This is a genomic window from Nocardioides piscis, assembly GCF_011300215.1.
Taxonomy (GTDB): Bacteria; Actinomycetota; Actinomycetes; order Propionibacteriales; family Nocardioidaceae; genus Nocardioides; species Nocardioides piscis.
The window spans coordinates 2,828,150-2,912,500 of sequence record NZ_CP049866.1 but is presented as its reverse complement, the minus strand read 5'-3'; the positions used below and the strand labels follow the sequence as shown (position 1 = coordinate 2,912,500).

The 84,351-nt window shown below is 70.7% G+C and carries 87 protein-coding genes, 2 pseudogenes and 1 riboswitch (1 of these 90 running past the window's edge); of the genes and pseudogenes, 16 read left to right on the top strand and 73 right to left on the bottom strand.

Features of this window, described 5'->3' with window-relative positions; genetic code table 11:
• Window positions 1-258: 258 nt before the first annotated feature.
• From G7071_RS14280 to argC, 10 genes are read right to left on the bottom strand one after another with little or no spacing between them, the layout of a single operon-like run.
• Window positions 259-882 carry a DNA-3-methyladenine glycosylase gene (locus G7071_RS14280; RefSeq protein WP_166319849.1) on the bottom strand — a complete coding sequence of 208 codons (624 nt, stop codon included), beginning with the start codon at window positions 880-882 and terminating at the stop codon, window positions 259-261.
• The gene (gene argH / locus G7071_RS14275) at window positions 866-2,290 is read right to left on the bottom strand and encodes an argininosuccinate lyase (RefSeq protein WP_166319847.1); all 1,425 of its coding nucleotides are present in this window, start codon (window positions 2,288-2,290) and stop codon (window positions 866-868) included. Before argH ends, G7071_RS14280 begins: the two co-directional genes overlap by 17 nt.
• Window positions 2,290-3,726, bottom strand: a complete 1,437-nt coding sequence (argG, locus tag G7071_RS14270) for an argininosuccinate synthase (RefSeq protein WP_166319845.1) — start codon at window positions 3,724-3,726, stop codon at window positions 2,290-2,292. The genes argH and argG overlap by 1 nt, the downstream gene beginning before the upstream one ends.
• Window positions 3,727-4,233 carry an arginine repressor gene (locus G7071_RS14265; protein ID WP_166321159.1) on the bottom strand — a complete coding sequence of 169 codons (507 nt, stop codon included), beginning with the start codon at window positions 4,231-4,233 and terminating at the stop codon, window positions 3,727-3,729. It abuts the gene before it with no gap.
• Window positions 4,234-4,253: 20 nt separating this feature from the next.
• Window positions 4,254-5,189, bottom strand: coding sequence for an ornithine carbamoyltransferase (argF, locus tag G7071_RS14260; protein ID WP_166319843.1), 936 nt, complete (start codon window positions 5,187-5,189; stop codon window positions 4,254-4,256).
• Complete coding sequence (locus G7071_RS14255) at window positions 5,186-6,355, bottom strand: acetylornithine transaminase (RefSeq protein WP_166319841.1); 1,170 nt, start codon at window positions 6,353-6,355, stop codon at window positions 5,186-5,188. Before G7071_RS14255 ends, argF begins: the two co-directional genes overlap by 4 nt.
• On the bottom strand, window positions 6,352-7,263 hold the full coding sequence (gene argB / locus G7071_RS14250; RefSeq protein ID WP_166319839.1) for an acetylglutamate kinase: 912 nt from the start codon (window positions 7,261-7,263) through the stop codon (window positions 6,352-6,354). The genes G7071_RS14255 and argB overlap by 4 nt, the downstream gene beginning before the upstream one ends.
• Window positions 7,260-8,411 (bottom strand): bifunctional glutamate N-acetyltransferase/amino-acid acetyltransferase ArgJ, encoded by a 1,152-nt coding sequence (gene argJ, locus G7071_RS14245; protein ID WP_166319837.1) that lies wholly within the window; start codon window positions 8,409-8,411, stop codon window positions 7,260-7,262. Before argJ ends, argB begins: the two co-directional genes overlap by 4 nt.
• Window positions 8,408-8,833: an ACT domain-containing protein gene (locus G7071_RS14240; protein ID WP_166319835.1), complete on the bottom strand. Its 426-nt coding sequence runs from the start codon at window positions 8,831-8,833 to the stop codon at window positions 8,408-8,410. The genes argJ and G7071_RS14240 overlap by 4 nt, the downstream gene beginning before the upstream one ends.
• Window positions 8,830-9,870, bottom strand: a complete 1,041-nt coding sequence (gene argC / locus G7071_RS14235) for an N-acetyl-gamma-glutamyl-phosphate reductase (protein ID WP_166319833.1) — start codon at window positions 9,868-9,870, stop codon at window positions 8,830-8,832. Before argC ends, G7071_RS14240 begins: the two co-directional genes overlap by 4 nt.
• Before the next feature lie 68 nt (window positions 9,871-9,938).
• Between argC and G7071_RS14230 the strand changes: the two genes are divergently transcribed.
• The gene (locus tag G7071_RS14230; RefSeq protein WP_246210035.1) at window positions 9,939-10,625 is read left to right on the top strand and encodes a maleylpyruvate isomerase family mycothiol-dependent enzyme; all 687 of its coding nucleotides are present in this window, start codon (window positions 9,939-9,941) and stop codon (window positions 10,623-10,625) included.
• Window positions 10,622-10,753 carry a hypothetical protein gene (locus G7071_RS19705; protein WP_281351676.1) on the top strand — a complete coding sequence of 44 codons (132 nt, stop codon included), beginning with the start codon at window positions 10,622-10,624 and terminating at the stop codon, window positions 10,751-10,753. Before G7071_RS14230 ends, G7071_RS19705 begins: the two co-directional genes overlap by 4 nt.
• 10 nt (window positions 10,754-10,763) lie before the next feature.
• Here G7071_RS19705 and pheT read toward each other — a convergent pair.
• From pheT to G7071_RS14170, 12 genes and pseudogenes are all read right to left on the bottom strand, one after another.
• Window positions 10,764-13,246 (bottom strand): annotated as a pseudogene (gene pheT / locus G7071_RS14225) (phenylalanine--tRNA ligase subunit beta).
• 3 nt (window positions 13,247-13,249) lie between these two features.
• On the bottom strand, window positions 13,250-14,347 hold the full coding sequence (pheS, locus tag G7071_RS14220; RefSeq protein ID WP_166319831.1) for a phenylalanine--tRNA ligase subunit alpha: 1,098 nt from the start codon (window positions 14,345-14,347) through the stop codon (window positions 13,250-13,252).
• A gap of 192 nt (window positions 14,348-14,539) precedes the next feature.
• A complete protein-coding gene (locus tag G7071_RS14215; protein WP_166319829.1) occupies window positions 14,540-17,152 on the bottom strand; it encodes a DUF4153 domain-containing protein in 2,613 nt (870 codons plus the stop codon).
• Window positions 17,149-17,850, bottom strand: a complete 702-nt coding sequence (locus tag G7071_RS14210) for a response regulator transcription factor (RefSeq protein ID WP_166319827.1) — start codon at window positions 17,848-17,850, stop codon at window positions 17,149-17,151. The genes G7071_RS14215 and G7071_RS14210 overlap by 4 nt, the downstream gene beginning before the upstream one ends.
• Window positions 17,851-17,942: 92 nt before the next feature.
• A complete protein-coding gene (locus G7071_RS14205; RefSeq protein WP_246210033.1) occupies window positions 17,943-19,013 on the bottom strand; it encodes a sensor histidine kinase in 1,071 nt (356 codons plus the stop codon).
• Window positions 19,014-19,022: 9 nt separating this feature from the next.
• The gene (locus G7071_RS14200; RefSeq protein ID WP_246210032.1) at window positions 19,023-19,349 is read right to left on the bottom strand and encodes a DUF4031 domain-containing protein; all 327 of its coding nucleotides are present in this window, start codon (window positions 19,347-19,349) and stop codon (window positions 19,023-19,025) included.
• On the bottom strand, window positions 19,291-20,826 hold the full coding sequence (locus G7071_RS14195) for a sensor histidine kinase (protein WP_166319825.1): 1,536 nt from the start codon (window positions 20,824-20,826) through the stop codon (window positions 19,291-19,293). Before G7071_RS14195 ends, G7071_RS14200 begins: the two co-directional genes overlap by 59 nt.
• A 46-nt stretch (window positions 20,827-20,872) precedes the next feature.
• On the bottom strand, window positions 20,873-21,655 hold the full coding sequence (locus tag G7071_RS14190) for a TrmH family RNA methyltransferase (protein ID WP_166319823.1): 783 nt from the start codon (window positions 21,653-21,655) through the stop codon (window positions 20,873-20,875).
• 16 nt (window positions 21,656-21,671) lie between these two features.
• Window positions 21,672-22,058: a 50S ribosomal protein L20 gene (gene rplT / locus G7071_RS14185; protein ID WP_166319821.1), complete on the bottom strand. Its 387-nt coding sequence runs from the start codon at window positions 22,056-22,058 to the stop codon at window positions 21,672-21,674.
• A 60-nt stretch (window positions 22,059-22,118) separates the two neighbouring features.
• Window positions 22,119-22,313 carry a 50S ribosomal protein L35 gene (rpmI, locus tag G7071_RS14180; RefSeq protein ID WP_166319819.1) on the bottom strand — a complete coding sequence of 65 codons (195 nt, stop codon included), beginning with the start codon at window positions 22,311-22,313 and terminating at the stop codon, window positions 22,119-22,121.
• Between the two features lie 62 nt (window positions 22,314-22,375).
• Window positions 22,376-23,119, bottom strand: a complete 744-nt coding sequence (gene infC / locus G7071_RS14175; protein WP_215727626.1) for a translation initiation factor IF-3 — start codon at window positions 23,117-23,119, stop codon at window positions 22,376-22,378.
• Between the two features lie 195 nt (window positions 23,120-23,314).
• The gene (locus G7071_RS14170) at window positions 23,315-23,815 is read right to left on the bottom strand and encodes an SseB family protein (RefSeq protein ID WP_246210031.1); all 501 of its coding nucleotides are present in this window, start codon (window positions 23,813-23,815) and stop codon (window positions 23,315-23,317) included.
• Window positions 23,816-23,847: 32 nt separating this feature from the next.
• On the opposite strand from G7071_RS14170, the gene G7071_RS14165 reads away from it, so the two are divergent.
• From G7071_RS14165 to G7071_RS14150, 4 genes are read left to right on the top strand one after another with little or no spacing between them, the layout of a single operon-like run.
• Window positions 23,848-24,246: a hypothetical protein gene (locus tag G7071_RS14165; RefSeq protein WP_166319815.1), complete on the top strand. Its 399-nt coding sequence runs from the start codon at window positions 23,848-23,850 to the stop codon at window positions 24,244-24,246.
• The gene (locus tag G7071_RS14160) at window positions 24,243-25,460 is read left to right on the top strand and encodes an amino acid deaminase/aldolase (protein ID WP_166319813.1); all 1,218 of its coding nucleotides are present in this window, start codon (window positions 24,243-24,245) and stop codon (window positions 25,458-25,460) included. Before G7071_RS14165 ends, G7071_RS14160 begins: the two co-directional genes overlap by 4 nt.
• Window positions 25,450-26,004 (top strand): nucleoside/nucleotide kinase family protein, encoded by a 555-nt coding sequence (locus G7071_RS14155; protein WP_166319811.1) that lies wholly within the window; start codon window positions 25,450-25,452, stop codon window positions 26,002-26,004. The genes G7071_RS14160 and G7071_RS14155 overlap by 11 nt, the downstream gene beginning before the upstream one ends.
• Before the next feature lie 36 nt (window positions 26,005-26,040).
• Window positions 26,041-26,988 carry an aldose 1-epimerase family protein gene (locus tag G7071_RS14150; protein WP_166319809.1) on the top strand — a complete coding sequence of 316 codons (948 nt, stop codon included), beginning with the start codon at window positions 26,041-26,043 and terminating at the stop codon, window positions 26,986-26,988.
• Here G7071_RS14150 and G7071_RS14145 read toward each other — a convergent pair.
• The 30 genes from G7071_RS14145 to carA form a co-directional block, all read right to left on the bottom strand.
• Window positions 26,978-27,418, bottom strand: a complete 441-nt coding sequence (locus tag G7071_RS14145; RefSeq protein ID WP_166319807.1) for a PH domain-containing protein — start codon at window positions 27,416-27,418, stop codon at window positions 26,978-26,980. The genes G7071_RS14150 and G7071_RS14145 overlap by 11 nt on opposite strands.
• A gap of 8 nt (window positions 27,419-27,426) precedes the next feature.
• Window positions 27,427-28,272: an ATP phosphoribosyltransferase gene (gene hisG / locus G7071_RS14140; protein WP_166319805.1), complete on the bottom strand. Its 846-nt coding sequence runs from the start codon at window positions 28,270-28,272 to the stop codon at window positions 27,427-27,429.
• Window positions 28,273-28,289: 17 nt separating this feature from the next.
• Window positions 28,290-28,553, bottom strand: coding sequence for a phosphoribosyl-ATP diphosphatase (locus tag G7071_RS14135; protein WP_166319803.1), 264 nt, complete (start codon window positions 28,551-28,553; stop codon window positions 28,290-28,292).
• 11 nt (window positions 28,554-28,564) lie between these two features.
• Window positions 28,565-29,050, bottom strand: coding sequence for a 6,7-dimethyl-8-ribityllumazine synthase (ribH, locus tag G7071_RS14130; protein WP_166319801.1), 486 nt, complete (start codon window positions 29,048-29,050; stop codon window positions 28,565-28,567).
• Window positions 29,047-30,294 carry a bifunctional 3,4-dihydroxy-2-butanone-4-phosphate synthase/GTP cyclohydrolase II gene (locus G7071_RS14125; RefSeq protein WP_166319799.1) on the bottom strand — a complete coding sequence of 416 codons (1,248 nt, stop codon included), beginning with the start codon at window positions 30,292-30,294 and terminating at the stop codon, window positions 29,047-29,049. The genes ribH and G7071_RS14125 overlap by 4 nt, the downstream gene beginning before the upstream one ends.
• Before the next feature lie 67 nt (window positions 30,295-30,361).
• Window positions 30,362-30,988, bottom strand: a complete 627-nt coding sequence (locus G7071_RS14120) for a riboflavin synthase (RefSeq protein WP_166319797.1) — start codon at window positions 30,986-30,988, stop codon at window positions 30,362-30,364.
• Complete coding sequence (gene ribD, locus G7071_RS14115) at window positions 30,988-32,025, bottom strand: bifunctional diaminohydroxyphosphoribosylaminopyrimidine deaminase/5-amino-6-(5-phosphoribosylamino)uracil reductase RibD (protein ID WP_166319795.1); 1,038 nt, start codon at window positions 32,023-32,025, stop codon at window positions 30,988-30,990. Before ribD ends, G7071_RS14120 begins: the two co-directional genes overlap by 1 nt.
• 74 nt (window positions 32,026-32,099) lie before the next feature.
• A riboswitch (FMN riboswitch) is annotated at window positions 32,100-32,245 on the bottom strand.
• 143 nt (window positions 32,246-32,388) lie between these two features.
• Window positions 32,389-32,808: an MmcQ/YjbR family DNA-binding protein gene (locus G7071_RS14110; protein WP_246210030.1), complete on the bottom strand. Its 420-nt coding sequence runs from the start codon at window positions 32,806-32,808 to the stop codon at window positions 32,389-32,391.
• On the bottom strand, window positions 32,805-33,467 hold the full coding sequence (gene rpe / locus G7071_RS14105) for a ribulose-phosphate 3-epimerase (protein WP_166319793.1): 663 nt from the start codon (window positions 33,465-33,467) through the stop codon (window positions 32,805-32,807). Before rpe ends, G7071_RS14110 begins: the two co-directional genes overlap by 4 nt.
• Window positions 33,468-33,476: 9 nt before the next feature.
• A complete protein-coding gene (ligD, locus tag G7071_RS14100) occupies window positions 33,477-34,445 on the bottom strand; it encodes a non-homologous end-joining DNA ligase (protein WP_166319791.1) in 969 nt (322 codons plus the stop codon).
• A gap of 9 nt (window positions 34,446-34,454) precedes the next feature.
• Window positions 34,455-35,408, bottom strand: coding sequence for a hypothetical protein (locus tag G7071_RS14095; protein WP_166319789.1), 954 nt, complete (start codon window positions 35,406-35,408; stop codon window positions 34,455-34,457).
• A 70-nt stretch (window positions 35,409-35,478) separates the two neighbouring features.
• Window positions 35,479-36,798, bottom strand: coding sequence for a transcription antitermination factor NusB (locus G7071_RS14090; RefSeq protein ID WP_166319787.1), 1,320 nt, complete (start codon window positions 36,796-36,798; stop codon window positions 35,479-35,481).
• Window positions 36,791-37,207: an MmcQ/YjbR family DNA-binding protein gene (locus tag G7071_RS14085; RefSeq protein ID WP_166319785.1), complete on the bottom strand. Its 417-nt coding sequence runs from the start codon at window positions 37,205-37,207 to the stop codon at window positions 36,791-36,793. Before G7071_RS14085 ends, G7071_RS14090 begins: the two co-directional genes overlap by 8 nt.
• Window positions 37,208-37,223: 16 nt before the next feature.
• Window positions 37,224-38,048 (bottom strand): LamG domain-containing protein, encoded by an 825-nt coding sequence (locus G7071_RS14080; protein ID WP_166319783.1) that lies wholly within the window; start codon window positions 38,046-38,048, stop codon window positions 37,224-37,226.
• Window positions 38,049-38,083: 35 nt separating this feature from the next.
• Window positions 38,084-39,013, bottom strand: coding sequence for a methionyl-tRNA formyltransferase (fmt, locus tag G7071_RS14075; protein ID WP_166319781.1), 930 nt, complete (start codon window positions 39,011-39,013; stop codon window positions 38,084-38,086).
• The gene (def, locus tag G7071_RS14070) at window positions 39,013-39,558 is read right to left on the bottom strand and encodes a peptide deformylase (protein WP_166319779.1); all 546 of its coding nucleotides are present in this window, start codon (window positions 39,556-39,558) and stop codon (window positions 39,013-39,015) included. The genes fmt and def overlap by 1 nt, the downstream gene beginning before the upstream one ends.
• A 121-nt stretch (window positions 39,559-39,679) precedes the next feature.
• Window positions 39,680-40,117 (bottom strand): hypothetical protein, encoded by a 438-nt coding sequence (locus G7071_RS14065; RefSeq protein WP_166319777.1) that lies wholly within the window; start codon window positions 40,115-40,117, stop codon window positions 39,680-39,682.
• A 37-nt stretch (window positions 40,118-40,154) separates the two neighbouring features.
• Window positions 40,155-42,167, bottom strand: coding sequence for a primosomal protein N' (locus tag G7071_RS14060; protein WP_166319775.1), 2,013 nt, complete (start codon window positions 42,165-42,167; stop codon window positions 40,155-40,157).
• Window positions 42,168-42,237: 70 nt separating this feature from the next.
• Window positions 42,238-43,440, bottom strand: coding sequence for a methionine adenosyltransferase (gene metK / locus G7071_RS14055; protein ID WP_166319773.1), 1,203 nt, complete (start codon window positions 43,438-43,440; stop codon window positions 42,238-42,240).
• 93 nt (window positions 43,441-43,533) lie between these two features.
• Entirely contained in the window at window positions 43,534-44,745 is a 1,212-nt protein-coding gene (coaBC, locus tag G7071_RS14050) for a bifunctional phosphopantothenoylcysteine decarboxylase/phosphopantothenate--cysteine ligase CoaBC (RefSeq protein ID WP_166319771.1), read from the bottom strand.
• Complete coding sequence (gene rpoZ, locus G7071_RS14045) at window positions 44,742-45,080, bottom strand: DNA-directed RNA polymerase subunit omega (RefSeq protein ID WP_166319769.1); 339 nt, start codon at window positions 45,078-45,080, stop codon at window positions 44,742-44,744. Before rpoZ ends, coaBC begins: the two co-directional genes overlap by 4 nt.
• Before the next feature lie 58 nt (window positions 45,081-45,138).
• Window positions 45,139-45,693, bottom strand: a complete 555-nt coding sequence (gmk, locus tag G7071_RS14040) for a guanylate kinase (protein WP_166321149.1) — start codon at window positions 45,691-45,693, stop codon at window positions 45,139-45,141.
• A 23-nt stretch (window positions 45,694-45,716) separates the two neighbouring features.
• Window positions 45,717-46,043 (bottom strand): integration host factor, actinobacterial type, encoded by a 327-nt coding sequence (gene mihF / locus G7071_RS14035; RefSeq protein ID WP_166319767.1) that lies wholly within the window; start codon window positions 46,041-46,043, stop codon window positions 45,717-45,719.
• A 93-nt stretch (window positions 46,044-46,136) separates the two neighbouring features.
• Window positions 46,137-46,580, bottom strand: coding sequence for a hypothetical protein (locus G7071_RS14030; RefSeq protein WP_166319765.1), 444 nt, complete (start codon window positions 46,578-46,580; stop codon window positions 46,137-46,139).
• Entirely contained in the window at window positions 46,577-47,401 is an 825-nt protein-coding gene (gene pyrF, locus G7071_RS14025) for an orotidine-5'-phosphate decarboxylase (protein ID WP_166319763.1), read from the bottom strand. The genes G7071_RS14030 and pyrF overlap by 4 nt, the downstream gene beginning before the upstream one ends.
• Window positions 47,398-48,234 (bottom strand): tRNA-dihydrouridine synthase, encoded by an 837-nt coding sequence (locus G7071_RS14020; RefSeq protein ID WP_166319761.1) that lies wholly within the window; start codon window positions 48,232-48,234, stop codon window positions 47,398-47,400. The genes pyrF and G7071_RS14020 overlap by 4 nt, the downstream gene beginning before the upstream one ends.
• The gene (locus G7071_RS14015) at window positions 48,231-49,046 is read right to left on the bottom strand and encodes an iron-sulfur cluster-binding protein (protein WP_166319759.1); all 816 of its coding nucleotides are present in this window, start codon (window positions 49,044-49,046) and stop codon (window positions 48,231-48,233) included. The genes G7071_RS14020 and G7071_RS14015 overlap by 4 nt, the downstream gene beginning before the upstream one ends.
• Window positions 49,039-50,061 (bottom strand): quinone-dependent dihydroorotate dehydrogenase, encoded by a 1,023-nt coding sequence (locus tag G7071_RS14010; protein WP_166319757.1) that lies wholly within the window; start codon window positions 50,059-50,061, stop codon window positions 49,039-49,041. Before G7071_RS14010 ends, G7071_RS14015 begins: the two co-directional genes overlap by 8 nt.
• The gene (gene carB / locus G7071_RS14005; RefSeq protein ID WP_166319755.1) at window positions 50,058-53,342 is read right to left on the bottom strand and encodes a carbamoyl-phosphate synthase large subunit; all 3,285 of its coding nucleotides are present in this window, start codon (window positions 53,340-53,342) and stop codon (window positions 50,058-50,060) included. The genes G7071_RS14010 and carB overlap by 4 nt, the downstream gene beginning before the upstream one ends.
• Window positions 53,342-54,469 carry a glutamine-hydrolyzing carbamoyl-phosphate synthase small subunit gene (gene carA / locus G7071_RS14000; RefSeq protein ID WP_166319753.1) on the bottom strand — a complete coding sequence of 376 codons (1,128 nt, stop codon included), beginning with the start codon at window positions 54,467-54,469 and terminating at the stop codon, window positions 53,342-53,344. Before carA ends, carB begins: the two co-directional genes overlap by 1 nt.
• A gap of 205 nt (window positions 54,470-54,674) precedes the next feature.
• Between carA and G7071_RS13995 the strand changes: the two genes are divergently transcribed.
• Entirely contained in the window at window positions 54,675-55,304 is a 630-nt protein-coding gene (locus G7071_RS13995) for a DUF3060 domain-containing protein (protein WP_166319751.1), read from the top strand.
• An 84-nt stretch (window positions 55,305-55,388) separates the two neighbouring features.
• Complete coding sequence (locus tag G7071_RS13990; RefSeq protein ID WP_166319749.1) at window positions 55,389-56,618, top strand: acetyl-CoA hydrolase/transferase family protein; 1,230 nt, start codon at window positions 55,389-55,391, stop codon at window positions 56,616-56,618.
• Window positions 56,619-56,624: 6 nt separating this feature from the next.
• Here G7071_RS13990 and G7071_RS13985 read toward each other — a convergent pair whose 3' ends face one another.
• The 6 genes from G7071_RS13985 to G7071_RS13960 all read right to left on the bottom strand — a co-directional run bounded on the left by G7071_RS13985 (window position 56,625) and on the right by G7071_RS13960 (window position 62,642).
• Window positions 56,625-57,068, bottom strand: a complete 444-nt coding sequence (locus G7071_RS13985; RefSeq protein ID WP_166319747.1) for a hypothetical protein — start codon at window positions 57,066-57,068, stop codon at window positions 56,625-56,627.
• 9 nt (window positions 57,069-57,077) lie between these two features.
• On the bottom strand, window positions 57,078-58,349 hold the full coding sequence (locus G7071_RS13980) for a dihydroorotase (RefSeq protein ID WP_166319745.1): 1,272 nt from the start codon (window positions 58,347-58,349) through the stop codon (window positions 57,078-57,080).
• Window positions 58,349-59,275 (bottom strand): aspartate carbamoyltransferase catalytic subunit, encoded by a 927-nt coding sequence (locus G7071_RS13975; protein ID WP_166319743.1) that lies wholly within the window; start codon window positions 59,273-59,275, stop codon window positions 58,349-58,351. The genes G7071_RS13980 and G7071_RS13975 overlap by 1 nt, the downstream gene beginning before the upstream one ends.
• Entirely contained in the window at window positions 59,272-59,814 is a 543-nt protein-coding gene (gene pyrR / locus G7071_RS13970; protein WP_425489396.1) for a bifunctional pyr operon transcriptional regulator/uracil phosphoribosyltransferase PyrR, read from the bottom strand. Before pyrR ends, G7071_RS13975 begins: the two co-directional genes overlap by 4 nt.
• A 77-nt stretch (window positions 59,815-59,891) precedes the next feature.
• Complete coding sequence (locus G7071_RS13965) at window positions 59,892-61,292, bottom strand: protein kinase domain-containing protein (protein ID WP_166319739.1); 1,401 nt, start codon at window positions 61,290-61,292, stop codon at window positions 59,892-59,894.
• 69 nt (window positions 61,293-61,361) lie between these two features.
• Window positions 61,362-62,642: an acetyl-CoA C-acetyltransferase gene (locus tag G7071_RS13960; RefSeq protein WP_166319737.1), complete on the bottom strand. Its 1,281-nt coding sequence runs from the start codon at window positions 62,640-62,642 to the stop codon at window positions 61,362-61,364.
• A 164-nt stretch (window positions 62,643-62,806) separates the two neighbouring features.
• Between G7071_RS13960 and G7071_RS13955 the strand changes: the two genes are divergently transcribed.
• Complete coding sequence (locus G7071_RS13955; protein WP_166319735.1) at window positions 62,807-64,138, top strand: 3-oxoacyl-ACP reductase; 1,332 nt, start codon at window positions 62,807-62,809, stop codon at window positions 64,136-64,138.
• On the top strand, window positions 64,138-65,016 hold the full coding sequence (locus G7071_RS13950) for a MaoC family dehydratase (RefSeq protein WP_166319733.1): 879 nt from the start codon (window positions 64,138-64,140) through the stop codon (window positions 65,014-65,016). Before G7071_RS13955 ends, G7071_RS13950 begins: the two co-directional genes overlap by 1 nt.
• Window positions 65,017-65,024: 8 nt before the next feature.
• Here the strand turns inward: G7071_RS13950 and G7071_RS13945 are convergent, their stop codons facing one another.
• The 4 genes and pseudogenes from G7071_RS13945 to G7071_RS13930 form a co-directional block, all read right to left on the bottom strand.
• Complete coding sequence (locus G7071_RS13945) at window positions 65,025-65,267, bottom strand: hypothetical protein (RefSeq protein ID WP_166313531.1); 243 nt, start codon at window positions 65,265-65,267, stop codon at window positions 65,025-65,027.
• 587 nt (window positions 65,268-65,854) lie between these two features.
• Window positions 65,855-66,247 (bottom strand): annotated as a pseudogene (locus G7071_RS20050) (murein hydrolase activator EnvC family protein); the annotation flags it as partial.
• A gap of 151 nt (window positions 66,248-66,398) precedes the next feature.
• Window positions 66,399-67,256, bottom strand: a complete 858-nt coding sequence (locus G7071_RS13935) for an acyl-CoA thioesterase (RefSeq protein ID WP_166319731.1) — start codon at window positions 67,254-67,256, stop codon at window positions 66,399-66,401.
• Window positions 67,256-68,188 (bottom strand): PAC2 family protein, encoded by a 933-nt coding sequence (locus G7071_RS13930; protein ID WP_166319729.1) that lies wholly within the window; start codon window positions 68,186-68,188, stop codon window positions 67,256-67,258. The genes G7071_RS13935 and G7071_RS13930 overlap by 1 nt, the downstream gene beginning before the upstream one ends.
• A gap of 84 nt (window positions 68,189-68,272) precedes the next feature.
• Here G7071_RS13930 and G7071_RS13925 point away from each other — a divergent pair, with 84 nt between their 5' ends.
• The 6 genes from G7071_RS13925 (at window position 68,273) to G7071_RS13900 (ending at window position 75,091) form a co-directional block, all read left to right on the top strand.
• Entirely contained in the window at window positions 68,273-69,472 is a 1,200-nt protein-coding gene (locus G7071_RS13925) for a thiolase family protein (RefSeq protein ID WP_166319727.1), read from the top strand.
• Complete coding sequence (locus tag G7071_RS13920) at window positions 69,469-71,553, top strand: 3-hydroxyacyl-CoA dehydrogenase NAD-binding domain-containing protein (RefSeq protein WP_206062818.1); 2,085 nt, start codon at window positions 69,469-69,471, stop codon at window positions 71,551-71,553. The genes G7071_RS13925 and G7071_RS13920 overlap by 4 nt, the downstream gene beginning before the upstream one ends.
• 130 nt (window positions 71,554-71,683) lie before the next feature.
• Window positions 71,684-72,229, top strand: coding sequence for a SigE family RNA polymerase sigma factor (locus G7071_RS13915; protein ID WP_166319725.1), 546 nt, complete (start codon window positions 71,684-71,686; stop codon window positions 72,227-72,229).
• Window positions 72,226-73,347 (top strand): hypothetical protein, encoded by a 1,122-nt coding sequence (locus G7071_RS13910; RefSeq protein WP_166319723.1) that lies wholly within the window; start codon window positions 72,226-72,228, stop codon window positions 73,345-73,347. Before G7071_RS13915 ends, G7071_RS13910 begins: the two co-directional genes overlap by 4 nt.
• Before the next feature lie 68 nt (window positions 73,348-73,415).
• A complete protein-coding gene (locus tag G7071_RS13905) occupies window positions 73,416-74,963 on the top strand; it encodes a sodium-dependent transporter (RefSeq protein WP_166319721.1) in 1,548 nt (515 codons plus the stop codon).
• Window positions 74,963-75,091 carry a methionine/alanine import family NSS transporter small subunit gene (locus G7071_RS13900; RefSeq protein ID WP_166319719.1) on the top strand — a complete coding sequence of 43 codons (129 nt, stop codon included), beginning with the start codon at window positions 74,963-74,965 and terminating at the stop codon, window positions 75,089-75,091. Before G7071_RS13905 ends, G7071_RS13900 begins: the two co-directional genes overlap by 1 nt.
• Before the next feature lie 4 nt (window positions 75,092-75,095).
• Here G7071_RS13900 and G7071_RS13895 read toward each other — a convergent pair whose 3' ends face one another.
• From G7071_RS13895 to G7071_RS13845, 11 genes are all read right to left on the bottom strand, one after another.
• Window positions 75,096-76,364: a hypothetical protein gene (locus G7071_RS13895; protein ID WP_166319717.1), complete on the bottom strand. Its 1,269-nt coding sequence runs from the start codon at window positions 76,362-76,364 to the stop codon at window positions 75,096-75,098.
• On the bottom strand, window positions 76,345-78,249 hold the full coding sequence (gene dxs / locus G7071_RS13890) for a 1-deoxy-D-xylulose-5-phosphate synthase (protein ID WP_166319715.1): 1,905 nt from the start codon (window positions 78,247-78,249) through the stop codon (window positions 76,345-76,347). The genes G7071_RS13895 and dxs overlap by 20 nt, the downstream gene beginning before the upstream one ends.
• 35 nt (window positions 78,250-78,284) lie before the next feature.
• Complete coding sequence (locus G7071_RS13885; protein WP_166319713.1) at window positions 78,285-79,199, bottom strand: SMP-30/gluconolactonase/LRE family protein; 915 nt, start codon at window positions 79,197-79,199, stop codon at window positions 78,285-78,287.
• On the bottom strand, window positions 79,196-79,636 hold the full coding sequence (locus G7071_RS13880; protein ID WP_166319711.1) for an NUDIX domain-containing protein: 441 nt from the start codon (window positions 79,634-79,636) through the stop codon (window positions 79,196-79,198). Before G7071_RS13880 ends, G7071_RS13885 begins: the two co-directional genes overlap by 4 nt.
• A 20-nt stretch (window positions 79,637-79,656) precedes the next feature.
• The gene (locus G7071_RS13875) at window positions 79,657-80,025 is read right to left on the bottom strand and encodes a hypothetical protein (protein WP_166319709.1); all 369 of its coding nucleotides are present in this window, start codon (window positions 80,023-80,025) and stop codon (window positions 79,657-79,659) included.
• Window positions 80,022-81,512: a hypothetical protein gene (locus G7071_RS13870; protein WP_166319707.1), complete on the bottom strand. Its 1,491-nt coding sequence runs from the start codon at window positions 81,510-81,512 to the stop codon at window positions 80,022-80,024. Before G7071_RS13870 ends, G7071_RS13875 begins: the two co-directional genes overlap by 4 nt.
• A gap of 65 nt (window positions 81,513-81,577) precedes the next feature.
• Window positions 81,578-82,363: a methyltransferase domain-containing protein gene (locus G7071_RS13865; RefSeq protein ID WP_166319705.1), complete on the bottom strand. Its 786-nt coding sequence runs from the start codon at window positions 82,361-82,363 to the stop codon at window positions 81,578-81,580.
• 8 nt (window positions 82,364-82,371) lie between these two features.
• Entirely contained in the window at window positions 82,372-83,067 is a 696-nt protein-coding gene (locus G7071_RS13860; protein WP_166319703.1) for a GNAT family N-acetyltransferase, read from the bottom strand.
• A 33-nt stretch (window positions 83,068-83,100) separates the two neighbouring features.
• A complete protein-coding gene (locus tag G7071_RS13855; RefSeq protein ID WP_166319701.1) occupies window positions 83,101-83,505 on the bottom strand; it encodes a YjbQ family protein in 405 nt (134 codons plus the stop codon).
• Between the two features lie 15 nt (window positions 83,506-83,520).
• Window positions 83,521-84,105 carry a thioredoxin-like domain-containing protein gene (locus G7071_RS13850; protein ID WP_166319699.1) on the bottom strand — a complete coding sequence of 195 codons (585 nt, stop codon included), beginning with the start codon at window positions 84,103-84,105 and terminating at the stop codon, window positions 83,521-83,523.
• Window positions 84,102-84,351 carry the 3' portion of a thiamine-binding protein gene (locus G7071_RS13845; RefSeq protein WP_166319697.1) on the bottom strand. 50 nt of this gene lie beyond the right edge of the window, so the window shows 250 of its 300 coding nt (coding positions 51-300); its start codon lies beyond the right edge, outside the window — the gene reads right to left on this strand; the stop codon is at window positions 84,102-84,104. Before G7071_RS13845 ends, G7071_RS13850 begins: the two co-directional genes overlap by 4 nt.

The following is an 84,351-nucleotide window of genomic DNA, read 5'->3' as shown; positions in this document are numbered from 1 at the left end:
TCGACTATGACACACTGTTGAGTTCTCAAACATCACACGCACCCAAGCGCCTCCAGCAGGGCTGGACTTGTCTTGGGACAACCTGCAAAAACTTACCCGTCTCGGCTCAGCGAGTCAAACTCGCTGCTCCGCAGTGGGTCAAGCTGGCCGTGCGCCGCCCGGTGGTTCGACCTGACGGCCAGAAGTGGGCGATCGCGTTTCGGCGACAGTGAGAACACTAGACCCTGCACGCCGAGCGCGCCAACTCGGGGTGAAGTTCTAGCGTTTGCGCAGGTCAGAGCCCTGTCGCCGGCGCAATGGTGCGGCCGGACGATAGATCGAGACCGTGGGCTCCCCGGTCAACCAGAAGCGCCACGGGAAGTCTGCCGCCGCGCGCAGGCCGACCCGCGGCCCGCTCGAGATGGCCGAGGCGTCGAGCGGCGCGCCCAGGTCGAGCCGGACACGCCCCTGCGAGAGGTCGGTGCCGTCGTCGTCGAGATCGATCCCGAGGGTCGAGCAGAGGCGCGCCGGCCCGCGGGCCAGGTCCCGATCCTGTGAGCGCGGCCTCCTGGCCCGCGCGGTCTCGAGCCCGCCGACGACCTCGCCGGCGCGGAGCAGGATCCCGGACGAGGTCCCCTCCGGTCCGCAGACCACGTTGGCGCAGTGGTGCATGCCGTAGGTGAAGTAGACGTACAGGTGGCCGGGCGGGCCGAACATCGTTGCGTTGCGCGGCGTACGACCTCGGTGGGAGTGCGAGCCGGGGTCCTCGGACCCGGCGTACGCCTCGACCTCGGTGATCCGGAGCGTGATGTCCCCACAGCGCAGCGTCGACCCCAGCAGGGTGGGAGCGACGTCGACCACCGGGCCGGACAGCCGAGCCGCGAGGTCAGCCGAGGCGGTCACGGGTGGCGGCCACCATCCGCCTGAGCTCGTCGAGCTGCTCGCGGACCCGCTCGGGCGCCGTACCACCGCGTCCTGAGCGCGACTCGACGGAGCCTGCGGCCGTGAGGACGAGACGAACCTGAGGCGTGAGCAGGGGTGAGATCCGGGCGAACTCGTCGTCGGTGAGCCCGTCGAGGTCGGTGCCTTTTGCCTCGGCCGCGCGCACGCACGCGCCGGCCAGCTCGTGGGCGACGCGGAACGGAGTGCCCTCCCGCACCAGCCACTCGGCGATGTCGGTCGCCAACGAGAACCCCTGCGGCGCCAGCTCGGCCATGCGCTCGGTGTTGTAGGTCAGGGTCGCCACCTGTCCGGTGAAGGCGGGCAGCAGCACCTCGAGGGTGTCGATCGAGTCGAAGACCGGCTCCTTGTCCTCCTGGAGGTCGCGGTTGTAGGCCAGCGGCAGCGCCTTGAGGGTCGTGAGCAGGCCTGCAAGGTTGCCGACCAGTCGGCCGGACTTGCCACGAGCCAGCTCCGCGATGTCGGGGTTCTTCTTCTGCGGCATGATGCTCGACCCGGTCGACCACGAGTCGTGGAGCGTCACGAAGTCGAACTCCTTGGTGGCCCACAGGATGATCTCCTCCGCCAGCCGCGAGATGTCGATGCCGACCTGGGCGCACACGAAGGCGAACTCGGAGACGAAGTCGCGCGAGGCTGTGCCGTCGATCGAGTTGGCCGTCGAGCCGGTGAAGCCGAGCTCGCTCGCGACCAGCTCCGGGTCGAGCCCCAGGCTCTGGCCGGCGAGTGCACCCGATCCGTAGGGCGAGTCCGAACGGACCCTCGCCTGCCAGTCCCCCAGCCTGTCGACGTCGCGCAGCAGCGGCCAGGCATGCGCCAGGAGGTGGTGGGACAGCAGCACCGGCTGTGCGTGCTGGAGGTGCGTGCGACCCGGCATGATCGCGCCGAGGTGGTCGTCGGCCTGCCCGGCGAGGGCCTCGACGAGATCGAGGACGAGACCGGCCACGACCCGTCCGTGGTCGAGGAGGTAGCACCGGAAGAGGGTGGCGATCTGGTCGTTGCGCGACCGGCCCGCCCGGAGCTTGCCTCCGATGTCGGGCCCCACTTCCTCGATGAGCAGGCGCTCGAGGGCGCCGTGGACGTCCTCGTCGGCCGGCGAGGGCAGCAGACGGCCGGACGTGTAGGACTCGGCGAGCACATCGAGACCCCGGTGCAGCTCGGCCTCCTCGTCGGCGGTCAGCAGGCCCGCCGCTCCCAGCGCCTTGGCGTGGGCGTGGGACCCGGCGATGTCATAGAGCGCGAGGCGCCAGTCGAAGTGGGTGGATCGAGAGAGCGCCTCCAGCTCCGGGGACGGGCCACCCTCGAACCGGCCGCCCCACAGCTTGCCCTCGTTGGTCGCGCTGAGCTCGCCCATCAGTCGGTCCCGAACTCCATTGCGGCGTGGTCGAGGGCCCGGTCCAGGTCGGCCTCCGCCTCGGCTGCGGGGTTGTCGGTGATCTTGTCGTAGCCGCCGGCCTCGATCTCGCCGAACAGGGTGCCGTTCTCCACCAACACCTGCCCCTGGTCGAGCGGCTGGGCGGCATACGCCTCGAGCTTCGCTCGACTGTCGGCGATGTCGAGGTTGCGCATGGTGAGCTGCCCGATCCGATCGGTCGGACCGAACGCGGCGTTGTCCGTGCGCTCCATCGAGAGCTTGTCGGGGTGGTAGGAGAACGCGGGCCCATCTGTCCGCAGGACGGTGTAGTCCTCGCCGCGGCGGAGCCGGATCGTCACCTCGCCGGTCACCAGGGAGGCGATCCAGCGCTGGATCGACTCGCGCAGCATCAGCGCCTGGGGGTCGAGCCAGCGGCCCTGGTAGAGGAGGACGCCGAGACGACGGCCCTCGGCGTGGTAGTTGGCGATCGTGTCCTCGTTGTGGATGGCGTTGAGGAGCCGCTCGTAGGCGATCCAGAGCAGCGCCATCGCCGGCGCCTCATAGATCCCGCGCGACTTCGCCTCGATGATCCGGTTCTCGATCTGGTCGGACATGCCCAGGCCGTGCCGCCCACCGATGACGTTGGCCTCGTGGACCAGCGCCACTGCGTCGGGGAAGGTGCGGCCGTTGATCGCGACCGGGCGACCGGCCTCGAAGCGGACCGTCACGTCCTCGGTCTCGATGGCGACAGCCGGGTCCCAGAACTTCACGCCCATGATCGGCTCGACCGTCTCGAGCGAGACGTCGAGGTGCTCGAGGGTCTTGGCCTCGTGGGTGGCGCCCCAGATGTTGGCGTCGGTGGAGTAGGCCTTCTCCGCGGAGTCGCGATAGGGCAGTCCGTGCTCGACGAGCCACTCGCTCATCTCGTGCCGGCCGCCGAGCTCGTGCACGAACTGGGCGTCCAGCCACGGCTTGTAGATGCGCAGGTCGGGGTTGGCCAGCAGGCCGTAGCGGTAGAACCGCTCGATGTCGTTGCCCTTGAACGTCGAGCCGTCGCCCCAGATGTTGACGTCGTCCTCGTGCATCGCCCGGACCAGCATCGTGCCGGTGACGGCCCGCCCGAGCGGGGTGGTGTTGAAGTAGGCACGGCCACCCGAGCGGATGTGGAAGGCACCGCACGCCAGGGCGGCGAGGCCCTCCTCGACCAGGGGTGTCCGGCAGTCGATCGCACGGGCGATCTCGGCGCCGTACTGCTTGGCGCGGCCCGGGACGCCGGAGACATCGGGCTCGTCGTACTGACCGATGTCGGCCGTGTAGGCGCACGGGATCGCGCCCTTGTCCCGCATCCACGCGACCGCGACGGAGGTGTCGAGCCCCCCGGAGAAGGCGATGCCGACGCGTTCGCCGACGGGGAGTGAGGTGAGGACCTTGCTCACTTAGTGGTCATCCTTTGCAGTCTGGTGGTTCGCGAACTCGAGAAACCTGGTGGCGAGGGCGTCGCCGCCCTGGGGGTCACGTCCGATGACGAGCACGGTGTCATCACCGGCGATGGTGCCGAGCACGTCACCGAGATCGGCGCGGTCGAAGGCGCTCGCCAGGAACTGGGCGGCCCCCGGTGGGGTGCGCAGCACGACGAGGTTGGCGCTCGCGTCGGCACTGACGAGCAGCTCCGAGCACAGGCGCGCGAGACGTTCGCGCGCGCCGGCTGACTCGCGTGGGCCGGTGAGCCCCCGGTCGCCGCCCTCGGCGGGCACTGCGTAGACCAGCGGGCCGCGCGGGCTCCTGACCTTCACCGCGTCGAGCTCGACGAGGTCGCGGCTCAGCGTGGCCTGGGTGACGTGGACACCGTGCTCCCCCAGCAGCTCGGCCAGCTCGGCCTGCGACCTCACGGAGTGGTGGGTGATCAGGTCGATGATCCGCTGGTGGCGGGCGTTCTTCGTCATGGGGCTGACCGCCGAGCCGTTCACGACGGGTCCCGATCCTGCTCGAGCAGCCAGGTCAGCACGGCCTTCTGGGCGTGGCGGCGGTTCTCCGCCTCGTCCCAGACCGCGCTCTGGGGCCCCTCGAGCACCTCGGCGCTGATCTCCTTGCCGCGATAGGCCGGGAGGCAGTGGAGCACGACGGCACCGGGGTCAGCATGAGCGAGGAGGTCCGAGGTGAGGGCGTAGGGCGCGAACAGCTGCTCGCGCTCGGCCGCCTCCTGCTCGCGACCCATCGAGATCCAGGTGTCGGTCACCACGACCTCGGCACCGGCCGCCGCAGCGCGTGGGTCGGTCGTGACCGCGACGCTGCCACCGGTGGAGTCGGCGATCGCCCGCGCCCGCTCCAGGACCTGCTCGTGCGGCGCATAGCCGTCGGGCGAGGCCACGACCACGTGCATCCCCGCCGTGGCACCGGCCAGCACCCACGAGTTGCCCATGTTGCAGGACCCGTCACCGACGAAGACCACACGGGTGCCGGCGAGCGCACCGCGCCGCTCCGCCACGGTCATCAGGTCGGCCAGGAGCTGGCAGGGGTGGAAGTCGTCGGTCAACGCGTTGACGACAGGCACACCGGCACGGGCCGCCATGGTGGCGAGGTCTGCCTGGTGGGCGGTTCGCCACACGATCGCGGAGGCCTGACGTCCCAGCACCCGGGCGACGTCCTCGACCGACTCGCGCGAACCCATGGCCGCGAGACCGCCGTCGACGGTCATCGGGTTGCCGCCGAGCTCGGCGATGCCGGCGGTGAAGGAGACCTGGGTGCGCAGGGTGGGCCGGTCGAAGACCAGCGCGACGGTCAGCGGGCCGGCCAGCGGCTTCGCGGCGTATGGCGACGCCTTGAGCTCGGCGGCCAGCGCGAGCACCTCTGCCTGCTCGGCAGGGCTGAGGTCGTCGTCGGCCAGGAGGTGGCGGGTCACGAGGACCGCTCCGCCGCGTCGAGGATGCGCGGCCATGCGTCGATGAGCGCCGTCGCGTCGGCGTCGGTCAGCACGAGCGGTGGCAGGAGCCGGATGGTGCTCGGACCGGTCGCGTTGATCACGAAGCCCTGGTCGAGCGCGGCGCTCACGGTGCGTGGCGCATCGACGCTGAGCTCGAGACCGATCATCAGGCCCTCGCCGCGAATCTCAACGACGCGGGGGTCCGGCAGCCCGTCACGCAGGGTCTTCCCGAGCGCTGACGCCGAGTCGAGGAGGCCGTCCTTCTCGATCGTCTCGAGCACGGCCAGCGCAGCCGCGCACGCCACCGGGTTGCCACCGAACGTCGTGCCGTGGTTCCCCGGCTCGAACAGTGCGCCAGTGGCTCCCACGCCGATGGTGACGCCGATCGGGAAGCCACCGCCCAGGCCCTTGGCCAGGGTCATGATGTCGGGTGTCACGCCCTGCCCGCTCGCCAGCTGGTGGGCGAACCAGGTGCCGGTCCGTCCGATTCCCGTCTGCACCTCGTCGAGCCAGAGCAGGGCCCCGTGGTCGTCGCAGACCCGGCGGGCCGCGGACAGGTAGCCGTCGGGCGGGACGCGGACACCGGCCTCGCCCTGCACGGGCTCGAGCAGCACGGCCGCCGTCTCGTCGGTCACCGCTGCTGCCAGGGCAGCGGCGTCGCCGTACGGCACGAAGGTGACGGTGCCGGGCAACGGCTCGAACGGCTCGCGGTAGGCGGCCTTGGAGGTCAGCGCCAGGGCACCCATCGTCCGGCCGTGGAAGCCGCCCTCGGCGGCGACGACGTGGGTGCGCCCGGTCCGTCGGGTGAGCTTGAACGCGGCCTCGTTGGCCTCGGCGCCGGAGTTGGAGACGAAGACCCTGCCGTCGGCGCCGAGCAGCGCGAGCAACCGCTCGGCCAGCGCGATCTGCGGTTCGGAGGTGAAGAGGTTGGAGACGTGTCCGAGTGTCTGGAGCTGGGTCGTCACGGCGGCGACGACCGCGGGGTGCGCGTGACCGAGCGAGTTGACGGCGATGCCACCGAGGAAGTCGACGTATTCGCGACCGTCGGAGTCCCACACGTGGCAGCCCTCGCCGCGGGCGAGGAGGAGCTTCGGGGTGCCGAAGGTGTTCATCAACGAGGACTCGTAGCGCTGCTGCCAGGTCATGCGTCACCTCCGGTGGTGGGCGTCTGGGCATTCTTGAGCTTGGTCTCGACGCCGGGCAGCACCTGGGTGCCGACGCCCTCGTCGGTGAAGATCTCCAGGAGGACTGCGTGCGGCTCGCGTCCGTCGACCACGGTGGCACGCGGGACGCCGTTGGTCACGGCCTGGTGGCACGCCTTCATCTTGGGGACCATGCCTGCATCCAGGGTCGGCAGCATCCCGGCGAGCGCCTCGGGGCTGATCTCCTGGATGACGTCCTCGGAGTTGCCGTAGTCGCGGTAGAGGCCCTCGACGTCGGTGAGGACGAGGAGCTTCTCGGCGCCGAGCGCGATGGCGAGGGCGGCGGCGGCCGTGTCGGCGTTGACGTTGTGCACGGTGCCGTCGACATCGGGGGCCACGCTGGAGATGACGGGGATCCGGCCGGCATCCATCAGGTCGAGCACCGACTCGGGGCGCACGTGCGCCACCTCTCCCACCAGTCCGAGATCGACCTCCTCACCGTCGACGACGGTGTTGGTCGCCTCAGCCGTGAACAGGCCGGCATCCTCGCCCGAGAGACCGACTGCGAGCGGACCGTGCTGGTTGATCAGTCCGACCAGCTCGCGCTGGACCTTGCCCACCAGCACCATCCGGACGACGTCCATCGCCTCGGGCGTGGTGACGCGCAGCCCGCCGCGGAACTCCGAGGCGATGTTGAGCTTGTCGAGCATCGCCGAGATCTGGGGCCCGCCACCGTGGACGACGACCGGGCGGAAGCCGGCGAAGCGCAGGAAGGCGATGTCCTCGGCGAAGGCAGTCTTGAGCGACTCGTCGGTCATGGCGTTGCCGCCGTACTTCACCACGATCGTCTTGCCGTGGTAGCGCTTGAGCCACGGAAGCGCCGCGGCCAGGGTCTTCGCGTCGGTCTTCATGAGCTGTAGGCGCTGTTCTCGTGGACGTAGGCGTGGGTCAGGTCGTTGGTCCAGACCGTGGCCCGGGCATCGCCCGCCTTGAGGTCGATCGTGACCGAGACCTCGCGCGCGCTCAGGTCGACCTTGGAGGGGTCCTCGGCGGGCACGGAGCTGCGGCAGACCCACACCCCGTTCATGGCGACGTCGAGGTCGGCCGGGTCGAAGGCGGCCTGGGTCGTGCCGATGCTGGCGAGCACGCGGCCCCAGTTGGGGTCCTGGCCGAAGACGGCAGCCTTGAAGAGGTTGGACCGGGCCACGCTCCGGCTGACCTCGACGGCCTCGTCCTCGCTCGCGGCGTTGAGCGTCGTGATGGCGATCTCGTGGTCGGCGCCCTCGGCGTCCTTGAGCAGCTGCATCGCGAGGTCGCTGCAGGCCTGGGTCAGCGCCTCGGTGAAGTCAGCGAGTGGCGGGGTGATCCCGCTGGCTCCGCTGGCCATCACCGTCACGGTGTCGTTGGTCGACATGCACCCGTCGGAGTCGAGCCGGTCGAAGGAGACCCTGGTCGCGGCTCGCAGCGCAGCGTCGAGGTCGGAGGCCGACACGACGGCGTCGGTGGTGATCACGACCAGCATCGTGGCCAGCGCGGGCGCAAGCATGCCGGCACCCTTGGCCATCCCACCGATCGTCCAGCCCGCGCCCTCGACGACGACCTGCTTGGCGACCGAGTCGGTGGTCATGATCGCCTCGGCGGCCTCGGCTCCCCCGTCAGTCGACTGGGCGGCATGGACCGCGTCGACGCCGTCGAGGAGGTCCTCGCGGGAGTTGGCCAGCCCGATCAGGCCGGTGGAGCACACGACGACGTCGATCGATCCGATGCCGAGGTGCTCGGCGACGCGCTCGGCGACGGCGTGGGTGGTCTGGAACCCCTCCGGGCCGGTGTAGCAGTTGGCGCCCCCCGAGTTGAGGAAGACGGCCTTCACCGTGCCGTCCTTGACGACCTCCCGGCTCCACAGCACGGGATTGGCCTTGCAGCGGTTGGCGGTGAAGACGGTGGCCGAGTCGAAGCGCGGACCGTGGTTGACGACGAGCGCGACATCCTTGGCGCCAGTCGACTTGAGGCCTGCGGCGACGCCGGCTGCGGTGAAGCCGGCGGGATGGGTGACGGTCATTTCCTGGACTTTCGCGGAGGGGTGGCGGGGACGGCTGCGGTCACGGTGTGACCTCGTCGTCGCCAGGCCTCGGACGCCTTCTCGCCGTCCACGAGCCGCACCAGGATCCAGTCGGTGTCGAAGGTGGACAGCGTGTAGACGGGAATCTCCGCCTCGGCGAGCGGCACCAGGAGCGCTGCCAGGATGCCGACCGCGTCGGGGTCCAGGGGGCCCCGGACCTGGAAGGCGGTCAGCGGCTTGATGCTCGGCGTCTTGGTCGGCACCGAACGGGTCGCGCACACCAGGCTCGTCTCGGTGGCCGTGGCCGTGACCGAGAAGAGGCTGGCCGACTCCGCCCACTTCGGGACCTCCGCGCCCGGACCGAGCCGCACGATGGCGAGCTTCTCGGGGAACTGGAGCAGGGTGAGGACGTGGTCGTTCATGGCGCGAGTCCGATCGTGGTGAGGCCCGTGGTCTCGTCGAGACCGAGGGCGATGTTCATGCACTGCACGGCGGCGCCCGCCGTGCCCTTGGTGAGATTGTCGATGGCGGCCACGGCGACCAGTCGCCCGGCAGCCTCGTCGATGGTGACCTGGACGTGCACCGCGTTGGACCCGACGACGGCCTTGGTCTGGGGCCACTGTCCGGCGGGAAGCAGGTGGATGAAGGGCTCGTGGTCGTAGGCGGCGGCGTAGGCGGCGCGAGCCTCGTCCTGCGTCACGTCGCGGGCCAGCGGTGCCGACGCCGTCGCCAGGATGCCGCGCGACATCGGCACCAGCATGGGCGTGAAGCTGACCCGGACGTCGCCGTCGTGGACCAGACCGAGGTTCTGGATGATCTCGGGTGTGTGCCGGTGCACGCCTCCGACGCCGTAGGCGCTCGCGTTGCCCATCGCCTCACTGCCCAGGAGGTGGGGCTTGAGGGACTTCCCGGCTCCGCTGAGCCCGCTGGCCGCGACGACGCTCACCTCGGGCTCCACCAGGCCCGCGGCGACGGCCGGCGCGATCGCGAGCGTCGACACGGTGGGATAGCACCCCGGGACCGCAACGCGACGAGCCGCCGCCAGGGCACTGCGCTGGTCGGCGAGCTCCGGCAGCCCGTAGGGCCAGGAGCCTGCGTGCGGGCCACCGTAGAACTCCTCCCACGCCGCCGCGTCGGTGAGCCGGAAGTCTGCCCCGCAGTCGACCACGAGCGTGTCGTCACCGAGTGAAGCGGCGATCTCGGCCGACTTGCCGTGCGGCAGGCCGAGGAAGACCACGTCATGGCCGCCCAGCGTCTCGACGGACGTCGGTTCCAGGACCCGGTCAGCCAGTGGGACCAGGTGGGGCTGCAGGGAGCCGAGCCGTTCACCGGCGTTGCCACCGGCCGTCAGCGACCCGATCCGGACGCCGGGGTGGCCGAGCAGCAGGCGCAGCACCTCACCACCGGCATAGCCGCTGGCGCCGGCGACGGCGACCGAGAAGAGGGAAGACATGTGCATGACTATACACAGAATTGCATGACCATCCGGGCCGGGTCGCCCACCGCCGTACAGCATAGGTTGGCGCCATGACGCGTCTTGACCCTGATCTGTATGTCGAGCACATCCGGAACGAATCTGCGCGGTTCCGCGAGGTGCTGGCCGAGTGCGACCCCGCGGCGCGGGTGCCGTCGTGCCCCGACTGGTCTGCTGCCGACCTGCTGTGGCACCTCACCACGGTGCAGTGGTTCTGGACCACGGTCGTGGTGGACCGGCCGTCGGAGGTCGACCTGGCCGGGGAGCCTTCACGGCCCGGCACCCACGACGAAGCGTTGAAGATGTACGAGCACTGGTCGCACGCCCTGACGGCGGCACTCGACGGGGTGCCCCCCGACGACGAGGCCTGGACGTGGTCGAGCGACCCCGACGACCACACGGTCGGCTTCATCATGCGTCGTCAGGCGCATGAGGCCCTGATCCACCGGATCGACGCCGAGCTGGCGGCCGGCACCGAGTCAGAGCTGGACGCGAACCTGGCAGCGGACGGTGTCGAGGAGGTCCTCGGCGTCATGTATGGAGCCTGTCCCCGTGGGGCTCGTGGGAGCCCCTTCCCCATGTCCTGCGCCTCGACTGCACCGACACGGGCGACCAGATCTGGGTGCAGCTCGGACTCTTCAGCGGGACCGACCCGGAGAGCGGCAAGGTCTACGTCGACGACGAGGACTGCCACGTCATCGACGCGCCCACCGGCCCTGACGTCGAACCTGATGTGGTGATCGACGGCCCCGCCGGCGTGCTGGACGCATGGCTGTGGCGCCGACGGGACTCCGAGGGCATCTCCATCGCCGGGGACCGGGCGGTCCACGAGCGCTTCCTCGCGATCGTGGACAACCCGATCAACTAGCCGGTCGGCCTCACGTGCGCTGGACTGCCCCTGTCCGCTCGGCAGCGAGGGCCACTGCTGCGTCACGCGCCGCGGCGGCCTCCCCCTCCTTGAGCGTGCGGTCGGGCGCCCTGAACCGGAGCGCGTAGGCCAGCGACTTCTTGCCGTCGCCCACCTGGTCGCCGGTGTAGACGTCGAAGAGCCGGACCGACTCCAGCAGCTCGCCTGCACCCTCTCGCAGGGCGGCCTCCACGTCGGCTGCCGGGACACCGGCGTCGACGACCAGCGCCACGTCCTCCTTGGCGACCGGATAGGAGGAGAACCTCGGAGCGGCGGTGATGGCCGCAGCGTGCTCGAGCAGCGCGTCGAGGTCGATCTCGGCCACGGCCGAGCGCTCGGGCAGGGCGTAGGCCTTGCACACCCGCGGGTGCAGCTCGCCGGCGTGGCCGATGACCCGGTCACCGATGCGCAGCTCCGCGCAGCGACCCGGGTGCCACGGCGCCCTGGCCGCGGCCACCACGTCGAGCTCGACCCCAGCTCGACAGCGAGGGTGCGCAGCGTCGCGATGGCATCCGACCAGGAGGCCGCACGACCGGCACCCCACCAGCCGCCGAGCTCGACGTGGCCGGTCAGCGCGAGGGCGAGATGCATCGGCTGGCGCGGCACGGCCTTCTCGATGCTGGCCCACTCCTCGGCCGTCGGTCGTCGCTCGACACCCAGGATCGGGGCGTGCTCGTCGCCGGTGGGCGCGAACACCAGGCTGGTCTCGAACAGCGCCGCGTCTGCGTTGCCGCGGCCGACGTTGCGGGCCAGCGCCTTGAGCAGTCCCGGCAGCAGCGTCGTGGTGAGGAGCGGCTCCTCGTTGTTGAGGGGGTTGACCACACGCAGCGCCGTACGGCGGTCGTCGTCCTCCGGCAGCCCGAGCCGGTCCCAGTCGTCCTCCCCCACGAAGGGATAGCTGATCGTCTCGACCAGGCCGGCACCCGCGAGCGTGAGCCCGACACGGCGGCGCAGGCGCTGGGCCTCGCTGCGGCCCCGACCGGCCGGGGCCGGCGGGAGCACCGAGGGCACCTTGTCGTAGCCGACGATCCGGACGACCTCCTCGACGAGGTCGTAGGGGTCGGTCAGGTCGGGGCGCCAGGGCGGCACGACCGCGGTCAGGCTCTCGCCCTCGACGATGACCTCGCAACCGACAGCTGTGAGGTGCGCGACGGTCGTCTCGGTGGTGATGTCGATGCCGCTGACCCGCGCCGGCAGGTCGATCGGGATGGTGACCGACACCGGTGACGGCTCGGTGCCGACGACGGTCACGCCCGCGTCGGCCGTCGCGCCGCCGAGCTCGACGAGCAGCTCGACCACACGGTCTGCCGCTGCCGGGGGCAGTGTCGGGTCGACGCCCCGCTCGAAGCGCTTGGAGGCCTCGGAGTGGAGCTTGTGCCGCTTGCCGGCCCGGAAGATCGTGACCGGGTCGAAGTGGGCGGCCTCGACGACGATGTCGGTGGTGGAGGAGGAGAGCTCGGTGGCCTCCCCGCCCATGAGGCCGGCGATGCCGATCGGTCCGCTGTCGTCGGCGATCAGGAGGTCGGCCTCGGTGAGCGGGCGAACGACTCCGTCGAGGGTGGTGATCCGCTCTCCTGCGCGCGCACGACGGACCTGCAGCGCGCCGGACAGCGTGGCGCGGTCGTAGCAGTGGTTGGGCTGACCCAGCTCGAGCATGACGTAGTTGGAGATGTCGACACCGAGGCTGATCGGTCGCATGCCGGCCTGCTCGAGACGGGTCGCCATCCACGACGGTGTCGGCGCACCGGGGTCGAAGCCACTGACCGTGCGAGCGACGAAGACCGGGCAGCCGTCACTGTCATCGACCACGACCGGGTGGCCGGCGCCGTCGGCAGCGGGGGTCGAGCGCTCGGCCGGATCCGTGAACGGCAGGCCGAGACCGAGAGCCGTCTCGCGGGCGATCCCCCGCAGCGACAGGGCGTAGGCACGGTCGGGGTTGATCTCGAACTCGACCACCGGGTCGTCCATGCCGAGCACGTCGAAGGCGTCGTCGCCGGGGGCACCGGCGTCCGGGGGCAGGACGATGATGCCGTCGTGGTCGGTGCCCAGACCCAGCTCGGCGGCCGAGCAGATCATCCCCGCGGAGAGGTGACCGTAGGTCTTGCGGGCACTGATCTCGAAGTTGCCCGGCAGCACGGCCCCGGGCAGGCAGACGACGACGAGGTCACCCTCGACGAAGTTGTGGGCACCGCAGACGATGCCCTGGGGCTCGCCTGTGCCGTTGGCAGGACCGACGTCGACGGTGCACCAGTTGATCGTCTTGCCGTTCTTCTGCGGCTCCTTGTCGAGGGTGAGGACCCGGCCCACCACGAGCGGGCCGGTGATGGCGTCCGCGGGGTTGGTCACCGCCTCGAGCTTGAGGCCGAGCATGGTCAGCCGGTCGGTGAGTGCACCCAGGGTGACGTCGGCCGGCAGGTCGACGTAGTCACGGATCCAGGACAGTGGCGCCTTCATCGTTCAGATCTCCGTTCCGAAGGCGCTGGCGAAGCGGACGTCGCCCTCGAAGACGTCGCGCAGGTCCTCGACGTTGTGACGGAACATCAGCATGCGGTCGATGCCGAAGCCGAAGGCGATCCCGGAGTAGACCTCGGGATCGATGCCGCAGGCGGTCAGGACGCGGGGATTGACCACGCCGCAGCCACCGAGCTCGATCCAGCCCTCGCCGCGACAGGTGCGGCACGCGTCAGGATCGACGCCACGGCACACGAAGCAGACCATGTCCATCTCCGCCGACGGCTCGGTGAAGGGGAAGTACGAGGGGCGGAACCGGGTGGTGATCCCCGAGCCGAAGAGCGCGGTCGTCATGTGGTCGAGGGTGCCCTTGAGGTGGGCCATGGTGATGCCCTTGTCGACGACCAGGCCCTCGATCTGGTGGAACACCGGCGAATGGGTCGCGTCGACCTCGTCGGTGCGATAGACCCGGCCCGGGCAGACGACGTAGATCGGCGGCTGCTGGGTGAGCATCGTGCGCGCCTGGACCGGGGACGTGTGGGTGCGCAGCACCAGCGCAGCCTCGGCCGGCTCGAGCCAGAACGTGTCCTGCATGGTCCGGGCCGGGTGGTCAGGGCCCATGTTGAGGGCGTCGAAGTTGAGCCACTCCGCTTCCACCCAGGGTCCGTCGGCGACCTCCCAGCCCATGGCCAGGAACACGTCGGCGAGACGCTCGGAGAAGGTGGTGATCGGGTGGCGTGCGCCGCGGGGCCGCCGCTGCGTCGCGAGCGTGACGTCAACGGTCTCCTCGACCAGCATCCGCTCCTCGTGCTCGGCCTCGAGCACGAGGGTGCGCTCCCCCAGCGCCTTGTTGACGGCGCCGCGCGCCTGACCGACGCGTGCTCCGGCCTCCTTGCGGGCCTGCGGGGGCAGCGCGCCGATCTCGCGGTTGGCCAGGGCCAGTGGCGACCGGTCGCCGGCGTGGTCGAGACGCACCTGCTTGAGCTCGGCGAGGTCCTTCGCGCCGGCGATCGCGGCGATCGCCTCGTCGCGCATCCGCTCGACCTCCTCGGCCTTGAGCGGGGTGACCTCGACAGGGTCGTAGTCGGTGTTGGGGCCGGACATGGCTCCCTTTCTTGCGTCGCACGATGGACGACGCGATTGTTCCAGAGGGTCGTCGGGCGGGTCTCCCCGGACCCGGCGACGAACAGGAGCTCCTGCCAGCGAAGCAGCGTCGATCAGAAAGGTCGACCGGCCCCCGGACACCGCACGGGTCCGGGGCACAGAAATCGCTGGCGGAGGCTCACGCGGCCCAGTCTAACGCGCACCGCCCTCGCTGTAGGCGTCGATGACCGGGCCACACGGGTCCCCGGCGCTGGTCGGCCGCGCCGCGTCGGTATCCAGGTCGGCGACCGCGTCCTGCGCCCGGGACCTGCCCAGGTTCCAGTCGAGGACCGAGTCCCTGGCCTCGCCCGCCTCCCCCGAATCAGCGGGCCGTCGCGGTCGCAGGGCGCAGACCGCGACGTCGGCCGGGAGCCGCTCGGCGATGACGGGCGCCGCGTCGGCGGACAGGCTCTGGAGGTAGGCGATGTCGAGCTTGCCGGTCGCCTCGTAGCGGTCGATGTTGCGACCGGCGACCCAGGCATCCGGGTTGATCGCAGCCAGGCCGAGGAACGCGATGGCTCCGCTCAGCAGCGCCAGGCGCGGCAGCCAGCGTCCGTGACCGGCACCGCCCACGACCATGACGAGCAGGACGACGACGCCCAGCCAGCCCTCGAAGACGTCGACCGTCACCCGCAGCGTGGTGAAGCCGTAGGCCTCCTGGTAGAGGTGCATGCGATAGAGCGCGGAGGCCACGACGACGAGCGTGAACGAGCAGAGCAGGCCGAGCGAGATCCTCATCCAGAGCCGGTCGGTCGGTTCGTCCTTGACCTTGCGGGCCGCAGCCCACACCACGAAGAGGGTCAGTGCGGTGGCGAAGGTCAGCTGCCCGAAGCCCTGGTGGACGTAGTCGGCATACGTCAGGCCTGTCGTGCTCTCCAGATAGCTGCGTCCGCCGAAGAACGCCGTCGCCTGCGCCAGCAGGAACACCGCGAACACCGCATCGACCAGGAGCACGGGGATCAACCACTCGAACCGGTTGCCGAGCGCCTCGACGGGCCGACGGACCGGCTCGACCTGGGAGGGGTTGAGCGCGAGGTAGGCCGCGGCCAGGGTCAGCCCGAAGACCACGCAGCCGACGAAGATCCTGGTCACCAGGTCGTTGAAGCTCAGGCTCGGCACGATCGCGTCCACCCAGGTGGCGAACAGCGCGTCGGCCGAGGCGAAGAGCCCCCCGAACACCGCCAGGGCGACGAACGAGATGACGGCCGTCCGCACCACCGCCGGAGCGCGACCGCCGGTGCCGACCACCCGCAGGCTGCGGCCGAACCACGGCAGGCCGCGCATGGACGACAACGGCCAGGAGAAGCCGGCCAGCAGGAAGCCGAGCGGGGTCCGTGCGTCGGTCACGCCGATCAGGAAGACCCCCGCCGCCACCAGGACGCCGAGCAGCACGACGCCCTCGTTGTCGAGGAGGGTCAGCGGCAGGACGAGAAGAGCCGCCAGCACCACGCAGGTGATCGTGAACGCACTGCGACGGTGGTGTGCGGTGACGTATGCCGACGCGCCGGCCGCCAACAGGACGAGGGTCCAGGCCAGGCCCGGCCCGTGGAAGGTCATGACGGCTCCGGCAAGCACGCCGACGAGCGCGCAGGCCACCACCACCCGCAGGCCCACCAGACCGGGACGTTCTGGCCAGAAGGCGCCGAAGACCGAGTCCATGCCCGGGGAGGCCGCGTCGGCGGCCGGCAGGACCAGCGGGGGGATCGCGCGCGCCGCGACTGCGGTGGGGACCGGGCTCACCTGACTCGGGCTCACCGGGGCCGCAGCGGAGGTGGTCGGAACCTCACCCGGCAGCTCGAGACGCAGGAGGGCGCCGTCGTTCCCGGGCTCCGGGTCGACGAAGCGCAGGGTCCCGCCGTGCAGCTGCGCGACCCAGCGCGCGACCGCGAGGCCGAGCCCCGTGCCGCCGCCGGCAGGGTCGGTGCCGAACCGCTGGAAGACGCGCTCCCGGTCGTCCGCCGCGACGCCCGGGCCGCTGTCGGCAACAGCCAGCCACCAGCCGGCCCCCGCCCGGCCGGCGGTCACCCGCACCGGGGTGCCCGGCGGGGCGTGCCGGGCGGCGTTGTCGAGCACGTTGACCAACAGCTGACGCAACCGGGCCTCGTCGGCCACCACGACCAGCCCCGCCTCGATGTCGACGTCGAAGTCTCCGGCCCTCCCGGCCGCCGCCACCTCCCGCACACAGTCGCCGACCAGCTCGTCCACGGTCACGTCACCGGGCTGCAGCCGGGTCACGCCCGCCTCGAGGCGCGACAGGTCGAGGAGGTCCGTGACGAGCCGGCGCAGGCGCTCCGCCTGCGCGAGGGCCCCCTCGAGGTGCTCGGAGTCAGCGGGCACGACACCGTCGGCAAGGTTCTCCAGGACGGCAGTCATCGCAGCCAACGGCGTCCTCAGCTCGTGCGAGACCGTCGCGATCAGGTCGCGCCGCTCGGTCTCCACCTGCTCCAGGTCCGCCGCCATCCGGTTGAACACGGCCGCAAGCCGACCCACCTCGTCGCTGGACGTGGCCCGCACCCGGCCTGAGTAGTCGCCGCGCGCCATCCGCTGCGCCACCTGTGTCATCTGGCGCAACGGCGCCACCATCCCGGCGGCGAGGAGCTGGGTCACACCGAGCGCCAGGGCGACGGCGACCGGGAGGGTGAGCCACACCGGCACGCCGGACGCCGAGCCCAGCGTCGCCAGCAGCGCGGCGACGACGACCGAGACGGCGACGAGGACCCCCAGCTTGGTCTTGATGCTCGAGGCCGCGTCGAGGAGTGCTTTCACGCGGGCACCTCCAAGGCATAGCCGACACCGTGGACGGTGCGGATCCACCCTGCCCCGAGCTTGTGGCGCAGTGCCTTGACGTGGCTGTCGACCGTGCGGGAGGCCACGCCGTTGACGGCCGCCTCACCCCAGCCCCACACCTCGCTGAGCAGCCGCTCGCGGGTGAGCACCTGGCCGGGCTCGCGGGCCAGGCACACGAGCAGGTCGAACTCGGTGGGGGTCAGGTGGATCTGTGTCCCACCCATCGCCGTACGGCGACGTCCGGGGTCCACGACCAGGCGACCGACGCTGATGGGTGACCGTTCGGTCGTGGCCGCCAGCTCTGCAGCACGGTCCACCCTGCGCATCAGGGCGGCCACCCGGGCGACGACCTCGCGCATCCGGAACGGCTTGGTGAGGTAGTCGTCCGCGCCGACACCGAGGCCGACGAGGATGTCGGACTCGTCGTCGCGGGCCGTGAGCATCAGGACGGGGACGGGCCGCTCGGACTGGATCCGGCGGCACACCTCGTGGCCGTCGAGGCCCGGCAGCATGACGTCGAGGAGCACCACGTCGGGACGGGTCTCGGCGACCGCGGTGACGGCCGTCGGGCCGTCGAAGACCTGGTCGACCGCATAGCCCTCGGCGCGGAGACGCTCGGCGAGCTGGTCGTTGATGACTCTGTCGTCCTCGACCACCAAGACTCTTCGGTCGCTCATGTCGGAAGCCTAGGAGCGGAGGCGCGCAGGAGCCGGGGACGACTCGTGGAGGTTGTGTGGAGATGTGGTCGGCTGGACGCGCCCGGGCGCGGTCACTCCGGCCGCAGGTCCTCGCACGGCCAGTCGACGATGACCCGGGCGCCGCCTCCGGGCGCATCGTCGACGAGCACGTGGCCGCCGTGGGCCCGGGCGAGGCCCCCGACGATGTACATCCCCAAACCGGAGCCACCGCTGGACCCGTGCTTCCAGAACTTGGTGAAGACGCGGTTGCGCATCTCCTTGGGAATGCCCTCGCCCTGGTCGTCCACGCACACGCGCACACCGACGGGCGTGGCGTCCTGCGGCGACCGGTCCAGGGAGACCAGGACGCGACCCTGCCCGTGGCGCACGGCGTTCTCGACGAGGTTGGTGACGACCTGGGTGTACTTGTCGGGATCGGCGAAGATCTCCGGGAGGTCGTCGGCGGCCTCGAGCTCGATGGTCCGGCTGGTGCCCGCGCTGACCGAGTCGACCACCCGCTGCGTGAGGACGACCGCGTTGCAGTCGCGGGGATAGAGCGACAACCGCCCGGTGTCGATGCGCGCGACGTCGAGGAGCTCTGCGATCAACCGGACCAGGCGGTCGGCATCTGCGTTGACGGTCTCGAGCATCATCTTGCGCTGGTCGTCGTTGAGCTTGTCCCAGCGGTTCAACAGCGCCTGGACGAAGCCCTTCACGCCGGTCAGCGGCGACCTCAGCTCGTGGGCCACGGTGGCGACCAGGTCTGACCTCTCGCGGTCGAGACGGGCGCGCCCCCGCCCGCTGCGGATCCCGATGGCGATGGCCTGGACAGGCGCCAGCGGGCGCTCGCGGACCAGGCGCGCGGTGGTGAGCACCTCTTCGCCGCGGGAGTTCAACCAGGACTGCTCCGGGATCCCGGTGCGGGTGGACAGGCTGTTGGCGGGGTCGTTGAACTGCCACCAGTTGTTGCCGTCCTGGTCCTGGAGCCTCAGCACGTCCTCGACCCGGCCGCCGATCACGTGCTCGTCGGACAGGCAGAGCAACCGGGCGGCCTGGCGGTTGATCAGGCTGACCTCGCCCTCGACGGTGACTCCGACCGTTCCGTCAGGATGGTGGTCGCTGAGCGACCTCAAGCGGGATGGCTTCGAGTCGACCCAGGTCACCGGTCCACCCTAGTCCCCGCGTCGGGAGTCGCCCTTGGGCCGGCGCAGGCCGGCGTCGCGCAGTCTCGACACGAGCTCGCGGGAGCTGACCGGCACGGCACCGGCGGCCAGCACATCGGCATACCTCTCCGACGGCACGTCGTAGTGGTCCCGGTCGAAGCCTCGGGCCGGGATCCCGTTGCTGCGCGCGAAGTCGTGGAGCTCGTCGAACGAGACGTCACTGGCCAGGTGGGACCAGCTCCGGCCCCAGCGCTCGACCGCGGGGGATCCACCAGGATCATCGAGACACCGTGACCGGATGCAGGGGCAGGTCGACCGAGAACGTCGAGCCGACACCCACGACGGAGTCGACGCGGATCTCGCCCCCGTGCGCAGCGACGATCGAGCGGACGATGCTCAGGCCCAGGCCGGTGCCGGGCACGACGTGCTGCTTGGCCGTGGAGGTGCGATAGAAGCGCTCGAAGAGGTGCCGCTGGTCCTCGCGGGCGATGCCCATGCCGTCGTCGGCCACCGAGATTCGAGCGGCGAACTCGCTCGTCGTCAGGCGGACGTGCACGCTCCCCGGGCCGGGGGTGTACTTGATCGCGTTGGAGAGCAGGTTGAAGACCACTCGCTCGATGGCGCGGCAGTCCGCCACGACCGGCACCGGCTCGTCGGGGACGTCGAAGTGCACGCGCAGGTCGGACACACGCTCGGCGGGTACGGCGACGGCCTCCCGAGCCGCGAGCACGCACTCGCGCAGGTCGGTCAGCCGCCTGTCCGGCGTCCACTCCCGCTGGTCCATCGCCGCCAGGGTGAGCATGTTGTCGGCCATCGACAGCAGCCGCTCGGCGTTGCGCGAGACCCGGGACTGGAGGTCGGAACGCTCGTCCGCCGCCATGTCCATGTCCCCGGTGAGCAGCTCGACGGACCCGACGATGCTGGTCAGGGGGGTCCGGAGCTCGTGACTGAGCGTGTTGATGAGCGCGTCCTTCGCGCGGTGCGTGGAGAGGGCTCGTTGGCGCTCCAGGCCGAGGCTGGTCGCCACGGCGAGCGCGATGACCACGCTGACGACCAGGAAGCTCTGCATTCCGGTCATCACCAGGACAGGGCTCGACTGCAGGTCGAGGGACGAGAAGGGGCCGACTCCGCGGCTCGCCTGCCAGGACATGAAGATCGCGAGCACCGCGAGCTCGAGGATGCCCAGTCGCTTGGGGAACCTGGACGCGGCCCACACGACGACCGCCGTCAGGAGGAAGACGCCGGACGTGCCTGAGCCCGGACCGTAGTTGAGGGTGAGCGCGACGCCCACGAGGGCTGCATGGGCAGCCGCCTCCACCCACGAGATCCGAGGCGCCCGCAGGCGTTCGGTGACCAGCTGGAGCAGGACGAGGTTGCACGCCGCGTGGTTGAAGAAGACCCACGTGGCCGCGTCGGCATAGCGGCCGTCCCCGAGCGCCGCCGCGCCCACGAACGCCAGGACGGCGGGCACCGCACTGCCGGCCGTGACGGCGACGAGGTAGCGACGCAGGTCGTTCCACGAGCGGAGTCGCGGCGCACGGAACCAGTTGCGGGTCATCAACCGAGCGATGACATAGGCCTCGAGCCCGTAGGCGACTCCCCTGCTCACCCCGATCGCGACGTCGTCATCGACCAGCGAGCCCCCGACGGCCGCCGCCACGGCGGTGCCGAGCACCAGCCAGGGCACCTCGCGCCTCGGAGAGATGACCAGCAGGCAGGCAGCGATCCCGGGGGCGGCCAGCCAGTCGTAGGCGCCGATCATGCCGGAGGAGAACGCGCCGCTGCCGTAGGTGGCGGCCAGGATCAGGAGCAAGCCAACGGCTTGACGCACACGCAGGCCCACGACTGTCGACCCGGTCTCAGCGCCGCTGCGATGCGGCGCTGGTGTAGAGACACACGGCGGCGGCCGTGGCGAGGTTGAGGCTCTCGGCCCGCCCGTGGATCGGGATCGACACCCGATGGTCGGCGAGCGAGGCCAGGTGGCCCGGCAGCCCCCACGCCTCGTTGCCGAAGAGCCAGCCCGTCGGGCCGCGCAGGTCGGCCTCGAACAGGTCGACCTCACCAGCCCCGTCGGCAGCCAGGACCGCACACCCGGCGTCGCGCACAGCAGCCACCGCAGCAGCAGGGTCGGGCACGAGGGCGAGGGGCATGTGGAAGACGCTACCCACGCTCGCGCGCACCGTCTTGGGGTTGTAGATATCCACCGAGCGGCCAGCCAGGATCACCGCGTCCGCGCCGGCCGCATCGGCCGTCCGGATGACGTTGCCTGCATTGCCCGGATCGCGGATGTCAGCGCAGATCACCAGCAGCTGGGGCCGTCCGGCGGTGACCGTCTCGAGCGGGACGTCGAGGTGTCGGCACACCGCGACGAGACCCGCGGGGCTCACCGAGTCCGAGAGGGACGCCATCGCACGGTCGTCGACGACGGTGACCTGTTCCACTGCGACCAGCACATCGGCGTACGCCGCGCGCGCGGTGGGAGTGACGAAGACCTCGACCACGCAGCCGGGCAGCCGGGCGGCGCCCTCGACGGCCTTGGGCCCATCAGCGAGGAAGAGCCGCCGTTCGGTGCGAACCGAACGGCGGCTCAACTTGCGAGCTTCCTTGACGCGAGTGTTGCCCGCGGTGAGGGGCACGCTCATCGTCGGACCCTGCGGATCAGGCGCTGACCTTGGGGGCGTTGACGTCCTCGGGAAGCGCAGCCTTGGCGGTCTCCACCAGCACGGCGAACGCCGGGGCGTCGTTGACGGCGAGCTCGGCCAGGATCTTGCGGTCGACCTCGACACCGGCCAGGTTGAGGCCCTGGATGAAGCGGTTGTAGGTCATCCCGTTGGCGCGGGCAGCGGCGTTGATGCGCTGGATCCACAGCTTGCGGAAGTTGCCCTTGTTCTTGCGGCGGTCGTTGTAGCTGTAGACCAGCGAGTGGGTGACCTGCTCCTTGGCCTTGCGGTAGAGGCGCGAGCGCTGACCGCGGTAGCCGGAGGCCCGCTCGAGGACGACCCGGCGCTTCTTCTGGGCGTTTACTGCCCGCTTGACGCGTGCCATTTCTTTACTCCTTGCTCAAAAACTCAGTGTGGGTGCAGTGAAGGGTCGAGTCGGAAGGACTCAGAGACCCAGCATCTTCTTGGCACGTGCGGTGTCGTTCTTGGCGACCTCGACGGTGCCGCTGAGACGACGAGTGACCTTCGAGGGCTTCTTCTCGAGGTTGTGGCGCTTGCCAGCCTTCTCGCGAAGGATCTTGCCCGAGCCGGTCACGCGGAAGCGCTTGCTGGCACCCGAGTGGGTCTTGTTCTTGGGCATGTCTGCCTCTACTTCCTGATCAGTGGTTCGAAAACTTGGGGGGGTCGAGCGGTGGGGGACCCTCAGGCCTCGATCTCCGGATCGAGGTTCTCGGAGCGGCCGCGCTCCTTCTTGGCTGCCACGGGACCGGCCGCGTGGGCGGCCTCGCGCTCGGCGCGCTCGGCATCGACGACCGCTGCACGCTCGGCCATCTTCTCCTCCTTGGCCGCGGCGGCATCGATCTTGGCGTCGGCCTTCTTCTTGTGCGGGCCGAGCACCATGATCATGTTGCGACCGTCCTGCTTGGGAGTCGACTCGACGAAGCCCAGCTCGCTCACGTCCTCGGCCAGGCGCTGCAGCAACCTGAACCCGAGCTCGGGGCGGTGCTGCTCGCGGCCACGGAACATGATCGTGATCTTGACCTTGTCGCCGGCCTTGAGGAAGCGCACGACGTGACCCTTCTTGGTCTCGTAGTCGTGCGCGTCGATCTTGGGACGAAGCTTCATCTCCTTGATGATGACGTTCGTCTGGTTCCGTCGAGCCTCACGGGCCTTCTGGGCGTTCTCGTACTTGAACTTGCCGAAGTCCATGAGCTTGCAGACAGGCGGCCGGCCCTGGGGCGCGATCTCGACCAGGTCGAGGTCTGCCTCTTGGGCAAGCTTCAGCGCCTGGTCGGTCGGCACGATGCCGACCGTCTCGCCGTTTGGCCCGACAAGCCGGACCTCGGGAACGCGGATCCGCTCGTTGATGCGCAGCTCGGTGCTGATGTGTCCTCCAGTGACTGTGGGTTGTGGTCTGACCCGGGGAGGACAATGGCCTAGAAACACCAATGGCTCCCGCTCTGCCCAAGCGGAAGCCAGCGTCAGGGAGTCGGAGAAATCCTGGTGGAAATCCTCAACGCCTGATCCGGACCGGAACCCGACGACCAGGCGGTCGGTGCGGGTGGGAGACGAACTGCTGTCTCCGCTTGGTGGATCTGCCCCGCAAGCGGGACTGATCGGTCAACACCGAAGGTTAGCCGATCATTCCTGTCCCCGGCCAATCCAGGCGATGTCCTCCCCCACCTTGGCTGCACGCCACCCCGCGGCCAGCGCCACGAGGTCATCCCCTTCGACCACCAGTCGTACGGGCCCGGCGATGTCGATCACCAGTGCGGCTGCACCGTCCTGGACGGCCGACTGGGCTGCCAGTCGCGCGTGGACCGGCACCGGCCTGGCCTCGGGGTTCCACCGGGCCAGGGTCTGCGTCGAGGTGAACGACAGCAGGGCGAGCCGGCCGTCGGCACCCCTCATCAGGACGGCGGCCATGTCACTGGTCTTGTCGTGGGCGAGCCCGTGCTCGTCGATCTCGACCTCCCCCAGGGTGGCGACCACGGGGACGAGCAGCCTGGCCCCCTGGAGCTCGAGCAGCACGTCGGCGTGGGTCAGCTCGTCGCGGGCGTAGCCGGCGAGTGCACGCTCCAGGCCTGCGTCGGCGCTGCCGTCGTCGCCGGCGAAGCCAGGATCGGGGATGAGTCTGTCCACGCCGCCATTGTCCACTGTGGAAGTCTGGCCACGTGGACGAGGCAACGTGGGCGGCATTCGCCGCCACCCTGACCCTGCTGGGACTCGCCTGGACCTGGGTGTCCTATCGCCGGCGCGGCCTGCCCAGCGGCATACGCACACTCGGATTCTCCATGCTCCCGGCCGCAGCCTGGCTCACGGGCACCCTCGAGCTCGTCACCCGCACGGCCACCGCAGTCGCCGACTGGGCCGCTGGCCTGGTCCTCAGCCCGATCACCTGGGCCGGGATCGTGCTCGGCGCCACGGGGGTGCTCCTCATCATCACGGGCGGGTTCCTGCGCGACCGGCAGCTGGGGATCGCAGCATCGAGCCGAGACCGGGTGACTCCCGCGCCGATCGACCGCGACCTGGCGGACATCGAGGCCCTGCTGAAGAAGCGGGGAGACAGATGACGGCGGACTTCATCGCGCGAAACCGCCTCACGGCCCGGCTCAACGCTGCGGTCGCAGGCCATCGCGACCCCCTGTCCACGCCGATCGCCATCGTGGACCTCGACGCCTTCGACGCGAATGCTGCGGACCTGGCGCGCCGTGCCGGGGGCAAGCCGATCCGCGTCGCGTCGAAGTCGCTGCGGGTGCCCGCCCTGATCGAGCGCGCCCTGGCCCTGCCGGGCTTCCACGGCGTCCTGGCCTACACGCTTCGAGAAGCGCTCGTGCTCCACGACCTGGGCGTCACCGATGACGTGGTGGTCGCCTATCCGACGGTCGACCGCGGCGCGATCGCTGACCTGGTCGCCTCCCCCTCGTCTGCCGCCGCCATCACGGTGATGATCGACGACCGGGCTCACCTGGAGCTCATCGACTCGGTCCGCACGTCCAAGGCGGTGCAGGTCAGGGTTGCGCTCGACATCGACGCCGGACTGCGTCTGGGCAGCCAGCACGTCGGCCCGAAGCGGTCACCCCTCCACGACAAGGCACCGATCCTCGAGCTGGCGCGCGCTGTGCAGGCACGTGAGGGTTTCCGCCTCGTCGGGGTGATGACCTACGAGGGCCAGGTCGCGGGCGTGCCCGACGACGTGCCCGGCCAGCGGGCGAAGTCCCTCGTCGTGCGCCGGCTCAAGCGCGCGTCGATGGCGCAGCTGGAGGAGCGACGGCGGGTCCTTGCCCAGGAGCTCCGACAGCTCGTCGACCTGGAGTTCTGGAACGGCGGTGGATCAGGTTCGGTCGAGGCCACGGCCGCCGACGCGGCAGTCACCGAGATCGCTGCCGGGTCCGGCCTCCTCGTCCCCGGCCTGTTCGACCACTACCAGTCCTTCACCCCCCGCCCGGCGGCCTTCTTCGGCCTGCGCGTCAGCCGCAAGCCCGCCCCCGGGCTGGCGACGGTCCACGGCGGCGGCCTGATCGCCTCCGGACCAGTGGGAGACGACCGCGCTCCCATCCCGTGGGCACCGGCCGGGCTGCACCTGACGGGCCTCGAGGGGGCGGGCGAGGTCCAGACCCCGTTGACCGGTCACCCGGCCGCATCCCTGCAGATCGGCGACCTGGTCTGGTTCCGTCACGCCAAGTCGGGCGAGCTGTTCGAGCACGTCAACACCGCCCACCTGGTCAGCGGGTCCGACATCGTGACGTCGGTGCCGACGTATCGCGGCCTCGGGCATGCGTTCTGACCCCGCCTCGATCGCCGCTCGGGTCCTGGCGTCGGCACTGGCTCGACCCGCGACCCTCGGCCAGGGCCGGCTGATCTGCATCGACGGTCTCGCCGGCTCGGGCAAGACGACGCTCGCTGCCGCTGTGCGCGCACAGGCTAGGTGCCGCGTCCTGCACCTGGACGACTTCTATCCGGGTTGGCGAGGACTGGACCGGGTGGCCGACCAGGTGGGTCCGCTGCTGCACGAGCTCGCGTCCGGTCGTCCGGGCACCTACCGCCGGTGGGACTGGGATCAGGACGCGTTCGTCGAGGAGGTCACCGTCGACCCCTCCCCCCTGCTGGTGATCGAGGGAGTGGGGGCCGGGCACCGTTCCTGGAGCGACCTGATCACGCTCCTCGTGTGGCTGGACTCCACCCAGGCCACGCGCCTGGAGCGCGGTCTCGATCGCGACGGCGCAGCGGTGCGTGACCAGTGGATCCAGTGGCAGGACGACGAGCAGGCGATGCTGGCCAAGGAGGGCACCGACCGTCGCGCCGACCTCGTGGTCGACACCAACGACTGACCTGGTCGGCTCCGCACGACCGTGCAGACTGGGTGCATGGAGCACCCGTCGGGGAAGCAGTTCGAGATCGCAGCAGCCGGCTACCGCGCCGTCATCACCGAGAGCGGTGCGGCCCTGCGGCTCCTGACACACGCCGATCGCCAGCTTGTCGACGGATTCGACGTCGACGAGATGTCGCACGGCGGACGCGGCCAGCTGCTGATGCCGTGGCCGAACAGGATCCGCGACGGCAAGTACACCTTCGCCGGTCGCGACCTGCAGCTGGCGCTCACGGAGCCGAAACGGTCGAACGCCTCTCACGGGCTGGCTCGCTGGGCGGGGTGGGGACTCCAGGAGCACACGGCCCACTCGGTGTCGCTGCGCCACCGCCTGATGGCCCAGACCGGCTATCCGTGGACGCTCGAGCTGCGCGTCGACTACCACCTCGACGGAGACGGGCTGACCGTGGTGCAGACCGCGAGGAACCTCAGCGGTCAGCCCGCGCCGTACGCCTGCGGCGCCCATCCCTACCTGAGCCTCGACACCCCGACCAACGGTGCCATCGACCAGCTGGAGCTCACGCTGCCCGCTGCGACCCGCACCGTCAACGACGAGCGCCTGATCCCGGTCGAGACCGTGGGCGTCGATGACGAGCACGACTTCCGCAGGGCCAGGATCATCGGCGCCGCGCAGTTCAACGAGGCGTACGGCGACCTGGACCGGGTCGACGGCGTCGCCACCGTCACCCTCCGCTCGGCTCGCGGCGGTCCCGGGACTGCGCTGTGGGTCGACGAGCAGATCCGGTGGCTGCAGATCTACAGCGCTGACGACGTGCCGGGCAAGGAGCGCCGATCGCTCGCCGTTGAGCCGATGACGGCCCCACCCGACGCCTTCAGGTCGGGCACCGACCTGCGCACCCTCTCGCCGAGCGGCCAGGACGGGGACGAGATGTCCGTGACGTGGGGGATCCGCGCGATTCCCGCCGACCGTGCTCTCAGCGGTTGATCAGGCCACGCAGCTGACGCACAGCCAGGCGGGCGCGCTCGCCGTCAGAGCCCTGGAGGGCCAGGATCGAGGCGGTGGTCCCGTCCGCGAGGTCGATGGTGGCCCACGGGCTGCCGGCCGTCAGGTGGATGGCGACGACCTCGGCCCATTCGTAGTCGCGCGACTTGTAGCCGTTGACGACGTGCAGCCCCTGCTGGGACGCCTCGACCCGCGACCGGGCCAGCGCGTGACCCACGGCGGCATAGAGCAGCCCGAGGCCGAGCAGCGTGGAGCGCTGGAAGACCGTGAACTTGGCGCGGATCTCGGGGTCGAACCCGAGCCACGCGAAGGCGCACACCAAGACCAGCATGCTGCCGAAGAACACCACGGCCACTCGCACGCCCAGCGGGCGCCAGGTGTGCGGCAGGGTGACTGGCTCGACGCTGCTCATCAGCGCCCTCAGAGCCGGCAGGCGTGGATGTCGGTGAGCAGGATCGCACGAGCGCCGACCTCGTAGAGGTCGTCCATCAGCCGCTGCGAGCCCGCCCTCGGGACCATGACGCGCACTGCCACCCAGCCCTCCTTGCCGAGGGGCGAGATGGTGGGACCCTCCAGACCGGGTGCGAGCCCGGCCGCGCGCTCGAGGCTGGTCTGCTCGATGTCGTAGTCCATCATCACGAAGCTGCGCGCGACGAGGACCCCCTCGACCCGCCTCCGGAAGATCTCGAAGCCCTCGATGTCGGAGTCGCCACGCGCGATCATGACGGCCTCGGAGTCGAGGATCACCTCTCCGAACGTCGCCAGGCCGGCCGCCCGCAGGGTCGAACCCGTCTCGACGACATCAGCGATCACGTCGGCGACGCCGAGCTTGATGCTCGTCTCGACCGCCCCGTCGAGGCGCGTCACCGAGGCATCGATCCCCCGCGCGGCCAGGAACGCCTCGACGACGCCGACATAGGACGTGGCGATGCGCTTGCCGGAGAGCTGCTCGAGGGTGGTGAACTCCCCCGCCGGCCCCGCGAAGTGGAAGCGCGACCGGCCGAACCCCAGCTGCATGACCTCGGTGGCGGTGGCGCCGGAGTCGAGGAGCAGGTCACGGCCGGTGATGCCGACGTCGAGCGTCCCCTCACCGACATACAGGGCGATGTCGCGGGGGCGGAGGTAGAAGAACTCGACACCGTTCTCGGCGTCGATCAGGGCGAGCTCCTTGTTGTCGCTGCGCTGGCGGTAGCCGGCCTCGCGCAGGATCTCGCTCGCGGCCACGGACAGCGCACCCTTGTTGGGTACGGCGATGCGGAGGGTCATCAGTGGGGCACCGGTTCTCAGAGGTGGGCGTAGACGTCGTCGAGGGTGAGTCCGCTGGCGAGCATCAGCACCTGGGCGTGGTAGAGCAGCTGGCTGATCTCGAGCGCGGTCGCGTCCTTGCCCTCGTGCTCGGCCGCCATCCACGATTCCGCGGCCTCCTCGATCAGCTTCTTGCCGATCGCATGCACCCCGGCGTCGAGCTGCTGGACAGTGCCTGAGCCCTCGGGACGGGTGGCGGCCTTCTCGCTCAGCTCGGCCCAGAGCTCCTCAAACGTCTTCACAGGTCGCAAGCCTACGGCGCGCCCGCGCGCAGCTCCGCCAGGGTCCGGGCGGTGGCCAGGGCGGCGGTCGTCGCCTCCCAGCCCTTGTCCTCCTTCGACCCCGCAAGCCCAGCACGGTCGAGCGCCTGCTCGTCGTTGTCGCAGGTCAGCACGCCGAAGCCGACAGGCACCCCGGTGTCGAGGGTGACGCGGGTCAGACCCTCGGTCGCGGCGTCGCACACGAAGTCGAAGTGCGGGGTGCCGCCACGGATCACGACGCCGAGGGCGACGACCGCGTCATAACCCTGCCGGGCGAGCGCGAGTGCCACCACGGGGAGCTCGAAGGTTCCGGGCACCCGCACGATGCGCGCGTCCTCAACCTGGTAGGCGTCCAGCGCGCGCTGGGTGCCGGCCAGCAGGCCGTCCATCACCTCCGTGTGCCAGCTCGCGGCCACCACCGCGACCCTGAGGCCGGAGGCGTCGAAGGGGGTCTGGTCCGGTGCGCCGGCTCCGCTCATTGGTGCAGCTCCTCGGTCATGGCTTCCGGCAGGTCGGGCAGGACATGGCCCATCCGGTCGCGCTTGGTGCGCAGGTAGTCGATGTTGTCGTCGTTGGGGTGGATGGCCAGCGGCACCCGTTCGGCCACCCGGATCCCGAAGTCCTCCAGGCTCGCGGTCTTGCCCGGGTTGTTGGTCAGCAGCCGCACCGACCCGATGCCCAGGTCACGCAGGATCTGGGTGGCGGTGCCGTAGTGGCGTCCGTCGGCGGGCAGCCCCAAGTCGAGGTTGGCGTCGACCGTGTCGCGGCCCTCGTCCTGCAGGGCATACGCCTGCAGCTTGGCGACGAGGCCGATGCCTCGGCCCTCGTGGCCTCGCAGATAGACCACGACGCCACGACCCTCGGCGACGATGTTGGCCATGGCCTCGCGCAGCTGGGGTCCGCAGTCGCAGCGGTGGCTGCCGAAGACGTCGCCGGTCAGGCACTCCGAGTGCACGCGGGTCAGCACCGGCTCGGGGCCACTGACGTCGCCATACACCAAGGCGACGTGCTCGCCGTCGTCGATGGTGATCCGATAGCCGTACGCCGTGAAGTCACCGTGGGCGGTCGGCAGCCGGGTCACGGCGACCCGCTGGACGTGGCGCTCGTGCCGACGGCGGTAGCGCACCAGGTCCTCGATCGAGATCATCGCCAGGCCGTGCTCGTCGGCGAAGGCTCGCAGCTCGGGGCCGCGCTTCATCGTGCCGTCGTCGTTGACCACCTCGACCAGCACGCCGGCAGGGGTGAGACCGGCGAGCTTGGCGAGGTCCACCGCGGCCTCGGTGTGGCCGCGCCGGACGAGCACGCCGCCCTCGCGATAGCGGAGCGGGAAGACGTGTCCGGGCCGGGTGATCTCCCACGGCTCGGTCGCGGAGTCGGCCAGCGTCCGCGCGGTGTGTGCCCGATCAGCGGCACTGATGCCGGTGCTGACGCCGTCGCGGGCGTCGACCGAGATCGTGTAGGCGGTGCGGAGCTTGTCCTTGTTGTGCGGCGTCATCAGCGGGATCTCGAGCCGGTCGAGCATCTGTGCCGGCATCGGCACGCAGATCACGCCGCTGGAGTGCCGGATGGTGAACGCCATCAGCTCCGGGGTCGCCCGGGCCGCGGCGAAGATGATGTCGCCCTCGTTCTCACGGTCCTCGTCGTCAACCACGATGACGGCCTTGCCGGCAGCGATGTCAGCGATGGCACGCTCGACGCTGTCGAGCTTGATGGGCTCGCTCATGCGGAAGCTCCTTGCAGTTCGGGGGTGGGTAGAGAGGTCCTGGAGGCACGTGACCGGACGACGAGGCTCACGTGTCGTGCCTCGACTTCTCCGTCGGGTCCAGGTATCCACTGGCCAGCAGCTTCTCGACATGCTTGGCGATGACGTCCACCTCGAGGTTGACGCGGTCGCCGGGCTGCCGAGCCCCGAGCGTGGTGCGCGCGAGGGTCTCGGGGATCAGGCTGACGGTGAAGCTGGTGTCCTTGGCCTCGACGACGGTGAGGCTGACGCCGTCCACGGTGATGGAGCCCTTGTCCACGAGGTAGCGCCCGAGCTCGGACGGCATCGCGACCTCGACCAGCTCCCAGTGCTCGCTGGGCTCGCGGCGCAGCACCTCTCCGACGCCGTCGACGTGGCCCTGCACGATGTGTCCGCCGAGTCGTTTCTCGACCGTCACGGCCCGTTCGAGGTTGACCCGGTCACCGGGCGCGACACCGGCCAGGGACGTCTTGTCGAGAGTCTCCTGCATGACGTCGGCGGTCCAGGTGTCCGCGTCGCGCACTGCGACAGTCAGACAACATCCGTTGACTGCGATGGAGTCTCCCAGGACCGTGCCCTGGAGGACCACGTCGGCGCGGACGGTCAGGCGCAGCGCATCACCCTGCTGTTCGACCGTCTCGACGGTGCCGAGCTCTTCGACGATGCCTGTGAACATCAGCTGTCTCCTGTCGGGGTGAGGGTGAGGCGGACGGTCGCGTCGGCGCCAGTGCCGATCACGGCCGCCCGCTTGAGGTGCCAGCGCAGCTGGTCACCGATGGTGGTGATGCCGAGGTCGCCGACGGCACTGGCACCCGCGCCGAGGAAGGTCGGCGCGACGTAGGCGATGACCTCGTCCACGAGATCAGCCCTGAGGAATGCCGCAGCCAGTGTCGGACCACCCTCGAGCCAGACGTGGCGACGTCCGTCCTCGTGGAGCTGCGCCAGCGCCCGGGCCGGGTCGCGCGTCGTCAGGTGCCTGGCCTCGCCGGGGCCCTCGAAGATCCGGCTCGCCGCCGGGACCTCCCGCTCCCCCATGACCACGCGCAGTGGCTGGTGGGCGACGGGGTGGTCGACCTCGTCACGCACGGTGAGCTGGGGGTCGTCGACGAGCACGGTGCCGGTGCCGACCATCAGCACGTCGCACTCGGCGCGCAGCGCGTGGGTGTCACGGCGGGCGTCGGTGCCGCTGATCCACCGGCTCGTCCCGTCAGCGGCTGCGCTGCGGCCGTCGAGGGTGGTGGCGAACTTCCAGGTGACGAAGGGACGCTCGTGCTCGACGGCGAAGGTCCAGGCACGGTTGACCCCGCGGGCGACGGAGGCCATGACCCCGGCCTCGACCTCGACTCCTGCGGCACGCAGCGCCTCGGCGCCGCCGGCGGCGACCGGGTTGGGGTCGCGCTGGGCGAACACCACCCGCCGTACGCCTGCCTCGATGAGGGCCTCGACGCACGGGCCGGTGCGGCCGGTGTGGTTGCACGGTTCCAGGCTCACGACGGCGGTCGCGCCTCGTGCGGCCTCGCCTGCCTCGGTCAGCGCCGCCACCTCGGCGTGCGGGGTCCCGGCACCTCGATGGAAGCCCTCAGCGATCTCTGCGCCATCGGCGTCGAGCAGCACGCAACCCACGCGTGGGTTGGGGCCGAGCGGCACGCCAGGAGTCGCGGCGAGCTTCAGGGCTCGCCGCATCGCAGCCTGCTCGGCTGGTGTGGTCGTCATCGCTGCCCTCGTGTGTCCTTCGAAAAATGGACTCCGGGGGCGCGGTCGCAGACATCAGGAGGACGTCTGGCGATGTGCGTGTTCTTCTCATCCGGACTTTGACCGTCGGTCCAGGAATCCCACCTGGTCAACCGGCCACTGGCTGTGGCCGGGTCGCGGACTTCCGGACTTTCACCCAGTCACCGCCGGTGCGGAGTTTCACCGCCCCCAGAGCACGCTCTTTGCTGGGTCGAACTCTGCCATACGGCTCGACGTCTTCGTGCGCCTGTCCGCTGTGACGTCGGCAACGCCGGCGCGCGCCCGGCCGCGGCCGCCGCTCCGGCGGCCACGCGACGTGCCGCCGGGGGGCATCTTCGCCGCCTGTCAACTGGTGTCGGGTAGGGCGTGCTCCCGCAGCCAGGTCTCGGCGCGGCGACGTGAGGCCTGCGCCAGCCAGGCGTCCTGGACCAGCTCCACGATCTCGTCCCGGTCCACCTCGGAGACCCGCGACCCCCGCAGCAGCACGGAGGGGTGGCCGTCGAAGTGCGGTGTCGAGAAGAACGGCGAGGCCTCGTCCTGGACCAGTGCGAGCTTGTCGCCCACGGAGGCGACCCACAGGACGATCACGTCGTCGTAGCGCTCCCCCGTCTCCGGATCGAACGCGTCGGGGCGAGGTGTCCGGAAGAAGACGAACGACTTGCCGCCGACCTGGTAGACGGGGAGCGTGCCCGCTCGAGCCACGGTGACGTGCGGCATCGCCAGCGCCGTGGCGTGGATGTCGTCGAGCGTGGCCGGCCGCTTCACGGGACGGCGGCCTCGGCCTTCGCCCTGAGCTCGCGCACCATCGCGTCAGGGTCGGCGGCGGAATAGACCGCGCTACCGGCGACGAAGACGTCAGCGCCCGCCTCCGCGCAGCGCTCGATCGTCTCCAGGCTCACGCCACCGTCGACCTGCAGCCAGGTCTCCACCCCATGCTTGCGCATCAGCGCGCGGGCTGTGCGGATCTTCGGCAGGCACAGGTCCAGGAACTTCTGGCCCCCGAAGCCGGGCTCCACCGTCATGATCAGCACCATGTCGAGCTCGGGCAGCAGCGCCTCGTAGGGCTCGATGGGGGTGGCCGGCTTCAGCGCCATGCTGGCCCGGGCGCCCTGGTTGCGCAGCTCGCGGGCCAGCCGGATCGGTGCCTTGGTCGACTCGACGTGGAAGGTGACGCTGCTGGCACCGGCCTCGGCGTAGAGAGGGGCCTGGGTGTCGCAGTCCTCGATCATCAGGTGCGCGTCGAGCGGGATGTCGGTCGCCGTGCTGAGCGCCTCGATCATCGTCGGGCCGAAGGTCAGGTTGGGCACGAAGTGGTTGTCCATGACGTCGACGTGCACCCAGTCGGCGCTCCCGATCCGCCCGATCTCCTCACCCAGCTTGGCGAAGTCGGCGTTGAGGATGGACGGCGTGATCTGGATTCCCACAGGGTCAGCCTAGGGTTTGGGCGACTCCGGGTCGGCGGGAGGCTCGGCACCCTCGGCCTCGTCACGCTCCGCCCACTCCAGCAACGGCGCGATGTCGAAGACCTCGTCGTCGATGCCCGCATGCAGGTCGCCGATCCCGGCGAAGCGGGCGGGCATGGTGAACATCGTGAAGTCGTCGGGCTCGCAGGAGTCGATCTCGTCCCAGTGCACCGGGGCGGAGACGCGCGCGTTGGGGACACCGCGCACGGAGTATGCCGCTGCGATGGTGTGGTCGCGCGCGTTCTGGTTGTAGTCGACGAAGAGCTGGTCGGGTGAGCGGTCCTTGCGCCACCACGCCGTCGTCACGTCGCCGTCGGCACGCCGCTCGACCTCGCGGGCGAAGGCGAGGGCGCCTCGGCGTACGTCACCGAAGCCGTGGTCGGGCCTGATCCGGACGTAGATGTGGAGCCCGGACCCGCCGCTCGTCTTCGGGAAGCCCACCGCCCCCAGCTCGTCGAGCACCCCGTGGGCGATGTGGGCGACCCGCTGCACGGTCTCCCACTCACACTCGGGGCCGGGATCGAGGTCGATGCGCCACTCATCGGGCGACTCGGTGTCCGCTCGCCGGCTGTTCCACGGGTGGAACTCGACCGTCGACATCTGCACCGCCCAGATCACGCTGGCCAGCTCGGTCACGCAGAGCTCGTCGGCGGTGCGGTTCCATCTCGGGAAGTGCAGGCGCACCGTCTCCACCCACGGCGGGGCGCCGGCCGGGATCCGCTTCTGGTGCACCTTGTCGCCCGCCAGCCCCTTGGGGAACCGGTGCAGCATGCACGGCCGCTCGCGCAGCGCGTTGACGATGCCGTCGCCGACGGCGAGGTAGTACTCCACCAGGTCGAGCTTGGTGGCCCCCGACTCGGGGAAGTAGACGCGGTCGGGGTTGCTCACACGCACGACGTGCGCGCCGACCTCGATCTCGATGCCGGGTGACTTCGCCATGGGGCGACCCTAGTCAGTGACTGTCACCAGGATCGGCTCAGAGGCACCGGCATCGGCGTATTCGCTCGTCGGGCGCAGCCAGCGGAGCTCCTGCGTGTGATCGATCGTGACGCTCACCCGGGAGGCGCCCTCGACCGTGTAGGTCAGCGGAGAGGCGTCCTTCCAGTGCTCCGTGCCGGGGACCCGGGTCTGCAGGACCAGCGGGTCGCCGGTGACCCGCTGGGACGCATCGGTGACCACGCCCTCGACCGACACCTCGGCACCCCGCGCCACGTCGGGGGCGGAGGTCCGGATCGAGGTGGTGAGGGCAAGTCCCTCGAAGTCCCAGATGTGACCCCCCGCGGTCACGGCGTCGAGGTTGAAGGCATGCCCGTCGCAGCCGAACCCGGTGACTGCCATCCCGGGGCCGTCACCGTGCAGGGCCGCGAACTCTGCGGGGGTCGCGCTCTCGGACGCCATGACCTGGCCTGTGGCGAGGTCGACGAGCGACCACTGGTGCACCAGTGCGGCAGTGTCGACGTGCTGCCAGGTGCCGGGCGGGACGGACAGTGCAGCGCTCCCGCGCCAGGCGTGTCCGGTCGCGGCGTCGGGGGTGCTCAGCCAGACGTGCGACACCCCGGCGGTGCCCGCCTCGGACCGGACGTGAAGCCCCATGTCGAGGCCGGCCAGCGAGTCGAAGGACACCGTGGGACCTGAGGCGGTGGCCTGGCCCCGGGGGACGATCCCCAGGGTGCGGGTGCCCATCGGCGCCGCTCCGGGCCCGAGGTTGAGCCGCGAGATCGGCGCCGTGGCAGCCCCGTCGATCGCTGCGCACCCCACGTAGGTGACGAACATGGCGTCACCCGCCGCGCCCGGGCCGGTCATGGTCGTGACGGCCCCGTCTGCCTGCGCCGGGGCCGCGGCGAGCAGCGGCGACGAGGCCATCAGCATGGCCGCGACCGTGGCGGTGAGACGTCGAGACACCAGGACCCGTTCCCCTTCGGCCCGGCCGAGCTGCCGGACCCATGCATCACACCACCGCCAGGTGAACGGTTCAAGACCCAAGGTGGGTACGCCGGATCGTCGCGATGAACATCGCGTCCGTTCCGTCACGGTGGGGCCAGAGCTGACGCACCGCTTCGAGCTGGGCGTCCTCGCGCTCGGCAAGGACGGCGTCCACGACCCCGGACGTCTCGGCCAGCACGGGAGAGCAGGTCGCATAGACGACGACACCACCCGGTCGGACCGCGTCGATCGCCCGCGTCAGCAGGCGCCGCTGCAGTGGGACGAGGTCGTCGAGGTCTGCAGGCGTACGGCGCCAGCGTGACTCGGGCCGGCGACGGAGGGCGCCGAGACCCGAGCATGGCGCGTCGACGAGGACCCGGTCGAACGACTCCTCGCGCCACGGCGGTCTGGTGCCGTCGCCGGTCACCACCCCGAGCAGACCGGCTGAGGACGCGCGGACGCCGCGCACGACCAGTCGCGCCCGGTGGTGCTGTCGCTCGTTGGCCAGCACCAGGGCTCCGCGCTCGGCCGCGAGGGCCGCCAGCAACGCGGCCTTGCCCCCGGGTCCGGCGCAGACGTCGAGCCAGCGAGCATCGCGACCGACCACGTCGGCCTGCGCGAGCGTCAGGGCGACCAGCTGGGACCCCTCGTCCTGGATGCCTGCCCGCCCGTCGGCCACCGCGGGGATGGCCGACGGGTCGCCGCCCACCAGCGTGACGGCGTATGGCGACAGCCTCCCCGGCTCCCCGCCGGCAGCGAGCAGCTCGGCGACCTCGGCCTGGCCGGGACGTGCGACCAGGGTGACCCGGGGAGCGGCGTTGTCCGCCGCCAGCAGGGCAGCGAGCTCGTCGGCGCCGCCGAGCGCCTCGGTGAACGCCTCGACCACCCACCGCGGGTGGGAGTGCGCGACGGAGGCGAACCCCACCGGATCGGTCGACGGGTCGGGCGCCACCCGGCGGATCCAGCCGTCGAGGTCGTGACCGCTCACCTTGCGCAGGACGGCGTTGGTCAGCCCCGCCGGGCCGACGCCGACGCGGGCCCTGATCAGCTCGACGCTGCTGCTGATCGCGGCGTGGTCGGGCACCCGCATCGCAAGCAGCTGGTGCACCCCCAGGCGCAGCGCGTCGCGCACCTTCGCCTCGAGACGTGGCTTGGTCAGGCAGGCGTCGATGATCGCGTCATAGGTGCCCTGCCAACGGATCGTCCCCGAGACCAGCTCGGTGGTGAAAGCAGCATCGCGCCCGGAGAGACCGTGCTCGGCGATGACGTGGGGCAGCGCCAGGTTGGCGTAGGCGTCGTCCACCCGCACGGCCTTGAGGACGTCGTAGGCCGCCAGCCGGGAGGCGTCGACCCGCTGTCGGCTAGCCATCTGCGAGGAACTCCTTGGCCAGGCGCTTGGGCGCGACCGCCAGCCACGCCTCGTGGATGACCTCGGTCAGCTCCGCCAGGCTCAGCTCGCCGAGCCTGGACTGCTGGACGAGGACGGCGTTGAAGGACCGGAAGTGGTCGATGGTGAAGAACGGCGTGGAGTCGTCCTCCACCAGCGCGGCCTTGTCACCCGCGTCGGCGGTGCGGATGACCAGCAGGTCGTCGTACTCCTCACCGGTCGCCGGATCGACGGCGGACGGGTGTGGGTGGCGATAGAGCACGAAACCCCTGCCCTTCTCCCCCGTCGGCACCTTCCAGGTGGGGACGTCGCCCCAGGACGTGCCGAGCTCCGTGTGCGGCAGCGCCGCACAGATCGCGTCCACGTCGTCGGGTCGCGCTGGCCTGGTCATGAGGACGCGAGCCTGGTCAGCAGGCGCGGTTGAAGACGCCGGCCCGGGTGGCGGGCGCGTCGATGGGCAGCGTGTTGGGCGCCGCGAGGCTCCAGTGGCGGACCCAGTCCATCTGCATCCGGCTGACGTTCATCACCCGTCCGGGCTTGGCCGCCATGGTGAAGCGCACCGTGAGGGGGACACCGGCCAGGGCCTCGTCGCGGGGCTCGCTGAACACGACGTGCGCGTCGACGAACCACGACACCCGCTCCCGGGTCACCTCGACCGCATAGGTGTGCCACCGGTCGCGGCCCAGGTCGATGCCGGTGTGGGCGGCCTTGTGGGCGCGGTTGGGCAGGGTACGCGCATAGAGGCCGACCCGCTTGGCGTTGGGCGCATAGCTCGCCAGGGCGACGTTGCGACCACCGCAGTGCTGGTCGGCGTCGCCCGCAGGCACGAGCTCGGCGAGCACGCGATAGCGGGCATCACCACGGCCGTACTGGCGGCTGCGCAGCCGTGTCTCCCAGCGTCCCACCTCGGCACCGGCGCCCGCGAGGGTGGCGCTCAGGCTGCCGCCGGTGGTGGCGTTGAGGGTCAGCATCCCGTTCTGGTGCCAGACCTGACCAGGTCCGCTGGCGCGCCACTGCGGACCCATCGCGCCGGTGTATGGCGTCTCGAACTCCTCGCGCCACACGACTCCCTTGTTCCACCAGCCATAGGTCTTGCCGGCGTGGACGGGGCCTGGCTCGGCACCGCCGTGGTCGGCGCCGGCCGGGCCGGACACCAGGAGCGGGCTGAGCAGCAGGACGGCCGTGGTCACCAGGGCAGTGAGTCGGCGCGTGCGCATGTCGAGGGAAAGCATGGGACGCGACGTTACGCCCGGCCGTCCCACGTCGCTCAATCGCCGAGACGGGCCCCCACCGGCACCGTGACCCCGCGGGCCCAGTCGGCGGCGCGCATCAGCTTCTTGCCGTGTGGCTTGACCTCCCCGAGCTCGACCGGGTCGCTGGCGGTGCCGACGAAGACGGCGTTCTTGGTGACGTCGAGGACACCGGGCTCGAGTCGCTCACGGCCGGTCGCGACGGTGATCGGGCCGATCTTGAAACGCTCGCCCTCCCACGTCGACCACGCGCCGGGGCCCGGCGTGCACGCCCGGATGCGTCGATCGACACCGACCGCCGGCTCGGTCCAGGCGACGCGGGCGTCCTCGACCAGGATCTTGGGCGCGAAGCTCAGGCCGTCGACGGACTGCTCGCGAGCCTCGAGCGAGCCGTCCGCGATCCCGTCGAGGGTGCGGACCAGCAGCTCGGCACCCCCCAGGGCCAGTCGGCCCAGCAGGTCACCGGCCGTGTCGGTCGGGCGGATCCGTTCGGTCATCACGCCGAACGTCGGCCCGGCATCGAGCTCCTTGACGATGCGGAACGTGGTGGCTCCGGTGATCTCGTCGCCGGCCCAGATCGAGTGCTGCACGGGGGCCGCTCCCCGCCATGCGGGCAGCACCGAGAAGTGCAGGTTGATCCAGCCGTGCTCGGCGATGTCGAGCGCCGACTGCGGCAGCAGGGCGCCGTAGGCCACGACCGGGCACACGTCGGGACGCAGCTCTCGCAGCGCCTCCTGGAACTCCGGCTCGCGGGGATGGACGGGCTTCAGCACCGGCAGGCCGAGCTCCTCGCCGCGCAGCGCGACCGGGCTCGCGACGAGCTTGCGACCGCGTCCGGAGGGGGCGTCGGGTCGCGTGACGACGCCGACGACGTCGTGCGCGGACGCGACCAGCGCGTCGAGGGCAGGGATGGCGACATCGGGCGTGCCGGCGAACACGACCCTCATCAGCGGCCGAACCCGAAGGTGGAGTGCGGGCTGACCTTCACGACCGGCTGCTCGAGGCCGAACCACTCGGACTCGCGGATCTCCTTCATCGCCGACTTGCGAGCCGCCGTGTCGAGCTTGTCGATGAACAGGATCCCGTCGAGGTGGTCGGTCTCGTGCTGGATCGCCCTGGCGAGCAGCTCGGATGCCTCGATGCGCTGCGGCTCGCCATACATGTCGAAACCGGTGGCGACCACCGAGAGCGCTCGCAGGCACTCGTAGGTGATCTCGGGCAGGCTCAGGCAGCCCTCGTCACCGTCCTGGGTCTCGTCACTGAGCGTCAGCTCGGGATTGACGAGGTGTCCCAGCTCGCCGTCGACGTGCCAGGTGAACACCCGCAGGCCGACGCCGATCTGGGGAGCGGCGAGACCAGCGCCGGGCGCTGCGAGCATCGTGTCGGTGAGGTCCTGCACCAGGGTGCGGACCTCCTTGTCGAAGTCGTCGACCTCGATCGCGCGCTTGCGCAGGATCGGGTCACCGAACAGGCGGATGGGCTGGACTGCCAAGACTGGTGCGACTCCTAGGTCGAGAACTCCTGCCGAGTCTAGGGATGCCGTGGAGCGATCAGGTCACGCACCCACGGCGTCGGCCACGGTCGGTGGCTGAATCCTCCACGTGGTCGAGTGATCAACCAGACAGCGTCCGCGTCTCCATCCGGGTCAACCAGGTGTCCAGTGCCTGCGCCGTCGCGTCGGGTGTCCGGCCGACCGCTCTCACCAGGCACGCGCCGCCGTCGTCGAGGAGGCGCACATGCAGGTCTGCTGTCTCCTTGACCAGCAGCAGGAGCAGGCCGAAGGGCAGCGTGAGCAGCCCCAGCAGGATCGCCCAGGACGGCACCCGCCGCACGGTGTAGATCCATGAGCCGTCGGCCTGGGGGCGCCACTGCGCGCCCGGCGCGGCCGCGAACGACATGAACAGCACCTGTTCGACCGCTTCGCGGGTCAGGGCCGGACGCCACTCCTGCGAGACGCGCACCCACCGCGCACGCCAGGCTCGCCACACCAGGGTGAGGACCAACATCGTCCCCCCGAACACGAACAGCTCAGCCACCCCGATGTCGAACATGGGCTGACCATAGTGCGGCAGGCGAGCAGAGGGCAGACTAGATCTGCCCGGGATCGACCTGGATCCGCACGGGATCGAGCTTCCGCGCACTGCGAACGCGCTGGAGCTCGCCGAGGGCAGCCGACAGAGCCGGACCGGCGGCGAGGGGCACGCGCACCACCGCGCGCTGCTCGTCCTTGTCCGCGGGCACCGGCCCCAGCACCTCGGCGACCTCCGGCAGCGCGAGCAGGGTCAGCGCGTCGTCGAGGGCCCCCGGCTCACCGGTGATCGTCGCCATCCGCGCGGCGGGCGGCAGGTGGGCTGCTGAGCGCTCGGCGAGCTCACGGCCCGCGAAGCCCGCCGGGTCCCAGCGGACCAGCGCCTGCAGGACCGGCAGAGCGGGATCGCCGACCGCGACGACCCGTCCCCCCGGCCGCACGAGACCGGCCGCTCCCAGCCACCGGCGCAGCGCCTCCTCCTCGGCACGCAGGTCGTCGCGCGCCAGGGTCAGCCACGTGTCGAGGATGACCACGGCGGCATACCCACCCTCGGCCGTCGGCTCGGCGCCGACGGTGGCCACCACGATGTCGGCGCGCCCGGTCACCTCGGGGAGCACGCGGTCCCCGCTGGAGCTGCGGATCGTGACGCCCGGGAAGGAGCGGCCGAGCTCCTCGGCCGTCCTGACCTCGCCTCGCACCGGCGCCCGCAGGCCCCTGTGGCCGCACTCCCGGCACGCCCAGGCCGGGTCGGCGACACCACACCAGCGGCAGGTCGGCGGCGTCGTCGGGCCGCTGAGCCCGAGTGGCCCCGCGCAGGCGGCACACCGCGCCGGGGTCCGGCAGCGCTCGCAGGCCAGAGAAGGGGCATAGCCGGCGCGCGGTGTCTGGACGAGCACCGGCCCGGTCGCGAGCCCGTCGCGCATCGCGTCGAAGGCGGTGCGCGGGATGCGCGCCCCCACCGCCCGGTCCTCGGCCGGCACCACGTCGACGCGAGCCCGTTGGCGCAGCGTGGCACGGTCGCTGACCAGCTCGCCGGCCCACCCCGACCGGACCAGGAGCTCGCCCTCGCAGGATCGGGCGAAGCCGCCGATCACCATCGCCGTGTCCTGCTGAGCGGCGCGCACGGTCAACACCTCACGCACGTGGGGGTATGGCGCCCGCGGCTCCGCGTGCAGGTCGTCGCCGTCGTCCCAGATCACCACCAGCCCCAGGTCGCGCACCGGAGCGAGCGCAGCCGATCGCGTCCCCACCACGACCCTTCGGGCGCCGCGGGAGACGGCCAGGAAGTCGCGCCAGCGCTGTGCTGGTCCGCTCTCGGCGCCCAGCACGACGTGGTGCCCCTCCCCCAGGGTCGTCTCGAGCGCAGCGGCGACCCGCTGAACGTCGCGTTGGTCGGGCACGCAGACCAGGGCGCCCCGATCACTGGCCAGGGTGGCAGCGACCGCGTGGGCCAGCATGCTCGGCCAGTCGTCGCCCGGGGCGGCGTTCCAGACCGCCCGCGGGGCGCCGCCGTCGGCCAGGTGCTGGAGGAAGGCCGGACCGTGCTCGACGTGCGACCAGACCAACGGGTCGGCGTCCTGCGGGGGCTGCACAGGGGCCGGCGAGGGCTCCTTCTCAGCACCCGCGTGGCGGGGTGGGACTGCCAACCTCAAGACGTCGGCGCGGGCTCCGGCATATCGCTCGGCGACGCTCGCAGTCAACGCCGCGATCTCGGGGTGCAGGACCGGCTCGGGACTCACCACTCGGCGGATCGGCTGCAGGCGACCGGTGTGGTCGCTCGTCGCCACCCTCTCGACGACGAAGCCGTCGACGTCCTGCCCGGCGAAGCGGACCTTGACCCGGGAACCGGGCACCGCGGCCCGGGCGTCCCTGGCCGGGACTGCGTAGTCGAAGGGTCGATCGAGGTGCGCGAGCGGTATGTCGACCAGCACCCGCGCGACCGGGTCCACCGCGGCGGGCTCGAACTCCGCAGCCTTGCGGGCCCTGGTCGCCGCCGCCTTGGACCGCGCATCGGCCACCGACGCACGCAGGCCGGGCAGCATCTCTGCCTGCCCGGCCTCGTGCTTGGTCATGCGCCGCATTCAACCAGCGGGGGCTGACACCGGCTCGCCCTGTGGGCCGTGGTGAACGAGGAAGGAATGCTCAGGCGCCGGCCGCGGCCTTGAGCTTCTCGGCCCGGTCGGTGGTCTCCCACGTGAACTCGGGCAGCTCACGGCCGAAGTGGCCGTAGGCGGAGGTCTTGGCGTAGATCGGCCGCAGCAGGTCGAGGTCGCGGATGATGGCGGCCGGACGGAGGTCGAAGACCTCGAGGACGGCCTGCTGGATCGCCTCGTCGGAGACGATGCCGGTCCCGAAGGTCTCGATGAAGACCCCGACAGGGGCGGCCTTGCCGATGGCATAGGCGACCTGGGCCTCGCAGCGGCTGGCCAGGCCGGCTGCCACGACGTTCTTGGCCACCCAGCGCATCGCGTAGGCCGCCGACCGGTCGACCTTGGACGGGTCCTTGCCGGAGAAGGCACCGCCGCCGTGGCGAGCCATGCCGCCATACGTGTCGACGATGATCTTGCGACCGGTCAGGCCGGCGTCGCCCATCGGTCCGCCGACGACGAACTTGCCCGTCGGGTTGACCAGCATGCGATAGCCCTCGGAGGGGATCTCGAAGGAGGCGAGGACCGAGTCGATGACGTGCTTCTTGATGTCGGCCTCGAGCGTGGCGTGGTCGACGTCCTCGGCGTGCTGGGTCGACAGCACGACGGTGTCGACGCGGACCGGGCGGTCAGCCTCGTCGTACTCGATGGTGACCTGCGTCTTGCCGTCGGGACGCAGGTAGGCGAGCGTGCCGTCCTTGCGGACCTCGGTCAGCCGCTGCGCGAGGCGCTGGGCGATCATGATCGGCAGCGGCATCAGCTCAGGGGTGTCGTCGCAGGCATAGCCGAACATCAGACCCTGGTCACCGGCACCGCGCTTGTCGAGGTCGTCCTCGGAGTCGTCGAGACGCGCTTCGATCCCCTCGTCGACACCGGCCGCGATGTCGACGGACTGGCCGCCGATGGCGACCTGGACACCGCACGAGGCGCCGTCGAAGCCCTTGTCGGAGGAGTCGTAGCCGATCTCGAGGATCTTGGCCCGGACGAGGTCGGCCACCGGGGCGTATGCCTCCGTGCGCACCTCGCCCGCCACGACGACCAGCCCGGTGGTCAGCAGCGTCTCGACGGCAACCCGCAGGTTCTCGCGGTTGGGGTCGTTGGCCATGAGGTAGTCCAGGACCGTGTCGCTGATCTGGTCAGCGATCTTGTCCGGGTGACCCTCGGTCACAGACTCCGAGGTGAAGAGGCGTCCAGCCACAGCGGTGCTCCTGTCAAGGGGTGCTCAGTTGTCCCAACGATACGGGGCGCCCACTATGCAAGATGGGCGTCTCAGCGCGCGAATCACAGGCCCTCAGGGGCCGAGGCGGCGTGCGACCTCGTCCCAGATGACCTGCGCGAGCGCGCTCTTGGTGCCCAGGGGCACGCTGACCTGGCTGCCGTCTGCGCCGAGGATCACTGCCTCGTTGTCGGGACTGCCGAAGACCCCACCCCCGCTGACGTCGTTGACGACGAGCAGGTCGCAGCCCTTGCGGGCCAGCTTGGCCCGCCCGAGCTCCAGCACCGATCCGGACGGGTCGCCGGTCTCGGCTGCGAAGCCGACGACCACCGACCGGCGCGGGGTCTGGGACGCGAGGTGCTTGAGGATGTCGGGGTTCTGCTCGAGCACGATGGCGGGCGACGAGCCGTCCTCGGCCTTCTTGATCTTGTCCTGGCTGACCGTGACCGGGCGGAAGTCGGCCGGTGCAGCCGCCATGACCACAGCATCGGCGCTGACAGCGGCCGCGAGGACCGCATCGCGCAGCTGCGCGGTGTCCTCGACGGCCACGACCTTGACGCCCGCGGGATCGGGCAGGGTGACGTTGGCCGCCACCAGGGTGACCTCGGCGCCGCGGGCGGCTGCAACCCGGGCCAGCGCATAGCCCTGGAGGCCCGACGACCGGTTGCCCAGGAATCGCACCGGGTCGAGGTATTCGCGGGTCCCGCCGGCACTGACCACGACGTGGCGCCCAGCCAGGTCGGGAGCACTCACCCCACGAGACAGCACGTCGAGGGCGAGGTGGAAGATCTCGGCCGGGTCAGGCAGGCGTCCCTTGCCGGTGTCCTCCCCGGTGAGCCGCCCCTCCGCGGGCTCGATGACCACGGCACCGCGCTCGCGCAGAGTGGCCACGTTGGCGACGGTCGCGGGGTGCTCCCACATCTCGGTGTGCATCGCCGGCGCGAAGACCACCGGGCAGCGTGCGGTCAGCAGGGTGTTGGTGAGCAGGTCGTCGGCCAGGCCGTGAGCGGCCTTGGCCAGCAGGTCGGCGGTGGCCGGTGCGACGACCACGAGGTCGGCGCGCTGACCGATCTGGACGTGGGGCACGGCGTGGACGTCGGCCCACACCTCGCTCGACACCGGCTTGCCCGACAGCGCCGCCCACGTGGGCGCGCCGACGAAGGCGAGCGCCGCGGCGGTCGGCACCACGGTGACGTCGTGACCGGACTCGGTGAAGCGGCGCAGGAGCTCACAGGCCTTGTATGCCGCGATGCCGCCGCTGACCCCGAGAACGACCCGAGGGTTCACTCGACGGCGTTGAACTGCGCCTGGGCCTCGGCGCGGGCGGCCGCAGCAGCGGCCTCCTCGGCGGCGAGCTCGGCGGGGTCGACGTCCTCACAGGTCAGCAGGTCGTCGTTGATCTCGCGCAGCGCGATCGAGAGCGGCTTCTCCTGGACGACGGTGTCGACGAGGGGGCCGACGTATTCGAGCAGGCCCTCGCCGAGCTGGGAGTAGTAGGCATTGATCTGGCGAGCGCGCTTGGCGCTGTAGAGGACCAGCTTGTACTTGCTGTCGGTCTTGGTGAGCAGGTCGTCGATGGAGGGGTTGGTGACGCCCTCGGCGGCGATGGTGGGGGCAGACACAGCTCGAGCCTCTTCATGGGTTGATGAGATGGTGCAGGAGAACGGGGTAGACGGGCGCTCAGGAACGCTCCGGTGCCCCGGCCATCATCAAGGCTACCAACTCGTCGGCTGCGGCGTGAACTTCATGGTTGACCACGGTGACGTCGAACTCGCTCTCGGCGGCCAGCTCCTCGCGAGCAGTGGCGAGCCGACGCTCCTGCTGGGCCTGCGTCTCCGTGCCCCGGCCGACCAGCCGGCGCACCAGCTCGTCCCACGAGGGTGGCTTGAGGAAGACGAACAAGGCGTCCGGCATCGTCTCGCGCACCTGTCGTGCACCCTGCAGGTCGATCTCCAGCATCGCGGGATGCCCGCTCGCCAGCGCGAGCTCGACCGGCCCGCGCGGGGTGCCGTAGCGATGGGTGCCGTGCACGGTCGCCCACTCCAGCAGGTCGCCCCGCTCGGTCATCGCGTCGAAGTCGGCATCGGAGACGAACCAGTAGTGGACGCCGTTCTCCTCGTTGGGGCGCGGTGGCCGCGTCGTGGCGGAGACCGAGATCCACACCTCGGGGTGGTTGCGACGCACCTCGGCCGCGACCGTTCCCTTGCCGACCGCGGTCGGACCCGCCAACACCATCAACCGGGATCGCTGGGTGCCGCTCACGAGGGCTCGTGCGGGCCGAACTCGCGCTCCAGGGCGGCGACCTGCTTGATCCCCAGACCGCGGACGCGTCGGCTCTCGGCGATGCTCAGCCGTTCCATGACCTGGCGCGCGCGGACCTTGCCCAGACCGGGCATCGCCTGCAGCAGCTCGACGACGCGCATCTTGCCGATGACCTCGTTCTCCTTGCCCTCGCGCAGGACGTCGGCGATCGAGGCTCCCGAGTTCTTGATGCGGTTCTTCACCTCGGCGCGCTCGCGGCGCGAGGCGGCAGCCTTGTCGAGGGCGGCCTGGCGCTGCTCGGGAGTGAGTTCGGGCAGAGCCACGTAGAGATCCTTCTTCAGCTCGCGGACGTCGGTCGGCGCCAATCTAGTCAGAACGCGACGCGGCAGGCAATTGCCCCACCCGCTGGACGTCGCTCACTGCGTCAGGGGCGTCTTGCAGACGTCGAGGGCCTGCTGCTTGAGCCCCTCCATCGCCTGCCGCGTCTGGTCGTCCCCCAGGTCGCGCCCGGCCCCGGTGACGGCCTGACGCTCCTCCTTGGAGAGCTCCTTGAGCGTCTCCTGCGGATCGAAGGTCGAGGGGTCGACGCCCGCGTCCTCGAGCGCAGTCTCGACCGCCTCGATCCGGGTGATCACCTGCGTCCACTCGTCCTGGATGTCGCTCGGCGCCTCCTCGGCAAGCGCCCGGTAGTGCTCCAGGGCCGTGAAGATCGCCCCTGGGTCGGTGTTCGGATCGAGCTCGCCGAGCTCGCGCTGGTGCTCTTCCACGGCCTGGCAGTAGTCACCGCGGTCGTCACCTCCGCAGCCGACCAACAGGCTCGCCGCCAGCACCAGCGAGACCAGGCCGACCGGGCCTCTCACGCCTCCCCCAGCGTGGCCACGGCCTCGTTTGCCTGCCGGGCGGCGGCCCGCAGCGCACGCAGGTCCGGCCCGGCTGCCAGCACCTCGCGCGACGAGCTCGGCAGCACGTTGCGCACCGCGCCGCCGAAGATCCGGCGCAGGTCGGCCACGGTCCCGCCCTGGGCACCGAAGCCCGGGGCGAGCACGGGGCCGTTGAAGTCGAGCGGCTCGTCGGTGCTGCCGATGGTGGCGCCCACGACCGCTCCGAAGTCGCCCATCGGGGTGGCGCCCGCGTTGAGCTCGGCCAGCCGGGCGAGCACGTCACCCGCCACGGTCCCACTCGGCGTCCGCGCAGCCTGCACCTCGGGGCCTTCCTTGTTGGACGTCAGCGCCAGCACGAAGACCCCGGCGCCGTGGCGCCGGGCGGTGTCGATCATCGGCTCGATCGAGCCGAAGCCGAGGAACGGGCTCACGGTGATCGCGTCGCTGGCCAGCGAAGAGGCAGGATCGAGGTAGGCGTCGGCGTAGGCCTGGCTGGTCGAGCCGATGTCGCCGCGCTTCACGTCCAGCAGCACCAGCGCCCCGGCCGCCCGCGAGTCGGCGATCACCCGTTCGAGGACGGCGACCCCGCGGGAGCCGAACCGCTCGAAGAACGCGCTCTGCGGCTTGACCACGCTCACCTCGGGGGCGATCGCCTCCACCGCGGTGAGGGCGAACCGCTCGAGCCCCGCCACGTCGTCGTCGAGCCCCCAGTCGTGCAGCAGGGACGCGTGCGGGTCGATGCCCACGCAGATCCTGCCGCGGGCGTCCATCGCCTCGTGGAGCCTGCTGCCGAACCTCATCGGGTTTCCTCTCGGGTCAGTGCTGCGCGCACACGTGTCACGGTCGTCGGGTCGTGGAGGAGCGCGGTGCCGATCTGCACCGCCATCGCTCCCAGGTCGAGGAAGCGGCGCGCGTCGGCGGCGTCGGTGATCCCGCCGGCCCCGATCAGCGGCACGGGCCCCAGCTCGGCAGTCACCTCGGCCAGGCAGCGCAACGCCACCGGCATGATCGCCGGCCCCGTCAGTCCGGCCGGGCGGCCATCCGGCATCGAGGCGGGCACGGCGTTGCCGATCACCACGGCCGTGGCGCCGGCGTCGAGCACGCCCCTGGCGCCCTCCACGACCCGCGTGAGGTCGGGGCGGAGCTTGGCCAGGACGGGGAGGTCGGCCGGGAACTCACGGCGTACGGCGGCGACGACGCTGGCGGCGTGGAAGGGCTCGCGAACCTCGAAGAGGCCCTGGCCGACCTGGTCGGGCGCGCCGAGGTTGACCTCGAGTCCCCCGACACCCGGCGCCCGCGAGAGCCGGCGGGCGAGGTCGGCGTATTCGCCCAGCGTTGCACCGGCGACGGACACGAACACGCGGGCACCGGCGCGCACCAGGAGAGGGAGCTCCGTGGCCAGGAAGTGTTCCAGGCCCGGGTTGTCGAGACCGACGGCGTTGACCAGGCCGCTGGGTGTCTCCGCGATGCGCGGCGAGGGGCCGCCCCTGCGGGGGTCCAGGGTGATCGAGCGGGTCACGAAGTCGAGACCGGCCAAGTCGGCGAAGGCGGCGAGCTCACGCCCCGTGCCACCGCAGCCGCTCGCCACCATGACCGGGCCGAAGCCCCTGCCCGCGTCCGTCGAGGCGCTCACGCCAGGGCCTCCCAGTCCACCCGGTCACCACGGACCACCGGCCCGTCGACGCAGGCCCTGACCAGGCGGGAGACCCCGTCCTCACTGATGACCGGGACAGGGCAGCCGTGGCACAGGCCGGTGCCGCAGGGCAGCGGCGTCTCCAGGCCCACCTGGCTCCAGGCCCCTCGCTGCTCGGCGGCCGCGGCCACGGCCCGCAGCGTCGCGTGGGAACCGGCTGCATAGACCACGTCGGCGTCCGTCCGTTCGAGCACGCCGTGGATCTCGCCGGCGACGTCGCCGCGCACGCCGACCGACCCGTCGCCGGTGATGACCGTGACCGAACGGGCCGAGCGGCGCGCCTCGAGCGCCGAGAGGAGGCGTGACTCGTCGGGTGCCGACACCACCAGGCTGACGGCGCACCCACGCTCGCGCAGCCGCTCGGCGAGCGGAAACATCGGCGCGGCGCCATGTCCTTCACCGACCAGCACGCAGGCGACCGGCTCGCGCGGCAGGGCGAACGGCCGGCCCAGGGGTCCGGTGACCTCGATCGCTGCACCGACGGGCAGTCCGGCGAGCCAGGTGGTGCCGGGGCCGGTGGGGTGCACCACCACGTCGAGGGTCGGGCCGAAGGCGCCGGCCTCCTTGACCCGGTGGATCCACAGCGACCGGCGCGCCAGTCGTCCCCCCTGGACGCTCACGGCGACGAAGTTGCCCGCCCGGAACCGCTGGGGGATGCCGGGGGCGGCGATCGTCAGGAGTCGGTAGGCGCCCGCCTTCCTGGTCGCCAGCACCTCGCCGGCGACGTGCAGGGGGTCGCGCTCGTCAGCCAAGCCCCTTCACCACCGTCCTGGGCCACAACGGTCCCTGGTAGATGAAGGCGGTGTAGCCCTGCAGCAGGGTGGCGCCGGCAGCCAGCCGTGCCTGCGCGTCGGCTGCGGTGGTGATCCCGCCGACGCCGATCAGGGTCAGGTCTGGGCCGACACGGCCGCGCAGCAGGCGCATGACGTCGTCGGCGCGCTCCCGCAGCGGCGCCCCCGAGAGGCCGCCCGCGCCGATCTGCTCGACGACCGCGCGGTCGGTCTCCAGTCCGTCGCGACCGATGGTCGTGTTGGTCGCAATGACCCCGTCGAGACCGAGATCGAGGGCGAGGTCCGCGACGGCCAGCACGTCGTCGTCGCTGAGGTCGGGCGCGATCTTGACCAGGAGAGGCACCCGGTGCTCGGTCACGTCGTCGGCGCGGGCCCGGACCGCGGTGAGCAGCGGGGCGAGCTTGTCGACGGCCTGGAGGTCTCGTAGTCCCGGGGTGTTGGGTGAGCTGACGTTGACGACGAGATAGTCGGCGTACGGCGCCAGCAGGGCCGTGCTCTTCTCGTAGTCGGCGACGGCCTGCTCCTCCGGCACGACCTTGGTCTTGCCGATGTTGACGCCGAGCACCGGCCCTGGCCGTCGGCCACGGCTGCGCAGCCTGGCAGCCACGACCTCGGCGCCGTCGTTGTTGAATCCCATCCGGTTGACCACGGCGCGATCAGCCGGCAGCCGGAAGAGCCGGGGCCGGGGGTTGCCCGGCTGGGGCTCGGCGGTGACGGTGCCGATCTCGACGTGGCCGAAGCCCAGCGCGCCGAGCGCATCGATGCCGACGGCGTTCTTGTCGAAACCGGCTGCCAGCCCGAGCGGGTGCGAGAAGCGCAAGCCCATTGCCTCGACCTGCTGTCCGCGCACCCGGGGCAGCCGACCGGTGACCGGGGCCGCCGCCCGCAGCGCCGCGAACGCCGCGTGGTGAGCCCGCTCGGGGTCGGTGCGCGCCAGCGCGTGGTCGAAGAGCAGCCGATAGGGCCGGACCGTCACAGCCGGGCGTTCCAGTCCTGCAGGCTGCGGACGCCGATCTCGCCGGCCGCGAGCGCCTCGATGCCCTGCACCGCAGCCCCCAGGCCCTGCACCGTCGTGATGCACGGGATGTTGGCCAGCACGGCGGCGGTGCGGATCTCGTAGCCGTCCAGGCGAGCCGAGCCGCCGGTGGAGTAGGGCGTGTTGATGACGAGGTCGATGTCGCCGTCTCGGATCAGCTGGACCGTGGTCTTCTCCCCCGCCGGTCCCTCGCCCTGGTGGTGCTTGCGCACGACGGTGACCTTGACGCCGTTGCGTCGCAGCACACCTGCGGTGCCCTCGGTGGCGAAGATCTCGAAGCCACGGTCGGCGAGCACCTTGATCGGGAAGATCATGTTGCGCTTGTCACGGTTGGCCACCGAGACGAAGACCCGCCCGCTGGTGGGGAGCGGTCCGAACGCGGCGGTCTGGGCCTTGGCGAAGGCGGTGCCGAAGTCGGCATCGAAGCCCATCACCTCGCCGGTCGACTTCATCTCCGGTCCGAGCACGGTGTCGACGTTGCGTCCCTCGGCTGTCTTGAACCGGTTGAAGGGCATCACCGCCTCCTTGACCGCGATGGGGGCGTCGGCGGGCAGCTGCCCGCCGTCGCGCTCCGGCAGCACCCCTGCGGCACGCAGGTCGGCGATGGACTCGCCGAGCATGACCCGCGCGGCGGCCTTGGCCAACGGGGTGCCTGTCGCCTTGGACACGAACGGCACCGTCCGCGACGCGCGGGGGTTTGCCTCGAGGACGTAGAGCACGTCGGAGGCCCAGGCGAACTGGATGTTGAGCAGTCCGAGCACGCCCACGCCGCGGGCGATGGCCTCGGTGGCGCGGCGGATCCGCTCGATCTCGCCGTCACCGAGGGTGATCGGGGGCAGCGCGCAGGAGGAGTCACCCGAGTGGATGCCGGCCTCCTCGATGTGCTCCATGACGCCGCCCAGGAAGAGCTCCTCGCCGTCGAAGAGCGCATCGACGTCGATCTCGACGGCGTCGTCGATGAACCGGTCGACCAGCACCGGACGCTCGCGGCTGATCTCGGTGGCGCTCTCGATGTAGGAGCGCAGCCGGTCGTCGTCATAGACGATCTCCATGCCACGCCCGCCGAGGACGTAGGAGGGGCGCACCAGCACCGGATAGCCGATGCCGTCCGCGATCCGCTTCGCGTCGGCGTACGACGTCGCCATCCCGTGCTTGGGGGCAGGCAGCCCGGCGTCGGCGAGCACCTTGCCGAAGGCTCCACGCTCCTCGGCGAGGTGGATCGCCTCGGGGCTGGTGCCGACGATCTTCACACCCGCGTCGGCCAGGCCCTGGGCGAGCCCGAGCGGGGTCTGCCCGCCGAGCTGGCAGATCACGCCGGCGACCGGGCCGGCGAGCGTCTCCGCGTGGACGATCTCCAGGACGTCCTCGAGGGTCAGCGGCTCGAAGTAGAGGCGATCGCTGGTGTCGTAGTCGGTGGAGACCGTCTCGGGGTTGCAGTTGACCATGATCGTCTCGTAGCCGGCCTCCTGGAGGGCCAGGCTGGCGTGGACGCAGGAGTAGTCGAACTCGATGCCCTGGCCGATGCGGTTGGGGCCGCTGCCCAGGATGATCACCGCTTCCTTGCCCTCGGCCCGGGGCTGGACCTCGGTCTCCTCGTCGTAGGAGGAGTAGTGGTAGGGCGTGCGGGCGGCGAACTCGGCGGCACACGTGTCGACGGTCTTGAAGACCGGGCGCAGGCCCAGGGCGTGCCGGACCCCGCGGACGACGTCCTCGCGCATCCCCCGGATACCGGCGATCTGGGCGTCGGAGAAGCCGTGCCGCTTGGCCAGTCGCAGGGTCTGGTGGTCGAGGTCGGTCGCTGCCGCGATCTCGTCGGCGACCTCCTTGATCAAGAAGAGCTGGTCGACGAACCACGGGTCGATCTTGGTCGCGTCGAAGACCTGCTCGGGCGTGGCGCCGGCGCGGATCGAGTCCATGACGGTCCTGAGCCGGCCGTCGGTCGGCGTGGCCGAGGCCTCCAGCAGCCCGGCGAGGTCGCCCACGGGGCCCGCGAAGTCGAAGAGCGACTCCTTGCTCTCCAGGGACCGCAGCGCCTTCTGCAGCGACTCGGTGAAGTTGCGCCCGATCGCCATCGCCTCACCGACGCTCTTCATGTGGGTCGTCAACGTCCGGTCGGCGCCCGGGAACTTCTCGAAGGCGAAGCGCGGAACCTTGACCACGACGTAGTCGAGCGAGGGCTCGAAGGACGCCGGCGTCTCCTGCGTGATGTCGTTGCGGATCTCGTCGAGGGTGTAGCCGATGGCGACCTTCGCCGCGATCTTGGCGATCGGGAAGCCGGTGGCCTTGGAGGCCAGCGCGCTCGAGCGGCTCACCCGGGGGTTCATCTCGATGACGATCAGGCGACCGTCCTCCGGGTTGACGGCGTACTGGATGTTGCACCCGCCGGTGTCGACCCCGACGCTGCGGATGATCGCGATCGCGAGGTCCCGCATCTTCTGGTATTCGCGGTCGGTCAGCGTCATGGCCGGGGCCACGGTGATCGAGTCGCCGGTGTGGACCCCCATCGGGTCGAGGTTCTCGATCGAGCAGATGATCACCACGTTGTCGGCGGTGTCGCGCATGACCTCGAGCTCGTACTCCTTCCACCCCAGGATCGACTCCTCGAGGAGCACCTCGGTGGTCGGGCTGGCAGCCAGGCCGGAGCCACCGATGCGGATCAGGTCTTCCTCGTCGTAGGCCATGCCGGAGCCGGTGCCGCCCATGGTGAAGGACGGGCGCACGACCATCGGGTAGCCGAGGTCGTCGGCCGCGGCCAGCAGGTCCTCGATCGAGTGGCAGATGACGCTGCGGGCGCTCTCGCCGCCGAGCTCGGCCACGATCTTCTTGAAGACCTCGCGGTTCTCGCCGCGGTCGATCGCCTCGATGCTGGCGCCGATCAGCTCGACGCCGTACTTCTCCAGGATGCCCTGCTCGTCGAGGCCCATCGCGCAGTTGAGCGCGGTCTGTCCGCCCAGGGTCGCCAGCAGCGCGTCGGGGCGCTCCTTGGCGATCACCTTCTCGACGTATTCGGGGGTGATCGGCTCGATGTAGGTCGCGTCAGCGAACTCCGGGTCGGTCATGATCGTGGCCGGGTTGGAGTTGACGAGGATGACCCGCAACCCCTCCGCCTTGAGCACCCGGCAGGCCTGGGTGCCGGAGTAGTCGAACTCGCATGCCTGGCCGATGATGATCGGCCCGGAGCCGATGACCAGGACCGACTTGATGTCGTCGCGCTTGGGCATCAGGCACGCCCTTCCATGAGGTATACGAACCGGTCGAAGAGATAAGCCGCGTCGTGCGGCCCGGCCGCCGCCTCGGGGTGGTACTGCACGGAGAACGACTTCAGGTTGCCCGCGTCGTCACGCAGCTCCAGCCCCTCCACCACGTCGTCGTTGAGGCACACGTGGCTCACGCTGGCCTTGCCGTACGGCGTCTGGGTCTCGCCCTCCAGCGGCGCGTCGACGGCGAAGCCGTGGTTGTGGGCAGTCACCTCGACCTTGCCGGTGGTGCGGTCCATCACCGGCTGGTTGATCCCCCGGTGGCCGTACTTGAGCTTGTAGGTGCCGAAGCCGAGGGCGCGACCGAAGAGCTGGTTGCCGAAGCAGATCCCGAAGTAGGGGATCTCGCGCTCCAGCGCCGCCTGCAGGAGCTCGACCTGGCCGGTGGTGGCCGCCGGGTCGCCCGGTCCGTTGGAGAAGAAGAGTCCGTCGGGTGCCACGGCCTCGACCTGCTCGATCGTCGCCGTGGCGGGGAGGACGTGCACGTCGATCCCGCGCTCGCTCATCATCCGCGGGGTGTTGGACTTGATGCCGAGGTCGATGGCGGCGACGGTGAAGCGCCGCTCGCCGACCGCCGGCACGACGTAGGCCTCGGGGGTCGAGACCGCCTCGCTGAGGTTGGCACCGGTCATCTCTCCCGACTCGAGCACCCGGGCGAGCAGTGCCCGAGGGTCGGTCTCGGTGGACGAGATGCCCACGCGCATGGCTCCGCGCTCTCGCAGGTGGCGAGTCAGGGCCCGGGTGTCGACGTCGCAGATGCCGACGACCCCCTGGTCGCGCAGGTCGTCGTCCAGGCTGCGACTCGAGCGCCAGCTGGACGGCATCCGGGCCGGGTCACGCACGACGTAGCCGGCGACCCAGATCCTCGACGACTCCGTGTCCTCGTCGTTCATGCCCGTGTTGCCGACGTGCGGCGCGGTCATGACGACGACCTGGCGGTGATAGCTGGGATCGGTGAGCGTCTCCTGATAGCCGGTCATGCCGGTGGAGAAGACAGCCTCGCCGAAGGTCTCCCCCTCGGCGCCGAAGGCGTATCCGGTGAAAGACCGCCCGTCCTCGAGGACGAGCAGCGCAGGCGCGCGAGAAGGCAACGCCGTACCTCCTTCTCCGCCTCACAGGACGGATCGTTAAAGGATGTTCAAGCTTGCGCCGACCCTATCAGCGGGACCGGGCGACCCCTGCCAGGGCGACTGTGTCCGAGACCACGTCGCGTCGAGGCACGGATCCGGAGCAACTCAGGGCAAGGTTGACACATACCTCCGGTATGTACACCTCCCCCACCCGACGGAGATCACCGTGTCCCGCTCCATCGCTCGCCTCGCAACCGCCCTGCTCCTCCCCGCCGGCCTGCTCCTCGTGCCTGGCTCGGCGAACGCGGGGATCCCGATCAGCTGCACCACCGACGAGGTGGTGCTGACCGCGGACAACATGGACTACGAGCTCGTCGGCCCCTGCGGCACGGTGATCGTCGAGGCCGACAACGCGACGGTGAACATGCAGACGGCGACGCGTCTGGTCATCAACGGCGACCAGGTCAGCGTCACCGCCAAGTCGCTCAACGACACCCAGATCACCGGTGCGGCCAACTCGCTCTCGACACCGTCGGCCAACACGATGTCCATCACGGGGTCGGGGTCGACGGTGGACGTGGCGGGTCAGCTCGAGCGCGTGGTCGTCCAGGCCGACACGACCTCCCTGACTGCAGACCGCACCCACGTGCTCGTCCTGCGTGGTTCCGGCAACTCCGTCGACGTCCGTCGCGGCTTCCGGACTCGCGTGATCGGCAGTGACAACGCAGTTGCCCACCGTCGACTCGACCGGCTCCGGGTGCGCGGTGACGCCAACACCGTCACCGTGGCTGCCGGAGGCACCTCCGCGAAGGTGCGTGGTCAGGACAACGCTGTCACCCTGCACAGGCGTCGCTGACCAGTTCGGCGCGCAGGCGCCGACCCGGCCCGCGTGGGTGCGGGCTCCGACCGCACGTCAGCACCTGATGGCAAGGTGTCCGGCATGCGCATCGACTCGATCGAGGCCGCTGCCCACAAGGTGGCGGCCCTCGGCATCCCCGAGCCCCGGATCGTCGCGAGCGGCAACTTCGCCTCGCCGGTCACCCTCCTCGACGCCCTGCTCGCCGAGCTTCCCCGAGCTCGGCTCCACGCCCTGAACGCCCAGCCGGGGCTCCCGCTCCATGACGGGGTGGTGCCCGAGACCACGTTCGTCGGACCGGGCTACCGGCGCCATCCCCGGCTCTCCTACGTGCCGTGCCGGTTGTCGATGGTGCCCCGGCTGTTCCGCGGTCCGCTGCCTCCCGACGTCGTGGTCGTCCACACGACGCTCCCCCGCGACGGCAAGGTCTCCCTCGGCCTCGAGGTCAACGTCCTGCCGGCCGCCATCGAGGCGGCCCGCGCCCGCGGGGCGCTCGTCGTCGCCCAGCTCAATCCCCGCATGCCCTGGACCTTCGGCGACGCCGAGGTCGACGTCGCAGACATCGACCTTGGTGTCGAGGTCGACACACCCCTCGTCACCCACGCCGCCCGCCCGCCCGGCGCCGACGCCCGCGCGATCGGGTCCCTCGTCGCTGCCCAGATCGGCGACGCATCGACCCTGCAGGCCGGCATCGGGGAGGTGCCCGACGCAACCATCGCCGGCGTCGTGGAGCGTCGTGGCCTCCGCATCTGGACCGAGATGTTCAGCGACGGCGTGCTCACGTTGGAGAAGGCAGGCGCCCTCGACCGCGGCGTCCCGATCACGACGTCCTTCGTCTTCGGCAGCGAGGAGCTCTATGACTGGGTCGACGACAACCCGCGGGTGCACATGGCACGCACCGAGACCACCAACGCACCCTCGCGGATCGCCCAGCAGCCCCGGATGACGTCGATCAACACCGCCCTGCAGGTCGACCTGCTCGACCAGGCCAACGCCTCGCGGATCCGCGCGCGGATCCACTCCGGCTTCGGCGGCCAGACCGACTTCACCGTGGGGGCCAGCCACTCGCACGGCGGACAGGCCTTCATGGCCCTGCGCAGCTGGCACCCCAAGGCCGACGTCTCGACGATCGTGCCGCTCGTCGACGAGCCCGTGACGTCCTTCCAGCACACCGCAGTCGTCACCGAGCAGGGCGTCGCCTGGATGTGGGGCCGTGACGAGCGAGAGCAGGCCCGCAACCTGATCGAGAACGCAGCACACCCCGACGTCCGGGAGGAGCTGTGGGAAGAGGCAGCCGAGCTCGGACTGGCCTGAGCCGGCTCAGGACCAGGTGGCCTGCATGACGTCGTAGGCCCCTGCGGGACCGCCCTGGCCCTCCGGGACGACGTTGCGCATCACCAAGGAGGCTCCGTCCTCCTCGCGGCGCACGACAACCCGCCACAGCCAGCCGGGGGCGTACTCATAGCCCACGTCCGCGCCGGCCTCGCTCCCCGTGCCGGTGACGAGCACGACTGTCGGCTGGTGCCACGAGTCCACCCAGGCCGCCGAGACAGTGCCGTGCTCGTCCGGTGCGCCAAGAAGCAGCGTGCCCGACTGAGCACCGTCGGACGGGTGCTCCCAGGTGTATGACAGGACGACGGCCCGGTCGGCGGCGGTGGCGGCCACCGACACGCTCGATGGCGCGTCCGCGAGATCGTCACCAGGCATCAACCGGAACGCGCACGTGCCGCGCGCGACACCGGCTGGGAGGTCGTAGGCGGTCATGCCCCGACACTACGGCGCGACGAGCACCCCGTCGCGGACGGTCACGCGACCGGCATAGACCGTGTGGACGACCCGGGACGTGAGCGAGCGGCCGTGCCAGGGGTTGTTGCGCGACAGCGACACCGAGGCATCGCGATCGACCGTCACCGAGGCAGTGGGGTCGACCAGGACGACATGGGCCGGTGTGCCGACGTCGAGCGAGCCGTGGCCGGCGAGTCCGGCGATCCGGGCCGGGTTGGCCGACATCACGCGGGCGACGTCGGCCCAGCCGAGGTCTGGCACGGCCGTCCGCACCACCGCCAGCGCGGTCTCGAGACCCAGCATCCCGAAGGCCGCGTCGACGAAGGCGTGCTCCTTGTCGTGACGGGCGTGCGGCGCGTGGTCGGTGGCCACGGCGTCGATGGTCCCGTCCAGCAGGGCAGCGCGGAGGGCCTCGACGTCCTCGGCCGGCCGCAGCGGCGGGTTGACCTTGTAGGTGGGGTCGAAGCCCTCGAGCAGGTCGGTGGTGAGCAGCAGGTGGTGCGGGGTCACCTCGGCGGTCACGCCGATGCCCTGGGCCTTGGCCCAGCGGACCATCTCCACGGAACCGGCCGTCGACACGTGCGCGATGTGGACCCGCGAGGCCGTGTGTCGAGCCAGCATCACGTCACGCGCGACGATGACCTCCTCGGCGATGCCGGGCCAGCCCGGGAGCCCGAGCCGCCCCGAGATCTCGCCCTCGTGACAGCAGGCGGTCGGCCCCGCCAGGGTCGGGTCCTGTGCGTGCTGGGAGACGACGCCGCCGAACGCCTTGACGTATTCCAGCGCCCGCCGCATCACCCGGGCGTCGTGCACGCACTTGCCGTCGTCGGAGAAGACCCGCACCCGGGCCCGCGAGCGCGCCATCAGCCCGAGCTCGGCCAGCTCCGCGCCGGCGAGCCCCTTGGTGACGGCCCCCACTGGTTGGACGTCGACCAGGCCGGCCTCGCGGCCGAGGTCGAAGACCCGTAGTGCGGCCTCGGCCGTGTCGGTCACCGGCGACGTGTTGGCCATCGCCAGGACCGCGGCGTAGCCACCGATCGCCGCGGCCCGGGACCCGGTGAGGATCGTCTCGGCGTCCTCGCGGCCCGGCTCGCGCAGGTGGGTGTGGAGGTCGACGAGCCCGGGCAGGGCGACGAGTCCGTCGGCATCCAGCGTCTGCGCCCCGGCGGGTGGCTCGTCCACCAGTCGACCGGCGTCGTCGACGTACAGGTCTGCGGTCTTCTCGCCCAGCACGGACGCGCCGGTGATCACGAGCGCCATCAGGACTCCTCTCCGGCAAGCAGGTGGTAGAGCACGGCCATGCGCACCGCGAGCCCGCTCGAGACCTGCTCGAGAACCACCGACTGGGCGGCGTCGGCCGCGTCGGCGGCGATCTCCAGGCCACGGTTCATCGGGCCGGGGTGGCAGATGGGGGCGTCGGGCCGCAGCCGCGCGAGGCGGTCGCGGGTCAGGCCGTAGCCGACGGTGTATTCGCGCGCCGAGGGGAAGTAGCCGCCCGACATGCGCTCCCGCTGGACCCGGAGCATCATGACCGCGTCGGCGTCGGGCAGCACCTCATCGATGTCGTAGGACGTCGCGAAGCCCGCCTCCTTCGACCACGGACCGATGCCGCTCGGCATCAGGGTCGGCGGCGCGACCACCGTCACCCGCGCGCCGAGCTTGGTCAGGCACAAGACGTTGGACCGGAACACCCGGCTGTGGGTCAGGTCGCCGATGATCGCGACGTGCTTGCCGTCGAGCGAGCCGAGGCGGTGCTGGAGGGTGTAGGCGTCGAGGAGGGCCTGCGTCGGGTGCTCGTGCATGCCGTCGCCGGCGTTGATCACGGCCGCGTCGACCCACTGGGCGACCTGGTGTGCGGCCCCGGAGGCGGGGTGGCGGATGACGAGGCCGTCGACACCCATCGCGCACACCGTCAGCACGGTGTCGCGCAGGGACTCGCCCTTGGAGGCCGAGGACCCCTTGGCCGAGATGTTGATGACGTCGGCCGAGAGCCACTTGCCGGCGATCTCGAAGGAGGACCGGGTGCGGGTGGAGTCCTCGAAGAACATGTTGATCACGGTGCGGCCGCGCAGCGCCGGGAGCTTCTTGACCTCGCGTCGCTGGACGTCGTGCATGTCCGCGGCGGTCTCGAAGATCTCCTGGACCTGGTCGCTGCTCAGGTCGTTGATGGACAGGAGGTGCTTCACGAGATGGTCACCTCGTCGAGGTCGTCGGACTCGACCAGCCGGACGCTGACCCGCTCGGCGCGCGCGCTGGGGAGGTTCTTGCCGACGTGGTCGGCTCGGATGGGCAGCTCGCGGTGTCCGCGGTCGACAAGCACGGCGAGGCGTACGGCGCTGGGCCGGCCGAGGTCGGCCAGCGCGTCGAGGGCGGCGCGGATGGTGCGCCCGGAGAAGAGCACGTCGTCGACGAGGACCACGACCTTGTCGTCGATGCCGCCGCTCGGGAGCTGGGTCTTGTGCGCCCTGCGCGTCGGCTGCTTGCGCAGGTCGTCGCGATACATCGTGACGTCCAGCTCGCCGATCGCCACCGAGGAGCCCTCCACGGACTGGATGCGGTCGGCGATGCGCTGGGCCAGCGGCACCCCCCGCGTGTGGAGGCCGAGGAGGACGAGGTCGTCGGCGCCCTTGTTGCGCTCGAGGATCTCGTGGGCGATGCGGGTCAACGCCCGGGCGATGTCACCGGCGTCGAGGACGATGCGAGGGTCGGCCATGTTTGTTGTCATGGGCCACAGACCTCCTTCTCCGCCTCACGGGACGGCTCCTTAAAGGATGTCGAACGGCGATGACCCTAGCAGCCGTGCTACTTCTTCCTGCCCTTCCCGCGGCCGGTCGACTTGCCGGGAGCCCCGGACTTCTTCGGCCCACCCTGGGAGGACTTGTCGCCTCCGCCGGAGGACCCGTTGCCGCCTGAGCCCGCGCCGGTCCCGGCGCCTCCGCCCCCGCCGGTGACGGGCGTCGGCGACGGAGTCACCACCGCCGTCGGGCTGGGCGTTGTCGTCGGTGGGGCGACCGGGCGCGGCGCGGCGGCGGCGACACCCAGGGTGACGACCGAACCCGGCTCGAGCCGCGCCCCGGCCGCCGGGCGCTGGTCCATGACCTCGCCACGGGGGGCCTTCACGCCGCGCAGCGGCTCGCGCCGCACGACGAATCCCTGGGCCTCGAGACGGTCGGTCGCCTGGGCGGCGGCGAGACCGACGACGTCGACGACTCGCCGCGTCCTGTCGGCGGTGTCGCCGACCGCCTGGAAGGTGAAGAACGTGAGGATCGCCAGGACCAGCGGGGCGCCCAGCAGCACGACCCTGCGCCGGCCGACCCTGCTGCGCTGCCGCGCTGCAGGCTGTGCCCGCGGCAACGGGGCAAGCACCGCCAGGGCCTCGGTCGCGTCGCTGGGGTCCTGCAGTGCGGCGCGGGCCAGCGCGGCGACCTGTGCGGCGGACTCCGGCCGGTGGTCCGGGTCCTTGGCCATCAGCCGCTCGACCAGGAGTCGTACGCCCTCGGGGATCTCGGGCGGCAGGGGCGGTGCCTCCTCCTGCAGGTGTGCCAGCGCCGTGGCCACCTGCGACTCCCGGCGGAAGGGCTTGAGCCCCGTGAGCGACTCGTAGGCGAGCATGCCCAACGAGTACAGGTCCGAGCGGCTCGTCGCCGATCGGCCGGCGGTCTGCTCCGGGCTGATGTAGTCGACAGTGCCGACCAGTGTGCCGGTCAGCGTGAGCGGTTCGTGGTCGGACGACCGGGCGATGCCGAAGTCGAGGAGGATCGCTCGGTCGTTCTCGTCCAGCATCACGTTGGCCGGCTTCAGGTCCCGATGGACGATCCCTGCGCGGTGTGCGGCGTCGAGCGCCGTCGCGACCTGCGCCACGATCGACATCACCCGTTCAGGGCTGAGCTTTCGCTCCTCCCGCAGGACGGCCGACAGCGGGACGCCGGGAACGACGGCCATCACGATGTATGGCCCGGTGCTGGTCTCGCCGTAGTCGTAGACCGATCCGATCCCGGGATGCGCCAAGGATCCCGCGACCTGCGCCTCTGCCCGCCGCCGGGCCCGCATCGTCTCGACGTCGGGGCTGTCGGCGCGCAGGGTCTTCAGCGCGACCTCGCGCCCCAGCACCTTGTCCCGCGCGCGCCACACCGCTCCGGTGCCGCCGGAGCCGAGGATCTCCACCAGCTCATAGCGCTCGTCGAACGTGTCTCCAGCCCTCACACGAGCAATGGTGCTCGCTGAGGGCCGGATTTGGGGAAACCTTCACCCCTGCGGGGGAGCGGCGCCGCCTCAGCGCTCGAGGATGGCGACCACGCCCTGGCCACCCGCGGCGCAGATCGAGATCAGGCCACGCCCCGAGCCCTTCTCCGCCAGCTGGTGCGCCAAGGAGCTGACGATCCGGCCGCCTGTCGCGGCGAACGGGTGAGCAGCGGCGAGCGAGGAGCCGTTGACGTTGAGCTTGGCCCGGTCGATGGAGCCCAGCGGGGCGTCGAGACCCAGCCGCTCCTTGCAGAACACCGGGTCCTCCCAGGCAGCGAGCGTCGAGAGCACCTGTGAGGCGAAGGCCTCGTGGATCTCGTAGTAGTCGAAGTCCTGGAGGGTGAGCCCGGCGCGCTCGAGCATGCGGGGCACCGCGTAGGCCGGTGCCATGAGCAGGCCCTCGGCGCCGTTGACGTAGTCCACGGCGGCCGTCTCCGACTCGGTGAACCAGGCAAGGACGGGCAGGTCGTGCTCCTCGGCCCATTCCTCCGACGCCAGCAGCACGGCGGAGGCGCCGTCACTGAGCGGGGTCGAGTTGCCGGCGGTCATCGTGGCTGCCTCGCCCTTGCCGAAGACCGGCTTGAGGGTCGCGAGCTTCTCGACCGTGGAGTCGGGGCGCAGGTTGTTGTCGCGCTCGACTCCGCGGAAGGCGGTGATCTGGTCGTCGAAGAAGCCTCGGTCGTAGGCCGCCGCCATCTTGTGGTGCGACGACGCGGCGAGCTCGTCCTGCGCCTCGCGGGTGATCCGCCACTCGAGTGCTGTCAACGCTGCGTGCTCGCCCATGGACAGGCGGGTGCGGGGCTCACCGTTCTGTGGGATGTCCAGGCCGATGTCTCCGGGCCGGATGGAACCCAAGACCTTGAGCTTGGTGGCCGTGTCCTTGGCCGCGTTGACCTTCATCAGCTTCTTGCGCAGCTTGTCGCTGATCGCCACCGGGGCGTCCGAGGTGGTGTCGGTGCCGCCGGCGATCCCGGAGTCGATCTGGCCCAGGGCGATCTTGTTGGCGACCTGGATCGCCGCCTGGAGCCCGGTGCCGCACGCCTGCTGGATGTCCGTGGCGGGGGTCTCGGGAGCGAGCTTGGAGCCGAGCACGCACTCGCGGGTCAGGTTGAAGTCGCGGGCGTGCTTGAGCACGGCGCCGGCGACGACCTCGCCGACCGCCTGGCCCTCCAGCCCGTAGCGAGCGACCAGACCGTCGATCGCGGCGGTGAGCATCTCCTGGTTGGAGACGCCTGCATAGACCGAGTTGGACCGGGCGAACGGGATCCGGTTGCCGCCGATGACGGCGACCCGGCGGGTGCTTGCCTGCATGTGTGGGCTCCTGGGGTGCTGGGGGTGGATGCTTCTATCCTTGCCGGAACATGTCGATGAGGGAATGCAATGAGCGCCACATCACGAAATGTGGACACTGAGTTACACCTCTTGTTACAACTTCCGTAGTCATCTTCTCCCATACCTCCGGAGGACCATCACCCATGAGTGACCGCTACCAGGGCTTCGTCTCCTCACCCATCGGCAAGCTGCTGGTGAAGAACCTCGGCCTGCCGAGCCCCACCGCGCTCGAGCGCTACACCGAGGGCGCCCCTCTGGTCGACGGCACGGTCGCGCTGGGTGGCGACGGGCGTCTCAGCGGCTCGCTGCCGACGGTCCTCGACGACCTCGGCATCGCGTGGAGCCTCCCGACCGCCGGCGAGAAGTACAAGGCCCTCGTCTTCGACGCGACCGGGATCACGGACGCCGACGGCCTGATCGCGCTGCAGGAGTTCTTCACCCCGCTCATGCGCAGTCTCGAGACGTGCCCGCGGGTCGTCGTGCTGGGCACGACGCCTGAGTCGGTCAGTGGTTCGGAGCGGGTCGCGCAGCGCGCCCTCGAGGGATTCACCCGGTCGCTGGGCAAGGAGATCGGCAAGGGCGGCACCGTCCAGCTCGTCTATGTCACCGAGGGCGCCGACGACGCGACGACCTCGACCCTTGCGTTCTTCCTCTCCCCCAAGTCGGCCTACGTGTCGGGCCAGGTCGTGCGCATCGGCGCCCACCAGGAGAAGGACGCAGCCCCCGTTGCCGACTGGACCCGGCCGCTCGAGGGCAAGGTCGCCCTCGTGACCGGCGCCAGCCGTGGGATCGGCGAGCAGATCGCACGCGTGCTCCACCGCGACGGCGCCAAGGTGGTCGGAGTCGACGTTCCCCAGGCGGCCAGCGAGCTGCAGGTCCTGATGAAGGAGCTCGACGGCGACCACCTCACGCTCGACATCACGGGCAAGGACGCACCCCAGCGGATCGCCCACCACCTCTCCACCGAGCACGGCGGGGTCGACATCGTGGTGCACAACGCGGGCATCACCCGCGACAAGAAGCTCGCCAACATGGCCGAGGACCGCTGGGCCAGCGTGATCGGGGTCAACCTGAGCGCCCCGGAGCGGATCACCCGGGCGCTGCTCGACGAGAAGGTCATCAACGACAACGGCCGGGTCATCGGCGTCGCCTCCATCGCCGGCATCGCCGGCAACGTGGGCCAGACCAACTACGCCGCGTCCAAGGCCGGCGTCATCGGCTTCGTCGACTCCCTCGCCGACGAGCTCGGCAACGGCATCACCATCAACGCCGTGGCTCCCGGCTTCATCATCACGGCCATGACGGCGGCAGTGCCGTTCGCCACCCGCGAGGTCGGCCAGCGACTCAACGCGATGAGCCAGGGCGGCCTGCCCGTGGACGTGGCCGAGGCCATCTCCTGGTTCGCCTCACCCGGCTCGACCGCCGTCAACGGCAACGTCGTGCGCGTGTGCGGCCAGATGATGCTGGGTGCCTGATGGAGACCAAGCGCCTCGATGGTGAGCCCGGCGGCCTCAGCACGCTGCTCAGGGCGGCACTCCCCGTCATACCCGGCGTCAACCAGCTGCCCGGCGTCAAGAAGGTCTCGCCGAAAAACTTCACCGGGCTCTCCTACGCCCGCACGGCGATTGCGGTCACGCGTGCCGGAGTCGACGCCTATTCCGCGGTCTGCTCCTTCCCCCGCAAGGACACCGCTCCCCTGCCCTACCCGCACGTGCTCGCGTTCCCGCTCCACATGGCGATCATGAGCGACCCGGCCTTTCCCTATCCGGGGATCGGCATGGTGCACATGGAGAACACGATCACCGCGCACCGTGCGATCGGCGTGGGCGAGGTCCTCGACCTGACCACGGCCGTGGCCGCGCCGCGAGCCCATGACAAGGGAGCGCTGCTCGACTTCGTGACGACCGTGACCGCCGGCGACGAGCTGGTGTGGGAGTCCGTCTCGACCTACCTGCGTCGAGGGGCACGGACGGTCGGTGAGCCTGACGCCGGACTGTCCTTCACCGACGCGCCGACCGGCGGCGTGCAGTGGAAGCTGCCGGGAGACCTCGGTCGCACCTACGCGGGCGTCGCGGGCGACCCCAACCCGATCCACCTCTACCCGCTCACCGCCAAGGCGCTCGGCTTTCCCCGCCAGATCGCCCACGGCATGTGGACCAAGGCACGCAGCATCGCCGCGATCGAGAACCGCCTGCCCGACGCGGTGACCGTCGAGGTGTCGTTCAAGAAGCCGGTCTTCCTGCCCGGGACGGTGGCCTTCGCCCACCGCCAGGACGGTGATGCACACACGTTCGCGCTGACCAGCCCCAAGGACGGCGCGCCCCACCTGCTCGGTCGCGCGACGCCTGCCTGAGGCGACGCTCAGCCCCGGGGCTGCCCGAACTGGACGGTGGAGACCTCCAGGCGGGCGGCCGCCGGAGCCGCGGTGAGGGGACTGAGCGTGCGTCCCTGCGTGAAGACAGCAGTCGCCGGCGACCACACCCCGAGGTCGCCGAGCCCGTCGCCGTTCCAGTCGCCGACGACGGGGAGGTCGCCCGCGGCGCCGAGCTGGATCGAGACGGTCCGGGCCACCCCGCCGGCATCGGTGGCCCGCAGGGTGAACATGGCGCTCGCCTGGTCGAAGACGCCGAGGTCGGTCGCACCGTTGCCGTCCCAGTCGCCCGTGACCGGCAGGTCGTTGGCGTCCCCAACGGCACCGCCACGGTCGACCCGTCTGCCAGTCGCTGGTGAAAGGTTGCCGTGGAGGGTCTGTGGACGCCGACCTCGTCGATGCCGTTCCCGTCCCAGTCGCCCACGAGGGCGCGGTCCGACCGGACGCCGTAGCGCACCTTGACCACACCGGCAGCGCCTCTGAGCAGGAACTTCGAGGCCTTCGGGCGGCGCAGACCGAGGTCGGCGACGCCGTTGCCGTCCCAGTCGCCGATCAGGGGCTCGTCGGTGGCAGAGCCGAACCTCACCACCTGTGCGCCTGCAGGGTGGTTGAGGACGAACGTCGACTGCGGTGCGCGGCGGAAGACCGCGACCTCGGCGGCGCCGTCGCCGGTGAAGTCCCCGGCGATCGGGACGTCGACGCAGTTGGTCGAGACCGTGGAGCCATAGGCGAACGGCACGCCGCCGAAGGCAGCAGCAACGACCTGCTTGCCGGCGCGCTGCTCGAAGTGGAGGTGCGCGCCGCGCGAGTTGCCGGTGTTGCCGACGGTCCCGAGCATGGCGCCCTGGTCGACGTACTGGCCGGTCGTGACCAGCACCTTGTCGAGGTGGGCATAGATCGAGCTCTCACCGTTGCCGTGGTCGATGACGACGTGGTGTCCATAGCTGCGGGTGCTGACCGAGTCGGCCTTGGCCACGATCCCCGAGGCGGAGGCCACGACCGCGTCGCCCTCGTCACCCGCACGGTTGAAGTCGATCGAACGGGTCGAGGGCGTGTGGCTCCCTCGCGTCGACCCGGTCCAGGTCTGGCCGCACGGGAACGGCGTCTGGTGCGGCGTCAGCGGAACCGCGTGGGCGACAGCGCCGGCGACGAGGGTCAGCGCCAGGGCGCCGACCGCTGCGGAGGGCACGGCCACCAGCAGACGTCGAGACATCGATTTCACGGCGCGCACTTCGCTCTCACGGGGTCGGCAGACGGGTTCGGCCTCGCGCACCCCGAGTCACACGGGCCACAGAAGCGAGCACACGTAACCACGCCATCGGCGTGTCTGTCTGCACAATGCGGTGAATTACACCGCTGTCATGCTAATGGCGAACTCGGATGAGCCCCTCCTGGGCCACCGTCGCCACGAGCGTGCCGTCCTGCGTGAACACCCGTGCCGTGGCGAGGCCGCGGCCCCCCGTGGCGATCGGTGAGACCTGGTCGTAGAGCCACCACTCATCCGCGCGGAACGGACGGTGGAACCAGATCGTGTGGTCCAGCGACGCGGCCTGCATGCGCGATGAGTTGATGTGGATCCCGTGCGGCGTCAGCGCCGCCCCGAGCAGCGTCAGGTCGGTGGCGTAGGTGAAGGCACACAGGTGGGCGAGCGGATCGTCGCCGAGGGCGCCATCGGTGCGCAGCCACAGCTGCGCGCGCGCCGGGTGGTCGGGGTCCTCGGCCAGCCCCATCGTGCTGGTGCCGAGATAGCGGACGTCGAGGGCGGCCCACTCACGCTCCCACTCTGCGGCGGCCTCGGGGCCGGCCTGGCGCGCGAGGTCGGTCATCGGCACCCCCATCTCGGGCGGCGGGACGTCGGGCATCCGGTCCTGGTGCTCGAGGCCCTCCTCGGGCGTGTGGAAGTTCGCGGTCATGAAATAGATCGGACGACCGTGCTGGCGCGCCATCACCCGTCGGGTCGCGAAGGACCGTCCGTCGCGGATGCGCTCGACGTCGAAGATGATCGGCACGGCCGTGTCACCGGCCCGCAGGAAGTAGGAGTGCATCGAGTGCAGCCGCATCTCCTGCTCGACCGACCGGGTGGCGGCTGCCACCGCCTGGGCTGCCACCTGTCCCCCGAAGACGCGTTGCCGCTCGGTCCTGGCCTGAGGGCCGCGATAGAGGTCGACGTCGAGGTCCTCGAGCTCCAGCAGCTCGGCGAGCTCGGTCACCGACGCGGGCATCAGCGCTCCTGCCCGTCGTCGTCGCGCGGCTCGAGCCCGGCGAGGAACTGCTCGAACTGCTGTCCGATCTCCTCACCGGACGGCAGTGGCTGGTTGTCGGCCAGCAGCGACGAGCCGGCCGCCTCGGCCTCGTTGAAGGCGTCGTACTGGCGCTCGAGGCCGCGGACCACCTCATTGACGTCCTCGTGGGAGGCGAGATAGGCGGTGATCTCGTTCTCCGTCGCGTCCGCAGCCTGGCGCAGCTCCGTGAGGTCGATCGTGAGGTGTCCACCCAGCTCGAGCTGCTCGAGGAGCACGAGGGCTGCCTGCGGATAGGCCATCTGCGCGAGGTAGTGCGGGATGTGGGCCACGAACCCCAGCGCCGGGTGCCCCCACTCACCGAGCCGGATCTCCAGCAGTGCTTGTGCACTGGCCGGGACGCGCAGCTCGCCGGTCCAGGTGCTGGGCCCGGTCACCAGCTCGGGTCGGTTGGCGTGCGGGGTGATGGAGATCGGCCGGGTGTGGGGAACGGCCATCGGTACGGCGCCCAGGCTCACCACTCGGCGTACGCCGAAGCGCTCGACGACCTCGCGCACCGCCCGCGCGAACGCCTCCCACCTGATGTCCGGCTCGGGCCCCCGCAGAAGCAGGAAGGGGGTGCCGCCGGTGTCGGTCATGGCGCGCACGACCAGGCGCGGTGCCTCGTAGTCGGCGTAGTGGTCGCGCACGAACGACACGGGCGGCCTGCGAGCGCGGTAGTCGTGCAGGGCGTCGACGTCGAACGTCGCCACGACGCGTCCGTCCCCGAGGTCGGCCAGGTGCTGGGCAGCGAGCTCGGCGGACTTGCCGGCGTCGAGGAACCCCGACAGGACGACGACGAGCGTGAGGTCGTCGCCCGCGGGAACCCCGTCCGCGTCATCGACGATGTGCACCAGGCGAGAGGCATCAGACATGCCACAACAGTAGGGCCTCGGCAGAACAGGTTACTGGGGGGTAACCTTCTCCTCGTCCCCACGAATCCTCACTTTGGAGTCCCCGTGTCCCGTCAGCTGCGAGAGGTCGTCTTCGTCGACGGCGTGCGCACCCCGTTCGGCAAGGCCAAGGGCCAGTACGCCGAGACGCGTGCCGACGACCTCGTCATCAAGTGCATCCGCGAGCTCATGCGTCGCAACCCGTCCCTGCCGCCCGAGCGGGTCGACGAGGTCGCGGTCGCGGCCACGACCCAGATCGGCGACCAGGGCCTGACGATCGGGCGCACCGCCGCCCTGCTCGCCGGCCTGCCCCAGAGCGTCCCCGGCTTCGCCATCGACCGCATGTGCGCCGGCGCGATGACGGCCGTCACGACGACCGCCGCAGGCATCGCCTTCGGCGCCTACGACGTCGTGATCGCCGGCGGCGTCGAGCACATGGGCCGCCACCCCATGGGCGAGGGCGTCGACCCCAACCCGCGGATCGTCTCGGAGAAGATCGTCGACCCCGAGGCCCTCTCCATGGGCAACACGGCCGAGAACCTCCACGACCGCTACCCCACGATCACCAAGGAGCGCGCCGACGCCTATGCCGTGCGCTCGCAGGCCAAGACCGCCGCGGCCTACGACGGCGGCAAGATCCAGCCGCACCTGGTCCCCGTGGCCACCCGCAGCGCCGAGGAGGGCTGGGGCCTCGCCACGACCGACGAGCCGATGCGACCCAGCACCTCCATGGAGTCGCTGGCCGGGTTGAAGACCCCCTTCCGCCCACACGGTCGGGTGACCGCCGGCAACGCGGCGGGCATCAACGACGGCGCCACCGCTGCGCTGCTCGCGGACGAGGAGACGGCCCGCGAGCTCGGGCTGCCGGTCCGGATGCGACTGGTCTCCTACGCCTTCGCCGGCGTGGAGCCCGAGGTCATGGGCGCGGGCCCGATCCCGGCGACCGAGAAGGCCCTGGCCAAGGCCGGCCTGACCATCGACGACATCGACGCCTTCGAGATCAACGAGGCGTTCGCCGTGCAGGTGCTCTCGCTGCTCGAGCACTACGGCATCGCCGACGACGACGAGCGCGTCAACCCCTACGGCGGCGCGATCGCGATGGGCCACCCCCTCGCGTCCTCCGGCGTGCGCCTGATGAACCAGCTGGCCACCGCGTTCGAGGAGCGGCCCGAGGCCCGCTACGGCATCACCACCATGTGCGTGGGCATCGGCATGGGCGGCACCGTGATCTGGGAGAACCCCAACTGGAAGGGAGAGACCAAGTGAGCACCATCGACACCTTGCTCGAGCGCGCCCAGGAGCTCGCCTCCGACGGTGAGCGAGTGACCGCCGCCAAGCTGCGTCCGGTCACCCTGGCCTCGGGTCAGACCCTGGGTCTGATCACCCTCGACAACGGCGAGGACCACACCAAGCCCAACACGTTCGGCTTCGGCTCGCTGCTGGCGCTCAACACCGCCATCGACCAGGCCCTCGCCGACGACTCGATCGCCGCGATCGCCGTGACCGGCAAGCCGTTCATCCTGGCCGCCGGCGCCGACCTCACCTCCATCCAGAACGGTGGCAGCGACGGTGTGCGCACCATCGCCGAGCTCGGCCACGCGGTCTTCCGCAAGCTGGGCGACGGCGGCAAGCCGTCGTTCGGGTTCATCAACGGCCTCGCCCTCGGCGGCGGCCTCGAGGTCGCCCTGCACTGCACCTACCGCACCGTCATGGACTCGGCGCCGGCCCTGGGCCTGCCCGAGGTCATGCTCGGCCTGGTCCCCGGCTGGGGCGGCGCCTACCTCGTGCCCAACCTGCTCGGCCCGGACAAGGCGGTGACCCTGATCCTGGAGAACCCGCTCAACAACGGCAAGACGCTCAACGGCGAGGCCGCCTACGAGTTCGGGCTCGCCGACGCCGTCTTCTCCGGCGCCGACTTCCTCGAGCAGTCGCTGCTGTGGGCCTCGGCCGTGCTCGCGGGCGAGATCGTGGTCCACCGACCCGAGATCGACCGCGGTGAGGGCTGGGACGCGGCGATCAAGCGCGGCGAAGGACTCGTGGCCGCCAAGACCGGCGGCGCCTCCCCCGCAGCTGCCAAGGCGCTCGAGCTGATCGCGGCTGCCCGCGACGCCGACCGGGACGCCGGCTTCGCGGCCGAGGACGACGCCCTCGAAGCGATGTCGCAGACACCGGAGCTGATCGCCAGCCTGTATGCCTTCGACCTGGTCCAGAAGCGGGCCAAGCGCCCCGCCGGCGCCCCCGACCGGTCGCTGGCCCGTCCGGTCACCAAGGTCGGCATCGTCGGGGCCGGCCTGATGGCCAGCCAGCTCGCGCTGCTGTTCGTCCGTCGCCTGAAGGTCCCGGTCGTGCTGACCGACCTCGACCAGCAGCGGGCCGACAAGGGCGTCGCCTACGTCCACGCCGAGCTCGACAAGCTGCTCGCCAAGGGCCGCGCGACCCAGGACAAGACCAACCGGCTCAAGGCGCTGGTCACGGGATCGATGGACCAGTCCGTGGCCTTCGCCGGTGCAGACTTCGTGATCGAGGCCGTCTTCGAGGAGATGTCGGTCAAGAAGCAGGTCTTCGCCGCCGTCGAGAAGGTCGTCTCCCCCGAGTGCGTGCTCGCGACCAACACGTCGTCGCTCTCGATCACCGAGATGGCGTCCGAGCTCGAGCACCCGGAACGGGTCGTCGGCTTCCACTTCTTCAACCCGGTCGCCGTGATGCCTCTCCTCGAGATCGTCAAGGGCGAGCAGACCGACGACGCGACGCTGGCCACTGCCTTCGCCACCGGCAAGGGCCTGGGCAAGACCACGATCCTGGTCAAGGACAGCCCGTCCTTCATCGTCAACCGTCTCCTGGGCCGGTTCATGGGCGAGGTCGCCAAGATCGCGGACGAGGGCACGCCGGTCCCGGTCGTCGACTCGGCGTTCGCCGGCGTCGCGCCGATGCCGCCATACGTCCTGCTCTCGCTGGTCGGCCCGGCGATCGCGCTGCACAACAACGAGACGCTGCACCGCGCGTTCCCCGACCGCTTCTACGTCTCGGAGAACCTCCGCCGCGTGGTCGAGGCCCGCAAGCCCGGCTTCTACGGCGCCGACGGGGCCATCGACCCCGAGGTCGAGGCGCTGCTCGTGCAGCCCGAGGCCCCCGTGGTGAAGACCGCGGAGGAGGTGCGCGAGCAGACGCTCGCCGCGCTGGCCGACGAGGCACGGCGGATGCTCGACGAGGGCGTCGTCGCGGCCCCGGAGGACATCGACCTGGCGATGATCACCGGCGCCGGGTTCTCCTTCTGGAACGGCGGCCTGACGATGCTGCTCGACATCACCGGCATCTCGGAGAAGGTCACGGGCAAGCGGTTCCACTGATCCGTCCGCTTCCGCCCCGCCGGCGTGCTTCGAGCACACCGGCGGGGCGGATCGCATTTGCTCGACGAACCTTTTGCGACGGTGAGATCGTCATGACGGGTGAATCCCCACGAGCACTCCAGGAGCACCGATGTCAGGACGCGATCCGGCAGCCTTCGCCGAGTTCGTCGCTGCCCGCTCGGCGGCGTTGCACCGTGCGGCATACCTCATGGTCGGCGAGCGCCAGCTCGCCCAGGACCTCGTCCAGGAGGCCCTGACCAAGACGTATGTCGCGTGGCCCCGTCTGCGCGATCCCAGCAAGGCCGAGGCCTACACCCGCCGTACGATCACGACGACCGCGATCTCCTGGTATCGACGCAAGTCGTGGCACGGCGAGCGCCCCACCGAGACGCTGCCGGAAGGCGCGACGAGCGGTCACGACGAGACAGTGGCCCAGCGCGAGTGGTTGTGGCAGGCGCTGCAACAGCTCCCTCCGCGCCAACGGGCGGCGATCGTGCTGCGGTTCTACGAGGACCTCACCGAGGTCCAGACGGCCGAGGCGATGGGCTGCGCCGTGGGCACGGTCAAGAGCCAGGTCTCGGCCGGCCTGACCAAGCTGCGGACCCAGCTCGGTGACAGGTATGGCGACGACGCCGCCGCGCTCCTTCCTTCGACCCTGATGGTGGTGACCCCATGACTGACCTGCTCAAGGACATGCTGACCGACCGGGCCGACGCGCTCGACGCTCCCCAGCTCGACGTGGCAGCGATGGTGCGCGACGGGGACCGGCAGGCCGCCCGTCGCCGCAACGCCGTCGTGGGCCTGGGTGCCGCCGCGGCCGTGGTGACGGCGATCGCGATCCCGCAGCTGCTCCCCCAGCCGTCGCAGACCGCCCGGGAGTTCTCCTACGCCGGCGCCTTCGAGGCCGGCGAGCCGAGCTACGCCGTCGGGAGCCGGGTCACCATCGACGGTCACACGTTCGACACCGGCCACGACGTCCACGCCATGGTGCAGACCACCGAGGGCGTCGTGTTCACCGACAAGGAGGGTGTCGTGCGCGCCGCCGACGGCCAGGAGACGACCCGGATCGGGCAGTCGACGACCAGCCGGGACTTCTTCGCCCTCGAGACGGACGGGTCGCTGGTGGCGTGGATCGAGGAGCGTCCCGGACGCGGCCCGATCTTCACCGCGTTCGACCAGGCCACGGGCGAGGCGAAGACGCTCGACTATGTCGTCCGCACCGTGGGGACGGAATACAGCCCGGACCTCTGGGCAGTCGACGGCGACGACGTCTGGCTGCGCGACGACCGCGGAGTCGTGCGGTGGAACGTCGCGACCGGCGAGCAGACCGAGCTCGGCGCGCCTCGCGGGCTGGAGATCCACGACGTGAAGGCGGGCGTCATCGCCTACGAGCAGCAGCTCGTCGGCCAGCCCGAGACGCCGCTCCGGTTCAGCCGCGACGGCAGCGTCCCCTTCGGTGGCACCCCAACGGCGATGTTGTCGGACGTGGTGACGCTCTCCCCCGATGGTGCGACCGCACTGGGCGAGGACGAGCCTGACCACCCGGCCCTGGCGGACACCGCGACCGGGCAGGTCACGCCGCTGCAGGTTCCCGACGGCTACGACTTCTTCACGGGCTACGGCTGGGCAGACGCCGACACGTTCGTCGGTCTCGGGCTCAACCAGCCGTGGGACAGCACGCCTGCCGACCTGCTCACCTGCGAGGTCGGCGGTGCCTGCCGGGTCACTGCGGAAGACGTGGGCACCCAGGACGGCGGGTTCGTGATCCCGGTCGGTCGCCCCATGGACGACTGAGGCCCTGCCACACGTCCCCCGGCCTCTGGCATGCTGAGTTCCTCGTCGTCACCGGCAAGGAGGCACACATGAGCTCGACCATCGAGCACTCCGAAGAGCACCGGGGGGCGTTCAGCTCCCGCAAGGTCTTCATCTTCGCGGCCATCGGGTCCGCCGTGGGGCTCGGCAACATCTGGCGCTTTCCCTACGTCGCCTACGAGAACGGCGGCGGGGCCTTCGTCATCCCCTACCTCGTGGCACTCCTGACCGCCGGTCTGCCGTTCCTGCTGCTCGACTACGGCCTCGGTCACCGCTATCGCGGCTCGGCGCCACTTGCCTTCCGCAGGGCCCACCGCTCGGCTGAGGGACTGGGATGGTGGCAGGTCGCCATCTGCTTCGTGATCGCGATCTACTACGCCGCCGTGATCGCCTGGGCCGCTCGCTACGCCTTCTTCTCGATCGACAAGGCGTGGGGTGACGACCCGGAAGGCTTCCTCTTCGGCTCCTACCTGAAGGCGGGCGACCCGGGCATCGGGCTCGACTTCGTCAGCGGTGTCACCGTCCCGCTCGTCCTGGTCTGGGTCGCGGTTCTCGCCATCATGGCCCTGGGCGTGCAGAAGGGCATCGGCGCGACGTCGATGATCTTCATCCCCGTCCTGTTCGTCTCCTTCATCGCCCTGGTCATCGTGGCCCTGACCCTCGACGGCGCCGCGGTCGGCCTCGATGCACTGTTCACCCCCGACTGGGGCGCCCTGGGGGAGACGAGCGTGTGGATCGCCGCCTTCGGCCAGATCTTCTTCTCGCTGTCCGTCGGCTTCGGCATCATGATCACCTACGCCTCCTACGTCGGTCGGCGCAGCGACATGACCGGGTCCGGCCTCGTCGTGGGGTTCGCCAATTCGGGCTTCGAGCTGCTCGCCGGGATCGGTGTCTTCGCCGCACTCGGGTTCATGGCCACCGCTGCCGGCACCACGGTCGACAAGGTGGCGACCGACGGCCTCGGGCTCGCCTTCATCGCGTTCCCGGCGATCATCAACGAGGCTCCCGCGGGCGCGTTGATCGGTGTGCTGTTCTTCGGTTCGCTCGTGGTGGCGGGGGTGACCTCGCTCGTCAGCGTGATCGAGGTCGTGATCTCAGCCGTGCGCGACAAGTTCGAGATGTCGCGCGTCGGCGCCTCGATGGCCGTCGGTGTCCCCGCCGCCCTGATCAGCATCACCCTGCTGGGCACCACGACCGGGGTCTACGTCCTCGACATCGTCGACCACTTCATCAACCGCTTCGGCATCCTGCTGGTGGCCGTCGTGAGCATGCTCGCCCTGTCCTGGGTCTTCAGGAAGACCGGCATCCTGCGCGAGCACCTCAACCGGGACGGGTCGGTCCACGTCGGCACCTGGTGGCACTGGCTGATCGGGATCGTCGCTCCCGCAGCGCTCACCTTCATCCTGGTCAACGAGCTCATCGACAACATCCGCGAGCCCTACGAGGGCTACCCGACCTGGATGCTCAACACCCTCGGCTGGGGCCTCGCGGTCGCAGTGATCCTGCTGGGCTTCCTGGCCGCCCGGATGCCGTGGCGCGACAACACCTTCCTCGGCGACCCCGAGATCCAGGCACGACAGGACGAGAGGAGCTCCTGATGTCCACCTCTGCCATCATCATGATGCTGATTGCGATGACGATCCTCTGGGGCGGGCTCGCGCTCGCGATCTGGAACATCACCCGCAGCTCCACCGAGCAGCCGGAGTCCGTCCAACGCGACCTGTGAGTCGTCAGCCGTACGTCGCCAACAGCCGCCGCTCCGCCTCGCGGGCCAGCTGCGCTGCGCCCATCTGCAGGAGCTGCTGCTGCCGGTCGGGCTGGTCCGCGGGGCTGGTCGCCGCGAGCTCGTCGAGGAGCTGCCAGAGCACCTGCTCGCCATGGATGTCGACGATGGCTTCGCAGGCCCACCAGGAGATGCCGTAGTTGGCTGCCTGGTCCTCGCCGTGGAACTCCTCGTCCGCCGGCAGCCGGTCGAGGCCGCGCCGGGCCAGGTCGATCGCCTCCTGGCTGATCAGCCGGTCGGGGATCGGCAGGGACTGGACCGAGACCCACTCCGCGATCCCCTCCCCCAGCCAGGTCGGGACCTCGTCGTCCCGCTCTCCCAGGGCCACGTGCGTGAGCTCGTGTCGGATCAGTCGAGCGAGCTGCCCGGGAGGGGTGCCGAGCATGCGCGGGTGGAGCAGGAAGCGGGTGCTGGCGATGTCGGCGTCCGGATCATCGGGACGCGCGGGCACGGGGAAGGCAACGGCGTCGAGGGAGCCGGCATCGGCCGCCGGAAGGTCGTCCAGTCCTTCGAGCATCACCGTGTCGGAGAGGGCATAGACGACGACCTGGCCGGACCAGCCGTAGGGGACGAGGCCGCCGACCTGTCCGATGCCCTGCTCGACGGCGGCGATCATCTCCGCCGACCGCGGGGCGGTCCTCTCGTCGAAGATCGCCAGCACACCCAGACCCGAGCCGACCGTGATGGGACCGCTGTCCCACGGTTGGACGTCGACGTCGTTGCGCTGCTCCCAGGCGCGGTCACGGTGGCTGGCGACCCGGAGGCCCTGCCCGCGAGCCTGCGTGAAGTGGAAGCGCTTGGGCCGGACGACCGGCACGGTGTCGTACCCGTCGAGCTGCAGCCGGACCTGGACGACAGCGTGGTAGCCACCGTCACCGCGCACCACTGTGCCCTCCTCCACGCGGTAGGAGAACTCGCTCAACGGCAGCTGGGTCAGGTTGTCGAAGAAGACCTGCTCCCCCTCGACGAAGCGCGCGCGACGGCCATCGAGGGTCGCGGCGAACGAGGTCCAGTCCTGGGCAAGGACAGCACGCGCTCGCTTGCGGAGCACCTTGTTCATGGAGCGCACGACCTCGACAGGCCCGGCCTCGGTCGAGGACGGGCCGGGGTCCGCGTCGCGGGTGCACCCGGCGAGCAGCAGCCCGGTCAGCAGGGAGAGGGCCGCCGAGAGAGCCGGGGTGGGTCGTCGGCGACCGTCAGGCGTGGTGGTCGGCATCGTGCAGGGCCTGGCCGTCGGTCACCGCGGTGACGTCCTCGACGATGCCGCGGGCGATGGTCTGGGCGTCCAGGCCGACCCGGCCCAGGATGGCGTCACGCTTGGCGTGCTCGAGGAACTCCTGCGGGATGCCGTGCAGCCGCACCGGCGTGGTGACGCGTTGCTCGTTGAGCGTCTGGAGCAGCACCGAGCCGCAGCCCCCGACGATCCCGTTGTCCTCGATGCTCACCACCAACCGGTGCTCGCGCGCCAGGTCGACGATCGCCGGGGCGACCGGCTTGACCCAGCGCGGGTCGACGACAGTGACCCCGATGCCCTGGTCACTGAGGCGCTTCGCCACGTCGACGGCCGTGGTGCACATCGAGCCGACGGCGACGATGAGGACGTCGCGCCTGCCGTCACGGACCAGGACGTCGACGCCGCCGATGGTGTCGATGGTGTCGATGTCAGTGGGCGGCGGACCCTTCGGGAAGCGGACCACGGTCGGGGCGTCGTCGACCTGGACGGCCTCGTCCAGCAGCTCCTTGAGCCGGCTCACGTCGCGCGGCGCCGCGAGGCGCAGCCCGGGCACGACCTGGAGGATCGACATGTCCCACATGCCGTTGTGGCTCGCACCGTCGTCGCCGGTGACGCCCGAGCGGTCGAGCACGAAGGTCACGCCGCACTTGTGGAGCGCGACGTCCATCAGGACCTGGTCGAAGGCCCGGTTGAGGAACGTGGCATAGACCGCGAACACGGGGTGCAGCCCGCCCATCGCCAGGCCGGCGGCCGACGTGGTCGCGTGTTGCTCGGCGATGCCCACGTCGAAGGTGCGGTCGGGGAACGTGGCGGCGAACGCGTCGAGGCCGACCGGGTGCATCATCGCGGCGGTGATGGCGACGACGTCTTGACGACGCTTGCCGATCTCGACCATGTGCTGGGAGAAGTGATCGGTCCAGATCCGGCCCTTCGGCTTCTCCGCGCCGGTCTGGACGTCGAACGGACCAGGTGCGTGGAACTGGTCGGCCTCGTGACGCTCAGCCGGGTCGTAGCCAAAGCCCTTGCGGGTGATCGCGTGGACGATCACCGGTCCACCGAAACGCTTGGCGTGGGTCAGGGCCTGTTCCATCGCGTCGCGGTCGTGGCCGTCCACCGGGCCGACGTACTTCAGGCCGAGGTCCTCGAACAGGCCCTGGGGAGCCAGGGCGTCCTTCATCCCCTTCTTCACCGCGTGCAGCGCGTCGTATGCCGCGGGGCCGACACCCGGCACGGCGTTGAGTCGCTTCTTGACCAGGTCGAGAACCTGCTCGTAGCGGGGGTTGGTCCGCAGGGTGGTCAGCGCCGTGGCCAGGCCGCCGACCGTCGGGGTGTAGGAGCGTTCGTTGTCGTTGACCACGATCACCAGGCGGCTGTCCTGGGCGATGGCGATGTTGTTCAGGGCCTCCCACGCCATCCCGCCGGTCAGGGCGCCGTCGCCGATCACGGCGACCACGTGACGGTCCTCGCCGCGGACGCGGTAGGCCTTGGCCAGCCCGTCGGCATACGACAAGGAGGTCGAGGCGTGGGAGTTCTCCACGATGTCGTGCGGCGACTCGGCCTGGCTGGGATATCCGCTCAGGCCACCCTCCTGGCGCAGCGAGCCGAAGTCTGCGGAGCGTCCGGTCACCAGCTTGTGGACGTAGGACTGGTGGCCGGTGTCGAAGACGACCCGGTCGCGCGGCGAGTCGAAGACCCGGTGGATGGCCAGCGTCAGCTCGACGACCCCGAGGTTGGGACCGAGGTGCCCGCTGGTCCTGGCCACCGTGGTGATCATCAGGTCGCGGATCTCGCTGGCCAGCGCATCGAGCTCGGGGGCCGAGAGGGAGCGCAGGTCCTGTGGCGAGGTGATCGACTCGAGGAGACCCATGTCGAGGAGTCTATTTCATGGCCGGGCGTCGACCCTCATGCCCGGTCGTAGACGGCGACCGCCGGCTCGTGGAGGCTGCCCATCCAGACACGGCCGTCGTGCTCGCGGACACCGGTGACCATGTGGTAGCCGCCGTCGTCCAGGTTGATGTCGTGGACGAGGTGGCCCTGGTCGTCATAGGCCTGCACCCGGATCGTCTGCTTGGGCTTGGGCTGGAGCCGCTCAGGGATTCGCGTGGCTGCCTTGCGCACGAAGAGGGGAGCCTTCTGCAGCATCTCCACGACCGGGTCGGCCGGTGAGCCGATCGTCACCCAGATCAGGCCGTCGCTGCCCCGGGAGATGTTGTCGGGATAGCCGGGCAGCTCCCAGACCAGGAAGTCACGCTCGCCCTTGCGCGGACCTGCTGTCCACCAGCGGACCACGGTGCGAGCACCGCTCTCCGCCACCGCGACGAAGTCCTCGTCCTTGCTGAGGGCGACTCCGTTGGCGAAGGCCAGGTCGTCGATGACCACCGTCACCGTCCCGTCGACGTCCCGGCGGACGAGGCGCCCGGTGCGGGTGACCTGGACGAGGTCGTCCTTCCACTGCTCGATGCCGTAGTGCGTGGATGAGTCGCTGAACCAGATCGTCCCGTCCTGCGCGATGGCTGCGTTGTTGCAGAACTTCATCGCGACCCCGTCGATGTCGCGCAGCAGCGTCTCGACCGAGCCGTCCTCGACGCTCACGCGCAACAGCCCGGCGTGCGCGTCGCAGACCAGCAGGTCGCCGTCGTCGAAGAGCTCCAGCCCGAGCGGCCGGCCGCCGGTGTGTGCGACCCGGTCGATGCGGCGCCCGTCACTCGAGAGCCGGAGGATGGCTCCGTCCTCGGTGCCTGTGTAGACGCTGCCGTCGGGCGCGACCAGCACGTCCTCTGCCCCTTGTCCGGGGACCTGGTGGACGGTGAAAGTCATGGGGACGCTCCTTCTCCTCGATGGTCGGTGGGTGCAGCCAGGAAGGCCGGCAGGACCTGGGCGGCGGCCGCGGTCAGGTCGAGGCCCAGCGCCCGGGCAGGATCGACGAAGACGATCTGGCGCCCCTCGTGGCACTCGATGTCGGCATCGGTGAGGCTGGTCCGGGCCACGAACACCTGCATCAGGTCCCAGGTGCCGTACGCCTCGCGATGGTCCACCCGGAACTCGCCGAGGAGCTCGAGCTCACCCGCTGGGAGGCGGATGCCGGTCTCCTCCTCGAGCTCGCGGTAGGCCGCGGCCTCGAAGGTCTCCCCCGGATCCACGTGACCGCCCGCGAATCCCCATTTCTCCGGGTCGATCCGGGGGTGCTCGTCGCGTTCCTGGAGCAGGATCCAACCCCGCTGATCCACGAGGATGACGCCGGCGAAGGTGTGCACCCGGCGAACCTAGCGGCTCCTCAGAGCCGCGCCACGTAGCGACGCCCCCGCAACGCGTCCTCCACCAGCCCGACGGCTCGGCGGGTCGCCAGCAGCCTGGCCTCGTCGAGCTGGAAGGTCGCGACCGCCGCGTCGACCACCTCGAGGGTGGCGACGTCCTTGAGATCTGCGCGGATCTGGCTCAGGCCACGCCGGCACGCCGCCTGTTGGGCCTCCACGTGGAGCACCGCGAAGCGGGCCAGCACCACGACGTGGCGGCGGAGCCCGGTGTAGCGGCGGTATTCGGCCGGGCACAGGTCGAGCAGCCAGCTGACCGCTGTGGCCTCCCAGCCGGGCGCGTCCGGCGGGCGCACCTCGTGGGGCCAGCCGGGCGGTGCGACTGGTCTCATGCCGGATAGACGTCGACGCCGGGTGGCGCCGTGAGTATCAGGTGGGCTTCGGAGTCGCTCAGCCGGCGGGTGCCTTCGGCGTCGACGAGATAGCAGAGGCCGTGGGGCGTCTGCCAGACGTGTCGGCCGGGGCCGGCCTGTCGGCAGCGATATCCGCCGTGGGTCTTCCACCGATGGTGGCTGCGGCGCAGCGGCCCGCTGTTGTGAGGGCCGGTCTGCCCGGGCGGCCCGCCTGAGGCGGGTGGGACGAATGCACTGGAGTGGTCGAAGTCGACGCCTGCTCTGGTGGCGGTGCGTGGGCTGAAGGGGAACACGTCACCGCCCGTCTGCGTCCACACGTGGTCCTTGACCGGGTCAGGGTGCTCATAGGCATCGGCGCGGGCCCGGAGCCGGTGGTCGATGACAGGCTTGAGCTGGACGTCGGCGTGGCCGAGCAGCTCGGAGAGCGACTGCAGCAGCATCGGCCCCTGCCCCTCGACCCGGGCGAGGCCGGACTGCTTGAGCAGGTCGGCGGCGGTGACGTGCACGAACACCACACCCCTGCCGCGCAGCGACGCGAGCTGACGGGTCGAGAGATCGCAGAGTCGGCCGACCGTCTCGACCAGGTGGTCGGGCGCCCACACGGGTCGCTCGTCCGGGCCGAGCTCGTCTGGTGCTGCCGCGTCGGCGGACGGGGTGTGGTCGACCAGCAGCTTGAGCAGGTCGACCGGCCGGGCCAGCCAACCGAAGGCCAGCGAGCGGAGCTCGTCACGATTGTGGTCGTGCCCGTGGGCGGGGCTCAGGATGTCGGCCATCCGTTCGACCATCGCGTCAACCCAGATCGCGTCGCCGGCAGTGACCCGGGCGATGACGTGCCGGAAGCCGAGCTCGTCGGCCTTCGACAACGTCACGTGTCGCCGGTGGCGCTCACGCTCCCGCTCCATCGCGTGCGCCTCGGGGTCAGCCTCGATCACCTTCGCCGCTGCGGTCTCCAGCACGGTCGAGGGCGCGTGGCCGGCGATGACACGAGCGACAGCCCTGTCCACGAGTCCGACCTGAGCTGCCGGAACCCTGCGCGAGAGCACCGCGACCCGGCGCGCCACCCATGGCTCCGCCTGACCCGCGCGGACCTTGGTCCAGGTCAGCGGCAGTCGGTGGACCAGATCCAGCCCATCGCCCACCAACGACCGCGTCCGGAGCGTGTGCTCGCTGCGAGCCATCGCGAGCTCTGGCAACGCGTACTCCCGCACGCTCGGGGTGCCGTCGCCGCCCGGCGTGGTCATCGGGTCGCGCTCGTCGCGCGGGTGCCCCTGCCGCACCGCCCACTGCACGACCAGCTCGAGCTCGGACACCTCGGCCAGGCGGCGTCCGGTGACGCCCGATGCCACGGCCTCCAGCAGCTCGCGGTCGCTCAGCTCGACCACGTCCTGCACCCCATCACCCGGCCGCGTCGGCGGGAGCACCGCGCCAGCGGCGTCCTGAGGATCGGGGGCATCGGCATACGCCATTCTCTCTCGAACACGTGTTCGAGTCAAGCGCGAGGGCGCGCTGTGGATGTCGGTCGGGATGAGGATCACCCCGCGCGCTCCGCCACCACCTGCCACATCCCTCCCAGGCTGACGAAGGGCTCCTGGTCGCACAACGCCAGCTCCAGCCGCTCCAGGGCCGCGAAGTAGTCCGGATCCTCCTTGAGCGTGTCGTCGCTGACGTAGTCGTTGACCACGCGGGCGGCATAGCGCCCCACCACCCGGAGCCCGGCCGCGACCATCTGTCCCTCGACCTCGCCCGCCGTCACCTTGCGAGCGGTGGTGGTGAAGGTGGCCGACTCGAAGTCATCGGAGGAGAGCTCCGCCAGCGCGGCCTCGGGACCCTCGCGCGTGAGCTTCATGATCACGCGGGCGGACGGGTTCGGAGCCATCACCGACAGCCTGCCGCCGGGGCGGAGACGAGCGGCGAGCCGCTCGATGTCCTGCCCACCGGACGGTCGGTAGTGCAGCACGAAGTGGCACAGCACCAGGTCGAACTCCTCCTCGAAGGGAGGCAGGTCGTCGAGGGACCCCTCGACCGTGTGGAGACGCGCTGTCACTCCCAGGGCTTCGGCCCTGCGCGACGCCTGCGCCAGCCACCTGGGCGCGGGATCGACGATCGTGACGTCGTGACCGGCCTCGGCCAGCGCCAGCGCGTCGCGCCCGTCGCCCCCGCCCACGTCGAGCACGCGCAGCCCGCCGCCCTCGGCGTCCAACGCCACGGCCTGGCGACGCAGCGTCTCCCGCACCACCGAGAAACGGAGCCGCCCCCAGGGGGCCTCGCACCACGCGTTCCACTGAGCCAGCTTCTCGTCGAACGCGTCCCCCGCCATGCCGGGGACTATGGCAGGTCCTGCAGCCGGTGCACCTGTTGTCCCTGTGGATCGAAGTTCGTCGGTGACAACCACTGCTCGTGCCTCGTCCGCACCTCGGGCCACTCGCCGTCGAGCATCGAGAACCAGTCGGTGTCCCGGTTGCGGCCGTTGGTCACCATGTGCTGCCGGAAGCGCCCCTCGTGGGTGAACCCGAAGCGGGCAGCAGCCCGGGCGGAGGGCGCGTTGAGGGAGTCGCACTTCCACTCCACCCGGCGATAGCCGAGGTCGTCGAAGGCGTGTCGCAGCATCAGGTGGATCCCCTCGGTCGCCGCCGTCGTCCGCTGCAGGCCACGCGCGAGCAGGACACCCGAGATCTCGACGACGCCGGCGGTCAGCACGCACGGGAAGAAGGTCGCGAAGCCCGACGCATTGCCGCCGGCGGGGACGAACGCCAATGTCGCACCGTCCGGGTGGTCGGCCAGGCGCCGTACGACCTCGTCGTCGAAGACCTGGCGGTTCGTCGGCATGGGCCCGGGACGGTAGGTCCACAGGGATTCGTCGCCCGGCCCGCACACTGCCGCGAACAACGCCTCGGAGTGCTGGACGCCGATCGGCTCGGCCGTGACGTGGACGCCTGCCAGCGTCACGCCCCCGGGCTTGGACCTGGGTGACCAGCCCTCGACCGGCTCACCGACGGCCTGGCCGTGCTCGTTCGTCTGCACCCGCGAACGCTATCGCCGACCGACCTGCCCTGCTCACCCCGCCAGGAACGAGAACCGCACCTGACGCTCGGGGTTGTCGACGTTGAGGTCGACCAGGCAGATGCTCTGCCAGGTGCCCAGGGCCAGCTGTCCCGACAGCACCGGCACCGAGCACGAGGGAGAGATCAGCGCCGGCATCACGTGCGACCGTCCGTGGCCGGGCGAACCGTGGCGGTGCCGCCACCGGTCGTCGGCCGGCAAGAGGTCGCCCAGCGCCGCCAGGAGGTCGTCGTCGGAGCCCGCCCCGGTCTCCAGGATCGCCAGCCCGGCCGTTGCGTGCGGGACGAACAGGTGCAGCAGCCCGTCGCCTCGCGCAGCGACGAACTGAGCTGCGTCACGAGTCAGGTCGAGCACGGTCTCGTCGGACCCGGTGCCATAGGTTCGGACTTCGGACTCCACTCGCCAACCGTAGCGTCAGGCGGGCCGCGCGGTGCCGCCGTCGGCGTCCACCCCGCCGTGACAGGAGGCCATGGGCTCGGGCGCGGTGTGCCCGTCGCCATACTCCGCCAGGAAGAGACCGAGCCGTTCGTCGTCGGCACCGTCCAGGACGAGCTGGCGCCCCCAGACGGTCACCACCACCGGGCCCGGCAGTCCGTCGTACGGCGACAGGATCCCCTCCTCGGGCAGCTGGTCGACCAGCCGCGCCACGTCGCCCGAGCCCAACCCGGGCTCATGGGTGATCCACACCGTGCCGTGCTCGAGGGCGTGCACCGCGTTCTCCGGGGGCACCTCTTCGTCATAGACACCACACTCCAGCCAGCGCTGGGCGTGAGGACCGCCGACCGGAGGTGTCACCGGATAGTCGACGTCACCGGACACGTGGTCGAGCGGGAGCCCGTCATGGACAGCGACCTCGTCGAGGTCCGGCGGCTCCAGGCTGTGCACCAGCCGCGGCACCAGCAGCGCGGCCGCCACGAGCGCCAAGGCCATCGTCACTGCCGCGGCCAGCACGAACCGGCCGGGCCTGGTCGGCTCAGGGAGTGGAGCTGTCTCGCTCACGAGCGCAGCGCTGACTCGACGCGCTCGACCTTGGCGCTCAGCTGGCCCTCGAAGCCCGGTCGGATGTCGGCCTTGAGCACCAGTCCGACGCGGGGCGAGACCTCGGCCACGACGTCGACGGCCCGTTTCACGACGGCCATGACCTCGTCCCACTCCCCCTCGATAGTCGTGAACATCGACGTCGTCTCGTTGGGCAGTCCGGACTCCCGCACCACCCGGACTGCGGCAGCGACCGCCTCGGTGACC

What these genes read in the sequence shown, in the direction of transcription:
- argH (WP_166319847.1), bottom strand. Translation starts at nt 2,290, where the DNA reads ATGGGCGAGCTCAGCGCGACCAACGAGGGCAAGCTGTGGGGCGGCCGG.
- G7071_RS14265 (WP_166321159.1), bottom strand. Translation starts at nt 4,233, where the DNA reads ATGACGAAGAACGCCCGCCACCAGCGGATCATCGACCTGATCACCCAC.
- G7071_RS14255 (WP_166319841.1), bottom strand. Translation starts at nt 6,355, where the DNA reads ATGACCTGGCAGCAGCGCTACGAGTCCTCGTTGATGAACACCTTCGGC.
- argB (WP_166319839.1), bottom strand. Translation starts at nt 7,263, where the DNA reads ATGAAGACCGACGCGAAGACCCTGGCCGCGGCGCTTCCGTGGCTCAAG.
- argJ (WP_166319837.1), bottom strand. Translation starts at nt 8,411, where the DNA reads ATGACCGTCACCCATCCCGCCGGCTTCACCGCAGCCGGCGTCGCCGCA.
- G7071_RS14240 (WP_166319835.1), bottom strand. Translation starts at nt 8,833, where the DNA reads ATGAACGACCACGTCCTCACCCTGCTCCAGTTCCCCGAGAAGCTCGCC.
- argC (WP_166319833.1), bottom strand. Translation starts at nt 9,870, where the DNA reads ATGCACATGTCTTCCCTCTTCTCGGTCGCCGTCGCCGGCGCCAGCGGC.
- G7071_RS14230 (WP_246210035.1), top strand. Translation starts at nt 9,939, where the DNA reads ATGACGCGTCTTGACCCTGATCTGTATGTCGAGCACATCCGGAACGAA.
- pheS (WP_166319831.1), bottom strand. Translation starts at nt 14,347, where the DNA reads ATGTCCGGCCCCAACACCGACTACGACCCTGTCGAGGTCACCCCGCTC.
- G7071_RS14210 (WP_166319827.1), bottom strand. Translation starts at nt 17,850, where the DNA reads ATGAGCGACCGAAGAGTCTTGGTGGTCGAGGACGACAGAGTCATCAAC.
- G7071_RS14190 (WP_166319823.1), bottom strand. Translation starts at nt 21,655, where the DNA reads ATGAGCGTGCCCCTCACCGCGGGCAACACTCGCGTCAAGGAAGCTCGC.
- rplT (WP_166319821.1), bottom strand. Translation starts at nt 22,058, where the DNA reads ATGGCACGCGTCAAGCGGGCAGTAAACGCCCAGAAGAAGCGCCGGGTC.
- rpmI (WP_166319819.1), bottom strand. Translation starts at nt 22,313, where the DNA reads ATGCCCAAGAACAAGACCCACTCGGGTGCCAGCAAGCGCTTCCGCGTG.
- G7071_RS14160 (WP_166319813.1), top strand. Translation starts at nt 24,243, where the DNA reads ATGACGGCGGACTTCATCGCGCGAAACCGCCTCACGGCCCGGCTCAAC.
- G7071_RS14155 (WP_166319811.1), top strand. Translation starts at nt 25,450, where the DNA reads ATGCGTTCTGACCCCGCCTCGATCGCCGCTCGGGTCCTGGCGTCGGCA.
- G7071_RS14150 (WP_166319809.1), top strand. Translation starts at nt 26,041, where the DNA reads ATGGAGCACCCGTCGGGGAAGCAGTTCGAGATCGCAGCAGCCGGCTAC.
- G7071_RS14145 (WP_166319807.1), bottom strand. Translation starts at nt 27,418, where the DNA reads ATGAGCAGCGTCGAGCCAGTCACCCTGCCGCACACCTGGCGCCCGCTG.
- hisG (WP_166319805.1), bottom strand. Translation starts at nt 28,272, where the DNA reads ATGACCCTCCGCATCGCCGTACCCAACAAGGGTGCGCTGTCCGTGGCC.
- ribH (WP_166319801.1), bottom strand. Translation starts at nt 29,050, where the DNA reads ATGAGCGGAGCCGGCGCACCGGACCAGACCCCCTTCGACGCCTCCGGC.
- G7071_RS14125 (WP_166319799.1), bottom strand. Translation starts at nt 30,294, where the DNA reads ATGAGCGAGCCCATCAAGCTCGACAGCGTCGAGCGTGCCATCGCTGAC.
- G7071_RS14120 (WP_166319797.1), bottom strand. Translation starts at nt 30,988, where the DNA reads ATGTTCACAGGCATCGTCGAAGAGCTCGGCACCGTCGAGACGGTCGAA.
- ribD (WP_166319795.1), bottom strand. Translation starts at nt 32,025, where the DNA reads ATGACGACCACACCAGCCGAGCAGGCTGCGATGCGGCGAGCCCTGAAG.
- ligD (WP_166319791.1), bottom strand. Translation starts at nt 34,445, where the DNA reads ATGGCGAAGTCACCCGGCATCGAGATCGAGGTCGGCGCGCACGTCGTG.
- G7071_RS14090 (WP_166319787.1), bottom strand. Translation starts at nt 36,798, where the DNA reads ATGGCTAGCCGACAGCGGGTCGACGCCTCCCGGCTGGCGGCCTACGAC.
- G7071_RS14085 (WP_166319785.1), bottom strand. Translation starts at nt 37,207, where the DNA reads ATGACCAGGCCAGCGCGACCCGACGACGTGGACGCGATCTGTGCGGCG.
- G7071_RS14080 (WP_166319783.1), bottom strand. Translation starts at nt 38,048, where the DNA reads ATGCTTTCCCTCGACATGCGCACGCGCCGACTCACTGCCCTGGTGACC.
- fmt (WP_166319781.1), bottom strand. Translation starts at nt 39,013, where the DNA reads ATGAGGGTCGTGTTCGCCGGCACGCCCGATGTCGCCATCCCTGCCCTC.
- G7071_RS14065 (WP_166319777.1), bottom strand. Translation starts at nt 40,117, where the DNA reads ATGTTCGACATCGGGGTGGCTGAGCTGTTCGTGTTCGGGGGGACGATG.
- G7071_RS14060 (WP_166319775.1), bottom strand. Translation starts at nt 42,167, where the DNA reads ATGACCAAGCACGAGGCCGGGCAGGCAGAGATGCTGCCCGGCCTGCGT.
- gmk (WP_166321149.1), bottom strand. Translation starts at nt 45,693, where the DNA reads ATGGTGTTGGCGGGTCCGACCGCGGTCGGCAAGGGAACGGTCGCGGCC.
- pyrF (WP_166319763.1), bottom strand. Translation starts at nt 47,401, where the DNA reads ATGAGGTTCGGCAGCAGGCTCCACGAGGCGATGGACGCCCGCGGCAGG.
- carB (WP_166319755.1), bottom strand. Translation starts at nt 53,342, where the DNA reads ATGCCCAAGCGCGACGACATCAAGTCGGTCCTGGTCATCGGCTCCGGG.
- G7071_RS13990 (WP_166319749.1), top strand. Translation starts at nt 55,389, where the DNA reads ATGCGCATCGACTCGATCGAGGCCGCTGCCCACAAGGTGGCGGCCCTC.
- G7071_RS13985 (WP_166319747.1), bottom strand. Translation starts at nt 57,068, where the DNA reads ATGACCGCCTACGACCTCCCAGCCGGTGTCGCGCGCGGCACGTGCGCG.
- G7071_RS13980 (WP_166319745.1), bottom strand. Translation starts at nt 58,349, where the DNA reads ATGGCGCTCGTGATCACCGGCGCGTCCGTGCTGGGCGAGAAGACCGCA.
- pyrR (WP_425489396.1), bottom strand. Translation starts at nt 59,814, where the DNA reads ATGACAACAAACATGGCCGACCCTCGCATCGTCCTCGACGCCGGTGAC.
- G7071_RS13960 (WP_166319737.1), bottom strand. Translation starts at nt 62,642, where the DNA reads ATGCAGGCAAGCACCCGCCGGGTCGCCGTCATCGGCGGCAACCGGATC.
- G7071_RS13955 (WP_166319735.1), top strand. Translation starts at nt 62,807, where the DNA reads ATGAGTGACCGCTACCAGGGCTTCGTCTCCTCACCCATCGGCAAGCTG.
- G7071_RS13950 (WP_166319733.1), top strand. Translation starts at nt 64,138, where the DNA reads ATGGAGACCAAGCGCCTCGATGGTGAGCCCGGCGGCCTCAGCACGCTG.
- G7071_RS13945 (WP_166313531.1), bottom strand. Translation starts at nt 65,267, where the DNA reads ATGTTCACCCTGCGGGCCACCGATGCCGGCGGGGTGGCCCGGACCGTC.
- G7071_RS13935 (WP_166319731.1), bottom strand. Translation starts at nt 67,256, where the DNA reads ATGCCCGCGTCGGTGACCGAGCTCGCCGAGCTGCTGGAGCTCGAGGAC.
- G7071_RS13930 (WP_166319729.1), bottom strand. Translation starts at nt 68,188, where the DNA reads ATGTCTGATGCCTCTCGCCTGGTGCACATCGTCGATGACGCGGACGGG.
- G7071_RS13915 (WP_166319725.1), top strand. Translation starts at nt 71,684, where the DNA reads ATGTCAGGACGCGATCCGGCAGCCTTCGCCGAGTTCGTCGCTGCCCGC.
- G7071_RS13910 (WP_166319723.1), top strand. Translation starts at nt 72,226, where the DNA reads ATGACTGACCTGCTCAAGGACATGCTGACCGACCGGGCCGACGCGCTC.
- G7071_RS13905 (WP_166319721.1), top strand. Translation starts at nt 73,416, where the DNA reads ATGAGCTCGACCATCGAGCACTCCGAAGAGCACCGGGGGGCGTTCAGC.
- G7071_RS13900 (WP_166319719.1), top strand. Translation starts at nt 74,963, where the DNA reads ATGTCCACCTCTGCCATCATCATGATGCTGATTGCGATGACGATCCTC.
- G7071_RS13895 (WP_166319717.1), bottom strand. Translation starts at nt 76,364, where the DNA reads ATGCCGACCACCACGCCTGACGGTCGCCGACGACCCACCCCGGCTCTC.
- dxs (WP_166319715.1), bottom strand. Translation starts at nt 78,249, where the DNA reads ATGGGTCTCCTCGAGTCGATCACCTCGCCACAGGACCTGCGCTCCCTC.
- G7071_RS13885 (WP_166319713.1), bottom strand. Translation starts at nt 79,199, where the DNA reads ATGACTTTCACCGTCCACCAGGTCCCCGGACAAGGGGCAGAGGACGTG.
- G7071_RS13875 (WP_166319709.1), bottom strand. Translation starts at nt 80,025, where the DNA reads ATGAGACCAGTCGCACCGCCCGGCTGGCCCCACGAGGTGCGCCCGCCG.
- G7071_RS13870 (WP_166319707.1), bottom strand. Translation starts at nt 81,512, where the DNA reads ATGGCGTATGCCGATGCCCCCGATCCTCAGGACGCCGCTGGCGCGGTG.
- G7071_RS13865 (WP_166319705.1), bottom strand. Translation starts at nt 82,363, where the DNA reads ATGGCGGGGGACGCGTTCGACGAGAAGCTGGCTCAGTGGAACGCGTGG.